This window comes from Flavobacterium soyae (assembly GCF_021245985.1).
In the GTDB taxonomy this organism is placed as follows: domain Bacteria; phylum Bacteroidota; class Bacteroidia; order Flavobacteriales; family Flavobacteriaceae; genus Flavobacterium; species Flavobacterium soyae.
The window spans coordinates 115344-230686 of the sequence record NZ_JAJQXA010000001.1; the positions used below are offsets into that span (position 1 = coordinate 115344).

At 34.0% G+C, this 115343-nt stretch carries 92 protein-coding genes and 2 riboswitches (2 of these 94 cut by a window edge); of the genes, 36 read left to right on the plus strand and 56 right to left on the minus strand.

Annotated features, from left to right (window positions below; all coding sequences use genetic code 11):
- Both LUU93_RS00505 and LUU93_RS00510 read left to right on the plus strand, forming a co-directional pair.
- Nucleotides 1-571 carry the 3' portion of a MiaE family protein gene (locus tag LUU93_RS00505; protein WP_057117541.1) on the plus strand. The gene continues 11 nt to the left of window position 1, outside the view, so only the last 571 of its 582 coding nucleotides appear in the window; the start codon falls outside the window, past its left edge; the stop codon is at nucleotides 569-571.
- Nucleotides 572-621: 50 nt separating this feature from the next.
- Nucleotides 622-3384, plus strand: coding sequence for an AsmA-like C-terminal region-containing protein (locus tag LUU93_RS00510; protein ID WP_232676253.1), 2763 nt, complete (start codon nucleotides 622-624; stop codon nucleotides 3382-3384).
- 359 nt (nucleotides 3385-3743) lie between these two features.
- Here the strand turns inward: LUU93_RS00510 and rpmA are convergent, their stop codons facing one another.
- Nucleotides 3744-4004 (minus strand): 50S ribosomal protein L27, encoded by a 261-nt coding sequence (rpmA, locus tag LUU93_RS00515; protein WP_008466657.1) that lies wholly within the window; start codon nucleotides 4002-4004, stop codon nucleotides 3744-3746.
- A gap of 24 nt (nucleotides 4005-4028) precedes the next feature.
- Entirely contained in the window at nucleotides 4029-4469 is a 441-nt protein-coding gene (rplU, locus tag LUU93_RS00520) for a 50S ribosomal protein L21 (protein ID WP_053472561.1), read from the minus strand.
- Nucleotides 4470-4745: 276 nt separating this feature from the next.
- Between rplU and LUU93_RS00525 the strand changes: the two genes are divergently transcribed.
- Both LUU93_RS00525 and LUU93_RS00530 read left to right on the plus strand, forming a co-directional pair.
- Entirely contained in the window at nucleotides 4746-6068 is a 1323-nt protein-coding gene (locus LUU93_RS00525) for a M16 family metallopeptidase (protein ID WP_232676269.1), read from the plus strand.
- Nucleotides 6069-6080: 12 nt separating this feature from the next.
- The gene (locus LUU93_RS00530; protein WP_232676278.1) at nucleotides 6081-8129 is read left to right on the plus strand and encodes a M16 family metallopeptidase; all 2049 of its coding nucleotides are present in this window, start codon (nucleotides 6081-6083) and stop codon (nucleotides 8127-8129) included.
- 320 nt (nucleotides 8130-8449) lie between these two features.
- Here LUU93_RS00530 and LUU93_RS00535 read toward each other — a convergent pair whose 3' ends face one another.
- Entirely contained in the window at nucleotides 8450-9316 is an 867-nt protein-coding gene (locus tag LUU93_RS00535) for a DMT family transporter (RefSeq protein WP_232676287.1), read from the minus strand.
- 101 nt (nucleotides 9317-9417) lie between these two features.
- Here LUU93_RS00535 and LUU93_RS00540 point away from each other — a divergent pair, with 101 nt between their 5' ends.
- Nucleotides 9418-9801, plus strand: coding sequence for a heavy-metal-associated domain-containing protein (locus tag LUU93_RS00540; protein WP_232676296.1), 384 nt, complete (start codon nucleotides 9418-9420; stop codon nucleotides 9799-9801).
- A gap of 49 nt (nucleotides 9802-9850) precedes the next feature.
- On the opposite strand, the gene gldD is transcribed toward LUU93_RS00540, so the two are convergent.
- From gldD to LUU93_RS00555, 3 genes are read right to left on the minus strand one after another with little or no spacing between them, the layout of a single operon-like run.
- Nucleotides 9851-10411: a gliding motility lipoprotein GldD gene (gldD, locus tag LUU93_RS00545; protein WP_232676307.1), complete on the minus strand. Its 561-nt coding sequence runs from the start codon at nucleotides 10409-10411 to the stop codon at nucleotides 9851-9853.
- Complete coding sequence (locus tag LUU93_RS00550; RefSeq protein WP_232676316.1) at nucleotides 10412-11707, minus strand: gliding motility-associated protein GldE; 1296 nt, start codon at nucleotides 11705-11707, stop codon at nucleotides 10412-10414.
- 23 nt (nucleotides 11708-11730) lie between these two features.
- Entirely contained in the window at nucleotides 11731-12171 is a 441-nt protein-coding gene (locus LUU93_RS00555; protein WP_232676325.1) for a single-stranded DNA-binding protein, read from the minus strand.
- Nucleotides 12172-12384: 213 nt separating this feature from the next.
- On the opposite strand from LUU93_RS00555, the gene LUU93_RS00560 reads away from it, so the two are divergent.
- Together LUU93_RS00560 and LUU93_RS00565 are read left to right on the plus strand one after the other, a co-directional pair.
- Entirely contained in the window at nucleotides 12385-12723 is a 339-nt protein-coding gene (locus LUU93_RS00560) for a DUF2085 domain-containing protein (protein WP_232676327.1), read from the plus strand.
- A 19-nt stretch (nucleotides 12724-12742) separates the two neighbouring features.
- Nucleotides 12743-12979 carry a hypothetical protein gene (locus LUU93_RS00565; RefSeq protein WP_232676329.1) on the plus strand — a complete coding sequence of 79 codons (237 nt, stop codon included), beginning with the start codon at nucleotides 12743-12745 and terminating at the stop codon, nucleotides 12977-12979.
- Nucleotides 12980-13022: 43 nt separating this feature from the next.
- Here the strand turns inward: LUU93_RS00565 and mutY are convergent, their stop codons facing one another.
- Nucleotides 13023-14057: an A/G-specific adenine glycosylase gene (gene mutY, locus LUU93_RS00570; RefSeq protein WP_232676337.1), complete on the minus strand. Its 1035-nt coding sequence runs from the start codon at nucleotides 14055-14057 to the stop codon at nucleotides 13023-13025.
- Between the two features lie 139 nt (nucleotides 14058-14196).
- Between mutY and LUU93_RS00575 the strand changes: the two genes are divergently transcribed.
- Nucleotides 14197-14487 carry an HU family DNA-binding protein gene (locus LUU93_RS00575; RefSeq protein WP_007805026.1) on the plus strand — a complete coding sequence of 97 codons (291 nt, stop codon included), beginning with the start codon at nucleotides 14197-14199 and terminating at the stop codon, nucleotides 14485-14487.
- A 378-nt stretch (nucleotides 14488-14865) separates the two neighbouring features.
- Nucleotides 14866-16410 carry an Rne/Rng family ribonuclease gene (locus tag LUU93_RS00580; RefSeq protein ID WP_035645529.1) on the plus strand — a complete coding sequence of 515 codons (1545 nt, stop codon included), beginning with the start codon at nucleotides 14866-14868 and terminating at the stop codon, nucleotides 16408-16410.
- A gap of 223 nt (nucleotides 16411-16633) precedes the next feature.
- Here the strand turns inward: LUU93_RS00580 and pbpC are convergent, their stop codons facing one another.
- The 3 genes from pbpC to LUU93_RS00595 all read right to left on the minus strand — a co-directional run bounded on the left by pbpC (nucleotide 16634) and on the right by LUU93_RS00595 (nucleotide 25578).
- A complete protein-coding gene (gene pbpC, locus LUU93_RS00585) occupies nucleotides 16634-19009 on the minus strand; it encodes a penicillin-binding protein 1C (protein WP_232676346.1) in 2376 nt (791 codons plus the stop codon).
- A gap of 226 nt (nucleotides 19010-19235) precedes the next feature.
- A complete protein-coding gene (locus tag LUU93_RS00590) occupies nucleotides 19236-24908 on the minus strand; it encodes an alpha-2-macroglobulin family protein (protein ID WP_232676355.1) in 5673 nt (1890 codons plus the stop codon).
- A 226-nt stretch (nucleotides 24909-25134) separates the two neighbouring features.
- Nucleotides 25135-25578: a nucleoside deaminase gene (locus LUU93_RS00595; RefSeq protein WP_057121345.1), complete on the minus strand. Its 444-nt coding sequence runs from the start codon at nucleotides 25576-25578 to the stop codon at nucleotides 25135-25137.
- Nucleotides 25579-25638: 60 nt separating this feature from the next.
- On the opposite strand from LUU93_RS00595, the gene LUU93_RS00600 reads away from it, so the two are divergent.
- From LUU93_RS00600 to LUU93_RS00615, 4 genes are read left to right on the plus strand one after another with little or no spacing between them, the layout of a single operon-like run.
- Nucleotides 25639-26391, plus strand: coding sequence for a hypothetical protein (locus LUU93_RS00600; RefSeq protein ID WP_232676356.1), 753 nt, complete (start codon nucleotides 25639-25641; stop codon nucleotides 26389-26391).
- Nucleotides 26388-27029: a hypothetical protein gene (locus LUU93_RS00605; RefSeq protein WP_232676365.1), complete on the plus strand. Its 642-nt coding sequence runs from the start codon at nucleotides 26388-26390 to the stop codon at nucleotides 27027-27029. The genes LUU93_RS00600 and LUU93_RS00605 overlap by 4 nt, the downstream gene beginning before the upstream one ends.
- A 52-nt stretch (nucleotides 27030-27081) precedes the next feature.
- Nucleotides 27082-28869, plus strand: coding sequence for a 1-deoxy-D-xylulose-5-phosphate synthase (locus LUU93_RS00610; RefSeq protein ID WP_232676373.1), 1788 nt, complete (start codon nucleotides 27082-27084; stop codon nucleotides 28867-28869).
- Between the two features lie 35 nt (nucleotides 28870-28904).
- Nucleotides 28905-29906 (plus strand): DUF3078 domain-containing protein, encoded by a 1002-nt coding sequence (locus tag LUU93_RS00615; protein ID WP_232676385.1) that lies wholly within the window; start codon nucleotides 28905-28907, stop codon nucleotides 29904-29906.
- Nucleotides 29907-30000: 94 nt separating this feature from the next.
- Here LUU93_RS00615 and LUU93_RS00620 read toward each other — a convergent pair whose 3' ends face one another.
- The 3 genes from LUU93_RS00620 to LUU93_RS00630 form a co-directional block, all read right to left on the minus strand.
- Nucleotides 30001-30378 carry a hypothetical protein gene (locus LUU93_RS00620; protein WP_232676387.1) on the minus strand — a complete coding sequence of 126 codons (378 nt, stop codon included), beginning with the start codon at nucleotides 30376-30378 and terminating at the stop codon, nucleotides 30001-30003.
- 21 nt (nucleotides 30379-30399) lie between these two features.
- Complete coding sequence (locus LUU93_RS00625; protein ID WP_232676399.1) at nucleotides 30400-31746, minus strand: deoxyguanosinetriphosphate triphosphohydrolase; 1347 nt, start codon at nucleotides 31744-31746, stop codon at nucleotides 30400-30402.
- Nucleotides 31747-31986: 240 nt separating this feature from the next.
- A complete protein-coding gene (locus tag LUU93_RS00630; RefSeq protein ID WP_029271860.1) occupies nucleotides 31987-32448 on the minus strand; it encodes an Lrp/AsnC family transcriptional regulator in 462 nt (153 codons plus the stop codon).
- A gap of 157 nt (nucleotides 32449-32605) precedes the next feature.
- Here LUU93_RS00630 and metE point away from each other — a divergent pair, with 157 nt between their 5' ends.
- On the plus strand, nucleotides 32606-34927 hold the full coding sequence (gene metE, locus LUU93_RS00635) for a 5-methyltetrahydropteroyltriglutamate--homocysteine S-methyltransferase (protein ID WP_232676407.1): 2322 nt from the start codon (nucleotides 32606-32608) through the stop codon (nucleotides 34925-34927).
- A 157-nt stretch (nucleotides 34928-35084) separates the two neighbouring features.
- On the opposite strand, the gene LUU93_RS00640 is transcribed toward metE, so the two are convergent.
- Nucleotides 35085-35663: an outer membrane beta-barrel protein gene (locus LUU93_RS00640; RefSeq protein ID WP_232676409.1), complete on the minus strand. Its 579-nt coding sequence runs from the start codon at nucleotides 35661-35663 to the stop codon at nucleotides 35085-35087.
- A 145-nt stretch (nucleotides 35664-35808) separates the two neighbouring features.
- On the opposite strand from LUU93_RS00640, the gene gldA reads away from it, so the two are divergent.
- Nucleotides 35809-36705, plus strand: coding sequence for a gliding motility-associated ABC transporter ATP-binding subunit GldA (gene gldA / locus LUU93_RS00645; RefSeq protein ID WP_232676417.1), 897 nt, complete (start codon nucleotides 35809-35811; stop codon nucleotides 36703-36705).
- 532 nt (nucleotides 36706-37237) lie between these two features.
- Here gldA and LUU93_RS00650 read toward each other — a convergent pair.
- From LUU93_RS00650 to LUU93_RS00735, 18 genes are all read right to left on the minus strand, one after another.
- Nucleotides 37238-38647 carry a pyridoxal phosphate-dependent decarboxylase family protein gene (locus LUU93_RS00650; RefSeq protein WP_232676426.1) on the minus strand — a complete coding sequence of 470 codons (1410 nt, stop codon included), beginning with the start codon at nucleotides 38645-38647 and terminating at the stop codon, nucleotides 37238-37240.
- Nucleotides 38648-38730: 83 nt separating this feature from the next.
- Nucleotides 38731-41799 (minus strand): T9SS type B sorting domain-containing protein, encoded by a 3069-nt coding sequence (locus LUU93_RS00655; RefSeq protein WP_232676435.1) that lies wholly within the window; start codon nucleotides 41797-41799, stop codon nucleotides 38731-38733.
- Between the two features lie 132 nt (nucleotides 41800-41931).
- A complete protein-coding gene (locus LUU93_RS00660) occupies nucleotides 41932-43155 on the minus strand; it encodes a dicarboxylate/amino acid:cation symporter (protein ID WP_232676437.1) in 1224 nt (407 codons plus the stop codon).
- 136 nt (nucleotides 43156-43291) lie between these two features.
- Nucleotides 43292-43945, minus strand: a complete 654-nt coding sequence (locus tag LUU93_RS00665) for a class I SAM-dependent methyltransferase (RefSeq protein WP_232676446.1) — start codon at nucleotides 43943-43945, stop codon at nucleotides 43292-43294.
- A gap of 171 nt (nucleotides 43946-44116) precedes the next feature.
- On the minus strand, nucleotides 44117-45073 hold the full coding sequence (metF, locus tag LUU93_RS00670; protein ID WP_232676457.1) for a methylenetetrahydrofolate reductase [NAD(P)H]: 957 nt from the start codon (nucleotides 45071-45073) through the stop codon (nucleotides 44117-44119).
- Between the two features lie 69 nt (nucleotides 45074-45142).
- A complete protein-coding gene (locus LUU93_RS00675) occupies nucleotides 45143-45499 on the minus strand; it encodes a four helix bundle protein (RefSeq protein WP_232676459.1) in 357 nt (118 codons plus the stop codon).
- Nucleotides 45500-45584: 85 nt separating this feature from the next.
- A complete protein-coding gene (metH, locus tag LUU93_RS00680; protein ID WP_232676470.1) occupies nucleotides 45585-48260 on the minus strand; it encodes a methionine synthase in 2676 nt (891 codons plus the stop codon).
- 309 nt (nucleotides 48261-48569) lie between these two features.
- A complete protein-coding gene (locus tag LUU93_RS00685; protein WP_232676472.1) occupies nucleotides 48570-48833 on the minus strand; it encodes an NTF2 fold immunity protein in 264 nt (87 codons plus the stop codon).
- 24 nt (nucleotides 48834-48857) lie between these two features.
- Complete coding sequence (locus tag LUU93_RS00690) at nucleotides 48858-49862, minus strand: homocysteine S-methyltransferase family protein (protein ID WP_232676482.1); 1005 nt, start codon at nucleotides 49860-49862, stop codon at nucleotides 48858-48860.
- Between the two features lie 313 nt (nucleotides 49863-50175).
- Nucleotides 50176-50292: riboswitch (SAM riboswitch) on the minus strand.
- Between the two features lie 121 nt (nucleotides 50293-50413).
- Nucleotides 50414-50602, minus strand: coding sequence for a hypothetical protein (locus LUU93_RS00695; protein ID WP_232676484.1), 189 nt, complete (start codon nucleotides 50600-50602; stop codon nucleotides 50414-50416).
- A 116-nt stretch (nucleotides 50603-50718) separates the two neighbouring features.
- Entirely contained in the window at nucleotides 50719-51771 is a 1053-nt protein-coding gene (locus LUU93_RS00700) for an NAD(P)/FAD-dependent oxidoreductase (protein ID WP_232676499.1), read from the minus strand.
- A 95-nt stretch (nucleotides 51772-51866) separates the two neighbouring features.
- On the minus strand, nucleotides 51867-52448 hold the full coding sequence (locus LUU93_RS00705) for a precorrin-2 dehydrogenase/sirohydrochlorin ferrochelatase family protein (RefSeq protein ID WP_232676501.1): 582 nt from the start codon (nucleotides 52446-52448) through the stop codon (nucleotides 51867-51869).
- Between the two features lie 179 nt (nucleotides 52449-52627).
- Nucleotides 52628-53401 carry a uroporphyrinogen-III C-methyltransferase gene (cobA, locus tag LUU93_RS00710; RefSeq protein WP_232676507.1) on the minus strand — a complete coding sequence of 258 codons (774 nt, stop codon included), beginning with the start codon at nucleotides 53399-53401 and terminating at the stop codon, nucleotides 52628-52630.
- Nucleotides 53394-55484 (minus strand): ferredoxin-like domain-containing protein, encoded by a 2091-nt coding sequence (locus LUU93_RS00715; protein ID WP_232676520.1) that lies wholly within the window; start codon nucleotides 55482-55484, stop codon nucleotides 53394-53396. The genes cobA and LUU93_RS00715 overlap by 8 nt, the downstream gene beginning before the upstream one ends.
- 82 nt (nucleotides 55485-55566) lie before the next feature.
- Nucleotides 55567-56811, minus strand: a complete 1245-nt coding sequence (locus LUU93_RS00720) for a sulfate adenylyltransferase subunit 1 (protein WP_232676529.1) — start codon at nucleotides 56809-56811, stop codon at nucleotides 55567-55569.
- A gap of 148 nt (nucleotides 56812-56959) precedes the next feature.
- Complete coding sequence (gene cysD / locus LUU93_RS00725; RefSeq protein ID WP_008466601.1) at nucleotides 56960-57859, minus strand: sulfate adenylyltransferase subunit CysD; 900 nt, start codon at nucleotides 57857-57859, stop codon at nucleotides 56960-56962.
- A gap of 249 nt (nucleotides 57860-58108) precedes the next feature.
- A complete protein-coding gene (locus LUU93_RS00730; RefSeq protein ID WP_232676537.1) occupies nucleotides 58109-58819 on the minus strand; it encodes a phosphoadenylyl-sulfate reductase in 711 nt (236 codons plus the stop codon).
- Nucleotides 58820-58844: 25 nt separating this feature from the next.
- The gene (locus LUU93_RS00735) at nucleotides 58845-59732 is read right to left on the minus strand and encodes a sulfite exporter TauE/SafE family protein (protein ID WP_232676547.1); all 888 of its coding nucleotides are present in this window, start codon (nucleotides 59730-59732) and stop codon (nucleotides 58845-58847) included.
- Nucleotides 59733-60033: 301 nt separating this feature from the next.
- Here LUU93_RS00735 and LUU93_RS00740 point away from each other — a divergent pair, with 301 nt between their 5' ends.
- Nucleotides 60034-60816, plus strand: a complete 783-nt coding sequence (locus tag LUU93_RS00740) for a sulfite exporter TauE/SafE family protein (RefSeq protein ID WP_232676549.1) — start codon at nucleotides 60034-60036, stop codon at nucleotides 60814-60816.
- 61 nt (nucleotides 60817-60877) lie between these two features.
- On the opposite strand, the gene LUU93_RS00745 is transcribed toward LUU93_RS00740, so the two are convergent.
- From LUU93_RS00745 to LUU93_RS00795, 11 genes are all read right to left on the minus strand, one after another.
- Nucleotides 60878-61288, minus strand: a complete 411-nt coding sequence (locus tag LUU93_RS00745; protein WP_012023576.1) for an RrF2 family transcriptional regulator — start codon at nucleotides 61286-61288, stop codon at nucleotides 60878-60880.
- A 133-nt stretch (nucleotides 61289-61421) separates the two neighbouring features.
- Nucleotides 61422-61922, minus strand: coding sequence for an RDD family protein (locus LUU93_RS00750; RefSeq protein WP_232676551.1), 501 nt, complete (start codon nucleotides 61920-61922; stop codon nucleotides 61422-61424).
- Nucleotides 61923-62098: 176 nt separating this feature from the next.
- On the minus strand, nucleotides 62099-63271 hold the full coding sequence (locus LUU93_RS00755) for a trans-sulfuration enzyme family protein (RefSeq protein ID WP_232676564.1): 1173 nt from the start codon (nucleotides 63269-63271) through the stop codon (nucleotides 62099-62101).
- Between the two features lie 114 nt (nucleotides 63272-63385).
- Nucleotides 63386-63811: an OsmC family protein gene (locus LUU93_RS00760; RefSeq protein WP_232676581.1), complete on the minus strand. Its 426-nt coding sequence runs from the start codon at nucleotides 63809-63811 to the stop codon at nucleotides 63386-63388.
- 76 nt (nucleotides 63812-63887) lie between these two features.
- Nucleotides 63888-66302: a bifunctional aspartate kinase/homoserine dehydrogenase I gene (thrA, locus tag LUU93_RS00765; protein ID WP_232676591.1), complete on the minus strand. Its 2415-nt coding sequence runs from the start codon at nucleotides 66300-66302 to the stop codon at nucleotides 63888-63890.
- 1 nt (nucleotide 66303) lies between these two features.
- Complete coding sequence (locus LUU93_RS00770; protein ID WP_232676599.1) at nucleotides 66304-67287, minus strand: alpha/beta fold hydrolase; 984 nt, start codon at nucleotides 67285-67287, stop codon at nucleotides 66304-66306.
- 78 nt (nucleotides 67288-67365) lie between these two features.
- A riboswitch (SAM riboswitch) is annotated at nucleotides 67366-67474 on the minus strand.
- A gap of 189 nt (nucleotides 67475-67663) precedes the next feature.
- Nucleotides 67664-67864, minus strand: a complete 201-nt coding sequence (locus LUU93_RS00775; RefSeq protein WP_232676601.1) for a hypothetical protein — start codon at nucleotides 67862-67864, stop codon at nucleotides 67664-67666.
- A gap of 545 nt (nucleotides 67865-68409) precedes the next feature.
- Nucleotides 68410-69498 (minus strand): homoserine dehydrogenase family protein, encoded by a 1089-nt coding sequence (locus LUU93_RS00780; RefSeq protein WP_232676603.1) that lies wholly within the window; start codon nucleotides 69496-69498, stop codon nucleotides 68410-68412.
- Between the two features lie 228 nt (nucleotides 69499-69726).
- On the minus strand, nucleotides 69727-71031 hold the full coding sequence (locus tag LUU93_RS00785) for an O-acetylhomoserine aminocarboxypropyltransferase/cysteine synthase family protein (RefSeq protein ID WP_232676605.1): 1305 nt from the start codon (nucleotides 71029-71031) through the stop codon (nucleotides 69727-69729).
- A gap of 57 nt (nucleotides 71032-71088) precedes the next feature.
- Nucleotides 71089-71277 carry a hypothetical protein gene (locus tag LUU93_RS00790; RefSeq protein WP_232676607.1) on the minus strand — a complete coding sequence of 63 codons (189 nt, stop codon included), beginning with the start codon at nucleotides 71275-71277 and terminating at the stop codon, nucleotides 71089-71091.
- A gap of 554 nt (nucleotides 71278-71831) precedes the next feature.
- Nucleotides 71832-74678 (minus strand): TonB-dependent receptor plug domain-containing protein, encoded by a 2847-nt coding sequence (locus LUU93_RS00795; protein WP_232676614.1) that lies wholly within the window; start codon nucleotides 74676-74678, stop codon nucleotides 71832-71834.
- A 531-nt stretch (nucleotides 74679-75209) separates the two neighbouring features.
- On the opposite strand from LUU93_RS00795, the gene metK reads away from it, so the two are divergent.
- Complete coding sequence (metK, locus tag LUU93_RS00800) at nucleotides 75210-76460, plus strand: methionine adenosyltransferase (protein ID WP_232676624.1); 1251 nt, start codon at nucleotides 75210-75212, stop codon at nucleotides 76458-76460.
- 116 nt (nucleotides 76461-76576) lie between these two features.
- Here the strand turns inward: metK and LUU93_RS00805 are convergent, their stop codons facing one another.
- The 3 genes from LUU93_RS00805 to LUU93_RS00815 form a co-directional block, all read right to left on the minus strand.
- A complete protein-coding gene (locus tag LUU93_RS00805) occupies nucleotides 76577-78835 on the minus strand; it encodes a hypothetical protein (protein ID WP_232676627.1) in 2259 nt (752 codons plus the stop codon).
- A gap of 92 nt (nucleotides 78836-78927) precedes the next feature.
- Nucleotides 78928-81615 (minus strand): carboxypeptidase-like regulatory domain-containing protein, encoded by a 2688-nt coding sequence (locus LUU93_RS00810; RefSeq protein ID WP_232676640.1) that lies wholly within the window; start codon nucleotides 81613-81615, stop codon nucleotides 78928-78930.
- 59 nt (nucleotides 81616-81674) lie between these two features.
- Complete coding sequence (locus LUU93_RS00815; protein ID WP_232676642.1) at nucleotides 81675-82556, minus strand: GLPGLI family protein; 882 nt, start codon at nucleotides 82554-82556, stop codon at nucleotides 81675-81677.
- A 232-nt stretch (nucleotides 82557-82788) separates the two neighbouring features.
- On the opposite strand from LUU93_RS00815, the gene LUU93_RS00820 reads away from it, so the two are divergent.
- Nucleotides 82789-83592, plus strand: a complete 804-nt coding sequence (locus LUU93_RS00820; protein ID WP_232676645.1) for a hypothetical protein — start codon at nucleotides 82789-82791, stop codon at nucleotides 83590-83592.
- Nucleotides 83592-84206 (plus strand): deoxynucleoside kinase, encoded by a 615-nt coding sequence (locus LUU93_RS00825; RefSeq protein WP_144337575.1) that lies wholly within the window; start codon nucleotides 83592-83594, stop codon nucleotides 84204-84206. The genes LUU93_RS00820 and LUU93_RS00825 overlap by 1 nt, the downstream gene beginning before the upstream one ends.
- 95 nt (nucleotides 84207-84301) lie before the next feature.
- Here the strand turns inward: LUU93_RS00825 and LUU93_RS00830 are convergent, their stop codons facing one another.
- From LUU93_RS00830 to LUU93_RS00850, 5 genes are all read right to left on the minus strand, one after another.
- Nucleotides 84302-86854, minus strand: a complete 2553-nt coding sequence (locus tag LUU93_RS00830; protein WP_232676647.1) for a sodium-translocating pyrophosphatase — start codon at nucleotides 86852-86854, stop codon at nucleotides 84302-84304.
- Nucleotides 86855-86967: 113 nt separating this feature from the next.
- A complete protein-coding gene (locus LUU93_RS00835; protein ID WP_232676649.1) occupies nucleotides 86968-87498 on the minus strand; it encodes an inorganic diphosphatase in 531 nt (176 codons plus the stop codon).
- 132 nt (nucleotides 87499-87630) lie between these two features.
- On the minus strand, nucleotides 87631-88230 hold the full coding sequence (locus LUU93_RS00840; RefSeq protein WP_232676651.1) for a DNA-3-methyladenine glycosylase family protein: 600 nt from the start codon (nucleotides 88228-88230) through the stop codon (nucleotides 87631-87633).
- Between the two features lie 236 nt (nucleotides 88231-88466).
- Complete coding sequence (locus LUU93_RS00845; protein WP_232676652.1) at nucleotides 88467-90968, minus strand: DUF5686 and carboxypeptidase-like regulatory domain-containing protein; 2502 nt, start codon at nucleotides 90966-90968, stop codon at nucleotides 88467-88469.
- 71 nt (nucleotides 90969-91039) lie between these two features.
- Nucleotides 91040-92017 (minus strand): pyruvate dehydrogenase complex E1 component subunit beta, encoded by a 978-nt coding sequence (locus LUU93_RS00850; RefSeq protein ID WP_056207778.1) that lies wholly within the window; start codon nucleotides 92015-92017, stop codon nucleotides 91040-91042.
- 503 nt (nucleotides 92018-92520) lie between these two features.
- Here LUU93_RS00850 and LUU93_RS00855 point away from each other — a divergent pair.
- The 4 genes from LUU93_RS00855 (at nucleotide 92521) to LUU93_RS00870 (ending at nucleotide 96123) form a co-directional block, all read left to right on the plus strand.
- Nucleotides 92521-93267, plus strand: a complete 747-nt coding sequence (locus LUU93_RS00855) for an electron transfer flavoprotein subunit beta/FixA family protein (RefSeq protein WP_232676659.1) — start codon at nucleotides 92521-92523, stop codon at nucleotides 93265-93267.
- 132 nt (nucleotides 93268-93399) lie between these two features.
- Complete coding sequence (locus tag LUU93_RS00860) at nucleotides 93400-94368, plus strand: electron transfer flavoprotein subunit alpha/FixB family protein (RefSeq protein WP_232676668.1); 969 nt, start codon at nucleotides 93400-93402, stop codon at nucleotides 94366-94368.
- 162 nt (nucleotides 94369-94530) lie between these two features.
- On the plus strand, nucleotides 94531-95154 hold the full coding sequence (locus tag LUU93_RS00865) for a bifunctional nuclease family protein (RefSeq protein WP_232676677.1): 624 nt from the start codon (nucleotides 94531-94533) through the stop codon (nucleotides 95152-95154).
- A 117-nt stretch (nucleotides 95155-95271) separates the two neighbouring features.
- Nucleotides 95272-96123 (plus strand): thymidylate synthase, encoded by an 852-nt coding sequence (locus LUU93_RS00870; protein WP_232676679.1) that lies wholly within the window; start codon nucleotides 95272-95274, stop codon nucleotides 96121-96123.
- 39 nt (nucleotides 96124-96162) lie between these two features.
- Here LUU93_RS00870 and LUU93_RS00875 read toward each other — a convergent pair whose 3' ends face one another.
- Nucleotides 96163-96459, minus strand: a complete 297-nt coding sequence (locus tag LUU93_RS00875) for an isoamylase early set domain-containing protein (RefSeq protein WP_232676681.1) — start codon at nucleotides 96457-96459, stop codon at nucleotides 96163-96165.
- A gap of 237 nt (nucleotides 96460-96696) precedes the next feature.
- On the opposite strand from LUU93_RS00875, the gene LUU93_RS00880 reads away from it, so the two are divergent.
- The 4 genes from LUU93_RS00880 to porT all read left to right on the plus strand — a co-directional run bounded on the left by LUU93_RS00880 (nucleotide 96697) and on the right by porT (nucleotide 99571).
- Nucleotides 96697-97041, plus strand: a complete 345-nt coding sequence (locus tag LUU93_RS00880) for a 2TM domain-containing protein (protein ID WP_232676683.1) — start codon at nucleotides 96697-96699, stop codon at nucleotides 97039-97041.
- A gap of 11 nt (nucleotides 97042-97052) precedes the next feature.
- Complete coding sequence (locus tag LUU93_RS00885; RefSeq protein ID WP_232676685.1) at nucleotides 97053-97535, plus strand: dihydrofolate reductase; 483 nt, start codon at nucleotides 97053-97055, stop codon at nucleotides 97533-97535.
- A gap of 580 nt (nucleotides 97536-98115) precedes the next feature.
- Complete coding sequence (ubiE, locus tag LUU93_RS00890) at nucleotides 98116-98847, plus strand: bifunctional demethylmenaquinone methyltransferase/2-methoxy-6-polyprenyl-1,4-benzoquinol methylase UbiE (RefSeq protein ID WP_232676687.1); 732 nt, start codon at nucleotides 98116-98118, stop codon at nucleotides 98845-98847.
- Between the two features lies 1 nt (nucleotide 98848).
- Entirely contained in the window at nucleotides 98849-99571 is a 723-nt protein-coding gene (porT, locus tag LUU93_RS00895; protein WP_232676689.1) for a type IX secretion/gliding motility protein PorT/SprT, read from the plus strand.
- 9 nt (nucleotides 99572-99580) lie between these two features.
- On the opposite strand, the gene LUU93_RS00900 is transcribed toward porT, so the two are convergent.
- Nucleotides 99581-100309 (minus strand): TrmH family RNA methyltransferase, encoded by a 729-nt coding sequence (locus LUU93_RS00900; protein WP_232676691.1) that lies wholly within the window; start codon nucleotides 100307-100309, stop codon nucleotides 99581-99583.
- A 38-nt stretch (nucleotides 100310-100347) separates the two neighbouring features.
- Here LUU93_RS00900 and tamL point away from each other — a divergent pair, with 38 nt between their 5' ends.
- The 3 genes from tamL to accD all read left to right on the plus strand — a co-directional run bounded on the left by tamL (nucleotide 100348) and on the right by accD (nucleotide 104989).
- Nucleotides 100348-102921 (plus strand): translocation and assembly module lipoprotein TamL, encoded by a 2574-nt coding sequence (gene tamL / locus LUU93_RS00905; protein WP_232676693.1) that lies wholly within the window; start codon nucleotides 100348-100350, stop codon nucleotides 102919-102921.
- Nucleotides 102922-102981: 60 nt separating this feature from the next.
- Nucleotides 102982-104049 carry a class II fructose-bisphosphate aldolase gene (gene fbaA / locus LUU93_RS00910; RefSeq protein ID WP_035645669.1) on the plus strand — a complete coding sequence of 356 codons (1068 nt, stop codon included), beginning with the start codon at nucleotides 102982-102984 and terminating at the stop codon, nucleotides 104047-104049.
- A gap of 85 nt (nucleotides 104050-104134) precedes the next feature.
- Nucleotides 104135-104989 (plus strand): acetyl-CoA carboxylase, carboxyltransferase subunit beta, encoded by an 855-nt coding sequence (gene accD, locus LUU93_RS00915; protein WP_026728501.1) that lies wholly within the window; start codon nucleotides 104135-104137, stop codon nucleotides 104987-104989.
- A gap of 195 nt (nucleotides 104990-105184) precedes the next feature.
- Here accD and LUU93_RS00920 read toward each other — a convergent pair whose 3' ends face one another.
- Both LUU93_RS00920 and LUU93_RS00925 read right to left on the minus strand, forming a co-directional pair.
- Entirely contained in the window at nucleotides 105185-106069 is an 885-nt protein-coding gene (locus LUU93_RS00920) for a cupin-like domain-containing protein (protein WP_232676704.1), read from the minus strand.
- An 87-nt stretch (nucleotides 106070-106156) separates the two neighbouring features.
- Nucleotides 106157-107404, minus strand: a complete 1248-nt coding sequence (locus LUU93_RS00925; RefSeq protein ID WP_232676711.1) for an ABC transporter permease — start codon at nucleotides 107402-107404, stop codon at nucleotides 106157-106159.
- Nucleotides 107405-107568: 164 nt separating this feature from the next.
- Here LUU93_RS00925 and purH point away from each other — a divergent pair, with 164 nt between their 5' ends.
- The 6 genes from purH to rodA all read left to right on the plus strand — a co-directional run bounded on the left by purH (nucleotide 107569) and on the right by rodA (nucleotide 114834).
- Complete coding sequence (gene purH, locus LUU93_RS00930) at nucleotides 107569-109095, plus strand: bifunctional phosphoribosylaminoimidazolecarboxamide formyltransferase/IMP cyclohydrolase (protein ID WP_232676713.1); 1527 nt, start codon at nucleotides 107569-107571, stop codon at nucleotides 109093-109095.
- 57 nt (nucleotides 109096-109152) lie between these two features.
- Nucleotides 109153-110181: a rod shape-determining protein gene (locus LUU93_RS00935; protein ID WP_008466528.1), complete on the plus strand. Its 1029-nt coding sequence runs from the start codon at nucleotides 109153-109155 to the stop codon at nucleotides 110179-110181.
- A 112-nt stretch (nucleotides 110182-110293) separates the two neighbouring features.
- A complete protein-coding gene (mreC, locus tag LUU93_RS00940) occupies nucleotides 110294-111124 on the plus strand; it encodes a rod shape-determining protein MreC (protein ID WP_232676715.1) in 831 nt (276 codons plus the stop codon).
- Nucleotides 111117-111623, plus strand: coding sequence for a rod shape-determining protein MreD (locus tag LUU93_RS00945; RefSeq protein WP_232676717.1), 507 nt, complete (start codon nucleotides 111117-111119; stop codon nucleotides 111621-111623). Before mreC ends, LUU93_RS00945 begins: the two co-directional genes overlap by 8 nt.
- Nucleotides 111620-113587 (plus strand): penicillin-binding protein 2, encoded by a 1968-nt coding sequence (gene mrdA / locus LUU93_RS00950; protein ID WP_232676726.1) that lies wholly within the window; start codon nucleotides 111620-111622, stop codon nucleotides 113585-113587. Before LUU93_RS00945 ends, mrdA begins: the two co-directional genes overlap by 4 nt.
- A gap of 11 nt (nucleotides 113588-113598) precedes the next feature.
- A complete protein-coding gene (rodA, locus tag LUU93_RS00955; RefSeq protein WP_232676737.1) occupies nucleotides 113599-114834 on the plus strand; it encodes a rod shape-determining protein RodA in 1236 nt (411 codons plus the stop codon).
- A 332-nt stretch (nucleotides 114835-115166) separates the two neighbouring features.
- Here rodA and LUU93_RS00960 read toward each other — a convergent pair whose 3' ends face one another.
- A protein-coding gene (locus tag LUU93_RS00960; protein WP_232676744.1) for a DedA family protein crosses the window boundary here: on the minus strand, nucleotides 115167-115343 show its 3' portion. Its footprint extends 504 nt past the window's final position; the window shows 177 of its 681 coding nt (coding positions 505-681); the start codon falls outside the window, past its right edge; its stop codon occupies nucleotides 115167-115169.

Here is a 115343-nt window from a genome sequence, read left to right on the forward strand (position 1 = left end):
AAAATTAGCTACAGACCCTCGCTGGGTCAATATCGTCGAGTCGAATATTGAAGAAATTTTAACTGATCATGCATGGTGCGAACAAAAAGCAGCCTCAAATGCAATCAGTATTGTGACTTATAACTCTGAATTAGAAGAACTAGTGACCGAAATGCTTGTAATTGCACGCGAAGAGCTGGAGCATTTACAAATGGTTCATGATGTTATAAAAAAACGCGGCCTTACTTTAGGACGCGAACGAAAAGACCATTACGTAAATGAGCTTTTTAAATTCATGAAAAAAGACGGCAGCCGACGTGATGCGCTTTGCGACCGTTTATTATTTTCGGCCATGATCGAAGCCCGAAGCTGTGAGCGTTTTAAAGTGCTTTCAGAAAATATAAAAGACGAGGAATTAGCTAAATTTTATCGTGATTTAATGATTTCTGAAGCCGGACATTATACCACTTTTTTAGGATTTGCCAGAAAATATCAGGACAATATCGACATCGATAAACGATGGAAAGAATGGATTGAATATGAAGGTTCTATTATTACCAATTATGGTAAAAAAGAAACTGTTCACGGATAAATTACGCTCTTTTTTTACTCTATTTTTTTATTTAAACACCACAAATTGCTATGCAAAAAAGTAAATCCAGATCAATCGTATTCAAAATTGCGAAGTATTTAGGGATAACTTTCGCCGTTATTTTAGCACTATTATTTTTAACGCCTATCGTTTTTGAAGATCAAATTAAAGAACAGATCAAAAAAACAGCAAACGAAAGACTAAGCGCAGAACTTAATTATTCTGATGTTTCAGTTTCTTTTTTTCGTCATTTTCCATCTCTAACCTTAACCTTAGATAATTTAAGTCTTAACGGTTCTGCACCGTACAAAAATGAAAAATTCATTACTGCAAAAGAGGTTTCTTTTGGGATAAATGTAGCCAGTTTGATTTTTAGCAAATCGGTAAAAATTGACCAGATTTATCTATCAGACTCCTTTATCAATGTAAAAGTCAATCCAAACGGAGAAGCGAATTACAATATTTACAAATCACAAGCCAAAACCGCAGAAAAAAAAGACAGTACTGATACTGCTTTAAAACTGGAACGAATTGAGATTTTAAACAGTAAAATTATCTATGATGACAAATCAACAAAAGTCCATTTTGATGCTTTAGGTTTTAATTATTTAGGAAAAGGCGATTTAAACAAGGCAGTTTTCGATTTATACTCAAAAGCAAAAATTGAAAAATTAAATATTATTTATGAAGATGAACCTTATTTAATGAATAAAAAAGTAGATGCTGATTTAATTACTAAAGTAAACATCAACTCCTTATCTTTTTTCTTCCAGCAGAATAACTTAAAAATCAATCAGCTTATGGTCGATTTTAAAGGAAAATTCGATATTTTAAAAGATGGTTACAATATGGATTTTGTAATTAAATCTGACAACAGTGATTTATATGATGTATTTACAGCTTTTCCTCCAAAATATATTACATGGCTTTCTAAAACAGAATTAAAAGGAAATACCACTTTACTTTTTACTCTAAAAGGAGATTATATTACTTCGCAAAATATTGCTCCCGACTTAAATCTTGACGTAAAAATTGACAACGGATTTGTGAATTATAACAAAAGTGCTTTTCCTGTTTCTAATTTAAATTTAGAAGTTCAAACAAAAGTTCCGTCTTTAAACCCGGATCTTTTAACTGTTGATGCAAAAAACCTATCCTTAAACATTAATAAGGATTATATAAAATCTAAATTCTTTGTAAAAGGTGCAAACACACCAGAAATTAATGCTGATCTTAAAGCTAAGATTGACCTTGGCAAATTAACAAAAGCACTCGGAATTCCTGATATAGAACTAAAAGGATCTTTAGCCGGAGATATCCAGGCGAACGGAAAATTCGATCAAAAAAATAAACTTTTCCCTGTTACAAAAGGTGTTTTTGACTTAGAAAATGGATATGTGAAAACAAAATATTATCCTAACCCAATTACCAATATTATTATAAAATCAAAAATCGACAATCAAAAAGGAACTTTTGAAGATTTAACAATAAAGCTAAAACCTGCTCAGTTTACTTTTGAAGGAAAACCTGTTTTTGTAGAAGCTGATTTAAGCGACTTTAATGATTTAACATACGACATTAAAGCAAAAGGCGAATTGGACGTAAATAAAATCTATAAAGTTTTCTCTCAAAAAGGATTAGATTTAGACGGTTTTGTAAAAGCTGATTTAGTGTTAAAAGGAAAACAAAGCGATGCCGAAAAAGGAAACTACAGTAAACTGCACAATAAAGGAACGCTGGAATTAAGAAACATAGGGATTTCATCAGAATATCTTCCTAAAAAATTCATTATTAAAGAAGGAATTTTCAAAATCAATCAGGATAAAATGTCATTTAATAATTTCCTGGCCGCCTACGGACAATCTGATTTTAAAATGAATGGCTATCTGCAAAATGTTTTCAACTACGTAACAACAAATACAGGAGTTTTAAAAGGTTCGTTTAAAATTTCGGCACGATATATTAATGTAGATGAATTTATGTCGAATACGTCTGCAGATGCTTCGGTAACAAAAAATTCAGCACCAAAACCAGAAACAAAAACTCAAACTACTGCACAAACCGGCGTTATCATTATTCCAACAAACCTGAATTTACAATTATTGGCCAATGCCCAAAAAGTAAATTTCGACAAGTTAAACCTTCAAAATGCAACCGGACATTTAACCATGAATAAAGGTAAATTGACCATGCAGAACACAGGATTTGATTTAATAGGCTGTAAGGTTGCAATGAATGCCAACTATCAGGCTGTAACACCGCAAAAAGCAAACTTTGATTATGCTATAAAAGCATCGGATTTTGATATTAAAAGAGCATACAACGAAATTGAAGTTTTTAGAAAAATGGCAAGCGCTGCCGAAAAAGCACAAGGAATTGTTTCGTTAGATTATCAATTAAAAGGGCGATTAAATGGGAATATGGAACCTGTTTACCCTTCACTTGTTGGCGGCGGAACACTCTCTGTAAAAGATGTAAAAGTACGTGGATTAAAGATGTTCAATGCAGTAAGCAAACAAACAAGTTCTGAATCGATGAAAAATCCGGATGTTTCAAAAGTAGACATCAAAAGTACGATCAAGAATAACATTATGACGGTAGAGCGCTTCAAATTTAAATTTGCAGGCTTTAGACCAAGAATTGAAGGAACAACAAGTTTAGACGGAAAACTGAATTTAAAAATGCGTTTAGGTCTGCCGCCATTGGGAATATTTGGAATCCCGCTAACCGTGACAGGAACTCAGGACAATCCTAAAGTAAAAGTGGGACGTAAAACTGAGGATTTGGAAGAAACTAAGGATACTGAAGATTAAAAATTTAAAATCCAAATTTAGAAATTCCAAATTCCAATTCTCACGCTTAGAATAAATCTTATAGACCTTTGTCAAAGTTTTGAATTTTGACAAAGGTTTTTTTTTACGATTTTGTTCTCGCAATCTTTAGTCATTGCGAGGAACGAAGCAACCGCACTAACAATGACCCACAATTGATTTAGCACGTGAGATTGCTTCGTTTCTCGCAAAGACCAATCTTTGCGGAGCTACTCGCGAAGATCCCTCGTTCCTCGGGATGACAAGATTGTGGTTCCTTTATCTTAAAATCTTAAAGTAATAAAAAACAAAAAACCCGATCTTTTCAGAACGGGTTTTTTATAAAAAGTAAATCTTGTTAATTATGCCTCAAAAGGAATAATAGAAACATAAGATTTGTTATCTCTTTTCTTTTGGAACTTAACAACTCCATCAACTTTTGCATGCAAAGTGTGATCTTTACTAATGTAAACGTTTTCACCTGGATTGTGTTTTGAACCTCTTTGTCTAACGATGATGTTTCCAGCAATAGCAGCTTGACCACCATAAATCTTAACGCCTAAACGTTTTGATTCTGATTCTCTACCATTCTTCGAACTACCGACACCTTTCTTGTGAGCCATGACGTATGAGTTTAAATATTGTTATTATTCTTTAGTAGCTTCTTTTTTCGCTTTAGGAGCTGCTGCTTTTTTCACTTTAGGAGCTTCTACTTCTTCAGTAGCTGCTTCTTCTGCTACAACCGCTTTTTTAGCTGCTGCTTTTTTAGTTCCTCCTGCTGCAGTAATACCTTCAATTACAATTTGTGTAAGATATTGTCTGTGACCATTTCTTTTTTTGTATCCTTTTCTTCTTTTCTTTTTGAAAACGATAACTTTATCACCTTTTAAGTGTTGTAACACTTTAGCTTCTACTGAAGCACCTTCTATAGCTGGGGCGCCTAAAGTTACATTTCCATTATCATCTAATAAAAGAACTTTGTCAAAAGAAACTTTTGAACCTTCTTCATTAGCTAAACGGTGAACATAAACCTTTAAGTCTTTGCTTACTTTAAATTGTTGCCCTGCTATCTCTACGATTGCATACATACCAAATTGATTTATTGATTTTTAAGGTTGCAAATATACAACTAATAATTTACTGTGCAATCTCTTATAGTAAAAATATTTTAAGCTGTTTAATCGTTGTTTTTCAAGGCTTTTTAAAAGAATTTCATCCTCAATTAGAGGTAAAAGATTGTTAAATTGCAATCAAAACAAAGATAAACCTCTAAATGATAATTAAAAAAAGTTATTTTTGATGTAACTATAATCAACTCTTGGCTACCTACATATTTTACTAGGTATTTAAATTTATTAATCTTTATGAAAAATTCGATAATGATGTTAAGTGCAGCACTAATGCTTGGCGGAGTAGCTCATGCTCAAAAGGTGGCTTTTGAAGAATACAATTTAGATAACGGCATGCATGTTATTCTGCATAACGATCCTTCGGCACCTGTGGTCATTACTTCTGTAATGTATCATGTGGGTTCAAAAGACGAACGTCCGGATCGTACTGGTTTTGCACATTTCTTCGAACATTTATTATTTGAAGGAACTCAAAATATAAAACGCGGCGAATGGATGAAAATCGTTACCGCAAATGGCGGCGTGAACAATGCCAACACATCTGACGACAGAACATATTATTATGAAGTTTTTCCATCAAACAATTTAGAATTGGGTTTATGGATGGAATCGGAAAGATTGATGCACCCAATTATCAATAAAATTGGAGTTGACACGCAAAATGAAGTGGTAAAAGAAGAAAAAAGAATGCGTTACGACAATCAGCCTTACGGAAATATTCTTCCGGAGGTTAAAAAGAATATGTTTAAAAATCATCCGTATCGCTGGACAACTATCGGTTCTATGAAAGATTTGGATGCTGCAACACTTGAAGAATTTCAGGCATTCAATAAAAAATTCTACACTCCAAATAATGCAGTTTTAGTAATTGCAGGAGATTTTGACAAAACAAAAGCTAAAGAATGGGTTCAGAAATATTTTGGACCAATTCCAAAAGGTGAAGATGTTAAAAAACAAACTTACACCGAAGAGCCAATTACACAGACCATTAAAGCAACTTACGAAGATCCGAATATCCAGATTCCGATGGTTGTGGCTTCATACAGAACGCCGTCAATGAAAACAAGAGACGCCAGAGTTTTAGATTTAATTTCATCGTATTTAAGTGACGGAAAAAGCTCTAAATTGTACAAAAAGATTGTCGACGATAAAAAAATGGCGCTTCAAATTGGTGCCGTTGGTTTTAGTCAGGAAGATTACGGAACCTATATATTGTATGGATTGCCAATGGCGCCAAATACTACAGCCGATATTTTAAAAGAAATGGATGAAGAAATCGTAAAGCTTCAAACCGATTTAATTTCTGAGAAAGATTACGAAAAATTACAAAACAAATTCGATAACAATTTTGTGAATGCTAATGCAAGCGTAGAAGGAATTGCAGAAAACCTGGCTTCGTATTATTTACTTTATGGAGATGTAAATTTAATTAACACCGAAATTGATATTTACCATTCTATTACGAGAGAAGAAATTAGAGAAGTTGCCAAGAAGTATTTAAACCCAAATCAGCGCTTAATTTTAGATTATATTCCTACCCCAAAATCGCAAAACTAAGAATATCGAATCATGAAAAATCTATATACATTTTTAATCATTTTATTCCTAACTGGAATTATGCAAGCACAAGATCGTCCACAACCAAAACCAGGAAACCCGCCTGTAGTTAACATTAAAAAACCTCAAACCTTTGTTTTGGCAAATGGTATGAAAGTTCTGGTTGTCGAAAACCATAAATTACCAAGAGTAAGTTTTAACCTTACACTGGACAATGCCCCATTTACAGAAGGAAACAAAAAAGGTGTTGACGAATTAACAAGCAGTTTAATTGGTAACGGAACCAAAAAAACTGCGAAAGAAGCTTTTAATGAAGAAATTGATTTTTATGGTGCAAATATCAATTTTACATCGCAAGGCGCTTTTGCAAGTTCTTTATCCAAATATTCAGGACGTGTTTTAGAGCTTTTAGCCGAAGGTGCTTTACAGCCAAATTTCACGCAAACTGAATTTGATAAAGAAAAAGCAAAATTATTAGAAGGACTTAAAGCCGATGAAAAAAGTGTTCCCGCAATTGCAAATCGTGTGGTTGATGTTTTAGCTTTTGGACGAAACCATCCTTCTGGAGAATACCTTTCTGAAGAAACTGTAAAAAATGTGACGCTTGAAGATGTTCAAAAAAATTACGCAACATATTTTGTACCGGAAAATGCCTATTTAGTTATTATTGGAGATGTTAAATTCAAAGAAACCAAAACAGCTGTAGAAAAACTTTTCGGCGGATGGAAAAAACAAGCCGCTCCAAAAAATACCTATCCAAATCCTGAAAATGCATCTAAACTTCAAATTGATTTTGTAGATGTTCCAAATGCGGTTCAATCAGAGATTTCGTTGGTAAATACTATAAATTTAAAAATGAGCGATCCTGATTTTTTCCCTGCTGTAATTGCAAATCAAATTTTAGGGGGTGATTTCAACAGTTATTTAAACATGAATTTACGCGAACAGCACGCGTGGACTTATGGCGCAAATTCAAGTATTGGAAGCGGAAAATATGTAACCAAATTCAAGGCTTCGTCTGCGGTTCGTAATGCGGTAACAGACAGCGCCGTTGTTCAGTTTATAAAAGAAATTAAAAGAGTTCGTACCGAAAGAGTTGATCCAGAAGTTTTAAGAAATGTAAAAGCAGGATATATTGGGCGTTTTGTTATGCAGGTAGAAAAACCTCAGGCTGTGGCACGTTATGCTTTAAACATTGAAACAGAAAAACTTCCGGCTGATTTCTACGAAAAATACATTCAAACAATTACCAATGTAACTGCCGATGATATTTATCGTGTGGCAAACAAATATTTTTTACTTGACAATATGCGAATTGTTGTTGTTGGAAAAGGTTCTGATGTAATTTCTGGTTTAGAAAAACTTCAAATTCCGATTTATTATTTTGATAAATACGGAAACCCAATTGAAAAACCGGCTGTTAAAAAAGAAGCTCCCGCAGATATTACTGCAAAAACTGTTTTCGAAAATTACATCAAAGCTATTGGCGGAGAAAAAGCAGTAACTGCCGTAAAAACACTTTATATGGATGGAACAACAAAAGTTCCGCAAGCTCCCGCCCCGCTGACTTTTACTTCAAAACTTGATTCTAAAGGGAAAATGATGGTTTCACTTTCTATGGGAAGTATGAATTTAATGAAACAGGTTGTAAATGATAAAGGCGCTTATATTGAACAGCAAGGAAAACGTAAAAACCTTGAAGGCGATGACCTTAAAGAAATGAAAGCAAATGCTGCTCCTTTTGAAGAATTACAATTAGTAAAAAGAACAGACTTAAAAGTAAACAGCATTGAACCAATTAACGGAAGCGATGCTTATGCCATAAAAGATGGCAATACAACTCATTATTATGATGTAAAATCTGGGTTGAAAGTAGCAAAATCGAAACTTCGTGAACAAGACGGAAAATCGGTTACGCAAATCACAAACTTCAACGATTACAGAGAAGTAAAAGGTGTTAAAGTTCCTTTTAACTTAGTTCAAAATGTAGGTTTTGAATTAGATATCAAAATGACAGATATCAAGATTAATGAAGGAGTTTCTGAGGCAGATTTTCTTTAGAGAGGCTAAGGTTCTGAAATGCTAAGATTCTAAGTTTTTTTTCTCATAGGCTTTGTCAAAGTTCAAAATTTTGACAAAGCTTTTTTATTTAGTTTGTCATTTCGACCGAAGGGAGAAATCGCATTCGGGATTCGACAAAGATTGACGACATTCTATGCGGAGTTTCTATTGCGATTTCTCCCTTCGGTCGAAATGACAAACTTCTGCCAGAAAACTTTTTATCCTCTTTTTTGTCAGGCTTAGCGAAGTCGAAGCCCCCGTTCCAATTGGCACGCCCTTTAATTTTACGCAGGATGACAAACAAAACCTTGATCACTATCTTATTTCTTAGCCGATAAATAAACTCCAATCAAAATAATAAAAGCACCAAAAAACTGAATTGGCGTAAGCATTTCGTTATCTAATAATCCCCAGAAAAAAGCAACAATTGGTATTAAATAAGTTACAGAAGTTGCAAAAACCGGAGACGAAATCTGAATTAATTTAAAGAACAAAACATTTGCAATTCCGGTTCCTAAAATTCCTAAAATCATTACGAAGAAAATAGAATGATGTGTAACTTCCATACTTATTCTTTGAGGAATATCGGTTGTACTTAAAATCAGCAACGCCGGAATAAGCAATATGGCAAAATTCCCTGTTGTGATGCTAAGCGAGTTTAAATCAGATAAATATTTCTTGATTAAATTGACATTTATTGCATAACTAAGTGTCGCAATAACTACCAAAATAACATAATAGTAATTCTGCCCCGGATGCGATGCTGCGCCGCTTAAAACCAGTAATAAACATCCAATTAAACCAACAAAAACACCTAATACCTGTCGTTTTTGAAATTGAATCCCAAAAATTAATATTCCTAAAACCAACGTATTTAAAGGCGTAAGCGAATTTAAAATGGCTACAATTGAGCTGTCAACTTCTGTTTCTGCAATCGCAAAAAGAAAAGCCGGAGTAAAAGTTCCGAAAAAAGACGTTATCGCAACAAATTTCCATTGGCGGCGAGAAATCTTTTTTAAACTTTTAAAACCAACAATCAATAAAAAAAAGGCAGCAAAAATAATTCGGAAAGATCCAACCTGAACTGCGGTTAAACCTACTAATCCTCTTTTGATTAAAATAAAAGAACTTCCCCAAATTAGTGACAATACTAACAAGTAAGCCCACTTTAACTGTTTTGCATCCATAAAAAGTATTTTACTGCAAATTTGTACTATTTTTACGAATTAGCCTCTTCCTTTTTACTAATTTTGCAAAGAAAATTATTAGTAAATTAAATTCTTATAATATGAAATTCACAAAGATCATAGCTTCATTAGCAATTGCTGGTTTAATATTCGTAAGCTGTAAAAAAGAAGAAGATAAAAGTTTGGCAGTAATTAATGCTGAAAAAGCTGCTCCAAAAGAACACAAACCAATTGCTGCAGAAAATGTACAAACGGCAAGTTTCAACATTGAAGGTATGACTTGTGCAGTTGGATGCGCCAAAACTATCGAAACGGAATTATCTAATTTAGAAGGTGTAGAAAAAGCAACTGTTGATTTTGATAAAAAATTAGCGACTGTTACATTCGACAAAACGGTTCAAAATTCTGAATCACTGACGAAAGTTGTTCAGGAAACCGGAGACGGAAAAACATATAAAGTTTCAAACTTTAAATCTAAAGTTTAAAGTTTCTCCATAAAAAAGGCGTTCAATTGAATGCCTTTTTTATTGTTTCTTATTTCCACTTCAACGTTTCCATCAATCGCTGCATATCATTTTTGATATAACTTGCAGCCGGCATTACAGAATCAAAATTTGGTTTTGCATAAAAATAAACTGATCCTGTTATAAAATGTTTTGTACTGTCTGTAACGTAAAATTGAGAGTTTGTAGCCGCATTTCCATCCACTTGATAAAACATACCGTAAACTTTCTTTTCTGCGTTTAAATACGGTTGTTCTAAAATATCATCGGCTTTAATAACGTGTTCGTAAGTCAGTTTTTGAGCGTCTTTTAAAAGCTTTTCGATATCGCCGTGAACAGGCTTATAGGTTAAATAAATAGTCGCTTTCATTTTTGGATATGTAATCGCAAATCCGCAGTCTTTTTCACCTTTAATAACCGCATCTTCATTCATTTCAAAAGCAAAGGGGCAATTGTTTTCAAAATTGACATATTTGGCTTCTGGATAATCTAATCTAAGGAAACTTGCAGGTTTAGGCAAAACGTCGTCTTTACAGCTTACAACTGTTAATGTGAGCAAAATTACCGCAACCAAAATTATTCTTTTAAACATTTATTCTATTGTTACTTTTATTTGTTTTACACGCTTTTTATCAACTGTTTCTATTGTAAAAAGACAATTTTCAAAAGCTATTTTTTGATCTTTTTTAGGGAAATTCCCCAGGATTTCTAAAATAAATCCGGCCAGCGTTTCGGCTTCGCCTTTATGAGATTCAAATATATCTTCGTCGACATCGACAATTCTATAGAAATCTTTAAGGTTTATTTTTCCTTCAAAAAGAAAATTCTTTTCGTCTATTTGAGAGAAATTTAAATTTTCATCATCAAATTCATCGCTGATATCCCCTACTATTTCTTCAATTATGTCTTCTAAAGAAACTAATCCGGAAGTTCCGCCATATTCGTCAACAACAATTGCCAAATGACTTTTAAGGCTTTGAAAATCTTTTAATAGATTATCCAATTTTTTATTCTCAGGAACGAAAAATGCTTCTCTTATTAAAGATGTCCAGTCAAAATTGTCTTTATCAATATGCGGCAATAAATCCTTAACAAACAAAACACCTTCAATCTGGTCAATATTATCTCGATAAACCGGAATTCTTGAAAATCCTTTTTCGATTATTTTAGGATAAATTGCCGAAAATGATTCTGTAATTTCCAATGCAAATATATCAATCCTCGGACTCATAACCTGCTTTGTATCTGTATTTCCAAAAGAAACAATTCCTTCTAATATTTTTTGCTCTTCTGTTGATGTTCCTTCAGAATCTGTTAATTCTAAAGCCTGAGAAAGCTGATTTATAGAAAAGCTGTTTTTTTGTTTCCCTAATTTATTATGCAAATATAAAGTAACACTGCGCATAGGCAAGCTTATTGGCGACAGTAATTTATCTAAAATAGAAATGGAATAGGCGAAACGTTTGGCAAATTTTACATTGTTACGGCTTGCGTAAACTTTTGGCAAAACTTCTGCAAATAATAAAATCAGGAAAGTAACCAGAATTACTTCTAAAATAAATTTTAAAACAGGAGAATCAACACCTGAAAAAATGTTTCTGCCAATAAAAGAGAACAAAATAACGACTCCAATATTTAAAAAATTATTGGCGACTAATAAGGTTGCTAAAAGTTTTTTAGGTTTGTCTAAAAGATCAGAAATAATTTTTCCTTTTGAAAGGTTTTCCTGAAGAGTGTCATCAATATCTTTTTGGGACAAAGAAAAAAGTGCAACTTCGGCACCTGAAACAATTGCTGATAAAAACAGCAAAATAAATATTCCGACAAAACCAATTATTAAATTGGTGTCTAAAGTTGTAGTAAATAATAAACTGGGCTCCGGGTCCAAATTACATAGGATTAGTTAAACAATCAAAAAGGCAGATCATTAATTGGCAAACCTTCGTTTGGCGCATCAAAGTTAGCATTTTTTGCTGGTTCCTGATCGTGGCCTGACCGCTGATTTGCAGTTTCTTTTTTGGTAGTCAGAAAAGTAAATTCTGTAACCTGAATTTCGGTTGTATATTTTGTTGTGCCGTCTTCAGCCTGCCACTGTCTTGACTTAATACGTCCTTCAACATATATTTTATCACCTTTAGAAAGGTATTTTTCACAAATTTCGGCAGCTTTATTACGCACAACCAAATTATGCCATTCTGTAGACGTTATTTTTTCATTGGTCGTTTTATTTATGTAAACTTCATTTGTAGCCAGTTGAAAGCGGCCAATACAGTTTCCTCCATCAAAATAATGCATTTTTACATCATCGCCTAAATGACCAATAAGCATAACCTTATTTAATGTTCCATTCATAATTAATAGTGGTATTTCTACCAAAGATACATTTTTTTAGCAAATTAATTCCTGCTTTTATAAAAATTGTAGATTGTATTTAGAAAAGTATTTTTACTTAAAACAGCATTTCATTCTGTACTAAATATTTCCAATTCTAATTAAACGAAGGAATATAAAATATTGACACTAAGAAAAATTATGTTAAATAAAAAATTATTGTATTTTTGATTCATGAGAAAAATCGAATTTGTCAGCTGCCACAAACTACCTGAAAGGTCTTTTTTTTATAAAGGGAAACAATTTCCTTTTTGTGCCCGTTGTACCGGCATTTATGTTGGCTATTTTATTTTTATACCTCTTTTATGGTTTATTAAAATAGACATTTATCTGGCATTACTAGCAATTCTTCCAACAATGATTGACGGTCTCACGCAAGCCTATTTTAATAGAGAAAGTAATAATTTTTTGCGCTTTTTCTCAGGAATTATTGCTGGATACGGACTTGCCGGATTATCTGATTTTATCGCATACTGGACAGTATATTTTTTTAAATACATTTTTATTAATTAACCACGTAAAACAAACAATTATGTCTGAAGAAAATTCTAATTTTAATGAATTCGAAAAAAATGATAAATCGGAACAAGATTTAAGCACGCCGCTAAAAGTTTTATCTTTTTGTATTCCGTTAGCCGGAGCAATTATTTACTTTGTAAAAAAGAATGATGAGCCCGTAGCAGCAAAATCAGCATGTAATATGGCCTTAATTGGTTTTGCAGTTGGAATTGTGGTTAGAATAATTCAGTACGCCGCCGCCGGAGTATAGAAATGAATAAAAAACGACTTCTCATAAAAGTCGTTTTTTATTATTATAATTTCTCAATAAAATTATATATTACAATTGGAAAAGGAAAGCTTTTTAAAGTTTTCAAATCAATTCCTTTTTCAAGTGCTTCATTAATTTTTATTTTCCAAAACTGAATGTGAAGATGCTGATGCGAAAGCTTATGAATTATGGCCGCTTCACTGCATTCTTCGATACCTACTATAGTATAGAAAGAAAACATATCATTTTTTACTATACCGGCAACAGTATTAAAATCTACAATTTCACTGCTTTCAAAAAGAGGAAACTCATACAAATTATGCCAGATTCCTTTTGCAGTTCTTTTTTGAACAATAGTGTTTCCTAAAATATCTTCTAAAACCAGATAATTAAAAAACCTATTTGTAATTTTTATTTTTTTTGATTTTACCGGTAAAGTATCAACTTTATTTTTCTGCAGCGCTAAACAGCTGTCATTAAAAACACAGACAGAACAATTGGGACTTTTAGGAACACATTGCAGTGCGCCAAACTCCATTATCGCCTGATTGAAGATCGCCGGGTTATCTTTTGGCATTAATTCGTAAGCCAGTTTTGTAAATTCTTTTTTTGCTGCGGGCTGTGCTATATCTGATTCTATATCAAAATAACGGGAAAGTACACGAAATACATTTCCGTCTACAACTGGAACGGCTTCATTATAGGAGAAAGATGCAATTGCCGCAGCAGTATATTCACCAACACCTTTTAATTTTAAAAGTTCTTTATATGAAGGAGGAAAAGTTCCGTTTAGATCCTCTGCAACATATTTTGCTGTTTTATGAAGATTTCTTGCGCGCGAATAATATCCTAATCCCTGCCAAAGTTTTAAAACTTGTTCTTCAGATGCATTTGCAAGATCAAAAACAGTAGGAAATTCCTCCGTAAAAGCAAAAAAGTAAGGCATTCCTTGCGCAACTCTTGTTTGCTGCAGCATAATTTCTGAGAGCCAAATTTGGTACGGATCGGCCGTTTTTCGCCACGGTAAATCACGTTTGTTTTGTAAATACCATTTTATCAATATGTTAGAAAAATTCATTGCAAAATACTTAGAATACAAAAGTAAATGTTTATGTAATTAAAATTTAACGAATTAGCTTGATTAATTATTTTTTTAATTCCTATATTTGCAAACTCAAAAAAATAGTACACCATTTATAAATAAAATAGGAAAGAAAATGACGAAAGCAGATATCGTAGCGAAAATTTCAGAGAAATTAGGTCTTGAAAAAGGAGATGTTCAAGCAACAGTAGAAACTTTTATGGAAGAAGTAAAAACTTCTTTAGAAACAGGAGACAATGTTTACCTAAGAGGTTTTGGTAGTTTTATTGTAAAAACCAGAGCTGAAAAAACTGGTAGAAACATCTCAAAAAACACTACAATCAAAATCCCGGCACACAACATCCCTGCGTTTAAACCTGCAAAAGTATTTGTAGAAGGAGTTAAAACTAACAACGAAGCAAAATAATATTAATTAACATAAATCTGACACGATATGCCAAGTGGTAAAAAAAGAAAGAGACATAAGGTAGCTACTCACAAACGTAAGAAAAGAGCGAGAGCTAACCGTCACAAAAAGAAAAAGTAGTTTTAAACTACTTTTTTCTTTTTAAACGTTCATTGAAATTGAGAATTAGTGTTCAGTCATCAGATTTTAGTATTCAGTTTACTGATTACTTGGAACTGGAAACTGCCAGCTAGTTTTCCCCGGGTTCAATACCTGTTAAAATATTGTTTAATCCATCCTTGTAGAAGTTGATGGTTCTTGGTTTTTGGTTTTTGGTTATTTTTACCAACAACTATCAACAAACAACCGACAACCAATTCACGGATAAAAATTTACAGTGTGAATAAAGAATTAATCATTAGATCTAGTTCTGAAGCCGTAGATTTTGCCTTATTAAAAGATGGAAAACTAATTGAATTACACAAAGAAGAAGAGAAAAGCAACTTTCAGGTTGGTGATATTTTTATTGCCAAAATCAGAAAACCAGTTGCCGGACTTAATGCTGCTTTTGTAAATGTAGGCTTCGAAAAAGATGCTTTTTTACATTATCACGATTTAGGCCCAAACTTAGCTTCTCAGCTGAAATTCATAAAACTTGTAAGCGCAGGTAAAATAAAAGATTTCTCCCTAAAAACCTTTCAGTTTGAAAAAGAGATTGACAAAGATGGCATCATTACTGATATTTTAAGTGCCAATCAATCTGTTTTAGTTCAAGTAGTTAAAGAACCTATATCGACCAAAGGCCCAAGAATAAGTGCTGAGCTTTCTCTTGCCGGAAGATTTATTGTTCTAGTTCCTTTTTCTGATCGTGTTTCTATTTCTCAAAAAATAGAAGACAAAAAAGAAAAGGATCGTCTAAAAAAACTTGTTCTATCGATCAAACCTAAAGGATTTGGTGTTATTGTTCGTACAGTAGCCGAAGGCAAAAACGTAGCCGAATTAGAAAAAGATTTGCAGAACCTGCTTGGCAGATGGTCTGCAATGTGTAAAAAATTACCAACTGCTCATCATCCATCAAAAGTATTAGGAGAGCTTAACAGGGCTTCTTCGATATTAAGAGATGTATTCAATGATACCTTTAGTGGTATTCAAATAGATGATGAAGAGTTGTACCATCAAACGAAGGAATATCTGCAAGAAATTGCACCTTCAAAACAATCGATTGTTAAGTTTTATCAATCAAATGACACTCCAATTTTTGAGAAATACAATATAGAGAGACAAATCAAAACTTCTTTTGGCAGAACCGTTTCTATGAGTAAAGGGGCTTACCTTATCATCGAACATACTGAAGCTCTTCACGTTATAGACGTAAACAGCGGAAACCGTTCGAATAAAGCTACCAACCAGGAAGACACCGCCATGGAAGTGAATATGATTGCCGCAGCAGAAATCGCCAGACAACTTCGTCTGAGAGATATGGGCGGAATTATCGTAGTTGATTTTATCGATATGTCTAATCCAGAAAACAGGAAAGTTTTGTTCGACTTCTTGCGAGAAGAAATGAGCGACGATAAAGCAAAGCATAAAATATTACCGCCGAGTAAATTTGGTTTAGTCCAGATTACAAGACAGCGCGTAAGACCAGAAGTTAACATTAAAACCAGAGAAGAAGATCCTAATAAAGTCAATGGTGAAATTGAAGCACCAATATTAATAATAGACAAGATCACCTCTGATTTAGAAAGACTTTTAAAAACCCACAATAAAGTTGTGCTTAACACACATCCGTTTGTGGCTGCATACCTCAGCAAAGGTTTTCCATCATTACGTTCAAAATGGTTTTTTGAACATAAGAAATGGGTGAAAATCATACCTCGTGACGCTTACACGTACTTAGAATACCATTTCTATGATAAAAAAGGAAATGTTATTTCAGAATAAAAATCAAAACCGCCCCGATGCATCGGGGCGGTTTTTTTATGCGTCATTGCGAGGAACGAAGCAATCTCGTACAGCATTTCGACCATAATGTCACCCTGAGCGAAGTCGAAGGGCGCTCCAATTGGCACGTGGGCTTCGACTTCGCTCAGCCTGACACACAATAACCCATAAAGAAGCAAAATTTGGAATTTGGAATTTAAAAATTGGAATTCCCTTTTAAATTTTATTCCCTCACAATTTCAATTTTCCTTCTAATTTCATTTCCGGAAGCATCTACAACCGTAATATAATGTATTCCTGTTGTTGGAGTTATTGGCAGTTCATGAAAGGTTTTAGTGGTTGCTTTATAAACATCATCAATATACCAAAACAATTCTTTATCCCTTTCAGAATAAGCCACTTTTAAAATTACGGGCTGTACTTTACTATTGAAATCCTTAGTTAAATAAATTTTGCTGTTTGCTTTTGGGTAAATAAAATCCATTGTTTTAGTCTGCGTTCCCTCGCATCCTTCTTTAAACGGCGGTAAAGGAAGATATTCAATATGCTGGCTTTTGTAATACCAAGCCATTACGGGAGGCAGTACAAACCAGTTTTTTGTGACAATATTTTCGATACTTTCACAGCTGCTGTTTACCTGAAATTGTTCTGTTTTATCTAAATGAATTGTTTTATGATACGGACAAACCGCTGTAGATTTGCCTTTTTTAGAAACCCATTGTTTAATTTTCGGACAATTATCTTTTGCCAAATATCCGCTTAAGCGGCAAACTTCAACTTCTTCTAAATCTTCATAGGGAATATCAAACCATCTTTGTCTTGGCAGTAAATTAAAAACGTCAAATAAAATTGGCGCTGCGCTGGTAACTCCGGTTAAAGTTGGTCTTCCTTCTCCGGTTGCATTTCCAACCCAAACTCCAACCACATATCTTGAATTTGTTCCAATGGCCCACGCATCACGATTTCCGAAACTGGTTCCTGTTTTCCATGCAATTTTAAGTGAACTGTCATAAAATTTCCAGGCTTCGTCTCCTTCTGGCCTGTTTACTTCTTCCATTGCGTTATACGTTAACCAAATTGATCCCGCACCCAAAATATTCTTCTGATTGGTTTCAGATCCAAAATCGGGCTTAAAATCATTTTTATAGTTTAGCTCTGTGAATTCATTTGTTCTGTATTTTCCGTTGTTTTTAGTATAATAATTAAGCGTAGAGGAAAGATTTGCATACGTTCGGCATAAATCCCATAAATTGCTTTCGGCACCACCTAAAATAAGCGACAAACCATAATGATCTGGGGTTTTATTTATGTCTTTTAATTTGAATTTTTGAAGTTCTTCATAAAATTTATTGACTGTAAATTCCTGAAGCATTAATACTGCCGGAATATTCAATGAACGCGATAAAGCCCGATGCGCCGGAACAGCCCCATCAAACGTAAGATTAAAATTCTGCGGTGTATAACCCGAAATCTGCGTTGGAACATCAGCCACTAAAGTGTTTGGCAATAATTCGCCGTCGTCAAGCATTGCGCCATACAAAAGAGGTTTTAAAATACTTCCTGTACTTCGTGGAGCATCAATAATATCAACATCTTTTTGATGATCTTTATCTGTTGGAGAATTTCCAACATAACTCATTACATTTCGGTTCTGAACATCTATTACTAAAATTGCCAGATTATGTACTTCATTCTGTTTGTATTGATTGTAATAATATCTTGCGATTTGGTTTACTCTATTTTGCAATGCGTGATCAATAGTAGTTTTTACTCTTGTTCCTTCTTCACTTTTTGCTACTCTCTGCAATAAATGCGGTGCAATTTGAGGCAGATCATACGGTTTTTGTGGTAAAGGTTCTTCTATCGAAAGTTCGTATGTCTGCTTGTCGATTATTCCTTCCTGATGCAGTTTTAGTAAAAGTCGGTTTCGTTTATTTAATAATTTTATCTGATTTTTTCCGGGGTAAATTAAACTTGGGGCATTTGGCAAAACGGCCAAAACAGCATTTTCTGCCCAGGACAATTGATTCGACTGCACACCAAAATAACGCCACGAAGCCATTTCCAGCCCCACTACATTTCCTCCAAATGGCGCATGTGCAGCATACATTTCGAGAATTTCATTTTTAGAATATCCTAATTCTAAACGGGTTGCGAGAATAATTTCAACAAGTTTTTCAAAATAGGTTCTGTTTTTCCCTTTTCGGGATAATCGGATAACTTGCTGTGTTAAAGTACTTCCTCCTCTTACTACTTTACCTGCTTTTCTGTTTTGTTTAAAAGCATTTACCATCGCTCCCGGATTAAATCCCGGATGTTTGTAAAAATACTCATCTTCAAAATAAACGATACATTTTTTGAATTTATCGGGAACGCTGTCCTGCGCTGGAAAACGCCATTGTCCGTCGCGGGCAATTTTGGCACCGAGCAATTCTCCTTCTTTACTTTCAATAACGGTTGAATACGGTTCTTTGAATAAAGTTCGGGGAAGGGAAAAATAGTAAATCAACAAAAGCACAAATGCAATTGCTGATTTTATTTTGTTTCTTTTAATCCAGTTTATAATGCGTTGGAAAAACGCTATAAGTTTATTTTTCAAGACTGATTTTATTTAACCGCAAAGTTTTTTTTGCACGCAGATTTAGCAGATTTGGCAGATTTTCTTTTTTGATCTGCTTAGATCTGCTAAATCTGCGTGAAACTTTATTTTACTGCAAAGTTTTTTGCCCACTGATTTTACGGATGACACGAGTTTTCGCAGAGTAATTTAATAACATCTGTTCGAATCCGTTTCATCCGTAAAATCCGTGGGCTATTTTTTCATTCTACTTCACAACCTCAACCCAGAATCCTTTTGTTCTTGCCAGGAATGTGTTGTCGTACATGGCTTCGCATTGTAAACCTGGCAGATAATAATTTCCTAGATACGATGCATTTAGCAGAATTCTGAAAACTTTCGTTTCTCTGGATTTCATTCCAAAGTAGAAATTAGTTCTGTCGTCACGAATATCAATATAATCTGCAATATTGTTTACTGCGTCTCCGTAATCTGTGAAACGTGTGTTTACAATTTCGAATCCAGAAGGCAGAATTTGCGATAACGCCACATTTTGAACACTTTCATTTCTTTGGTTTTTAATCGTAACCTCAGCGATAAATTCAGTCCCCTGACTTATTCTTGAAACATCGATCGTGCTTCCTTTTCTGTTTTTGAAAACAATAGATGCAGAAACATCTGTTTGAACAGCATTTTCATGTCCAATTGGCAATATTCCCGTATTCAATACACGAACATAAACCGTATTATTTTTAAGGTTTTTTAATGTGATACTATTTGTTCCGCTGGCAGCAGATAAACTACGATCTGCAATTGTTTTTTGCGTATTTATAGTTTCTCCTTTGCCGTTTTTACTAAACTGAATATTGATTCCTTTTGGACCGTTGCTTATCGCAAATTTCGACATTGAATACAAACAGTAAGCTGTTGTTTGCGTACTCATCCATTGATTTGCCGACATTTCTTTGGCTAATTTTGTTGCCATTGCAAATGCTTTTTGTTTTTGATCTAAAAGAAGCAGTGTTTCTAAAGCCATTGCTCTGTTTCTTTCATCTGAACCATAATAGTAATAATTATAACCATCCGATCCATCAATACTCGTTTGAAGCAGTAAATTCTGTCCTGCCGATTTTTGTCCGGCTAAAACATAAGCCGCAGCCAAACGAAGTTTACTTTCGTTCGAAATTGATTTTGTTTCGCGCAATCTGTTCATTGACGATAAATCGGCATTTCCGGCTAAAGCCAAAGTATATAGTCTATAAGACTGAGCCAGATCGTTTCCGTATTTCGGTTCAAAACGCCATTGTTTTGCTTCTTTCTGCTGATACGAAAGCCACTTTGATTTGAAATTAATTGGCAGTACATATCCTTTTTTCTCTGCTTCAATCAAGAAATGTCCAGCGTATGAAGTTCCCCAATCGTCTGCAATTGTACCTCCTTGCCAGTAAGGCAATCCACCGTTTGATAACTGGAAGTTTCCTAATCTCTGAATTCCGGCTGCGATATTTTTTTGAATAATTTCTTTACGTTTCGCATCAATATCGGCAACATCACTTAAGAATAATTGCGGAAAAACCGACGATGTTGTCTGTTCTACGCAGCCATGCGGATATTGGATTAAATATTGCATTCTGCCATTTAAATTCATCGAAGGCATAGACGAAACTTCTAATCTTGCTTTATTACTTCCGGCAACACCAAATGTTTTCCACGAAAGTGTTTTTGTACTGTTTGGAGTCAAAATAACATCTGTAAAAGTACTTGTTACCGGATTCGGGTTCGTCATATCAATTTCAACATCGTAAGATGATTTCTCATTTCCTGATGTTGCAATAACCTGAACTTTTGCAATTCCGGCTGCAGAACCTACAACCAAATTGAAATACGCCATTTTTTCGTCTGGCTGTGCAAAACTTAGCTTTTGAACAGTGCTTCCCACAACTTTTAATCCGTTGCTTGTTTTGATCTGAACAGAAACATTTTTGATTTTATTTTCAGTTGCAAAAACGGTAACCGGAATCGTCACTTTTTCTGAAGGTGAAATTTTTCTCGGCAATGAAGCTAAAACCATCAACGGACTTCTAACCGGAGTTGCTTTTTCTACACTTCCGTAAGCACTTGTCGCAGCGTCGCCGGCAACAACCATTGTTCTAACAGAACCGATATATTTTGGAAGTTTTAACTGATGTGATTTTGTTTCTCCTTTTTCTAATTTAAATGGCCCGTAATACAATACAACTGGTTTAAAACGGTTTGCTTTTTTAGCTTTTCCACCGCCCAAATCCTGATCTCCACCAATACTGAAAATCTGGTTTATTTTTCCTCCGTAAGCGCCAATTACATCATCGTAAACGTCCCATGTTTTTACACCCAAAGCTTCACGAACATAGAAACTATCCCACGCATTTGGCGTTTTAAAACGAGTTAGATCTAAAAGTCCTTCATCGACAACAGCAATGGTATATGTCATTTCTTTTCCTGTTTTCTCCCCTACTTTAACCGTAAATGGCTGTTCTGGTTTTAATACATCAGGCATATTAATGGTTGGTGCCAAAATCGTGTTTTTATCCACTACTTCAATCGGAACGATTCCGTACATACGAATTGGCGAATCGTTTTTGGTTGAAGCGTGCGGCTGTAATAATGTGATATTAAAATAGACATTTGGTGCCATTGCTCCCGTAATTGGAACTTCGACTTTTGTTTCTCCATTTTTGGTTTCCGCCCAAAGTGTCTGTACAACTCTTGATCCGTTTTCAATTGAAATTAAAGCACGTCCGCCTTCACTTGAAGGGAAAGATATTTGTGCTTTTTCTCCAACAGCATAATTCTTTTTATCGGTAGAAAAAACTAACATATTAGCTGTAGAAGCATCTCTGTTTCTAGTTTTTCCAGACCAGATTGGCCAGTCGATATTTACGGTTAAAGCTGTGGCATGTCCATCGTTTGGATCTTCAACACGAATTAAATAACGTCCCCATTCTTCATCGGTTAAAGCAAATTGAAAACTTCCGCGTCCGTTCGAATCAGTGTTAATTACTGTAGATTTATAAGATGTTGTCGAGTTCGATGAATTATAATTCGATAAGTTATCGCTTGAAGAATCCCACCACCATCTCCAGTCGACTTTGTAAATTCTTACTTCAAGGTTTCGAACTGCTTTTGGTCTTCCGTTTTCATCAACCGTAACTACTTCAAAACGATTATTCGTTCTGGTTTCAAGCATATTGTATTTGTTAAGTTCAGGCGATTTTATTCCAACGTAAGTCTTGTATGGAGAATAGGTCGTCGAAATAACGTCTGTACTAAAATCCCCGCCTTCTTCATACACTTTTGTAATGAACGAAGCACGAAGCATTCCCGGCGCCTGACCTTGCAATCTAGGCTGAATATTTACAGAAGCTTTTCCACTTTCGTTTAATTTTCCTGAGAAAACATTGATTTCTTCTGTACTAAACTGACGGACTAAATCATCAAAACTATATTTTTCAAAACCTTTAAAAGTGGTGGTTTGCTGCGAGAATTTTGCCTGCATTTCTACATTTAAATTCTTAGCAATTGCACCATGAAGCCAAGTTACTTCCAGATTATCTGTATTTGGATAAGATGATGAAAGTGTTTTTCTGCTAAAAGTATTTTTAATTTTTAAACGATTTGGTTTAATCGTTTCTATTTTAATACTCTTATAGAATTTAGCGCCGCCAACGCTTACCATTGCTTCCCAATTTCCTGTTGGCGCATCCTGATTTGTTGGAACTATAAATGCATAATGATTTAAATCATTCGTTTTTTGAACGGTTTGATAAACGGTTTTCCCATTCGGATCGTTTAGTCTGAATTTTATCGGATGTGATTTCGGAAGTTTATTTGCAGCATCATTCAAAATAAAAGACAAATACAAATTATCTCCCGGACGCCACACACCTCTTTCTCCGTAAATAAATCCTTTTAAACCTTTTTGTAAAGTCTCTCCGGCAACATCAAAATTACTTACCGATAACGAAAGTCCGTCGTCTAACTTCACATATGTCGATTGATCGCCTAATGTTACAATTGCAAAATAGGCGAATTTATCCAGTTGGAAAGAAGCAATTCCTTCGCTGCTTGTTGCTTGTGTTGCAATTTTTTGCTGTTGAAAATTATACAAGTCAACTCTTGCGTTCGAAACGGGTTCAGTCGTCACAATATTATTTACGGCAAATAGATACGATTTGTTTTCACCTCTTTTGGCAATAACCCCTAAATCTGAAGCCAGAATATTGGTTGCAATTTTCGCATTATAATAATACGATCCAGAGCAAGGATCTTGGCTTTCTCTCCATTCGTAATCATCATAATAATAATCGTCGTATGAGTTTCCACTGTAGTTTACATCATTTTCATCGACTTCTTCTTCCTCTTCATTATTTGAATCATCCTCTGAGGTTTCACATTTATACAGCGAATATTTCTTTTTATATTCAAACTCAACTCTATAGATCGCACCTGGTTCAGGTTTTATAATTTTAGATAAATCTAAAGCATATGTATTCCATTTCGTTAGATTTACGAGCGTGCTTTCTCTTAAATTAAGCGTTGTTTTTGCAATAGGCTGCGCCACTTTTTTGAGGTTTTGCGCTCCGTTTAATTCGTTGTATTGAAGAAACTGCAGAATATTATTTTTGTAAATTTTATAAACTTTTACATCAACGGCACTTAAATTTACTGCTTCAAAATTCAGTTTTAAATTGTTTGAACTTGGCAGAATTGTACCGTTTTTAATAAAACGAACATTTGGTTTTATCTGATCAAAAGAAATTTTTTCAGAATAGTTCGCCTCCATTTTTTTGCCGTACTGGCTTTCAATTCCCTGAAAAACTTCCAAAAGTAATTCTCCCGTAATCACTTGTTCAGGCTCTTCATCGGGAACAACTTCAACAATATCTTCTGCCGGAGCGTCAACAACAGCGGCGGAATCGACAACAACTGCAGCAGAATCAACGGTAACATCAACCGTTTCTTCCTGAACAACAACCGGGGCTGGTTCTTCTTTTTTAGGAGCAGTTTCGTTTGTAAAATATACTTTTAATAAATTCCCTTGTGTAGAAAACTTTAAGTTATTAGTGTTTTGAATCGAAACTAATCCTTTAAAATCTTGTCCTTTTTCTAAAGGTTCAGAAAAATTAATTGAAACCGATTGGTTACTTCCATCCGGAACTTCAACTTTTATAATTTTAAATTCATTAATGCTTGTAATCGGAAAATCGATTTGTCCTTTTTGATCGATATCAAAATCATTTCCGTCGTATATAATCTCCAAGTTTGAAGCTTCAGAAAAACGCTGAATACTGTCAATTATAAAACGAAATTCTTTTGCAGGACCTGTCGTTTTCTCAAACTTAATTTTAAGATTATTTCCTTTTTGTTTGGCTTCGACCAGTTTTTGGGCCGTTTCAAGATCAATTTTATCTGCTGTTTTTAAAACGCAGTTTAAATATTGATATTCTTTACTGTACGATTGAATATCGCCGGTATTTATGGTAAAATCCTGCTTAACTGTTTTAACTGTAAAGTTGAATTTAGAAAGCTCTTTTTCCTTTTCTTTTGGAATTGCTGTCAGTTTATCTAAGTTTAAAGTAACCTGATATTCTGTTCCCGGATTCAGTTTTTTCTCAGGAATAAAAGCAATTGTATTGGTAGAAAGTGCTACCACTTTTCCGTGAACGTTTGGTGAAATATCAAATAAGTCGTCGTCTAATTCCTGATTGGGTTTCCAATCGTTTTTATCGAAAGCCAAAACAACCCGAATATCAGAATCGGAGGAAACGATTCCGCTGGTAAAGCTGGTTATGTACTCTTTAAATAATGAAAAATCTGAATTGAAATCCGCAGCCGATTTTCTGCCGCAGGATTGAAAAATAAAAAACACAAAAAATACGAGAACTAAACCTTTTGCTTTCACTTTTATTTAGAGTTAATGGTTAACAAGTTAGTAATTTAAGATGATCTGCTGTTTAAAGTCTTAACAGCAAAACGCAAATTAAATTACAATAAAAGTAGCGTATTTTTTGTTTCTTTATGAAGAAAATTCTTTAGCAATAATTATTTAACTTTTGTTGAAGTTTGCTAGTTATTGCAGCATTGGTTAGAGACTATTTCCAGCTATCTGCTACATCTTTTTTAAAAGATCATTTTCTTCTTTCCAGAAAAAAACGTTTCATTAAATCCGCAGCTTCATTAGCCATTACACCAGAAACCACAGTTGTTTTTGGGTGCAGTTTTGTTCCCATATTAAGAAATCCTCGCTGTTCGTCGCGTGCGCCAAAAACAATTTTCGAAATCTGGCTCCAATATAAAGCCCCTGCACACATTTGGCACGGCTCAAGCGTTACGTAAAGCGTGCAGTCTTTTAAATATTTTCCTCCAAGGAAGTTTGCAGCGGCGGTTATCGACTGCATTTCGGCATGAGCCGTAACGTCATTAAGTAATTCAGTTAAATTATGACTTCTTGCAATTACTTTATCTGCCACAACAATAATAGCTCCAACAGGAATTTCGCCTTTAGCAAAAGCTTCTTCCGCTTCCTGCAAGGCTTTTTTCATAAAATATTCGTCAGTGAAAGGATTTTCCATAGATGCAAAAGTAAAACTTTAGTCATTATTTTTATTACATTTAAATTTTGAAATTTGAATATGGAAAAAAATCTTAAAATAACGATTCCTGAGCCTTGCCATGAAAACTGGGACAAAATGACGCCAAAAGACAATGGAAGATTTTGTTTAAGCTGTACTAAAACTGTTGTTGATTTTACATCTATGCTTCCTGATGAAATTCAGCAGTATTTTATTTCAAATAAAAATATTTGTGGAAGATTTAAAAGCGAACAATTAAGTGAGATAAATATTCAGATTCCTTATCAAATATTATATAACCAAACCCATTATCGTAAAATATTTTTATTAGCGCTTTTTGTAGCTATGGGAACTACATTATTTAGCTGTCAGGATAAGGAGGGAAATAAGCACAAAATTGATAAAGTTGAAATTGTAGAAGATTCTAAACCAGAACCACAAGCTCTTACAGGAATTGTGGTGATGCCTGTAGAAAAACTAAACACGGAAGAATATTCTCAAACTGGACATTATGGAGTTATTTATAATTCAAATGATTTGGATATTCTGCCTGTTCCGAAAACTGGAATGAAGAAATTTCATTCTTATTTTAATAAAAATTGCACTGGTTTAGATAAAGGAGAAATATCTGTTTTATTTGTAATAGAAGGCGACGGAAGTCTGAGTAATTTTAATATCCTTAAAAATACAACTTCAGCAAGTGAAAAAGATATCGCTAAAGTTTTAGAGAAAGCTCCAAATTGGATTCCTGGCAAACTAAAAAACCGAGTTGTTCGCTCAACTTACACTTTTTGTATAAGTAATAAAGGATGAAAATAAACCATAAAATAACTGCTCAGACAAAGCAATACAAATTGCTTTTAGCATTGTATGCAGCTATAGCAACAACTTTATTCGGTTGTCAAAACAAAGAAGATCAAAAACAAAAAATTGAGAATATTGAAGTTAACAAAGATACTTCTTCGGTAACAAAATCTACTGCTTTAGATACCACTACGATAAGTAAGAAAAAATTAGATCAAACCTTGCCAGATTTACCAAATGTCGAGCAAATTAAATTTAAAAAAAATACAGCAATTGTATCTGGAGAAATTGATGAAAACAAACCTTCAAAATCTGATAAAGTAAAAAAAGATGATTCTTCATTAGCTACAAAAGCTCCTTTGAATTCTAACGCAGAATTTCCAGGTGGAATAGAACAATTTCATAGCTTTTTTATGAAAGAATACAAAAAGCCAGAAAACGTAAATTATTGGAAACTCAATTTCACACTTGCATTTGCAGTCGAAAAAAATGGCAGTATATATTTTCTTGAATGCTCACCAGCAGTTGAAGAACCTTTGCAAAAAGAAATTATAAGAGTTTTAAGTTTATGTCCGAAATGGCAGCCCGGTGAATCGAACGGAAAAAAAATCAGGATGCAATATTCTGTACCAATTTTATTGAAATAGCACTCAGCGAAAAAATTAAATTTAAAACCGTAAATTTGCTTTTTACCTTACAATGAAAAGCAATTTACTTTCGAACATATACAATCCTGCCGATTTACGTCTTTTAAAAGAAGAACAGCTTACTGAGGTTGCTCAGGAACTGCGTCAGTTTATTATTGATGTTGTTTCTGTAAAAGAGGGCCATTTGGGTGCCAGTTTAGGCGTTGTAGAACTTACAATTGCTTTGCATTATGTTTTTAATACGCCCGAAGATTTATTGGTTTGGGATGTGGGACATCAGGCTTACGGACATAAAATTTTGACCGAAAGAAGAGAAATTTTCCACACTAACAGACAAATTGGAGGTGTTTCAGGTTTTCCAAAAAGAACAGAAAGCATTTATGATACTTTTGGCGTTGGGCATTCTTCTACTTCTATTTCTGCAGCGCTCGGAATGGCAATTGCTTCTAAACTAAAAGGCGATTTAGATAAACAGCATATTGCAGTTATCGGCGACGCTTCTATCGCTAGCGGAATGGCTTTTGAAGGTTTAAACCATGCCGGAGTTACCGATGCTAATATTCTTGTAATTTTAAACGATAACGCCATTGGAATTGATCCGAGTGTTGGTGCTTTAAAAAAATATCTGACTGCTGTTAAAAACGGAAAAAATCCGAAACAGAATAACATTATAAAATCGTTGAATTTTGATTATTCCGGTCCAATCGATGGACATGATTTTCCAACTTTAATCAAAGAATTAAACCGATTAAAAAAGATAAAAGGACCAAAGTTTCTTCATATTGTAACCACTAAAGGAAAAGGTTTACAGCAAGCAGAGGAAAATCAGGTAAGATATCATGCGCCCGGAAAATTTGATGCTTCGACTGGAGAAATTCATTTAAAATCAGAAGAAAATCTTCCGCCAAAATATCAGGATGTTTTTGGCTTAACAATTTTAGATCTAGCTAAAAAGAACGAAAAAATAATAGGAATCACACCTGCAATGCCTTCGGGAAGTTCTTTAAAATTTATGATGGATGAACTGCCGGAACGTGCTTTTGATGTGGGAATTGCAGAACAGCATGCCGTAACTCTTGCTGCCGGAATGGCAACTCAGGGAATGATCGTATACTGCAATATTTATTCAACTTTTTTACAGCGCGCTTACGATCAGGTTATTCATGACGTTGCGCTGCAAAATTTACCTGTTATTTTTTGTTTGGACAGAGCCGGTTTGGTTGGTGAAGATGGTGCAACGCATCATGGTGTTTTTGACATTGCTTATCTGCGTTCTATCCCTAACATGATTATATATGCGCCAATTAATGAAATTGCGCTTCAAAACATTTTATATACGGCTCAATTAGGCTTAAATCACCCTATTGCCATTCGATATCCAAGAGGACGCGGAGTCTTACAAAACTGGGAAGTAGAAAATTTCGGACATTACGAAAAAATTAATATCGGCGAAGGAAACTGCTTAAAAAACGGCACAAAAACAGCCGTTTTATCTACGGGAGCAATTGGAAATAATGTAATTGAGGCTTTAAATGAATGTGCTAATTCAGATGATCTTGCACATTACGACTTTCCATTCATTAAACCATTAGATATCAATATGTTAAACAATATATTTTCAACTTTCGAAAGTATAATTACCATTGAAGACGGAGTAAAAAAAGGCGGTTTTGGAAGTGCAGTTTTGGAGTTTGCCGCATTAAATAATTTCAAAAATAATGTCGAAGTTTTAGGTATTCCCGACCAGTTTATTGAGCATGGAAGCGTACTTCAGCAGCAACAATTGTGTAAAATTGACGTTAAAAGTTTGGTAAATCTTTTTTCAAACGGCGTAAAATAATTATTTTGCAGCTCCAAAAAATAAAATTCAACCTAATGAAATTATTGCGTTCTACTCTTTTACTTTTGTTGTTTTTATGTACTTCTAAGAATTTTGCTCAGCTTATACAAACAACTTTAGATCCAAATCAGATACCTAAACCTCCTTCAAATTGGACTAAAAAAAATCAGTTAGGTTTTGATATTTCAGAGATCGCATTTGTGAACTGGAGTCCGGGGGGAACAAGTTCTATTTCAGGTTTATTTAAGGGAGAATTTGGAAGAACTTTTGTAAAAGGAAATCATAAATGGGTTAACGAACTTATTGTAAAATATGGTTTAAATAAACAAGATGGGACTGAACTGAGAAAAACAGATGATGCTGTTTTATTAAACTCAACATACGGATTTAGAAAAGATACGGTTTCAAACTGGTATTATTCTGCTAAATTTAACTTTAATACGCAATTTACAAACGGTTACAATTATCCAAACCGGGACATTGCAATCTCTAAACCTTTTGCTCCAGCTTATATATTCCTGGGAGCGGGGGCTGAGAATTCAAACAAAAAGAAAAACAGAACTTTTTACTTCTCTCCTATTACGTTAAAAACTACTTTGGTATTAGATCAATACTTGGCAAATCAAGGTTCTTTTGGTGTTAAAAAAGCAGTTTACATGACTGATCCTTTAGATCCTAATAACCAAATTTTAGTTGAGGAAGGGCAAAAAGTAAAGGCGGAGTTTGGTATTCTTTTTACGGCATATATGAAAAGCGAAATCTTTAAAAATGTTTTTTATGAAAACAGATTAAGCTTGTATACTGATTATTTAAACAGATTTGGAAATGTCGATGTCGATTATGATACTCGCCTGGATCTTGTAGTAAATGCTTATGTAAAAGCAAATATTGGTGTTCATTTAGTATACGACGATGATATTAAAACTAAAAAAGATGTTGTCGATCCTACAACCGGAAATACTACTCAGGTTAACGACGGCCCAAGAGCTCAGTTACGTCAAGTTCTTGGTGTTGGTTTAGTTTATGCTTTTCAATAAAAAAATTCATACTATAAAAAAAGTGCCTGTAATGTTTAAACTGCCCCCAAAAAGTTAGACACTATTTGGGGGCAGTTTTATTTATTAATCTTAATTAACTTTTTAAATTCGCCTTTTTTGCAATTGTGAAATACTCATTTTTATTAAACATTACGCCTTGTTCAGGAAAAACTAAAAAATCTGCATGTGATTTCTTAAAAAATACTCGTAAAGCGTAAGACTCTTTTTCGGTTAAAACATCATACTTATATTTTTTTAAATCCTTAAGACTTTTGATTATATCTTCTGTCTGGCATTCTACAAGATTTTTTTTATTGAAGTATTTTGATGAAATAAGTTCTCCCGATTTATCATTTTTTTTAATTGAATACAATTCAACTTTTTGAATACTTTTCCAATCATACTTTCCTTGTGAATAAGAACTTTGAGAAAAAACAATCGTAATAATAAACAAGTATAATAGATTTTTCATATTTGAGTTCAGTAATTATATTTAATTCTTTTTTCTTCCCTGAATCATTTCATATAATTCCAATGCGTTTCCATCTGTTAAAAGAGAAACGTAATGGCAAATATGAAGCAGACGCTCATATAAGTTCCCTTTGTCTAAATGATGTTTTTCCGGCAGCATTTTCAGGATTAGCTTATCATAATTTGATGCTGTTCCTTCATATTTGTTATTGAATGCTGTAATGAACTTATCAAGCAGGGTTTGAATGATTTGATAACCAACAATTTCTTTCTCGATAACTTCGCGGCTCTGATAAATTTTTTCAACACTTAACTTGATGATGTCATTCATCTGTGCTTTGTATTTACTTTTGTCTGTTAAGGCAAAAGGGAAATTTCCAGCCAGAATTGCTTCTTCATTTTCTACAAAAACATCTACAGCGTCATTAATTAAAGCATTAATTGCCAAGGCACGTAAATAACTTATTCGGTCTTCTTTGGTTTCTAACAATTTATATTTGGCAACCCCAATATTATCTTTTACCAATTTAATAAGATATTCTAAAGCATAATCCTCAGAAACTAAACCAAGATTTATCCCGTCTTCAAAATCGATAATGGTGTAGCAAATATCATCTGCCGCTTCAACTAAATACGCCAAAGGATGTCTTTCAAAACCAATATCTCCATCCTCTTTATTGGCAATTAATCCCATATCGTCAGCCACTTCCTCAAAAAAAGCTTTATCTGACTGGAAGAAACCGTATTTTTTATCAGCAATATTACTCGTTGGTTTTTTCGGAAGACTTTCTTTCGGATATTTCATAAAAGCACCTAATGTTGCGTATGAAATTCTAAGTCCGCCTTCAATTCCCGGACGGCTTGCGGTTAATACCGAAAATCCATTGGCATTTCCTTCAAAATCAATTAAATCCTGCCATTGTTTAGCGGTTAATTTATCTTTGAATTTTAATCCTTTTCCGGTAGAAAAGTATTCCCCAATTGCTTTTTCTCCCGAATGTCCAAAAGGTGGATTCCCAATATCATGCGCTAATGAAGCTGCGGCTACAATTGCTCCAAAATCATTCATATGATAACCGTGAATTTCTTTTAAATAAGGATATTTTTCGATGATTTTTTTACCTACCAAACGCCCCAAAGATCTTCCCACAACAGAAACTTCTAAACTGTGTGTTAATCTTGTATGCACGAAATCTGTTTTAGAAAGCGGAATTACCTGGGTTTTATCCTGCAGGGAACGAAACGCCGCCGAAAAAATAATTCGGTCATAATCGACTTCAAAACCTAATCGTGTATCATCTTGTTCTACACGTAATCTTTTGCTTGTATCGCCCTGACGTTTTAATGATAAAAGTTGTTCCCAGTTCATTTGATTTTAGATTGCAGATTAACGATTTTAGATTTTTGATCTAAATTTGGTGATTTAAGATTTCAAAAATACATTTTATTTTAGGATAATTAAATGTTTTGTTTGCCGCGAATTTCACGAATTTTCACGAATTAATTTATACACAATGATTTATGAAAATTCGTGAAATTCGCGGCAAAAAACCTAACCGTCAATCCTAAAAAAATCATTATAATCTTTTTAATCTGTGGCAGAATAATATTAGAATTCTAATGCGGTGCTGTGTTTTATTTCTCCCATCACAAAAATACTGTTCGTATTTCCGATGTTTTCAATGGTTGATAATTTATTCATTACAAAATCCTGATAACTAGCCATATCCTGTACCAAGATTTTTAGCATAAAATCATAATCGCCGGCAATATTATAGCATTCTATAATTTCGGGAAGCGCTACAATATCTTTTACAAAATTACTTCCCACATTTTTGGCGTGTTCTTTTAAACGAACGTTGCAAAAAACCGTCATGCCGCGGTTCATTTTTTTTCTGTCAAGCAATGCTACATACTTTGTTATAAATCCGTCCCTTTCTAACCTTTTTATACGCTCATAAACTGGAGTTACAGTAAGAAATAATTTACTGGCAAGGTCTTTTGTGTTAATATTTGAGTTTTCCTGAAGGTGTTTCAGGATCAGTAAATCGGTTTTATCGAGGTTTTCCATAGTTTTTTTTACGGCTAAAGGTTCGTTTAAAAGATATTTACAGTAATTAAATCTTTTAAATTTTAATTTTAAAACACATTTTACTGAAATAAACCCCAAATATAAGTTATAAAATCTAATACAATAAATTTGTTCAGTAAAAAATACTGAAATAAAAATGAAAACAAATAATTTAGGTTATCCCAGAATTGGAAGCAACAGAGAATTAAAAAAATCCAGTGAATTGTATTGGTCAGGAAAAATTTCGGCAGATGAACTTATCGATGCCGGAAAAGAAATTCGTATCAAAAACTGGCATTTACAATCACAAGCCGGAGTAGATTTGATTCCGTCAAATGATTTTTCTTTTTATGATCAGGTCTTGGATTTGACTTTGACTGTTGGTGCAATTCCGCAGCGTTATCATGAACTGGCAAAAACAAATTCATCTCTTGATTTGTATTTTGCGATGGCAAGAGGCGCACAAAAAGATGGTCAGGATGTTGTAGCGATGGAAATGACAAAATGGTTTGACACCAACTATCATTACATTGTTCCTGAATTTACAAAGAACCAAAAATTTGAATTGTTTTCAGAAAAAGTAATCGATGAGTTTAAAGAAGCAAATGCTTTAGGAATTGCGACAAAACCGGTTTTAATTGGACCAATTTCGTATTTACTTTTAGGAAAAGAAAAGGAAGAAGGTTTTAACCGAATTGATCTTATTGACGCTTTATTGCCAGTTTACTTCGAAATCTTCGAAAAATTACAAGCAGAAAATGCAGCATATATTCAGCTTGATGAACCTTTCTTAGCTTTAAATTTAACTGATAAAGAAAGAAATACATTTACGCAGGTTTATAATGAAATCAATATTCGTTTCCCTAAACTTAAAATTATTTTAGCCAATTATTTTGACTGTTTTGGCGAAAATCTGGCTACAGCTTTGGCTTTGCCTGTTGATACGCTGCATTTAGATTTAGTTCGCTGTCCGCTTCAATTAAATGATATTTTAGAATCCGGAAAATTAGCTTCAAACGTGAACCTTTCTTTAGGAGTTGTTGACGGGAGAAATATCTGGAAAAATGATTTCAAAAAATCTTTAGAATTAATCAAAAAAGCAACTGATGCTTTAGGTAAAGACAGAATTTTAGTTGGGCCTTCTTGCTCATTAATCCACAGTCCGTGCGATTTAGATTTAGAAACAAACGATCAGACTCTTAAACCTGAAATTAAACAATGGCTTGCTTTTGCGAAACAGAAAATCAACGAAATTGTACTTTTAAAACAATTTGCTTCTGGCGAAGTTGATGTTAAAAATTCGGTTGATTATGAAAGAAATGTAATCGCAAATGACAATCGTAAAACTTCAAAATTAATTCATAATAATGAAGTTAAAGCGCGTGTTGCCGGAATAACCACTTCTTATGACAAACGTAAAAGCACTTTTGCAACAAGAAGAAAAAGTCAGATTGAAGCGTTGAATCTTCCGTTATTCCCAACAACAACAATTGGATCTTTCCCTCAAACGGCCGAAGTGAGAAGCTGGAGAGCGAAATTTAAAAAAGGGGAATTAACTACGGAGCAATACAATGATTTAATCGAAAAAGAAACTGAAGCTACGATTCGTTTTCAGGAAGAAACCGGAATTGATGTTCTGGTTCACGGAGAATTTGAACGTAACGATATGGTGGAATATTTCGGAGAACAATTGGCCGGATTTACTTTTACAAAAAATGGCTGGGTTCAAAGTTACGGAAGCCGATGTGTGAAACCTCCGGTTATTTATGGTGACGTTTCGAGACCAAACCCAATGACGGTAAAATGGTCGAAATATGCACAATCTTTGACTCCAAAATGGGTAAAAGGAATGCTTACTGGTCCGGTAACTATTTTGCAATGGTCATTTGTACGTAACGATCAGCCTCGTTCTGAAACTTGTACGCAAATCGCTCTGGCTATTCGTGATGAAGTTGTTGATCTTGAAAAAGCGGGAATCAAAATTATTCAAATTGATGAGCCTGCAATTCGAGAAGGTTTGCCATTACGAAAAGAAGAATGGGCAAATTATCTAGACTGGGCGGTAAAAGCTTTTAGAATTTCTGCCAGCGGTGTAAACGATGATACGCAAATTCACACTCACATGTGTTATAGCGAATTCAACGATATTATTCAAAACATTGCCGACATGGATGCGGATGTTATTACAATTGAGTGTTCTCGTTCGCAAATGGAGCTTTTAGATGCTTTTGCTAATTTTAAATATCCAAATGAAATTGGGCCTGGAGTTTATGATATTCACTCGCCGCGTGTACCGTCGAGTGCTGAAATGGTTCGTTTATTAGAAAAAGCTTCAGCTGTAATTCCTGTTGACCAGCTTTGGGTAAATCCTGATTGTGGTTTAAAAACCCGTCACTGGGATGAAACTAAAAAAGCATTAATCGAAATGGTTACTGCAGCTCAGGAAATGCGCGCAGCTGTTGAAAGTCCTGTAAATTAATAGTTCTTTTAGATATATTTTTGTTTTTTAGTGTCAGCTTAGTGGAGTCGAGAATTAGTTATGATTTAGTTTCGACTTCACTTTTGCCGGCATTGTTTTTTTATAAAAAAAGCACCCCAATCGGAGTGCTTTCTGAAATTGAATATATAATTTAAGATTAGAAGTTTTTAGAAATTCCAATGTTAAATGTTTGTCCAAAGTTGAAATAGAAATTATTAACATCTGGACCATTGTTATCATAACTTAATGTATCATATCCTAAACCACCAATGCTGAAGTTTAAACCAAATCCTTTTTGCATATTAATGAAAAGAGCCGGAGTAACACCAACATACATTCCGTCTGCTTTATATTTTGTGTAGTTTGGTCCAACATAATCTTTTTCTGTTCTGTTTTGGATACCAGCTCCTAAATCAGCAAATACAGAAAAAGTTTGGTTTAATGGCACTGAATAACGTACAAATGCTCCAAGTTTGAAATCATTTGTTTTGTATTCGTTTACTCCCTGATCATTTTTTGAAGAAGCTACAGTAAATTCACCTCCAACAGTCCAGTTATCGTGAAATTGGTAACCAACTTTAGGAGAAAAACTGAATTGATTGCTTTTTGTTTCAGAATTTGTATAATCAACCGTTTCAGAAGAATATCCGATGTTTCCACCTACTAAGATTGTTCCTTTTTGAGCGTTTGCAAAACTGCAGACAGCTAATGCAGCCATCACTAGAATTTTTTTCATAATTTGGATTTTATTTAATTTAGCATTCCTTTAACAATAACAATGCCGTGAATCCTGGGCTTTTTATTTTTTTTATAATTACTTTAAAAAATAAATTTTAGCAATCGAGACTATTTCTGTTTACTTTTGTAGCAAATAAAAAGTCATGTCAATAGAAGTAAACAGTATATCAAAAAGTTACGGAGAGCAAAAAGCTTTAAACGAAATTTCTTTTAAAATTGAGAAAGGAGAAATCGTGGGATTTCTTGGTCCAAACGGAGCTGGAAAATCTACTTTAATGAAAATTTTGACCACATATTTACTTGCCGACAGCGGCTCAGCCCTTGTAAACAGCCACGATGTCATGTCAAACGCAAAGGCAGTACAGCAATCGATAGGATATTTACCAGAGCATAATCCACTATATTTAGACTTGTATGTTCGTGAGTATTTGGCTTTTAATGCTGATGTTTACAAAGTGCCAAAGTCAAGAATTGAAGAGGTAATTCAACTGACAGGGCTGACACCGGAAAGCCATAAAAAGATAAGTCAGCTTTCTAAAGGATACCGTCAGCGTGTTGGACTTGCAAATGCCTTATTACACAATCCTGATGTTTTAATTTTAGATGAGCCAACTACAGGTCTGGACCCTAATCAGTTAATGGAAATTAGAAATGTCATTAAAAATATCGGCAAGGATAAAACAATTTTTTTATCGACACATATTATGCAGGAAGTCGAAGCAATTTGCGATCGTGTCATAATTATTGACAAAGGACAAATTGTAGCCGACAATAAATTAGATCATTTAGTTGCTGCAAACAAAGAGCAAGTCATTGAGGTAGAGTTTGATTATAAGGTAGAAGAACAGCTTTTAGCCAAATTAGAAAATATTTCTTCATACAAAAATACACATGACATGACTTGGGAGCTGACTTTTGTTACTGATAAAGATATGCGTCCGGCAATTTTTGATTTTGCCACCGAAAACGGTTTGAAAACTTTACAACTGAATCAAAAAAATAAAAACCTGGAGGCCGTATTTAGAGAAATTACTAAGTAAGGTTTCCAACCTGCAGTCTCGGTTTACAGATTAAACCTGTTTGTTCTTTTGTTAAGAACAAACAGGTTTTCTTTTTTTAGAAAATTTTTTATGCTTCAAAGTAAATCATTTTCTTCTTTTACGTTTTATCTTCTCATTATCAAAGAATTGATATTTTATTATTCAAATTTTTATTATTTTTATTTAGACTTGTTATAAATAATATTATATTTGCCAATACAAATTCAATAATACTAAAATGTCGCCTTTATTCAATTATATAAAAATGTTCTTCAATTCGATTTTAAGTCAGACTGAAAGCTTTTTGATAAAACTTTCTGATAAAATTGAACAAATCGTTTTACAATAAAAAATTAAGCCTATTTAAACATTAAAAGCCCAAAAAACGAAATGAAGAACATTTTAACCACAATGAATGTATTAAGTCTTTACATATAGAATTTAAATCCCCTTGAACTTGTTTTTTTGTTTTTTATTTTTTTTGAAAGAAAAGAGCCTGCTATTTTTTTAGACAGGCTCTTTTTATTTTTGTTTACAAATCTAAATCTTCAAACACTGCTTTCATTTCCTCTAAAGCAATTTTAATATCTTCCTCTGTTGTTCTCCAATTTACAAATGAAGCCCGAATTCCTTTTCTGTTTTGATAAACAGTCGGTGTCATAAATACTTTTCCCGTATCATTTAGTTTTGTCAAAAACTCTCCAACTTTATCTTGATTCTCCTCTCCTTTTAAAGTAAAGCAAACATTATTTAATCGAATTGGAGCCAGAAGTTCAAAACAGCCATCTTCAATAAGAGCATTTCCAAAATGAAGTGCCAGCAAAGTACTCTTTTCGATAATGTCACAAAAACCTTCTTTCCCGTAAGCCACTAAAGAAAACCAAGCCGGCAGAGCTCTTAAACGACGTGAATTTTCAGGAAGGACATTTAAATAATTAAAATTCTCCAGCGGATTTCCTAAATATGGCGCGTTCGAATTCTGAAACGTTTCAATCTGCAGGTTTACATGTTCTTTTTTAATTAAATAAAAGGCACTTTCATAAGGCACATTCAGCCATTTATGACAATCAATTGTAATACTGTCTGCGCCTTCCCAGCCTTTTACAAAGTGTTTATATTTCTCCGAAACCGCAGCAAATCCACCAAAAGCACCATCAATGTGCCACCAGAAATTGTGTTTTTCTTTAACCTTTGAGATAGCTTCAAAATCATCAAAATCAGCTGTATTTACTGTTCCTGCGCTTGAAATTAAAATAAATGGTTTTCCGTTTAATGCTTTAATTTTTTCTTCTAAATCTACAATATCCAATGCCTCACGATTTCCTTCTATTGTTTTTACAACGCTATAATTCTGGCTTCCAATTCCTAACATTGATAATGATTTTATCGAAGAAGAATGCGGTGTTGCCGTCAAAATATTGATGGTTTCTGAAATTCCGTTTTTAGCAAAATCTTTTCCAAACTGTTTTCCAAACCATTGTCTGGCAACTCCTAAGCAGGTAAAATTTGACATCGTTGCGCCCGTAACAAATCCGCCCAAAAAGGAATCTGGCAGTTCTAATAATTGTAACAACAAATTAATGGTTTCAAATTCTATTAAAGCCGAATTTCCACCCTGCGATGTTACAGATTGTGTGTTTTGATCGTAAACCGATGCCAGCCAATCTCCAACAATAGAAGCTGGGGTTGAACCACCTGTTACAAATCCCCAATAACGCGGTCCCGGGGACGAAACCAATAAAGGCGCTAATCTCTCATTAAATTCTTGTAAAGCTTTTTCAGAACCTAACCCTAATTCGTTTAAATCGCGTTTTGGGTTAATTGTATTTTTACTTGAAGTTGGAATATTTTCCAAATTATTAAGAAAATCAATACCTTGTTGTTTTGCATGATCGAGAATAAGAGCAATATCGTTTAAATCGTTTTGTAGTATTGAATTCATTTTTCTTTATTTAAAATATTTTTTTTATCGAATTTAAAGAATAAAAACGATTCTACTAGAAAACAATCAGAGAAGATTTCTCTTTATCTTTTTAGTGTAAAATGGCCTTTATAGGTTTTGCCATTTGCTCTTTTTACAACAAACCAATAATCAGTTGCTGGTAATTCTCTGCTGTTATAAGTTCCATCCCATGCAGAAAAAGCATCTAAATCTTTGATAAATTTTCCATAACGATCAAATATTTTAATGTTTAAATCCGGTTCTGTCTCTGAGAACTTTATCGACCATGTATCATTGTAACTATCACCATTTGGAGTAAAAAACTTTGGATAATTCAACAGAAAAACTTCCTGATTTTTGATACCGCAGCCATTTTTGTCACGAACATACACTACATAATCTCCTGTTGCTAATCCATAAAAAGTATTACTATCCTGATATACAAATCCATCAATAGAATATTCATAATCTCCGAGACTAGTATCTGCCAATTCTACTACAATTATGTTTTCAGAATCTGTCCAATCCTGAACGGTAAGGTTTTGAATAGCAGCACTGTTTGAAAGTTTCACCTGAAAATCTTTTATTGATGAACAAATAATATCACCATGATTTTGAGTAACGGTAACGGAATATGATCCGGCTTCTGTAAAAATAACTGATTCGGTCGAAGCTCCTGTTGACCATAAATAACTATCAAAACCTGAACCCGCATGAACTTCAACATTTTGATTTTGGCACAATGAAACAATATCAGAAATTGAAATGACAGGGGCATTTACTAATGTCAAACTCAACTCGGCAATTTGATAGCATTTATCATTAGAATCAATTCTTACATAAATTAAAGTTGTCCCAGCCGACAAATTGTAATTGGATAAGTTACTGATGTTATTTACAGCAAATAAATTTTCTGCGCCGGATAATGTGGTGTAGTAACTAAAAGTACAAGAATTACAAGCTGCTATTTGTGCATTATAACTGGCAAGATTTATTATTTCAGATCCATCATTTAAATCATCACAAACATTAGCCGAAACATTATTAAATGATAAAGCTGGGGCGGCTATAGTAACCAAAACTGCCAGACGATTTGCACTTTCACAACCATTTATAGTCTGAGAAGCAAAATAAGAAGCCCCATTTATCAAACTTGTCTCAGATGATAAAATTGTGCCATTTGATGCATTATCGTACCAAACAACATTTGTTCCCGTTGCCGCTAAATTTGCAATTGCAGGTTTTTGAGTTGTACAAAAATCTTGCAGCTGATCTCCTGTAGGCGCAGTTGTATTTTGAATGTTTATAACAACGGGAATTCTTTCGCTTTCACAAATAGAAATTGTTTGGGCCGCATAATAGGTTTTGCTTTCAAGAATTGTTGTACTTGCAAGTAAATTTCCATTTGTTGGAGCGTCGTACCATTTAATATTTTGTCCAGTTATACTAATATCATTTAATACCGTATTTTGTTGTACACAAAAAATCTGCGGACTTACAGCTACAGCAAGAGGTTCTTGATTTACATAAGTTTTTATTTCAACTTCGTTTGGCACTAAAGAAACACATCCTAAATTGTTTTTTATAAGAATTTGATATGTTCCTGGAGTCAAATTATTTTTTGAATTTGAAGTCTCCCATGTCAATCCATTATCAAAACTATAAGACGATGCAGCATCAGAAATGGTTATTATTCCGGCTGCTGACATACAATCTGGCTGAACAACCAAAACGGTTGGAGTTGGCGGATAACCCGGCGGCACTAAAATGGACACTGACACAGCTGTTGTTTCGCAATTGGAGCTATTTCGGGTTTTTATTAAATAATCTCCTGCGCTTAATCCTGATTTAGAATTATTAGCTGACCACGTTACACCATTGTCAAAACTATATTCATAGTCTGAACTTGTAATTGTAATTGTTCCGAATGGATTGGAGCAAATAACAGGCTGAATGACAGAATAAGAAGGAACAGCGCCTGAAGATGCAACAGAATTTATATGCACAACAATTGGACTTGACGCACAACCGGTATTTAATTTTGCTGTAACATTATAATCTCCTCCTGCTAAGTCAGAAAAAGTTCCAGATGCCTGATAATTTGTTCCATCAATACTATACGAAGTATTTGCCTCTGCAGAAATATTTATTGTTCCTGTTGGCACATCACATGTTGGCTGCACAGTTGTGAAAGTTGGAGAAACGGTACTTTGATTGACCTTAAAAGTAATAACATTAGAAACTACCCTACAGAAAGATGACGAAATATTAGCATTTTGAGCCACCGCCATTCGGTATAAAAAAGTTCCTGCCGTTGAGCTCGAAGTAAAAGTATAATTTATAGTATTTGCTCCTGCAATATCTGCCCATGTCACTCCATTATCTGAACTTGACTGCCATTGATAGGCAGGATTAGAATATCCAGAAGAAACAGTTCCAGTTAGCGTGTAACTTTTAACATCACTTTGGCAGATTTCTAAACTAGTATTTGTGTTGTTTTGAACAGCGGAAGTAACCGTTGGCCCGCATGCTCTAAAAGTAATATCGTCTAATGCAATGTCATTTCCCGGAGCTGCACCGGCTTTATTATTTCGCATTCTGATAACAACTGTCGAAACTCCGGCAGGTGTCGTAAAAAACAAACCGTATTGTTTCCAAACTGCGCTCGAATTCAGCGCAATATCTCCAGTATTATAAGTTCCTAATATTGTTCCCGCAGTAGATTCAATTGTAAAAGTTATATTAGGCGGACTAGTATCATTTGATCGTAAGAGATTCATAATCCAAGCTGCAAACTCATAAGTAGTATCCGGGCAAAGACCCGTAACCGTATTTTTATAAAAATAATCCGTTGTAGATAGACTGGCGTTTACCACCATCATATATCCTCCGCCGGTATGATCGGTTGTTGTCCACCAAGTACGGGGAGTATTTGTTGTCTTTTCAATAGTATAGGAACCATCGCCGGGGAAATCTGCTGTTGTCCAAGTGTAACTTGTAATACCAGTTCCAAGAGTTGTTCCGTGTGAAGCTGTCCCTGACCCAAAGTCAATTTTAACAACTGCATCGCCCAAACTTCCTGTACATAATTGTGCGTTCAGTTTTACAACAAAAAGAAATAAACTAAATAATATGAGTGCTTTACGATTCAAAACAAAGAGTTTTATTTTAGTAAAACTACTTTATAATAAAATGAATTGTTAAACTTTTAGACTAATGAGCGTAAAGTCTCGATGTATCGAAAAGTACTATCTACCAATGATTTATTACTAACCAAAATTTGATTACCATTTTGTTTTTTCAGAAAACCGCGAAACCATCATTGAGCATATTACGTCGCCGTTTGCATTTAATAAAGTTGCAATTGGATCAACCAAAGTTCCTAAAATCATTGCAACCGGCAGCGCTTGTTCCATCGGGAAACCATAAACCGTAATAGCCAGGATTTCGCCAATATAACCTCCGTTGGGGATTCCGCCTTCTACAACGGAGACAATAACAGTAATCCCTAAAGCTAAAAGAATAGTCATAGGATCTGTAAAGTCTTTACCAAACATAGCAAACAAAAAGGTTATTTTTAAGATAGACGACATACTCGAACCATCTTTATGCAAAGGTGCTCCAAGAGGGATAACCAAGTTTCGTACATGTGCCGGAATTCCCATTTTTTGTGCAGCATCCAAATTTGCCGGAATGGTTGCAATACTGCTGCAGGTTCCAACTGCTGTTAAAGAAGGCATTATATTATTGCTCCAAAAAACTTTAAAAGCTCTTTTCCCGCCAGCAACAAAAGCGTATAAACTAAAGAACACAAAGAAATAAAAAACGCAAGCTGCGTAATAAACTGCCATTGGTTTTGCATAAACTCCTAGCAATTGTGGTCCGAAAACTCCAACTTGATAAGCAAAATAAGCCCCTAAACCAATTGGCGCAAATTTCATAATGATGTTCAAAAGCTGTTTCATTACCTCGTTTCCTGAATCTAGAAAACTCTTGAAAGCATTTCCCTTTTCCCTTGATTGTAATGTGGCGAAACCAACTAAAAAAGAAAAAATAATCAACGCAAGCATACTTTTTCGAGACAATAATTCGAAGAAATCATTGGCTGTAAGCAGTTTTGCAATTTGATCTCCTGCTGATCCTGATGCTACATCTTCAAACGGAACTTTGGCAATTGCGATATCTTCATGAATTGGAAAAAGGTAAACAGCACAAATCATTACAATCGCAGAAATCAGAATTGTCGCGAGAAAAACTAATAACATTACAACAAACAGTTTTCCTAGCTTTTCTGTTCTTTCCAGATTCGCTACCGAAGAACCAATCGTAAAAAAGATAAGCGGAATAATGGCTGTAAAAAGTAAATTCAGAAATATATCGCCAAGTGGTTTTATAATCAAAACATTTTCCCCAAATACTAACCCGAAAATGCTTCCGATTATAATACCGCCAAGAAGCCATAAAATACTGCTGTAACTCTGCAAAAAATTGATTTTCTTAACTTCCATAATGTAAAGAATTATAATTCAGAAGGGTTAATAATAAAGAATGAAAGTACTCAAAAAACTGATATTTTTTGCCACAGATTAAAGGATTAGAAAGGATTTTTAATCTGTGTTAATCCTAATAATATTTGGCAAAAAACTATTTTTCCAGAACAATCGTAGTAAAAACCCTGTCAGCAATTTCGCCTGTTTTGCTTTTTACTTGTTCTGTCTGACTTTCGATATAAACAATTTTAAAAGCTGTTTTACCAATTAACTTTTGTGCTTTTTCGGTGCTGTAAAGCTCAAATTCAAATTGCGTAAACGGAAGCTGTTTCATGAAATCTTCTTGAGCAAAAGTTAGGCAGAAATTTCCATTTGGCTTTAATACCCTATATATTTCTGAAAGTAATTCTTCAGGCTTCTGCCAGAAATAAATCGTATTTACTGTGAATATTTTATCAAAAGTTTCATCTTCAAACGGAATTTTATTTCCGTCATAAAGCGAAAAGAAAGCTTGTTTTTGAGAAACAAAATTTCGGTTAATCTGGCGCGCTTCCTGAAACATCAATTCTGACATTTCAAGTCCGTAATATTTCAGATTTTTGGCTTGTTCAAACAAAAATTCAACGTGACCAGCATTTCCGTGACCTAGTTCTAGAATTTTATTTTCTTTTGAAATATTTAGATTTTGGATGGAATGTTTGGTCATATTGATGTTCGTTTCGTTCATCATATTTCCCATTTCAATTCCTTTTTCTCCCGTTGGATGTTTTAATTGAGAGGCTATGGCTTGTAATTCTTCTTGTTTCATGATACGAAAATTTAAACTTCTAAATTAAACAAAATCCAAATTCGAAGAGTATTTTTTTGTCATTCTGAGGAACGAAGAATCACACTCGCATGTCTACAAAGATTGGACGACATTCTTTGCGGAATTTCTAGTGTGATTCTTCGTTCCTCAGAATGACAAACCACATGCAGATTAAAAAACCTGACTTGCAATCTGGCGGATATTCTCAGATTTTCCCATCGAATAATAGTGCAAAAATGGAACTCCGGCTGCTTTTAATTCTAATGACTGCTGTATCGCCCATTCAATTCCTACTTGTTTTATCTCAGCGTTGTTTTTGCATTTGTCAACCGCATCGATTAAATCTTCAGGCAGATCAATTCTAAAAATCTGCGGCAGAACTTGTAAATGTCTTTGAACGGCAATTGGCTTAATTCCTGGAATAATAGGAATTGTGATCCCCATTTCTCTGGCTTTAGCTACAAAGTTAAAATATTTAGCATTGTCAAAAAACATCTGCGTTACCACATAATCGGCTCCGGCATCAACCTTTTCTTTTAATCTTTTTAAATCTGATTGTAAAGATGGTGATTCTAAATGTTTTTCAGGATAACCCGCAACACCAATACAAAAATCAGCTTTGTTGTCGATATCCATAACTTCATGCAGATATTTTCCGCAGTTTAGATCGTTGATTTGTCGCACTAAATCAATAGCATAATGATTCCCGCCCGCTTTAGGCACAAAAGACTGTTCGTCTTTCATTGCATCGCCTCGAAGCGCCATTACGTTGTTGATTCCCAAATATTGACAATCAACCAGCATATATTCTGTTTCTTCTTGTGTAAATCCACCGCAAAGCAAATGCGGAACAGTATCTACATTGTATTTATGTTTAATAGAAGCACATATTCCAAGTGTTCCCGGACGCATACGAGTCAGTTTTTTGTCCAAAAGCCCGTTACCGCGATCAATATAAATATATTCTTCGCGAGACGTTGTTACGTCAATAAACGGAGGTTTAAACTCCATTAACGGATCGATATTATCGTATAATTCCTGAATGCTTTTCCCCTTTTGAGGCGGAATAATTTCAAATGAGAATAATGTTTTTCCTTTGGCGTTTTCTATATGTTCTGTTACTTTCATTCTTTTTTAGTTGATAGTTTTTGGTTGATGGTTGATGGTTCTTTTGGAACTTAACAATTATAACCTCAACTATATTAATTTTTTATAGTAGTTAATAAACCCATTTAACAACTTTTTGCAAGTTTGAATCTGTTCTAGCGCAACCTTAAAACTATTTTCCTCAATATATTTTTGATCTAACGCCAAATAAAATTGTGTTTCTAATTCATACAATGATCCTCTTGAAATATGCAGAAAATGTATTGTTTCTTTTGATGTTTGTCGTCCACAACCTTCAGCAATATTTGAAGGTATTGAAACAGCTGCTCTCCTCATTTGATTTGTTAATCCAAACAATTCTTCTTTTGGAAATAATTTGGAAGAATCATACAACAAATTCACCAACTTCCGCGCTTCCATCCAAACTTCCAATTTACTGTATTCCATTTTTATTAGTTGTTTGTTGATGGTTGACAGTTGTTGCTTCTTCTATAGTAATCTATCAACCAAAAACCATCAACCATCAACTATTCTAGTCTGCTATATTAGGATTTAACCATTTCATTGCGTAATCCAGCGGTACATTTCGGCGTTTAGCATAATCTGTAACCTGATCTTCTTTTATTTTTCCGAGTCCGAAATATCGGCTTTTTGGATTTCCAAAATAATATCCTGAAACCGATGAAGCCGGCCACATCGCCATACTTTCTGTCAGCTTCACTCCAATTTGTTTTTCAACATCTAAGAGTTTCCAAATAGTTGGTTTTTCCAAGTGATCAGGACAAGCCGGATAACCTGGAGCTGGACGAATTCCTTTATAACTTTCTTTAATCAATTCTTCGTTGGTTAAAGACTCATCAGCATCATAACCCCAGAAATCTTTACGAACTCTTTCGTGAAGATATTCGGCGAAAGCCTCTGCAAAACGATCAGCAAGGGCTTTAACCATAATCGAATTGTAATCGTCTAGATTCTTTTCATATTCCGCTGCCCATTCGTCAACACCAAAACCGGTTGTTACACAGAAAGCTCCCATATAATCAGTTACACCACTGTCTTTTGGCAGAATAAAATCGGCTAAAGCGATGTTTGGTGCTCCTTTTGTTTTTTGTGATTGCTGTCTTAAAGTCAAAAACTTTTCCAACACTTTTCCATCTTCATTTCTCAATTCGATATCGTCGTCATTTACCTGATTCGCAGGGAAAATTCCGTAAATACCTTTTGCTTTTAGTTTTTTCTCAGCCAAAATTACTTTTAGCATTGCCTGAGCATCGTTAAAAACAGATGTCGCTTGTTCACCCACAACCTCATCCGTTAAAATCGCAGGATACTTTCCGTACAATTCCCAAGTCTGGAAAAATGGCGTCCAGTCAATATACGGAACCAAAACATCCAGTTCTATTTCGATAGTTTGTGCACCAATTACTTTTGGTTTAGTCGGAGTATATTCCGACCAATCCAATGGCAATTTGTTTTTGCGGGCATCTTCAATCGTTAAGAAATTCTTATCTCTTGAACGATTTAAAAATGTTTCTCTAAACGAATCGTATTCTGCGCGAATATCTGCCGCGTATATTTTTCGGTTATGATCTAACAAATTTCCTGCAACGGTAACGGCTCTCGAAGCATCGTTTACGTGAATTACAGTTTCTCTGTATTGAGGTGCAATTTTCACGGCTGTATGCGCGCGCGAAGTTGTTGCCCCGCCAATCATAATCGGGATTTTAATATTTTGTTTGTCTAATTCTTTGGCCAAATACACCATTTCGTCAAGCGAAGGTGTGATTAGTCCGCTTAATCCTATAATGTCTACTTCATGTTCAATCGCCGCTGCAATGATTTTCTCCGGAGGAACCATAACACCAAGATCTACAATCTCATAATTGTTACAAGCCAAAACCACTGAAACGATGTTTTTACCAATATCGTGAACGTCACCTTTTACAGTTGCCATCAGGATTTTTCCGTTTCCTTGTTTGTCTCCAGCTTGTTTGCTTGCTTCGATAAAAGGCAATAAATAAGCCACGGCTTTTTTCATTACACGAGCCGATTTTACCACCTGAGGAAGGAACATTTTTCCGCTTCCGAATAAATCTCCAACAACATTCATTCCGGCCATTAAGTTGATTTCGATAACTTCGATTGGCTTTGTCGCTGCCAAACGTGCTTCTTCTACATCTTCTTCAATAAAAGCATCAATTCCTTTTACCAACGAATGCGTAATACGTTCTTGAACCGTTCCTAAACGCCATTCCTGAACTACTTTTTCATCGCTCTTTGCTTCGCCTTTTACATTTTCTGCAAAATCTAAAAGTCGTTCTGTCGCATCGTCGCGTCTGTCAAGAATTACGTCTTCAACGTGTTCTAATAAGTCTTTCGGAATATCATCGTAAATCGTAAGCATTTCCGGATTAACGATTCCCATCGTCATTCCATTTTTAATGGCGTGGTATAAAAACACCGAGTGCATTGCTTCACGAACCGTATCATTTCCTCTAAAAGAGAACGAAACGTTACTTACTCCACCGCTGATATGTGCGTGCGGAAGATTCTCGCGAACCCATTTTGTTCCTCTAAAGAAGTCCAAAGCGTTCAATCTATGCTCTTCCATTCCCGTTGCAACAGGGAAAATATTTAAATCGAAAATAATATCCTGCGGAGGAAACCCTACTTTGTTCACCAAAATATCATACGAACGCTGGCAAATCTCCACTCTACGATCGTAATTATCCGCCTGACCTACTTCGTCAAAAGCCATTACAATAGCGGCGGCTCCGTAACGTTTGATTAATTTGGCGTGATGAGTAAAGGCTTCTTCTCCTTCTTTTAACGAAATCGAGTTTACAACACTTTTTCCTTGTACTACTTTTAGACCTGCTTCGATGATTTCCCATTTCGAACTGTCGATCATAATCGGCACTCTCGAAATGTCTGGTTCTGCCGCAATTAAATTCAAAAATTTAGTCATTGCAGTAACACCGTCAAGCATTCCTTCATCCATATTAATATCGATGATTTGTGCTCCACCTTCTACTTGCTGTCTTGCAATATCAAGCGCCTCGTCATATTTCTCTTCCTTGATTAATCTTAGGAACTTTCTTGAACCTGTTACGTTTGTACGCTCACCAACATTCACGAAAACACTTTCCGGCGTAATAATCAACGGTTCTAATCCTGATAATACAAGGTCTCTTCTTTTTTCTGTCATTTCTTTCTAAGTTACTAAGATCCTGAGATTCTAAGGTTCTAAGTTTTTTATTCTATTTCTTTCCTGCAAGGTTTTTAAAACCTTGTAGGTATATTCGTTTTCAATATTTTAATTTGGGCGTGTCCTTCGGCCGGGCTATCCGTTACAAGTCCTCGCTCTTCCTTCGTCAGGCTGTGGGCTTTTCACTTCTATCCCTCACGCAAACTCGCTTTCATAACACCTTTATATTTCTTTTGCTTTTCAATTATCTTTTTTTACTTTCCATGCATCATATAAAGAACCTTACCGTTTTTTGCTGAGATTTTAATATCAAACACCTCCAAAACCTATACTATTAAAAGTCCCTTTAATATGCCAAATAGAATCATTTTCTATTGTTACTGTATAAGGTCTTTGATCTTCTATTTGATCTTTACCATATGATTCAAATAAAATAGGTTCTGCTATTCCGACTGCCGTTTCTTCTTTTGTAACTAAACAATCTTCACATTTAATACTTTTCTGAAAAACTGTATTAGTTGTATAATTACAACTAACAAGCATCAAACTAATCAGAAATAAAATCTTCTTCATATTTATTGCATAACTCATTATGAGTTATGCAATAACCGGCGCAACTCTCGGCTTATAATCTTTCGCAACCTCAGCCATTAATCGAATATGATCTGGAGTTGTTCCGCAACAACCTCCAATGATATTGATTAAATTATCCTCTAAATATTCTTTAATGAAAGCCTGAGTTTGTTCTGGTGTTTCATCGTATTGTCCGAATGCGTTTGGCAATCCTGCGTTTGGATGCGCTGAAACATTAAAGCTTGTATTGTGTGCTAATGTTTTCAAATATGGTTTCAACAAATCGGCTCCAAGTGCGCAATTGAATCCTACACTTAATAACGGAATATGCGAAACTGAAATTAAAAATGCCTCAACAGTTTGTCCAGAAAGCGTTCTTCCCGAAGCATCGGTAATTGTTCCTGAAACCATAATTGGAATATCAAGATTGCGTTCTTCTTTTACTTCTTCGATGGCAAAAAGTGCTGCTTTTGCATTTAATGTATCGAAAATCGTTTCTACTAAAAGTAAATCGCATCCACCGTCCATTAAAGCTTCTGCTTGTTGTTTGTACGCAATTCGTAAATCGTCAAACGTTACGGCTCTGTAACCTGGATCGTTTACATCTGGTGACATACTTGCTGTACGGTTTGTCGGTCCAATTGAACCGGCTACGAAACGTGGTTTTTCTGGATTTTTCGCGGTAAACTCATCGGCTACTTGTCTTGCGATTTTTGCCGATTCGTAGTTTAACTCGTAAACCAAATCTTCCATGTGATAATCGGCCATACCGATTGTCGTTCCAGAGAAAGTATTGGTTTCTACAATGTCAGCACCGGCTTCATAATAAGCGGCATGAACATCGCGGATCGCTTGTGGTTGTGTTAGGGATAGTAAATCGTTGTTTCCTTTTAGTGGATGTGGGAAATCTTTGAAACGCTCTCCTCTAAAATCTTCTTCTGAGAAATTATAGCGCTGTAACATTGTTCCCATTGCTCCGTCAAGGATTAGGATATTTTTTTTTATTGCTTCTTGTATCGTAACTGCCATATTCTTTTGCCGCTAAGGCACTAAGGCACAAAGCTTTTTTATTCTATTATTAAAACATACCTAACAGGTTTTGAAAACCTGTTAGGATACGTGTTTTGATTCTCATTAATTCCAAAAGTGCACTATTGCTTGCTCATTAGCCCCGATGGAAGCAAATATCCTTTTATTCTGGGGTTCAGAATAAAAGATATTTGTGTACAGCGGGAACTGTTGACTGCAAAAATGCGCCAATGATTCGCTCCTGATACAGAATCTGTTTCAGTAAATATTATATGTTATCGAGAAAAGTTTTGAGAAATACGAGTATGTATTTGTGTTATCTATCTTTAATACTGGAAAATGTCGTATAAAGTAGAATTTAGCACCTTCTTTATGATAAAGGGTTGCTAAGGTTTCATCGGGTCTATCCCTCCGCCTTTCGTGATAACTGACAATAATTTTAAGAACAGTGCAAAGGTATGAAATAGGGTTTCTATTTGCAAATGTTTTTTTTCTAAGGTTCTGAGGTTCTAAGTCGCTAAGGTTCTAAGTTTTTTTTGAAGGTACTAAGTTTAGAATATCCTTTGACTATTGATCTTATATTTTAAGAATACTTTCATTACCTCTTCATGATCAATAACCTGATTATTTTCTGCTTGCTCAATTCCTATTTCTATTTCCTTTAATTCTTCTTCTGACAAATTATCGGACCAATCTTTCTGATTTAAAATAGAACTATTACTCTCTTTCTTTGAATTCATAAGTATTGAAATTAATATGTCTGAAAATTACAAATTAAAAAAGCCCAAACCAAAAGTTTGAGCTTTCTATATAAAAACTTTAGCACCTTAGTCCCTTAGAACCTCAGCACCTCAGATTAAACTATCGCTTTGACAACTGCTTTTGGAGCTTCTTTACGAGTTCCGTCGAAACCGTCTACGCCAGAAACTGTTGTATATTTCAATACGTATTTTTTACCTGGATTGATGATTCCGTATGCGGCCTGGCACATTAAAGTAGCTTCGTGGAAACCACAAAGAATTAACTTTAATTTTCCTGGATATGTATTTACGTCTCCAATAGCAAAGATTCCCGGAATGTTGGTTTGATAATCTAATGCATTGTTTACTTTAATGGCATTTTTCTCGATTTCTAATCCCCAGTCTCCAATTGGACCTAATTTTGGTGTTAATCCGAAAAGCGGAATAAAATAATCACATTCGATTTTACGGTGCGCTCCGTTTTCTTCGATATCTAATGATTCAACGTGTTCAGCACCATTGATTCCGATAACTTCTGCCGGAGTAATTAATTTGATTTTTCCAGCTGATTTTAATTCCTGTACTTTTTCTACTGAATCTAAAGCTCCTCTGAATTCGTTTCTTCTGTGAATTAAAGTTACTTCTGAAGCTACGTTTGCTAAGAAGATACTCCAGTCTAATGCTGAATCTCCTCCTCCTGCAATAACAACTCTTTTATCTCTGAATTTCTCAGGATTTTTAATGAAGTATTTTACTCCTTTATCTTCATAAAACTCGATATCTTCGATAAGTGGTTTACGAGGCTCGAAACTTCCTAAACCTCCAGCAATTGCAATAACTGGCGCGTGGAATTTAGTTCCTTTGTTTGATATTACAATGAAGGTTCCGTCTTCTTGTTTTTCAACTGTTTCAGCACGTTCTCCTAAAGTAAATCCTGGCTCAAATTGTTTGATTTGTTCCATTAAGCCGTCAACTAAATCTCCGGCTAAAACTTCTGGAAAACCTGGAATATCATAAATAGGTTTCTTAGGATATAATTCTGAAAGTTGTCCTCCTGGCTGAGGCAAAGCATCTAAAATGTGGCATTTTAATTTTAACAATCCTGCCTCGAAAACGGCAAATAAACCTGTTGGGCCTGCTCCAATTATAAGTATATCTGTTTTAATCATTATTTTGTTGTTTATAATCATTCTTAATAGAACAAAGGAACGAATAATTTATTCTCCTGACAATGATTTTTATCATTATTCATCCTCTGATATTGTTACTCTTTATTTTTAAGCGAAGAAGTGATTTCGTTCATTCTCTTCACTTTTTCTTCAAAATTACCTTTTAAGGTTTTGCGATATTCATTGAGGTTTTCGACCATTTGATTTATATCATCCGGAATTATTTCTTCAAAAAATTCCCGAAGCCTTTTAGCTGTTGTAGGCGATTTCCCGTTAGTCGAAATGGCTATTTTGACATTCCCTTTTGTTACAATTCCACCTAAATAATAATCGCATAAATCTGGTGTATCGGCAATATTGCAAATCAAATAACGCTTTCTTGCCAAATCGTAAACCTTTTTATTCACTTTCAAATCGTCTGTACAGGCAATTACCATATGACGCTTTTTGAGCATTTTCTTTTTAAACTTCGATTTTGTCAATTTTATCGAAGGATGTTTTTCTGCTAAAACCTTTATTTCTAAATGAAATTCTTTGGCAACAACCTCAACATTTGCATTTGGACTTGACTTTAGCAAAAAAGAAAGCTTTTCCAGACCTACATTTCCTCCACCTACAATCAATACATTTAAATTGTGAAGCTTTAGAAATATTGGATATAATTCGTTTTGTTCCATGTTAATCTTTTTTCTTCTAATCAAAATTAGAATAACCAATGAGATGTTCCTAACGGAACATTAATATTAATTGGAAACATTCATTTTTTCTACCGATCAGATGTTCCTAACGGAACATTTTCACTAAAACTGTTTGTTTTTTTTCTACCAACGAATTGTTCCTAACGGAACATGAAATTCTAACGAATTTCTTCTTTTGATAGAAATTCTTCGTAGAAACCTTTTAATTTATTGCTTTCTTTGACAACTTCTCCAAGAACAATAATCGCTGGGGAACCTAATTCTTTTTGTTTTACAACTTCTAAAATTGAATCTACAGTTCCTACACCTACTTTTTCTTCTGCTGTTGTTCCGTTTTGAATGATCGCAACGGGCAAATTTCCTTTATCTTCTTTTTGAAACAAATCGATGATTTGAGGCAATTTGTGCATTCCCATCAAAATCACGACTGTTGCAGATGATTGTGCTGCCAAAGCTACATCTGAAGATAATTTTCTATCTGATGTTGTTCCGGTAATTGCCCAAAAGCTTTCTGAAACGCCACGCTTTGTAATCGAAATTCCCTGACTTGCAGGAACTGCAACTACTGATGAAATTCCTGGAACTACGATTGTTTCAATTCCGAAACTTTCTGCAAAATCAATTTCTTCGCCACCTCTTCCGAAAATAAATGGATCTCCGCCTTTTAATCGAACTACGTTTCCGTACGTTAAAGCATTGTCCACAATCAATTGATTGATTTGATCCTGCGTGTAAGCATGATTTCCGATTCTTTTTCCAACAAAAATTCTAATTGCTTTTTTTGGTGCATAATCCAGAATTTCTTCATTGGCTAAAGCGTCGTACAAAACCACATTTGCTTCAGCCAATGCTTTTACAGCTTTTAGCGTAAGTAAATCGGGATCGCCCGGACCTGCACCGACTAAAGTTATTTTGGGTTTTATATTATGCATTTGCTAATTCCTGTGCTCTGAAAGTTTCGATTTTGTCAAAGAAAACTGTTGCTTGTGCAATGTAATCTTTAGCGAAAGCTTCAGATGGTTCATTTTTATTGATTTGGTAAACCAAGTCTTTAAAAGTTGAATTCAATTCGATTTTACTAGTTTCGATGAAAACAGTATCAAACAAATCAACAATTCCTGCATGGTGGTTTGTTTTTTGGTTTTCTGCCAATAACAATGCTTTTGCACCATTTACAAATCCTGCGTAAGCATGATAAATCGCATCTGACCATTTTTTCTCGTCGAAAGATTCCTGAGCCAAAATCAATTTCTCTTTAGCTTCAAACAATAATGTTGCTACTAAATCGATCACAACTCCGGCACATTCTCCTACTCCAACTGCTTTTACGTAATTGTCTGCGTTACCCCAATCTACAAAATCGGCTTCTGTTAAATTGGTTACATCTGCGTAAGGTTTTAAGATTTCGTAGAAATATTTTTCTCCTTTTGTATCATAATAATCAAGGAATTTTTGCCCGCTTCCGTTGGCATCAAAATCATTTAAAATGGTACGCAACGCATCTGGACCTCTACGACTAGGTACTTTAATTACTTTATCAGCAAATCGTCCTTCTCCGTTTCCTAATCTTCCTCCGCCTAATAAAACTTGTAAAGCTGGAGCCACCAGTTTTCCTGAATTGATAGACATTCCTTGGAATCCAATTGCAGACATATTGTGTTGTCCGCACGCATTCATACAGCCTGAAATTTTAATTTCGATTTCTCGGTTGTTTAAATACTGAGGATATTCTGCAGTTAAAACTCTTTCTAATTCTTCTGCAATACCGGTACTACTTGCAATCCCCAAATTACAAGTATCAGTACCCGGACATGCCGTAATATCTCCAACTGAATTATATCCTAGCTGAACAAAATCCAACTTCGCTAATTCTTGATAAAAGAATGGTAAATTCTCTTCCTTTATGTGACGTATTACAATATTTTGACGCAATGAAAAACGTAATTCATTTGCTCCATAATTCTTAATTAAGTTGGCTAACAATCGTGCTTTATCAGTATAAAAATCTCCTAATAAAACTTTGATTCCGATAGCGTAATAACCTTCTTGTTTCTGTTTGATTACATTCGAATTTTTCCACGCTTCATACGCTTTAGTATCTTCGATTGTAACTTGCGGAACTTCTAATAACGGTTCTGTAATTGGACCGTCAAAAGCGGTTGTATCAATTTCGTATGTTTCAAAAGCGATTGCTTTTTTCTCTTTTTCAACTAAATCAAGGAAAGCATCTTTCCCCATTTCTTTGATCAAGAATTTCATACGCGCTTTCATTCTTTTAGCACGTTCTCCGTATCTATCAAAAATACGGATGATTCCTTCTGCTGTTGGGATGATTTCGTTAACTGGAACGAATTCTGAAAGCAATTCAGCATGTGCTGGCTGAGATCCTAAACCTCCTCCGAACATGATTTTGAAACCTTTTTGTCCGTCTTTAATTTTCGGAATAAATCCTAAATCGTGTAAATAACTCAAAGCCGTATCTTCGTCTGAAGAAGAGAACGAAATTTTAAATTTACGTCCCATTTCCTGACAAATCGGATTTCTCAACAAATATTGAAAAAGTCCGTGTGCATAAGGCGAAACATCAAATGGTTCGTTTACGTCAACTCCAGCCAATTCGCTTCCTGTAATATTTCTAACGGTGTTTCCACACGCTTCACGAAGCGTGATATCGTCTTTAGCCAAATCTGCCCAAAGTTCTGGTGTTCGGTCTAAACTCACGTAGTGAATCTGGATATCCTGACGTGTTGTAATATGTAAACGTCCTGTAGAATATTCATCGGAAACCTGAGTAATACGCACTAATTGCTCGCTGGTCACTTTACCATAAGGCAATTTGATACGAATCATTTGAACGCCTTCCTGACGCTGACCGTAGATTCCACGCGCTAAACGAAGGCTGCGAAAACGCTCATCATCAATTTTTCCTCCACGGAATAAGTGAATCTTTTTTTCTAATTCGATAATCTCCTTCTGAACTACCGGATTTTCTATTTCTGTTCTAAAACTTTCCATTTCTCTTTAGTTTTTGGTTGTTGGTTGCTGGTTGTTGGTTGTTGGCTGTAAAAACCATCAACTATCAACTAAAAACCACCAACTATCTTATAAAGCCTACTCCTGCTGTTGTGTTTGTTGCTGTATCAATTAAGATAAAAGCTCCGTTTGATTTGTTTTCGTTGTATGAATCAAAATATAACGGTTTGCTTAATTTGATCGTTACTTCTCCAATTTCGTTGATTGCCAATTGTGAAGCTTCTGTCGTTCCTGAGTAATCTGTAGCAATTGTATTTTTAATGCTTTCTACTTTTGCTAAAACTCTGTTTGTATTGTGTTGTACCAAATATTTTGTTCCTGCAACCAGTTTTTTACTGTCCATCCAGCAAACTGTTGTAGTAATATCTTTTTCAATTTTTGGAAGCTCGCTTGATTTTACAATCATATCACCTCTCGTTACATTGATATCATTTTCTAATTCGATCGTAATTGAAGAACCTGCAACAGCTTCGTCAAATGTTTTATCAAAAAAGTGAATTTTAGATACTTTAGATTCTGTTAAAGAAGGAAGAACTGTTACAGCATCTCCAACTTTAATTGAGTTTCCGTATAATTTTCCTGCGTAACCTCTAAAATCATGGTATTCTTCTGTTTTAGGACGAATCACAGTCTGAACTGGGAAACGTGCTTTTCCTGCTTCAAAAACATCAGAAGCATGTAATCCTTCTAAATGTTCTAATACAGTTTGTCCGTCATACCAAGGCATATTCTCTGATTTATCAACTACGTTTCCACCGTTGATCGCGCTTAACGGAATGTAACTTACATTTTGCTCTTTAAATGTGCTTTTTGCATTTAATGCCTGAAAATCAGCTTTGATTTTATTGAAAACTTCTTCCGAATAATCAACTAAATCCATTTTATTGATCGCAACAATTACTTCTTTAACTCTCAATAAATTATTGATGAAAAAGTGACGGTATGTTTGCTCGATAACCCCTTTTCTGGCATCAATCAAAATGATAGAAACCTGAGAAGTCGAAGCTCCTGTAACCATGTTTCTTGTATATTCTACGTGACCCGGAGTATCGGCAATAATGTAACTTTTCTTTGCAGTCGAAAAATAAATATGCGCAACATCAATTGTGATTCCTTGCTCTCTTTCTGCTACCAATCCGTCAGTTGCCAAAGAAAAATCAAGATAATCATAACCTTTTTGTTTACTGCTTTTTTCGATTGCTTCTATTTTATCAGTTGTCAACGATTTTGTATCGTACAATAATCTTCCGATCAAAGTACTTTTTCCGTCATCTACACTTCCTGCTGTTGCTATTTTTAAAACGTCCATTCTTTTTATGTTGTTGGTTGTTGGTTTATGGTTGTTGGTTTTTCTAAAACATCAACTAAAACCATCAAAATATTTAATCTGCTTTTTTATGTTATTGTTGTAATTATTGAAGTTTTCAGCTATCAACTAAAAACTATCAACCAACAACTTAAAAATAACCTTGTTGTTTTCTCTTTTCCATTGCGGCTTCAGAACGTTTGTCATCAATTCTGGCTCCTCTTTCAGAAATGGTTGACGATCTGATTTCTCCAACTACTTCTTCGATTGTTGCTGCGTAAGATTCAACAGCTGCCGTACAGCTCATATCTCCAACGGTTCTGAAGCGAACAATTCTTTCTTCGATTTGTTCGTCTTCTTCTTGGTACACAAAAGGAGAATGCGACCAGATTAAACCGTCTCTCAAAAAAACTTTTCTTTTATGTGAGAAATAGATTGACGGAATCTCGATTTTTTCTTTCTCGATATAACTCCAAACATCTAATTCTGTCCAGTTTGAAATTGGGAAAACACGAACGTTTTGTCCATTTTCTATTTTTCCATTTAAAATATCAAACAACTCAGGTCTCTGATTTTTTTCGTCCCACTGTCCGAAATCATCACGAACAGAGAAAATACGTTCTTTCGCTCTTGCTTTTTCTTCATCACGACGAGCACCTCCAATACAAGCATCAAATTTGAATTCTTCAATTGCATCCAAAAGTGTTGTTGTCTGTAAGCTGTTTCTACTAGAATATTTTCCAGTTTCTTCAACTACTTTTCCTTCATCAATAGCATCCTGAACATTACGAACGATCAACTCTAAACCTAATTCTTCTACCAATTTATCTCTAAAAGCGATTGTCTCAGGAAAATTGTGTCCCGTATCAACGTGTAATAGAGGAAACGGAATCTTAGCAGGGAAAAATGCTTTTTGCGCCAAACGCACTAACGTTATAGAATCTTTTCCTCCTGAGAAAAGCAAAACCGGTTTGTCAAACTGTGAAATTACTTCTCTGAAAATGTATATCGCTTCACTCTCTAAAGCGTTTGTTTTTAATACTGAACTCATTGTTTTTTTGTTTGATATTTTGTTTGTGGAAATTTTGTTTCAGGTTTCATGTTTTAAAGTTTCAATTTGCCTGATCTAAAATCTTCACTCTTTATTCTATTCTCTTTATTCTCTCTTCAACGGATAAAAATCTATTGTTTTTTTCCATGTCTCCCCCGGATTAAAATCCGGCGCTACAATATGAATCGTTCCTTCGGAACTTGATCTATATTCTTTATTCTATTCTCTAAAGTCTTGTCTCTTGCTTCTTTACTCTTTTTTAGCGCTATGCAAACCACACTCTTTATGACTTGATTCCCACCACCATCTTCCGGCTCTGATATCTTCACCCGGAAAAATTGCTCTTGTACACGGTGCGCAGCCAATACTTACAAAACCTTGTTTGTGTAAAGCGTTTTGAGGAACATTATTTTCTGACAAATACGTTTCAACTTCTTCTAAAGTCCATTTTAATAACGGATTGAATTTTATGATTTCGAAGTTTCCGTCGTATTCAAACAAACTTAAATCATGTCTGTTCTCTGATTGTTCTGCTCTTAATCCTGTAATCCAAACTGAATTTCCTGCTAACGCTTTTCTTAACGGAACCACTTTTCGAATAAAACAACATTCTTTTCTGTTTTCAACTGAATCATAAAAGCTGTTTGGCCCTTTTGTCTTCAGAAGATTTTCGACCGCCGCAGCTTCTGGAAAATAAACTTCTATAGGTCTTTTATATTTTTTTAATGTTTTGTGAAAAACATCGTAAGTTTCCTGAAATAATCTTCCGGTGTCTAAAGTAAACACCGTAATATCGGTGTTGCTTTTTGAAATGAAATCAGTAATTACCTGATCTTCCTGACCGAAAGAAGTCGAAAAAATTACTTTTCCCGGAAATTTTTCTGCTAAATAAACTAAGGTTTCATCCAGCGAAAAATCTTTTGTTTTCTCTAATAATTCTTGTACAATAATCGCACTCATAATATCTTTCTCTCTATCTAAAGAATTATAATAATTTAGATAATGTTTTTAAACTCAATAATATAATTAAAACTCCAACCGCAACCATCATTGGTTTTCTTTTGATTTTATTTACCAAATACGCTGCTAATGGCGCTGAAATAACTCCTCCTAAAATTAATCCAATAATTACCTGCCAGCCGTGAATCCCGCCAAAAAGCATAAAAGTAATACCACTTGCAAATGAAATTGCAAACTCGGCTGCGTTTACAGACCCAATCGTATATCTCGGATTTCTTCCTCTTCCTAATAATGTAGAAGTTACAATTGGCCCCCAGCCTCCTCCGCCAACAGAATCCATAAAACCTCCAAAAACTGCCAAGACACCTAATTTTTTGGTTTTCTTTTTTATTATGCTTTTTTTCAGTGCTTTTTTGATAATGATAACTGCCAAAACAATCATATAAACCGCAATAAATGGCTTGATAATATCTCCATTAATAACATCAGACAATAAATAAGCTCCCACGATTGATCCTAAAACGCCTGGTATCAATAAATGTTTTACCAGCTTTTTATTAATGTTCCCAAATCGGTGATGTGAAAGCGCCGACGCTCCCGTTGTAAACATTTCAGATACGTGAACCGCAGTACTGCTCACAACCGGTGGAACTCCATAAGCCAATAAAAATGAAGTTGAAGTAGCTCCGTACCCCATTCCTAATGTTCCGTCAACCAATTGGGCAAAAACACCAATAGCAAAAAACACTAAAAATTCTTCATTAAATCCATCTATAAATCCATTCCACGAAAACTCAGCGTGATGATTATATATTAATACAGTTAATAAACTTACTAGTAAAACAACAGGAATTCCAATCCAGAGTTTTTCTTTAAAAGAATCTACAGTATTTATTTTCAGTTCTTTCTCCATATTAAAAATGATTGAATTCGTTTTCAAAACCTATTACCCTATCGGGTTAATAGATTACTTTGCAAAAATACTATTTATTTCTAAAAATCAAAACAAATAGTATCGTTTTTTTAAACCTTTAACTTCCTCTGGATCATATTGAAACAAATAATTAAATTAATTTCACAAATAATATCACATAACATCATATTTAAACAATAAAATTCTCCAAAATGTTTGGTTATCTAAATAAATCTTAATCTCTACAATTTCCATAGGATAATTATAAAAATGTCATTATTTTAGCGGCAAATTTTTTTATATGGATTTTCAAATCGGTCTTGTAATTGCAGGATTAGCTGTAGGGTTTATTGTAGGATTAACTGGTGTTGGAGGCGGTTCTTTAATGACGCCAATTTTATTATATTTCCGTATTTCTCCAACAACAGCAGTAGGTACTGATCTACTTTATGCTGCTTTTACCAAAATGGGAGGCGTTTTTGTACATCATAAAAAAGGTAACATCAACTGGAAAATTACAGCCTGGCTAACACTTGGCAGCGTTCCTGCCTCTTTATTAACTTTATGGATCTTAAATAGTATCAAAACCGATATTGAAACTATAAATCGTGTAATTAAGTACAGTTTAGGCTGGGCATTGTTGTTTACATCTGTTGCTATTATATTCAAAAAGCAACTTCTTGTTTTTTCTCAAAAACATGCAGGAGATAAATTTCATAGCGAAAGTACTACTCAAAATATGCTGACTATAGGAATTGGAATATTATTGGGGGCAACCGTAACTTTAACTTCTATTGGAGCAGGAGCGTTAGGAACTGTAACTTTATTTTTCCTTTATCCGCTTTTACCAACGCCTCGTTTGGTAGGAACTGAAATTGCCCATGCTGTTCCTTTGACTTTAGTTGCAGGAATTGGACACGCTTCTATGGGAAATTTAGATTTAGCGTTATTGGGACAATTATTACTGGGATCTCTTCCCGGGATTTATATAGGAAGCAGTTTAAGTGGAAAAGTACCGGATTTATTTTTGAGAAATGCTATCGCCGTAATGCTTTTTCTGGCAGGATATAAATTGATTTTTTAAAAGATTTTTTTTCACCATATAATAAGTTATATAAGTTCATTTAATTTATCATCGTTTAAATTTAAAAAGCAATATCTGCAAGTGAATTACTTTCTAATATTTTAAGTGTATTATCTCTAACTTCTGTCATTAAACGTCGTGCAGCACAGGTAGATTCGTCATCGCAGTCATCGCATTTTTCATAAAAATTATGACTTGCGCATGGAAGCAATGCAATTGGCCCTTCAAGAATCCTGTATACTTTGGCCATACTGATATCTTTTGGATCTTTTATCAAGTAATATCCGCCGCCTTTTCCCTTTTTAGCTCCAAGAAATCCGGAGTTTCTCAATAATAACAAAATACTTTCCAGAAATTTTATCGAAATATGTTCGCTTTTCGCGATTTCAGCTATTTGTACAGGCTCATTATTCTCTCGTCTGGCTAAATAGGTTAAAGCTTTAATTCCGTATTTTGTTTTCTTTGAAAGCATCTTTAAATTTTAGATTTCAGACTGTAGATTTTAGATTTTTTCTAAAATAAACAAGCTTCATATTATTCTGCAACAAAAATAGGCTTTTTAAATGAGAAAAATAACAGAACGAAATTATATTCTACTTATTCTATCAATTTAGTTCGCTATTTCCAATTAAATTGAATTCGTGGAATAGTTTTACTTCTTTATCGAGATCTTTTTTATTTGCTACATAAGTATCCGAAATAGAATCATGCCAGCCTCTGTTTCCAAGAAAAGAAAGCGCATCAAACGGAATTAATCGGCATAGTGTTCTTTTAAAAATAGTGCTGAAAGAAGGTCTTTCTCCATTTTCATCTACGACAATAGTTCCTGTGATAAATTTACCCAGCGTTCTTCCAAACAATGCTTCAGTAAAAGTGTAATAAAAAATTGAAATAGCAAAAAACAGAATCTGTCCTTCAAAATCACTCATATTTCCCAACCAGTACATCAATCCGTTTAGACCAAAAAGATTAGCCAGAAGAGCCATAACAATTCCAAAAACAAAAATTAAAACAAAAGTTGCAACTATATCTAAAATATAGTTTATAAATCGGCTTCCGTTGGATGCCAATAATTTTTCATCAAGAATATAAGTAGAGTTACTCATGGTTTAATCGGTTTATTAAATTGATTATAATAGATTTAAACGTATAATGAAAACAAAAATATATTTTTTGTTCAAATAACCATCAAAAAAGAATGACGATTTTTAACAGTAATAAATTTACAGTCAAAAATCGTCATTATATAATCTAAAATCTGAAGTCTAAAATCTAAAATTATTTAATCCAGCGCTTGTTTTAAATCAGCAATTACATCTTCTACGGTTTCTAAACCAACAGAAACACGAACCAATCCTTGTGTGATTCCAACCGCTAACTGATCTGCTTCAGATAATTTACTGTGCGTTGTAGATGCCGGATGCGTTACAATTGATCTTGTATCTCCAATATTGGCTGATAAAGAACAAAGTTTAATCGCATTCAGGAATTTTCTTCCAGCTTCAATTCCGCCTTTTATTTCAAATGCAATAATATTTCCGCCTAATTTCATTTGTTTTTTAGCAATTTCATATTGCGGATGTGATTTCAAAAACGGATATTTTACGCTGTTTACATTTGGATGACTTTCTAAAAACTCAGCGACTTTTAATGCATTTTCGCAGTGTCTTTCAACGCGAATTGCCAAAGTTTCTAAACTCTTAGATAAAACCCAGGCATTAAACGGCGATAAAGCCGGACCTGTATTTCTTGAAAATAAATAAATCTGTCTGATTAAATCTTCGCTTCCAACCGTAACTCCTCCTAAAACACGTCCTTGTCCGTCTATTAATTTTGTTGCCGAATGCACTACTAAATGTGCTCCAAATTTAATTGGCTGCTGTAAATACGGTGTTGCAAAACAGTTATCGATTATTAAAATCAGGTTGTGTTTTTTCGCGATATCTCCCAACAATTGCAAATCAATCACATCTACTCCAGGATTTGTTGGTGATTCTGCGTATAATATTTTTGTATTTGGTTTGATTAAAGCTTCAATCGTTTCCGGCTTATTAATTTCAAAATAAGAAGTTTCGATATTCCATTTTGGAAAATAAGTCATAAACAAAGCATGAGTAGAACCAAAAACACTGCTTGCAGAAACGATATGATCTCCGGCATTTAATAATGCTGCAAAAGTCGAATAAACCGCTGCCATTCCGGTTGCGAATGCGTAACCTGCTTCAGCTCCTTCCATTTTACAGATCTTCTCCACAAATTCAGTTGTGTTTGGATTGCTGAAACGGCTGTAAATATTTCTTTCTTTTTCTTCTGTAAAAGAAGCTCTCATATCCTCGGCATCTTCAAAAACAAAGCTTGACGACAGGTACAAAGGCACCGAATGTTCCAGATACTGAGATCTTTCTAATTGTGTTCTAATGGCTTGTGTTTCAAAACCAAATTCTTCTATATTCATTGTGTTGTTTTTTGTTTTTTTGTTTCAAGTTTAAAGTTTCAGGTTATTACTGAACTCAAAATTCAAACTGTTTAGAGAAATTATCTAATTCTCTAATTAACTCATTTTCTAATTTTACAAAGCTTCGTTGTTCAGGACAACTTTGTATTTGATGGTTGCAGTTGGCTCTACCGTTTTGGCAACTGAACAGTATTTCTCGAAAGAAAGCTGTGCCGCTTTTTTTGCTTTTTCTGGATTGATATCGCCTTCTAAATAAAAAACCACATCAATTTCTTTAAAAGGTTTTGCTTCTTCAATCTGTACACGCGTTCCTTCAACCTCAGCGTTAAAAGAAGTGATTTCCTGACGCTGCTTTTTCAAAATCGAAATCATATCAATTGCACTGCATCCGGCAACGCCCATTAATACCAGCTCCATCGGACTGGCGCCTAAATCGCTTCCTCCAAATTCAGCTCTGCTGTCAACATCAACTACATGTCCGCGTTCATTTTTTACTTTAAAATGAAATGCGTCATTTACTCTGTTCAAAGTTACTTTCATGTTATTTTTCTTTTTTTTATTTGTCAGAGTTCAGCAATCTAAACTCTAAAATCTGCAATCTAAATTCTAAAATCAATTATCCTTTATCAGATAATCTCAAAATATCCCCAAAAACTCCTCTTGCTGTTACCGCAGAGCCTGCACCAGCTCCCTGAATAACGATTGGACGATCTCCATAAGATTCTGTATAAATTTCGAAGAAAGAATCTGACCCTTTCAAACCGCCTAGCGCTGTATCTGAAGGAACAGAAACTAATTTTACTTCTAGATTTCCTTTATCATTTTGTAAATCTCCAGACAATTCACCAATGTATCTTAATACATGATTTGGTTTTTGGTCAGCTTTTATTTTCTCGTAAATTGGGTCGAATTCTTTTAATTTTGTTAAGAAATCAGCAACGTTTCCTTCTCTTAAATGTTCCGGAATTAGGTTTTGAATGGAGATTTCTTCAAACTCATTTTGTAAATCTAATTCTCTTGCCAAAATCAATAATTTTCTTCCCACATCATTTCCGCATAAATCTTCACGCGGGTCCGGTTCTGTATATCCGTTATCAATTGCTTCTTTCAGAATTTCACTAAACGGAACATCTTTTGCAGAGAAATTATTGAATAAATAACTCAATGTTCCAGAGAAAACACCTTTAATTTTTGTGATGTTTTCACCAGAAAGATGCAGTAATTTAATCGTATCAATTAAAGGTAAACCTGCACCAACATTGGTTTCGTACAAATAATTCTTTTGGTTTTCTGCCAAAGCTTTTCTCAATTCTTTATAAAAACCATATGTCAAAGTATTGGCTACTTTATTTGAAGAAATCAAATCGAAACTGTTTTCTACAAGCGGAACATAATTTTCTACAAATGATGCACTTGCCGTATTATCAATTGCAATTAAGTTTTCTAAATGATATTCGTTTGCATAAGCAATAATATCTTTGATTGTATACGGTTCCCCTTTTGTTTCAATATCGTTTTTCCAGTTTGAAGTTACGCCATTTTTATTTAAAAGAAGCTTTTTAGAATTGGCAATTGCAAAAACATTCAGCTTAACATCTTTACGTTTTTCAATTGAAGACGCCGATTCTAATATTTGATTAATCAAAGTTCCTCCCACTAATCCGTGACCAAAAATAGCGATGTTGATTTTTTTAGAAACTCCAAAAATCTCTCCGTGAATTACGTTTAAGGCTTTGTTTAATTCTTCTTTCTTTACAACTAAACTCACGTTTTTACCTGTAACGGTGTTGTTGAATAAAATGGGAACTATTTTGTTTTTGATTAATGCAGTGTATGGTTTGTGGAACGTACTTAAATCCTGCCCGATAATCGAAATTACCGATACATTATCTGTTACTGTAATCTGGTTTACATCTTTAGAATAAAAGTCGTTTTCGAACTCTTTTTCTAATTCAACCATTGCAAGCGTTGCTTTTTCTTTTGCCACAACCAATCCAATTCCTCGTTCTGAAGAACCTTGCGAAATGATGCTTACGCTGATGTTGTGATCGCCCATTACTTTAAAAATTCGGGCATCAACGCCAGATTTCCCAAGTAATCCGCGTCCTTCAAGATTTACAAGCGATACATTTTCTAAAACAGAAAGTGTTTTGATTCCCTCTTTTTGAGAATTTGAAGTAATTAAAGTTCCGTGATTTTCGTGATTGAATGTGTTTAAAATACGAAGCGGAATGTTTTTTTCCAATAATGGAATTATCGTTTTGGCATGCAGAATTGTTGCTCCAAAATTGGCCAATTCGTTTGCTTCATTAAACGATAAAAATTCTATTTTTTTAGCATCGGCAACTAAATCAGGATTTGCAGTGTAGATTCCGTCAACGTGCGTAAAGTTTTGAAGTTCTTCGGCATCCAGATAATTAGCAATTAACGAAGCGGTATAATTACTTCCGTTTCTTCCTAAAGTTGTAGTATCGTTATTGTTGTTTGAACCTATGAAACCTGTAACAATGTTTACTGTTTCACCATTATGAAGTTTGAAATAGTTGATAACGTTTTTCTTTGACAGTTGCTCCAAAGGCTGAGCGTCACCAAATTTAGAATCGGTTTTTAATAATTCTCTTGTATCCACAAAATTGGCAGGAATTCCTTTTTCAATTAAAATCGAAGTCAATAATTTAGCTGAAAGCAATTCGCCTTTAGACAAAATCTGATCTTTGATCTTGTTGCTGTAATCACCAATAAGGCTTACTCCTTCGAATAATTTATCCAAAATATTAAACTCTTCAGATAAATCAACTTTAGGATAATCTGAAATCTGATAAGCTTTAAAGCTTTCTAAAAGCGGTTTGTAATTTCCGTTTTTAGCAGCAATTCTTAAAATATCTTCTAATTCATCTGTCGCATTTCCTCGGGCAGAAACAACTACGGCAATTTGTTCGCCTTGATTTACTTTATCAGAAATGATTGAAACTACTTTGTTAAGTCCTTCTCCGTTTGATAATGATTTACCTCCAAATTTTAATATTTTCATTTTATTTTACTATTGTTTCTGCCTTAAAAATATCGGCAAGTAAATGATCTAATTGTTTGTACTCGATTAAAAAAGCATCATGTCCGTGAACGGAATCAATCTCGCTGTAAAAAACATTGTTTTTAAATTTCTTTAATTCATTGTAGGTTTCCAGATTTTCTTTTGGTGTAAAAAACAAATCTGAATTAATGGCCACGATATGTATCGCTGCGTTTGATTTGGATATTAACGTTTCGAAACCTTCACTGTTTCTGGTAATATCTATGGTTTTAAGCAGCTGGTTCATCAATTTGTATGATGCTAATTGATAGCGCTGCTGCAATTTTTTTCCGTGATGTACCAGCCAGCTTTCGATATTAAAAATCAAAAGATCCTGATTGATGGTGCGCTGAAATTTTTCTTTGAATGATTCCGGAGATCGGTAACACAACATGGCGTGAATTCTGGCATCTTCAATTGGTTTTGATGAATTGTTCAAAATTTGTTCTTGCAGAAAACAGTTTGCAATCATCCAGTCGGTCGATTTCCAGTCGGTTGCAATAGGAATTAAATGTTCTGTAATGTTGGGTTCCAAAGCCAGGATTTCCCAGGCAATTCCACCGCCAACAGAACCGCCGATAATGGCAAATACCTGCTCAATACTTAAAGCTTTTAATCCTTTGATAAAGATTCTGGCAATATCTCTGGTTGTAAAATCCTGATAGTTTTCGATTATAAACGAATCGTTTCCGTTTCCGGGAACATTAAATGCCAGAATGGTATATTGATTGGTATCGATTGTTTTTGCTTCGCCTATTAAATCATTCCACCAGCCATTTTCACCTGTAACCTGAGCATTTCCGGTTAAGGCATGATTTACCAAAACAATTGGAGCAGTATGCAGCGGTTTACCGGAAAGTGTAAAACTTAACGGTAACGACGAATACAGCGCACCACTTTCGGTGATGAAATCTTGAATTATAATGGGACTTGGTATATTTTCCAATTTCAAATCTATTTATTATTGATTTGTATGTGGAAATATTAGAAAGAAAGTCTAGAGTTGAAACTAGAAAAATTCTTGTTGTTATCTTTCCACGTTTAGGCGTGGTAGAATGCAGCACCTTCTTCGAATTAACGAAGGGTTGCTAAGGATTCATCGGGTCTAATCCCTCCTCCTTTCTTTATAACATTTCAATACATTTTTGAACTTAACGGTGCAAATTAACTACTAATTTCTTAAACTAACAAATTTTAATGAAACTGATTGCTCAATTTTTTAAACATAATTCAATCAGAAACTTTTATACGCACAAAATTACCGAACGTTATGCTCAGTAAAGTCATGCAGGTTTTAACCTATTTTATGGCTGCTTTTCAAGTTAGATGAAAAGGGTTTCATTTTCTTTTGAGTACATCAAAAACAATAATGAATTTGGTGCTTTTTTCTCCGCTTTTTTATCTGTTTCAGTTACACCAAAACTTGGGTGGATTAATTCGTTTGCAGGCGGTGGATTGTTTCTTTCAGCTTTTGCACTTCTGAACCCTGAAAGTTTTTTCCTTAAGTAAGTTATTGCGCTCATATTATTAAGTTTATGTTAGTTATTTTATAATCTTTATCTCTTCTTTAATTTTTTGTTATGTAACCAAATGGAATAAAAAAACCCTTTTGGATTTTAATACCAAAAGGGTTTAAGTTTTTATAGAACTTATATATACTTTTAGTATCAACAGACGCGTACACAAATACGTGCGACATTAAACATCTTGTTCATCTGTAGGGACTTATTCATCTGCGATTTGACTGTTATTTTAAAAAAATTTTGCATTTACTTTTCTTTAAAAGCTTTTTTTAGATGTGATTAGTATCTCAAAAGCATACATTTATTTTAACAATTAATGACCTGTTTTTAACAAATCTTACTTGCCTTACAAATGTGCGAATATTTTTTCAATATTCCAAGTTATAAAAGCCCATTTTTTCTTAAAAAACGTTAAAAAACAGCTTTTTATCGTTAAAAAACATCCTACAAAATTACAATTTGAACAAAAAGAAGTATAATCTTACATAAAAATAACCTTGCTTTTAGTTTCAATCTATCAAAGAACTACTAATATTTACAGCCGCTTATAACCAGACAGCTTCCTTATTTTTAATTTTTTCAGCTACTTTTAAAATGTCTGTTATTAAACCTCTTGAAATGGCCTGTTTACATGGCGACGCACTTTGAAGTACAATTGGCGTACTGGCATAAGATTGGGTATAAATTTCAAAAATAGAATCGGAACCTTTTAATTGTCCAATGGCTGATGTAACAGGTTCTGATACTAATTTGACTTCTAATGTATTGTTCTCAACATCAAATTCTCCAATATATCTTAAAACATGATTGTCTTTCTGGGTTATTTTGGCAATTTTAAACGATCGATCTATCACTTCTTTATTAAGGATTCCGTTTTTCTCTAAATGTTCTTCTCCAATAAGAGGATTGATTTTAATATCAGAAAGTTCGAATTCCTTGCCTATTTCGCGGGTTAATATCAACAGTTTTCTTGCGGTGTCGTTTCCTGATAAATCTTCTTTAAAAGTAGAACGCATTAATCCGAGAAGGCTGGCATCTTTTAAAATGGATGAAAAAGAATTTTCTTCGGCAGAAAAACGATTAAAAACATAACTCAGATTATCTGAAAATACACCTCTTATTTTTGTAATTTTTTCTCCGGAGAAATATAAATCTCTCAAAGTCTGCAAAACAGGAAAACCGGTATCAATTGAGGTTTCATACAAAAACTCTTTATCGTATTTTTTAAGGTTTTCTCTTAATTGTTTATAAAGGTCAATGGGCAGTGTATTTGCCTTTTTATTGACGGCAACAATATTAAATCCGTTTTCGATCAACGTATTATAATGACCAATAAGTTCATCACTTGCGGTTGCATCAACAGCGATTAGATTTTCGAATTCGTTTTCTTTTGCAAATTCGATAATATCTTCGACTCTAAAAGGAACGGCCAATTCTCTAAAATTGGTTTCCCATGCATATCCAACGCCTTCTTTCTCGAAAAAGGCTACTGTAGAATTGGTAATTATCGGAAAGTGAAAATCGACATTTTTACTTTGCACAAAAAAATCCTGACTTTCAATAATCTGATTGATCAAAGTACTTCCTATATTTCCAATTCCGAAAAGGATAATATTTATTTTAAGCTTTGACATAATTTTAATTTTTTAAAACATATCTATATTTAGTAAACCATATAAGTTATATAAGTTCATTTAATTTATCAACGTTTATAATTTTAGACGCACAACAGTGCGTCTCTACAATGAACTTATATAACTTATATGGTGAAACTTTTATCTTGATTTCTTTTTTCATAAAAAATCACCTCTAGCAGAACTCACGCTGCTAAAGGCAATTTTTCAAACAAAAAACAAAAAAACCTAATTTTTATTAATACTGTACTGTGACAGGGTTACACTTTCAAAAACCGTTTGCAAGTCAGCAATTAAATCTTCGACATCTTCTATTCCAACAGAAAGTCGGACTAAATCTTTTGTAACTCCTGCAGCCAATTGCTCTTCTTCAGACAATTGCTGGTGCGTGGTACTTGCCGGGTGAATAATCAGCGATTTTGTATCACCAATATTGGCCAGCAGAGAAAACAATCTTGTTTCGTCTACCACTTTTTTAGCGGCATCAAAACCTCCTTTTAATCCAAAAGTGATAATGCCGCTTTGTCCTTCCGGAAGATATTGTTGTGCTAAATCATAATATTTATTTGATTTCAAACCTGGATAATTTACCCAAACCACCTCATCTTGTTTCTCTAACCATTCGGCCAGAATCAAAGCATTTTCGCTGTGTTTTTTAATTCGGATAGGAAGTGTTTCTAATCCCTGAATAATCTGGAAAGCATTAAATGGACTTAAAGCTGCTCCAAAATCACGTAATCCTTCGATTCTTGCTTTTGCAATAAAGGCCGCATTTCCTAAAGCTTCGTGATATACTAATCCGTGATATCCTGCAGATGGTTCTGTAAATTCAGGAAATTTTCCGTTAGACCAGTCAAAAGTTCCGGCGTCGATAATTGCGCCTCCTAATGAAGTTCCATTTCCGGCAATATATTTTGTTAAGGAGTGAATTACAATATCGGCACCATATTTAATTGGGTTTAATAAATAAGGTGTCGCAACTGTATTATCTACTATAAATGGCACTTTGAATGCTTTGGCTTCCGCCGAAATTCCTTTTAAATCTAATACATCCAGTTTTGGATTTCCCAGTGATTCTACAAAGAATGCCCTTGTATTTTCTTTTGCTGCTTTTGTAAAGTTTTCAGGCTTTGAAGGATCTACAAAAGTGGTTGTAATTCCTAATCGCGGTAATGTTACACTTAATAAGTTGTACGTTCCGCCGTATAAACTGTTTGATGCTACGATATGATCGCCGGTTCTAAGCAAAGTCAAAAATGTTGTTGAAATTGCCGATGCTCCAGATGCAGTAACTACAGCTCCAATTCCGCCTTCGAGAGCTGCTAATCGCTGCTCTAAAACATCATTTGTTGGGTTATTTAATCGGGTATAAATAAATCCAGCTTCGGCAAGGCCAAATAAATTGGCGGCATGGTCGGCATTATTAAATACATATGATGATGTCTGGTAAATTGGCACTGCTCTTGTTCCTGAATTTTTAGTAACATCATGTCCTGCGTGTAATGCGTTTGTTGCAAATTTTTGTGTACTCATGATTTCTTAGTTTTTTAAATATTGTTAATACGATATATATTGAAATTGTGAATTGATTTAAATAAAATATTCTTCAGCTTCCTCTTCAAGAGCATACATTTGAAACAGTAATGATTTTTGACTTTTTCTATCTTGCTCCGTTTTTATTCTGACAACTTCTCTAGTTATCTCTTCTGATCTATTATTGTTTTTTTGAGAATCGTTTCTCAATAAGTATTCTATTGCAATTGAATTTAATGTTTTCATAATTTGTAATTTAAAAGTGTGGAAATGAAAAAAGCCCTTTCGGATGGCGACCAAAAGGGCTTATAGTTTAACTATAACAAAGATTTTATCTTTTCACTTTTGGCAACAGCAACGTTGGATGCACATTTGCATCATACTACAACACATCATATTATTTCTTGCTATTGTTTTCATTTTAATTTAAAATTTAATTTTTTTAAATTCGACTAATTCGATAGAGTAAATGTAATATTTATTTATTTAACTGCCAAATAAAATTTTGATATTTAACATTAAAATTTTTATAGGTCGCGTAAATACTGGAAAATTGACCACAGATTTTACGGATTAAACGGATTGACACGGGTTTCTTTTTTATTTAATGTAATATAAAAACCATTTACATGGATTGAAAAAGGTTAGCCACAGATTAAAAAGATTACATTGATTTTAAAAATCAGTGCTAATTCGTTTAATCCGTAAAATCTGTGGCCTATTCTTTTTAGAAATATTAATTTAAAAAATCAGTGCCAATCCGTTTAATCCGTAAAATCTGTGGCCTATTTCTCTTTACTTTAAAATTTAAAACTCAAACGAGCAAATCCAAATCTTCCGTTTAATCCAAATTGCGATACGGCTCTTGAATATGCAAACTGATTTGCATTTGTCAAGTCTGTACTTGGTGCCGGAGATAAAGTTGGAGTTGTATTTGTAAAAGCTGGAGTTGACGGATTATTTCTGTCCGGATAAACATCTCCTATATTATTGAAACCAACAGTTGCTCTAAAATGTTCGTTGATTTGATATCCGAAAGATAAATCGGTAACTAATTTTGCGCTGTATTCTGGATGTTCGTAAACAGAAGCAAATCCGTCTAAATTAACATCTGTCGCTCCCGGATCTGTTACTTTTCCGAAATAACTGTTTCTTAAATAAATATCCAGTTTTTTAATACTGAAAGTTGTTGTTAAGTTCGCCTTCAATTTCGGAATTGCTTCTTCTAAATAAACTCGGCTTGACTCAGGAAAAAATGAATATATATAAGGATCTCCTCCTGCATTCACAATAGACTGCGGAATATGTAAATCTCCTACTCTTTTTGTTTCATTATAACTTAAAGCAAAATCATTTCTGATGACAAAATCCTGAATTACATCATATTTTTGAGAAATTACGACATCAATTCCTTTCGTTTCAGAGTCGATTCCGTTTGTCCAGAACGAAGCTCTTTCTACACCTTTCAAATCAAATGCTTGTTGAAACAATGTCAAGGCATCTTTTTGTGTTTGTGATGCAGCGGCATTTATCTGCGCATCTGTTGGTCTTGCATATTGTCCAGATAAAACAATTCTGTCGTTGATTCTTGTAAAATAAGCGTCGGTTGCGATTGTGATATTGGCTTCCGGAATTTTAAATGTAAATCCTGTACTGATACTTTTTGATTTCTCTGGTTTTAAATTTTCTACACCAATACTTTTTGCCGCCTGAGAATCATTTGTAAAATAACCAACCTGATATGGTGAACCGTTAATGAACTGAGTTGAACTTGCTTCAAAGTATTTTTGCTGCAATGAAGGCGCCCTAAAACCTGTTTGTCCAGAAATTCTCCAGTTGATATTATCGTTTAGTTTTAAAAGAGAAGCTAATTTAAAAGTAACGGTACTTCCAAAATCTGAATAGTTTTCATAACGTGCAGCTCCGTTTAAAAGCCAGTTTTCGGTTGCATTTAATTCTAAATCTATATAAGCTGCGCCGCTTCGTCTGTCTCTTTCTTTAGCATCTGAAGGTTGAAACCCTGAAAATCCCTGCGCTCCTGCTCCACGTTTGTTTCCAAAGAAATCAGTTACAATTAAAGGTGAAGTAGTGGGTAAAACTCCCGAAACTAAAGCTCCGTTTACATCATATAATCCGTATGAAGCTTCTTCTCCTTGTTTTATCTGGTAGTTTTCATATCTGAATTCGCCGCCAAATGCAACGTTTAAACCTGCAAGAAAATCAAATTTTCTGCTGAAATCTAAATTGGTTGTGCTTTGTAAAAATGAAACTTTTCCGGCATCAAAACTAGAAGGAGAATTTACGCCCAAAGTTGCATTGATAGTATTGTTTACATCATATTTAAAAGAGTTTGTTCCCAGGTTTGAACTCAAATCTGTATCAAATCCAAATAATTGTGTATTTACTCCAAGAGCTGCAGAAGCATCTAAAATTCCTGATTCAATTTCCGGTAAAAATCCGTTTTCATACACTTGCGTGAAAGTTCCTGAACCATTTGGAAGTCTGTTAAAAGCATACGATTTACCGTCTCTATAAGAAACTCCACCAAATGAATATAATGAAGTCGTTTCGGTTAACGGATATTTTGCATTATAATACGCCTGTCCCGAAGCCAGTTCTGACTGACCAACACTCATATTATAATCGGCTCTTTCTTGTCCTCTGTAGGCTAACTCATTATTAGTTACATCAAAATTAAGTGCTGTCTGTAATTGTGTAATTGTAGTTGCAGATGAAATAGCATTTTGCTGTGCTGTAGTAAAATAACTCACTTGCGGCGCATATTGCTGTATGGTACTTATAATTTGTGCCGAATTTGGTGTGTTATTAATATTACTGAATAGCGAATTGATCTGAACACCATTTTGTGCTGCTCTGTTTTCTACGGCATTGTAGGCATTAAAAATTCCGTTATTTCTAATTCCTGCACGGCTTGTTGCTTGTCTTGTTACGGCTGTTCCGGTAACATTTAAAAAACTTCCCGGTTTACCTAATGAAGTTCCGTAATTTAAATCGACTTGTACCGTTTGTCCATCGGCTCCGCCTTTAAAATTATTAGATCCAGATGATAAATTGGTTCCGTATTGAATTCCTCCCGAAAGATATTTAGCATTCTTTTTCAATACGATATTAATTACTCCGGCAATGGCATCAGAACCGTATTGTGCAGTGGCACCGTCTCTTAAAACTTCGATTCTTTCAATAGCAAAAGACGGAATCGCATTTAAATCTGTTCCTACAGATCCTCTTCCCGGCGATCCGTTTATGTTTACTAAAGCGCTGGTGTGTCTTCGTTTTCCGTTTACTAAAATTAAAACCTGATCTGGGCCTAAACCTCTTAATTGTGCCGGATCAACGTGGTCCGTTGCATCGGCAGTTGATGTTGCGTTACTGGTAAAGGATGGCGCAACATAATTTAAAATCTGCGTTACGCTGGTTTGCGGCGCTCCTTTTGTTATTTCAGAAATATTAAAAACATCAACCGGAACTGGTACATCTGTTTTTACTCTATTTTTATTTCGGGTTCCAATTACGGTAACTTCTGACAGTTCATTATTCTTTAAAGTATCCTGCTCAGTCTTATTATCCTGAGCATACAGGCCTGAAAATGTCAAAAGACCTAAAACGATTAGTACATTTTTTTTCATTTCTTTTTACTGATTAATTTGTTTTTGGCTTAAAAGGATTTACAATTTATTTTCGGTTTTAAACAAAAAAAACCTCTGCGAATGGCAGAGGTTCTATATATGTTGTTGAAAATAAACTACAATAGAGTCTCTGCGGAAAGTTCCGGCATCTTACAAGACATCATATTGCAAATTGTAAATTTCATTTTGTTCTGTTATTTTAACAAGGCAAATGTGCGAACTATTTTTTAACTGACCAAACAAAAACAAAAATATTTTCTATTACCCTATCGAATTAGTATATTACTGTTAAATTTCTGCTATAAAAAATAAAAAAAGTTGAACTTTAATTTGCAAATCAAAATGGTTTTATACCTTTGCACGCGAATACAGAGGAAAAATTTGAACTGATTGCAACCTCTTCATAATGAAATGGTTCATTATGAATGCCGAAACCAAGATTTCGGTAGTAAAAAATGCTAAAGCAGGAATTCTCCTTTAGCACTTTCAGCAATTACTTTTCCTCGCTTAATGTTAATTTAATAAATTATTATGGCTTATTTATTTACGTCAGAATCTGTTAGTGAAGGGCATCCAGACAAAGTTGCAGATCAAATTTCGGATGCTTTAATTGATAACTTTCTGGCATTTGATGCTGACTCAAAAGTAGCTTGCGAAACATTAGTTACTACAGGTCAGGTTATTTTAGCAGGTGAAGTAAAATCGAATACTTATCTTGATGTACAGCAAATTGCACGTGAGGTAATCCGTAAAATTGGATATACTAAAAGTGAATATATGTTTGAAGCAAATTCTTGTGGAATTCTTTCAGCAATTCACGAGCAGTCTGCAGACATTAACCAAGGTGTTGACAGAGCTAAGCCAGAAGAGCAAGGTGCAGGAGATCAGGGAATGATGTTTGGTTACGCTACAAACGAAACTGAAAACTATATGCCTCTGGCTCTTGATTTATCTCATAAATTATTACAAGAGTTAGCTATTTTAAGACGTGAAAACAAAGAAATCACGTATTTACGTCCAGATGCTAAATCTCAGGTAACTTTAGAATACAGCGACGATAACAAACCAACTCGTATTGACGCGATTGTTATTTCAACACAGCATGATGATTTTGATGAAGAAGCTGCAATGCTTGCTAAAATCAAAAAAGATATTATCGAAATTCTTATTCCAAGAATTATCGCTAAAAACCCAACTCACGCGCATTTATTCAACGATAAAATCAACTACCATATTAACCCAACAGGAAAATTCGTTATTGGAGGACCTCACGGAGATACTGGTTTAACAGGAAGAAAAATCATCGTTGATACTTACGGTGGAAAAGGTGCTCACGGTGGTGGTGCATTCTCTGGAAAAGACCCAAGTAAAGTGGATAGAAGTGCTGCTTATGCAACTCGTCATATCGCTAAAAACTTAGTTGCTGCTGGTGTTGCTGACGAAATCTTAGTTCAGGTTTCTTATGCTATTGGTGTTGCTGAACCAATGGGAATTTTCATTGAAACTTACGGAACTTCTAAAGTAAACTTAACTAACGGTGAAATTGCTAAAAAAGTAGAAGCTATCTTTGATATGCGTCCTTACTTTATCGAGCAGCGTTTAAAATTAAGAAATCCTATTTACAGTGAAACTGCTGCTTACGGACATATGGGACGTAAACCAGAAACTGTGACTAAAACTTTTTCTGCTCCTGGAGGAAACGAAAAAACAGTTACTGTTGAATTGTTTACATGGGAGAAACTTGATTTTGTTGATCAGGTAAAAACTGCTTTTGGATTATAAAATTAGATTATTTAGACTAACTTAGATTGTTAAACATCTTAGTTAGCTGAACATAAAAAAATCCGATTTCTAGAATTTAGAAATCGGATTTTTTATTTCATACTAAAGATTATTTATCAATACGTTCCGTTTTGCATTTTTGATAATGTTTCTCTTATTTCACTAGCCGTAACTTCTTCAACGTCTTTATTTAAATATTTTACTGCTAGAGCCTGAGTTGTAATTGCTTTTTCTTTTTGACCGTCTTTATAATACAACTGTGCCAATGTATCTAAATAATACGGATTGTTTTTTGTTACTACCAAACTGTATTCTGACCAAACAATAGCACTTTTTAGAAAAGCTGCATTTTGAGGTTTTAAAACCACAGTCCATGCCGTAGAATTACAAAGGTTTGAATGATAATCCTTAAAAGCATTCCATCCGTCATAAGAATAACTTGAAGTTGGATCTAATGAAGAATAAATGGCGTCTAATTTTTCAACCGGACTTCCTTTTTCTGAAGCTAAGTTTGAATCAAAATAAGTACTGAATTCTTTTAGGAAATTTGTGTTCGATCCGTCTTTATCTTCTATCTGGCTTAAATAATCAAAATAGTTTCTATACGATTCAAAATTTCCTTTTCCTAAAGCGATGATCTTTTTATAAATCGAAATATTCTTCTCTTTATTTACTTCGCCAGAAGCTCCTTCTTGAGAAATATAAATGTTTTGCTGTAATGCAGAAGAAATTTCAGAGACTACATTTCCTAAAGTATGTGTTTCTCCTTCTTTATTATTGAAGGCCTCGCGGTTTTCTTCAATTGCATCAGAATGCTTTAAAAGATAATCAATAGCCAGGTAATCAGTATCGTTTAAGATTCTGTCTTCGTTAAAAAGCTGTTTTGTAAACCCTTGGTTTTTGATTTCTTTTACAATTGTTTCTGCCAAATACAGGTTTGGTTTTGCATCTTTTTGATGCGCCTCGATCAGTTTTTTCCAGGTTTGAGCGATCTCTTTTTTATCTACTGCAGCTTTTGTAATTACAAATTCGGTAGAATTAGGATCATCTAAAGTATAATCTGAATCATAATCGTATGATGTTTCTAATACAGCTGCTTTATTAAAAGCTTTTATTAACTCGGCATCAGCAGCTTTTTTGTTTTTGAAGATTTTATCAATCGAAACAAAAGCATCTGCACGCAAAAGTTTTCTGTAAAAATCGCCATAATAATTAAGCTGATATGATTTGTCAGACAAATCAGATTTTGCAAGAGCTAATACATCTCCATTTCCGTTTAAAACAAACACACTCGGATCGTTTGTAATTTTATTGCTTTTCAGCCATTTTTTATCATCGTCTCCGGCCAAATAATAATTAAAAACATCATATTGAGGATTATATGCATCGTACATATTATATCCAGCCTGCGTTTCCTGCTCTTTTACAAAAGCATCAAAACTTTCTTTTGCCGACTTATTTTTGTTATTGGCTAAAACAACCAGAAATTTATTGTTATTCGCTTCTTTGGTCGATTCAATTGCTTTTTTAAGGTTATTTTCAATTTTCAGTTTGAAATCAAATTTTGTATAATTTGGATCAACTGCATAATCAACCACAGCCGCAGAAGCAACTGAATCAACAGCAGCAGCTCCGGTTCCATAATCTTCGTTTAAATAATCAGCTTTGCCGGGATAAGTCCAGTTTGAAACGATTTTATTTTCAAGAGGCGTAACTTTTGAAGTTTTTACAGGCTGAACGTCTTTTTCATTTTGAAATACCAACGGATTTTTTCCTCCTTTTTCAGAGATTTTCAACTCATTAGTTTTCCTGTCATAAAAACCGGCAATTTTTAAATCACCTAAAACCTCAAGCTCATAATTAATCGTTATTTCGGCAGCATCTTTTGGCAAAGCATATTTAGCCACATTGCTTTTTCCGTCATATTCTTCATAAACTAAGTATAAAAAATCTGCTTTGTCGATTTCAAATTCCAAATCAGTTTTTGTCCATTCAGGATCCAATTTAGTTTTGATATCCGAAAGTTTTTGATATTGAATATCCTCTGTACCTTTCTGAGTTCCTATATAAAAAGAATAATAGGACGGATCTAAAAATTTAATCTTAATATTTTTTGCTCTTTTATCATTAACAAATGACAGATCAAATCTGTTTTCTGAATTTGCATTTTTAATAAAAACTAACGAATCACCTTTAATTTCGTAACCTCCAGTATAGAAAACCAGTTCATATTTATTATCGTCTAATAAATTTAGTTTGATTTTCTGACCTTTGTTTGTAGATAAATAAGTGCCTTTTTCTATATTCTTAGTTTGAGAAAAAGACATCAAAATTCCAGAAGTAAATAGTAATAAACTCCAAATAAAATTTCGCATAATTTAAATTTTGGTTGTTAATATTGAACACAAAGATATTTGATTCTTACTAAAACTATACAGGAAAATGATAAATGATTGTAATTAAAATACTATAAATTATATTTCATCGAAAATATGATGTATCGCGGCTGTACAGTATATTGAGAGACTCTTGTTGAGAATTGCGAAAAACTGTCGTCGTTTAGATAAGTTGTATTCAATAAATTAGTGGCCGAAACTTTATACTCCCATTTGCTGTTTTTCTTTTGATAAATTAAACTGGCACTTAAAAAATCATATTCGTTATCAACCGTTTTATTTCCATTATAATAATGGTAGAATTCATATTCTGATACAAAAGAAAAACTATCCAAAAAGTAATAATCTAATCTTGCAAAAGGTTTGTCTGTATAATAAGTTGAGCCACTGTATTTATTAACTAAAAGATTATAACCAAACTCGATATTCGGCAGGTTTTTGTAATTTGTCGAGGCTCTAACGGTATAACTCTGCACAAAACTTTCTGTAGTCGCTAATTCATTATTTTGAATATTATTGAATTTTGACCAGTTTAAACTTGCATTTACAGACGCCTTGTAATTCTTTAAAAATGAACGTCCGTAATTTCCCATTCCACTAAAAGTTTCATCGGCTAAATTTGAATTATATGGCGATGACGACTGGTTAATTCCTGTAAACTCAGCCTTTGTTTTAATAGCATCCACTTTTTTAGTGTACGTTGCATTGGCAAAAATGTTCTCGAAATTAAACATATTATATTTAAAATAGCGAAGCGAATGCACTTGCGATGTTGCATTTTCTAAGAGACGATTTCCACGAAATAAACTACTGTAATCTGATAAAACGTAACCCGCCGCCAGCTGATTAATATCTGTAAAATCGTTTGTTAAAGAGAAATTATACGTCAGTGTTTCTGATTTTTTGATTTGATATAAAGCAAAGAAATCCGGTAGTATTTTAGTAAAGCTTTGAGAGTAATCTGTTCCCTCTTGTCTGTTTGTCATTTGGTAAGAATGTAAACTCACGCCAGGCGTCAACGTAAATTTTCCCGTTAGAATTTTATAGTGGAATCCCACAAAAGCGTCATCAAACCTGTAATCTACATCATTATTATTTTCCGGTGTATTCAAATCATTTCTGTCTCCATTATCTAACATTTGAAAAATATGAGAATTGAAATTTTGGTACGAATATGTATTTCCTAAAGTAATATTGAAGTTACTTTTTGGCGTAACCATATAATAGTAATCTAATTTTGCATCAAGTTTATTGGTTTTTACAAAACGATTTTGATTTAAATCATTTCTATTCTGATCCGGAATATATCCCGAAAAGTCGAACGGCTGCGATTGCAGGTTCGCATTATAAAACGGATTTTCGTCCTGATATAAATGCTGCATTTCAAAAGCAAAAACATTCTTTTCACTTTGTGTGTAATACAAACTCAGGTTTTGATTTACTGATGTTGGATCTTGCTTTTTGCCCGTTAAAATAGTTTCGACTGCTGAAACATTATTTACAACAGATTCACGAAGTAAATTTGTATCTTCATCCTGTTTTGATATCTTGGTTAAAATGTCATAATCAAACTGAAATTTCGTATTTGGTTTATAGCTTGAACTCAGTTTAAACAATCCCAAATTGTTTTTTTGATGCGTTAATTCATCTCTCTTCTGCTGATCTCCAGAATCTAAAATTGTTGTCTGCGATTTGGTTTCTAAATCTGTTTTTGAAGAAGAAAGAATTCCAAAACCGCTTAAATTCCATGTTTTTGATGGCGAATAAGAGAAATTTGTCGCACCAAATTTGGTTTCAATTTCTTTTGCGCGATTGTTTCTTAAAACCGAAATCCCTAAATCATTTGATGAAACATTAAAAGAGCTCCCGCCTTTTTTCATCATATTTTTAAATCCGCCCGTAAACTTAAAATAATCCTGCGCCGTAAGGGGCAGTTCTCCAATATTATTAAAATTGGTAATTAAATTGATACTGTATTTGGGACTGTAATAAAATAATTTTGGATTAATAATATAACGGCTGTCGAGTTCTGCAACACCAATTCCGGCCGTAACATCTCCAAACCAAAAATTCTTTTTACCTTCTTTCAGTTTAATGTTCATCGCCACATTTTCCTGATCGTTTTCAAGACCTTTTAAAGCACTTACTTCGTTGTAATTTCTTAAAACCTGAACTTTGTCAATAGCATCTGCAGGAATATTTTTAACGCCTAGTTTGGTATCTCCGTCAAAAAAATCTTTTCCTTCCACCATTAATTTGCTTACTTTTTTTCCTTCAACCTCAATTTCCCCGTCGGCATTTACCTCAACGCCGGGCAGTTTTTTCAGGACATCTTCAAGCTTTTTTTCGGTTCCGGATTTAAAAGAATCCGCATTGTAAACTATGGTATCCCCTTTTATAGAAACAGGCATTTCACGAACGATTTCGACACTTTCGAGTTCTATTCCTGTGCCGTCCAAAACAATATTCTGAACCATGTTTTCGGCTTTGGTTGAAACCGCAATTTCTTTCGATTTCATTCCCAGATAACTTACTTTAACCGTATAAGAAGCATTTGGTTTTAAAGTCAGTTGAAATTTTCCTTTATCATTTGTAATTCCGTACGAATCCATTGCTTTTGTAGCATTGTTAACAGCCATAATATTGGCCATCTCTAACGGATTTTTTTGTTCGTCCTGAATAAATCCATCGAAACGAACACTTTGCGAAAAGGATATAGAAGTAAAAAGTAAGGTAAATAAAAAAACTATCTTATTCATTATCAGAATATTGGAATTTAATCCCGAAGCTTCGGGATTTTTTTGGAATTTTATAGATTTTATCTTCCCATTGGCGGAGGCCCGCCGGCACGTCCGCGGTTCATTTCTCTAAATTCTTCCATTTTTTTAATCACCGTTTCGTCGTAATCTTTTTGAGAAATTACTTTTCCTTTTTTTGATGGTTTTATCTCGACTTTATCTTTAGCATTCAAAACAATTTTAGAACATAAAATGACTGTTTTTCCATCATTTACTTCTAAAATTAACCCCGGTAATCCCCAATAATTTTCTGGTCCCTGATTAATCGGAATTTCCGGCGTATACCAAGCGGTAACTGTAATTTCTTTTGGTATCTCAAAATTGTCTTCAAAATTTGTTTTTGTTTCTCCCGATGTCTTTTTGACCTCATCTTTTTTATCATTATTTTTAGGTCTGAAGTTTCTAAAATCGGTTTTACTGGCTTCTTTAACTGCTGTTGCTTTAAAACAATTGTAACCTCCAATTTGTTTGGTTTCCTGTTCCAGTTTCCAGTTTAATTTTGGCAGAGAATCAACAACCAGAAATTCTTTCCCCATAAATTCTTTATCAACGGTATACGATTTTGTTTTGACATCTTTATAAAAAGTTCCGCCGCCGCCCATCATCGAACTCATCATAACTCGAAAACCGCCTTGCTGTCCCGGAGCTTCGAGTTTTTCTTCTTCTTTATAAATTGAAGCAGTTTTGTCAAAATTCAATATGAAAGTTTTCTCAAGCATTTGTTTCATGCGCTCTTCCATGTTTTTCTGCATTTCTGGCGTTATATCCCGGTTTCCAGCCCGCATTCCTTCAAATTTAGGCGCCTGGGTTTTAGATTCATAAACGGCCATTCCCTGAAAATCTTTTTGTGCGTGTACTTGTGTAAAAGCAAATACTAAAAGTAAATATGATAGTTTTTTCATGTAGTTATATTTAAAAGGTTGTGAAGTCAAGTAAAACTTACATTCAAATTTATTACTAATTTTAAGATACTGAAAATTAAATATATCAATGCCAAAATGGTATCGACAAAATTGCTTATTTGTAAGACTATTCTATTTTATAAAGGTTTAAACTCAAAAAACTGCCAAAACTCTAATTTTAAGATATTCTTTAGCGTAGTTTTTGTACTTTGGCTTATGAAATTATACTATTATGAGTAAAACGATACGCCAAATTTTATTACTGCTGTTTATTGTGTGTTCGTTTTCACCTTTTTTTGGACAAAACCAAAAAATAAATGCTTCTGTAATTTCGAAATTCAAGATTGATACTGATGAATTTATTGGTTATGATTCTTTTGGATATTCTTATCAGATAAAAAACAATGTTTTTAGCAAAATAAAAGGGAGTGAAATTTTTGAATACAAGAATGTTTCTTTAGGAAATATTACAAAAGTAGATATTCAGAATCCGCTTAAAATCGTTTTATTCTACGAAGATTTTAACAGCGTTGTTTTATTGGATAATCAATTGAATAAAATGACAGAAATTAATTTTTCGCAAAATACAATTCCAATCGTTGTCAGCGCCATTGGAATGTCGACTCAAAACCAGCTTTGGGTTTTTAATACTTTAAATCAACAGATCGGGCTTTTTGATTATTTGAAAAATGAATATAAAACGGTTTCAATTCCGTTAACTGAAGGTATAAAATATTACCAAACCGACTTTAATACTTTTTATTGGATTGATAAAAAAAACAATTGGTTTTCATGTGATATTTTTGGAAAAATTTCAAGTTTGGGCAATGTTGCTGATTTTGATAAAATAGAAATAATTTCTCCTCAAAAATTCATTTTCAGCAAAGCTAACTCTTTGTATTTGAGAGAAAATACCAACACATTTTCTGAAATTGAAGTTTTAGAAAAATCGTTTGACAAATTCTATTACAAAGACCAAATTTTATCTATTTTTACAACTAAAGAAATTGTAAATTATAAAATCGTAATACCGTAATGCACATAGCAATAGCAGGAAATATAGGCGCAGGAAAAACTACATTAACTAAATTATTAGCCAAACATTTTAAATGGGAGCCTCATTATGAAGATGTTGTTGATAATCCGTACTTAGATGATTTTTACCATCAAATGGAACGCTGGTCATTTAATTTACAAATTTATTTCCTGAACAGCCGTTTTCGTCAGGTGCAGCAAATTCGTGAAAGCGGAAAAAAAATCATTCAGGACAGAACAATTTATGAAGATGCTTATATTTTTGCTCCCAATTTATATGCCATGGGATTGATGACAAGCCGTGATTTTGAAAATTACACGTCTTTGTTTGAATTAATGGAATCTTTGGTAAAAGCACCGGATTTATTGATTTATTTAAGAAGTTCTATTCCTAATCTTGTCGGACAAATCCATAAACGCGGACGCGAATACGAAAACTCAATTTCTATTGATTATTTAAGCCGTTTGAACGAAAGATATGAAGCATGGATTCAAACGTACACTAAAGGAAAGTTATTGATTATTGATGTTGATAATATTAATTTTGTTGATAATCCTGAGGATTTAGGAAACATCATTAATAGAATTGATGCTGAACTTAACGGGTTATTTTAAAACACGAATTTCACAGATTTGCACGAAATAAAAAAATGCCACTAAATAATTTTAGAGGCATTTTTTATGTTTTATAAAACTTTGACTAAGTCATTTTATTTTGCAGTAGCTGCGCTGATTTTTGCTTCAACTTCTTCTTCTGTTCCTTCGTAAACTTCTCTGGTTGTTTTACCATTTTCAGTTTTAGTTACAGTTCCGGTAGTTTTACCGTTGTCATTTCTTAAATCAACACGAACAGATTTTTTCTCATATTTATTTGTGTCAAAACAATCTGTTTTTTGATATTTTCCGCTTGCATCAAAATGTGCTAAACATTTTGCTGTTTCTTCTTCAGTACAGCCTTTTTCTTTACACATTTTAATACATTCTTCTTTTGTCATTCCTGATAAATCTCCACATTTAGAAACTCCTCCGGCATGCATTTCGGTTTTTGCACAACAAGAAGCTTTTCCTGCAATATCAGATGACGAATGTCCTTCTCCTAAAATTGGTGCAACAACTAATCCAATCAAACAAGTTAATTTAATTAAGATGTTCATTGATGGTCCAGATGTATCTTTAAACGGATCTCCAACTGTATCTCCGGTTACGGCAGCTTTGTGCGCATCAGAACCTTTATAAGTCATTTCGCCGTTGATCATAACTCCTGCTTCAAAAGATTTTTTAGCATTGTCCCAAGCTCCCCCGGCATTGTTTTGGAAAACTGCCCAAAGAACTCCGGAAACTGTAACTCCGGCCATATATCCTCCTAACATTTCAGCAATTAGCTGATTGTTATCTGCGTAAACTAATTTTCCTAAAAGTACAATTGCAATTGGAAAACCAATCGTTAAAATTCCCGGAAGCATCATTTCGCGTAAAGCAGCTTTTGTAGAAATTTCAACACATTTTCCGTATTCCGGTTTTCCGGTTCCTTCCATAATTCCCGGAATTTCCTTAAACTGGCGACGCACTTCATAAACCATATCCATCGCTGCTTTTCCAACAGAATTCATTGCTAAAGCAGAGAAAACCACCGGAATCATTCCACCGACAAATAACATCGCTAAAACTGGCGCTTTGAAGATATTGATTCCATCAATTCCTGTAAACGTTACATATGCTGCAAATAATGCTAATGAAGTCAAGGCTGCAGATGCAATCGCAAATCCTTTTCCGGTTGCTGCAGTTGTGTTTCCAACAGAATCTAAAATATCGGTTCTTGTGCGAACTTCTTTTGGTAATTCGCTCATTTCGGCGATTCCTCCGGCGTTATCAGAAATTGGCCCAAAAGCATCAATTGCTAACTGCATTGCTGTTGTTGCCATCATTGCCGAAGCTGCTAAAGCTACTCCATAAAATCCTGCTAAAGCATACGAGATCCAAATTGCCACTGCAAACAATAATACGGTTGGAAAAGTAGAAATCATTCCCGTTGCCAGACCTGCGATTACGTTTGTTCCTGCTCCTGTAGATGATTTTTGAACAATCGCCAAAACTGGTTTTGTCCCTAATCCTGTATAATATTCTGTTACGGATGAAATAGCGCCCCCCACAACTAATCCGACTAATGTTGCATAGAAAACACGCAATGATGAAATGGCTTTTGATCCTTCTCCAAAGAAAGTCATCTGCATGGTTTCAGGAAGCATGTGTTTCACCAGGAAGAAGCAAGCCACGGCAGTTAAAACAATCGAAACCCAGTTTCCTATATTTAATGCTTTCTGCACTTGTGCTTCTTTTGCATTATCATCTGAAATTTTTACTAAAGTTGTTCCTATAATAGAAAATAAAATTCCGAAACCGGCAATCGCCATTGGAAGCAAAATAGGACCAATTCCGCCAAAAGCGTCATTGATGTTTCCTCCCATATCTTTTATAACATAGTTCCCTAGAACCATTGCTGCAAGGACTGTTGCAACGTAAGACCCAAATAAATCAGCTCCCATACCTGCAACGTCTCCCACATTATCACCTACGTTATCGGCAATTGTAGCAGGGTTACGCGGATCATCTTCCGGAATTCCAGCTTCTACTTTACCCACTAAATCGGCACCAACGTCTGCTGCTTTTGTATAGATTCCACCTCCAACTCTGGCAAAAAGTGCAATTGATTCTGCCCCAAGAGAAAATCCTGCTAAGGTTTCTAAAACAACGGTCATTGTTTCTGTATCTTTCCAAACCCCGCCAGAAAATAAATTAAAGAAAATTATAAAAAAAGTAGTTAAACCCAGAACTGCAAGACCTGCAACGCCCAGCCCCATTACGGTTCCGCCGCCAAAAGATACTTTTAATGCCTGCGGTAAACTTGTACGCGCCGCCTGTGTTGTTCTAACGTTTGTTTTGGTTGCGATTTTCATACCTATATTACCTGCGTAAGCCGAAAATAATGCGCCAAAAATAAATGCAATTACGATTAATAAATGTGTTTTTACACCCGGAATAAAGGTAATTCCTGCCAAAGCTAAACTTGCAATAATAACGAAAATCGTTAATAGTTTATATTCGGCTTTTAAGAAGGCTAAGGCTCCTTCGTAGATGTAATCTGAAATCTCTTTCATTTTACCGTCTCCGGCGTCTTGTTTTAAAACCCAAGTCCTTTTTATTCCCATGAAAAGTAATCCTAAAACTGCCATGACAATTGGCAGGTAAATCATAAATGCATTCATAATATATTAATGGTTTTGGTTAATAGTCAACAATCTAACAAAAACGAATTTAAACAAAAAAGCAATACTCCTGACGGCAGTATTGCTTTTTTTATAATAGAATAAGGTTAAAATTATTTAATACTAAATAATCCAGCCGGTTTATTTTCAATATCATCAAAACGCTTTGTACACTCAGCAATAATTGCGTAAGCTTCTTTTACGTCTCCCCATCCTTCTACATCAACTTTTTTGTGCTCAAGATCTTTATACACCTGGAAGAAATGCTCGATTTCTTTTACTAAGTGAGGGTTAATATCAGAAAGATCGTTTAATGAATTCCAAATTGGATCTGAAACTGGTACACAAATAATTTTCTCGTCTGGTCCTTTATCATCTGCCATGTGGAAAACACCAATTGGTTTTACTTCCATAACACATCCAGGAAAAGTTGGTTCGTTTACTAAAACCAATACATCAAGAGGATCGCCGTCAAGCGCTAAAGTTTCAGGAATAAATCCATAATCTGCAGGGTACATCATTGAAGAGAATAACATTCTGTCGAAACGCATTCTTTTGATTTCAAAATCGTACTCATATTTATTTCTGCTTCCTCTTGGTATTTCGATTAATACATCGAAAGTTGTTAGTTTGTCTGCGGTCATTTTCGTTTTTTATTATATCTATAATTTCGACTGCAAAAGTAACTAAACAATCCTTTTTTACAATGAAAAAAGTATATTAATCTGTGTATTTATACATTAATTAATATACTTTTCTTTTTATATAACAGACAGTTAATATGTAACTTTCCTATTTCGCTTATTTAAGTAATAATGCCATAGTAAATATGTCGCATAAGATCGGTACGGACTCCATTGTTCTGCATGGATTTCCATTTCTTGTTTGTCGTGAATATCAAGCAATTCTTTGATCGTATTTATGACTGCAATATCGCCTAACGGAATCAAATCCGGCTCCTGAAGACAGAACATTAAATAGATATCAATTGTCCAGTTTCCAATTCCTTTTAATTTAATTAATTCTTCGCGAACTTGTTTTGCCGATTTTGAAGCCAGACTTTCGACATCCAGTTCTTTATTTAAAATTGCTTCGGCTAAAATCTTGATGTATTTTGTTTTTTGGCGGCTAACTCCAAGACTTCTATATTCTTCATCCGGCAAAATGACCATTGTTTCAGGATTGCAGGTTGTATAGGATTTTATTTTTAAGAATGTGGCTTTCGCCGAATCAATAGAAACCTGCTGTTCGAGAATTAATAAAACTAAAGTTTCAAAACCCTGCGGACGCTTTGGAATTGGCGGAAGTCCGTATTTTTCTATTATTTCACGAAATACTGGATTTTTATTGGTCAGAAAATCGATGGCTTCCTGCATAAGATATTTTTAAGTTTATTTCAAAATTAAATAAAAAATCTCGTAAAGACGCGAAGGTTTTTTGCACACAGATTCTGCAGATTTAAGCAATTTTTTCAACCTGAAACTATTTAATCTCCGCTTATCAGCTCAAATCTGCAAAATCTGCGTGAACCAAAAATATTTAAACATAAAAAAGCCGCAAAGATTTTAAACCTTCGCGACTTTGTAACTTTGATCCTTTGTACCTTATATAATTAGAAATAGAATCCGAAAGATCCTTTTATAGCAAATTTGGCAGCATCAGGCATGTTTAAATAACTTCCTCTCCAGGAAAAATCAAGGCGGAAAACTTTGAAGATATTTCCAATTCCGGCGTTGTATTCCCAATACACATTTTCTGGTGCATTGTATGGTAATCCCGAAGCATTAATAGCACGATTCGCATCAGAAATTGTTCCGTGAACAGCTTTAACTCCAACAAATTCTCTCCAGTTCAACTTTCGCATAAATGGAATTCTGGCAAACAATCTTCCTCCAAAATCATGATTCCATTGCAAAGTTGTATATTGATCGGTTACGAATTCGTAGAAATTCAGGTTACTAAACGTATTTTCAATCGTAAAATAAGTTTGGTTACCCGGAATTACACTCATTAATCCTAACGGAATTGTACCAAATGTTTTCCCAGTTTCTAAAATAATATTAGATCTTCCTAAAGGCCCAATCATAATTGGCTGCTTATAAAAAATCTGAATTTTTTCGTAAGCAAAATCACTGTCCATAACTCCTTTTAAACCGTAACTAAAGTTAACAAAGAAATGACTGAAAGGGCTGTCAACCAAATCTCTTTCAACTCCGTAACCAATAGTTTTACGGTTTGGCATATATTCAAACTGAATATTGGCTTCTGATTGTTTTACATCGCTTTTTATCACACCGGCAGGATTTGCTGCACTTGGCAAAGTTGTATAGTAATCTAAACTAAATGTTTTAGATGCCGATTCTAATGTTCGATACGAAAACCCAGCCTGAACTATAAAATTCTTTTTAGGCTCCATTTCTACAGAAATGTTACTTAAATTTATATTGGTCAATTTTCCGTTACTTCCGGTTGTAAACAAGGCAGAAGACGCAAAACTTCGTCCTAAAATATCATTTGTTGTGGTTAAACTTGCACCAATTTGTTCGATGTCGCGTCTGTTTCCTCCGGAAATAATAACTCGTTTTTTCTTATCGACCATCCATTTTCCAGAAACCCCGTATTTGAATTTACTGTCGTCAAATCCGTAAGCTGTATAAGCTTGTATACGCCAAGGATCATTTGGCCCAAAATAAGTTCGCCCTCCTACTCTTATTCTTAAACCTTCAACTTCGTTATAACCAAATGTGGAGAAAATTGGTCCGTAATCGAAGTTTTTAAATTCGATATAACCACTTCCCAGGATGGAGACGAGATTATACAACTGCTTAAATCGCTTGACGGTCTGCAGCGTATCGAGCATTTTATAAATCCCCGCTTCGTCTTTATTTAATTGCTCAAAACGATTTTCTTCCCAAAATTCCGGCGGTCGCTCATAGACCGCGTTGTCTATGAAATTAACTTCTTCTTTGTAGAATTTCTCGGGTTTTTGAATGTTGAATTTATGGTTACGATATAATGTCGTTCGTTTTCCATAAACCCCTTTTGATTTTTCTTTTTTATTCAAAGCAAAATCAGACATCATATAATCTCTCGTCAATAGAAAAACAGAGTCATTCTGTACCTCAAATTCCTGTTCGATATAAATGTCTTTTACCCAGTTAATATTGGCACTTTTAGTAACGCCCATATTAATTTTCTTAATTGCAAAAGTAGAATCATTTACCCAAAAATCTCCTTTAAAGGTTAATTCGTTTTTACGTCTCGGATAAAAAACAATATTAAAACACCATTTTTTGTCTATAAAAGCGCTGTCTTTCAATACGTAATTGTAAACATCGATTCCGGTTCTTGAAAGCGGACTTGTAAAACTTTTATCAAAAAATTTAAGGTGGTTGTCGTAAATATTATAATCTGAATAAAGGTCTTTTACAAAAGCTAAAATCTGCTGATTTCCGTTGAAACCAGACATTTTATTTCCTGTAATATTTTCTTTTACTTTCTTTAATTTATTATCGCCGTAAACATCATAAACAGATTCGTTAATGAATATTGGAAGATACGTTTTTCCGGTAACATCAGATGTATCTACGTGATTAAAAACAAACTCCATTCCTTTAAAGAGTTTATTTTTCATAAAAGCACTGTCAATCGTGTTCATGTCAAACTCGACTTTCTCATACTTCTGCATTTGATACTGATTGAATTGGTAAAGTCCGTTTTTACGCTTTCTTTCCCATATTTTCCTCAAAATATCAAGCGCCGGATTGTTCTTTTTTGATGTTTTTCCGGTATAAATTACAACTTCATTAAGAGCTTCCGGCTCACTTAAAATGATTTTAAAATCATAATTTACTGTTTTTTCTAAAGGAACTTCTTTGTCTGAAAATCCAGCAGAACTAACTAATAAAGCGGTATACGTATTTGGGGATTCGAGATAAAAACGACCATCTTCGTTAGAAACGATTCCTGTGTTCGAACCTTTAAAAACAACATTTGCAAAAGGTATCGGCTGATTAGACTTGTCCAAAACAATTCCGCTCACTTTCGTTTGTGCAGTAGCAATAGCCGCAAATGCGAATACAAAAAATAGGCTGAGTAAAATTATTCTTTTCATTGTCTGGGCAAAAAAAAACTTCATCAATTAATAAATGAATGATGAAGTTTTATGAGTATTCTAAATGTGTATTATTTGTATAACACTTTTTTAACTGCTTTTACTACATCACCTGCATTTGGTAACCAGTCTTTTAATAATACTGGAGAGTAAGGTGCAGGAGTATCTGCAGTTGTTATACGTTGAATTGGCGCATCAAGGAAATCAAATGCTTGTTCCTGAACGATATAAGTGATCTCTGATGAAATACTGGCAAAAGGCCAGGCTTCTTCAAGAATTACTAAACGGTTTGTTTTTTTAACAGATTTAAGAATCGCATCTTTATCCATAGGACGAACTGTTCTTAAGTCGATAATCTCACAAGAAATCCCTTCTTTAGCTAATTCATCAGCAGCAATAAAAGCTTCTTTGATGATTTTTCCAAAAGAAACAATAGTTACATCTTTTCCTTCACGTTTAATATCAGCAACTCCTAGTGGAATTGTGTATTCTCCGTCTGGCACTTCACCTTTGTCACCATACATTTGCTCAGATTCCATGAAAATAACTGGGTCATTATCGCGAATTGCAGATTTTAAAAGTCCTTTTGCATCATAAGGAGTTGAAGGCACAACAACTTTAAGACCCGGAGTGTTTGCAAACCAGTTTTCTAAAGCTTGTGAGTGAGTTGCTCCTAATTGACCTGCAGAAGCAGTTGGTCCGCGGAAAACGATTGGCACATTAAATTGTCCACCTGTCATTTGACGCATTTTAGCAGCATTATTTATAATTTGATCAATACCAACTAAACAGAAGTTGAATGTCATATATTCTACAATTGGTCGGTTACCGTTCATTGCAGAACCTACTGCAATTCCTGTAAAACCAAGCTCAGCAATTGGAGTATCGATTACTCTTTTTTCACCAAACTCAGCAAGCATTCCTTTTGAAGCTTTGTATGCTCCGTTGTATTCTGCAACTTCTTCGCCCATTAAATATATGGATTCATCGTGACGCATTTCTTCGCTCATCGCTTCACAAATGGCCTCTCTAAATTGTATTGTTCTCATATTTTATTTGTATGTTGAATTTTCTGAAGAGCAAAAATAAATATTTTAAATAACTTAAAAGCATAAATTGAATTTAAAATCGCATGAAGTTCTTTCTCTCTTTAGCTTTTAACTTTTAAAATATTATTGTGATATTTACGAAATCGATATAATAGACGTATAACTCACACTTAATTTGCCAAATCTTTTTTTTTTGACAAACTTTACTCTATTTGTTTAATTCCTCTTCCTCATAAATTCTTTGATAAGAACGGCTAAAACCAAAAATTAGTATTTATCAGCCTAAACTTTAACCATTGTTTAATCTTCAAAAATTGCAAAATTCCTAACAATCAGACAAAATGAATGCTTCTTTATTTTAAGATTCCGATGAAAACCACCTCAAAACACATAATCTTCGAAATCGTAATAGTTTTAAAAAATATTATGCGTGCATAGTATAATTATTCCAAATTAAATTCTAAATTTGTAAAAGCATATTACAAATTCAAAATATATACTTTATGAAAATATTAGTTTGCATCAGCCATGTGCCTGATACTACTTCAAAAATTAACTTCTCCAATGGTGATTCAGAATTCGATACCAATGGTGTACAATATGTAATTAATCCTAATGATGAGTTTGGACTTACACGTGCTATCTGGTTCCAAGAACAGCAAGGTGCAAATGTAACAGTTGTAAATGTTGGAGGTCCTGATACTGAACCAACATTGCGTAAAGCATTGGCAATTGGTGCAAACGAAGCAATACGTGTAAACGCAAACCCAACTGACGGATTTTTTGTTGCAAAACAATTAGCTGAAGTAATTAAAAATGGCGGATACGATCTTGTAATTGCAGGAAAAGAATCTCTTGATTATAATGGTGGAATGGTTCCTGGAATGATTGCCGGAATTTTAGGCTCTAATTTTTTAAATTCTTGCACCTCTTTAACTGTTGATGGAAACAATGTAAAAGCTGTTCGTGAAATCGACGGTGGAAAAGAAACTGTAAGCACTACGCTGCCTTTAATTATTGGTGGTCAAAAAGGTCTTGTTGAAGAAAAAGATTTACGTATCCCGAACATGAGAGGAATCATGACAGCAAGAACTAAAGCTTTAACTATTCTTGAGCCAGTTGACGCTCCTATAAATACAAAAGCGGTAAAATTTGAAAAACCAGCCCCAAAATCAGCAGTGAAATTAGTTTCTGCAGATAATTTAGATGAGTTAATCAATTTATTACACAACGAAGCGAAGGTTATTTAAGATTGCAGATTGCAATACTAAATCTACATTTTGATTCACTTCAAAATCTAAAATCAATAATCTTTTTAGATTTCATTTTCAAAAATCTGAAATCTGAAATCTAAAATCTAAAATCTAAAATCTAAAATTGTTATGTCAATATTAATATATGCAGAATCTGCAGAAGGAAAATTTAAAAAAGTAGCTTTCGAATTAGCTTCTTACGCAAAAAAAGTAGCTGAATCTTTAGGAACAACTGTTACAGCTTTAACTGTAAACATCAGCGACGCAAGTGAATTAGGTAAATACGGAGTTGATAAAGTTTTAAAAGTAAACAATGATAAATTAGCCGGTTTTACAGCTAAAGCTTATGCCGATGTAATCAAACAGGCTGCTGAAAAAGAAGGGACAAAAGTAGTTTTACTTTCTTCTACAACAGACAGTATTTATCTTTCATCATTAGTTGCCGTAGCTTTAAATGCCGGTTTTGCATCAAATGTTGTTGGATTACCAGTTAGCACTTCACCTTTTCAGGTAAAAAGAAATGCTTTTTCAAACAAAGCTTTCAATATCACAGAAATTTCTACAGATGTAAAAGTTCTTGGTTTAGCTAAAAACTCTTACGGAATTTTCGAAAGTGCAGGATCTGCATCTGAAGAAGATTTTAATCCAACAATTGGCGACAATGACTTTGGAGTAAAAGTAGAATCAGTAGAAAAAGTTACCGGAAAGGTTTCTATCGCTGATGCTGATATCGTAGTTTCTGGCGGACGCGGATTAAAAGGTCCTGAAAACTGGGGATTAATCGAAGATCTTGCTGCTGTTCTTGGTGCTGCAACTGCTTGTTCTAAACCCGTTTCAGATTTAGGATGGAGACCTCACAGCGAGCACGTTGGACAAACAGGAAAACCAGTTGCAACTAATTTATATATTGCAATAGGAATTTCTGGAGCTATTCAGCATATTGCGGGTATTAACTCTTCAAAAGTAAAAGTAGTAATCAATAATGATCCTGAAGCTCCTTTCTTTAAAGTTGCTGATTATGGTGTTGTTGGCGATGCTTTTGAAATTGTTCCTAAATTAACAGAGAAATTAAAAGCTTTCAAAGCTCAGCATTCTTAATTCAAAATTCTCTTCAAAAATATAGCTGCCTAAAAACAAGATATCGTATCTTTGTTTATAGGCAGCTTTTTTGTTCCATATTTTTTGATTAAAATTGCACTTTTATTTTCCAATCAAAAAATCATTAAAATGAGGCGCTAAGTGCCTTTTTTACAAACATATATGAGTCTAGTTAAATTATCCATAAAAGGGATTTCATACAGTCAAACTCAAAATGGCGCTTATGCCTTAATTTTGAATGAAGTTGACGGTGAAAGAAAATTACCTATCGTTATTGGTGCTTTTGAAGCCCAATCGATCGCTATTGCCTTAGAAAAAGAAATAAAACCACCACGCCCGTTAACTCACGATTTATTTAAAAATTTTGCTGAAAGATTTGACATAGTCGTAAAACAAGTTATCATTCACAAATTAGTAGACGGCGTTTTTTACTCGAGTTTAATCTGCGAAAGAGATAAAATCGAAGAAATTATCGATGCCAGAACTTCTGACGCAATCGCTTTGGCTTTGCGTTTCAACGCACCGATTTTTACTTATAAAAACATTTTGGACAAAGCCGGAATTTATTTGAAATCAAACACTTCAGAATCAGACCAAGGCTCTCAGGAAATTGATGATGTACTTTCTAACCCTGAAACTTTTGGGCATGAAGAAGAAACGAATCAATCTGGAGATGTTTACGCAAAACATACTTTGCAAGAGCTGAACGAATTGTTAGATCAGGCCGTTTCTCAGGAAGATTACGAAAAAGCAGCCAAAATCAGGGACGAAATCTCGAAAAGATAATTTTTAAGGCTGTAAGCCTTAAGCTTTAGGCAATAAGCTTAAAGCGCAAAACATAAAAAACAAGCTTAAAGCATTAGGAAAAAGCCTAAAGCATAAAGCTTAAAGCCTAAAGCAACAATGAAACAATACTTAGATTTAGTAAAACACGTTTTAGAAAACGGCAATCAAAAAGGAGATCGTACCGGAACCGGAACAAAAAGTGTTTTTGGTTACCAAATGCGTTTTGATTTAAGTGAAGGTTTCCCAATGGTTACGACCAAAAAATTACATTTAAAATCGATTATTTACGAATTGCTTTGGTTTTTAAAAGGCGATACAAACATAAACTACCTTCAGGAAAACGGAGTAAAAATATGGGATGAATGGGCAGATTCTAATGGTGATTTAGGACCTGTTTACGGACATCAATGGAGAAACTGGAATAGCGAAGAAATTGACCAGATTTCTGAATTAATTACGGAATTAAAAACAAATCCAAACAGCCGAAGAATGTTGGTTTCGGCATGGAATCCTTCGGTTCTGCCAGATACAAAAAAATCTTTTGAGGAAAATGTAGCCAACAACAAAGCGGCTTTGCCTCCTTGTCATGCTTTTTTTCAATTTTACGTTGCAGCTCCAGATTTAGAAAAAGGAGAAACTAAAGGAAAACTGTCTTGTCAATTATACCAGCGAAGTGCCGATATCTTTTTAGGAGTTCCTTTTAATATTGCTTCTTATGCATTGTTCACGATGATGATTGCGCAGGTTTGCGATTTAGAGCCAGGTGAATTTATTCATACATTTGGTGACGCACATATTTACAATAATCATTTTGAGCAATTAAAATTGCAATTATCCCGTGAACCAAAACCATTACCAAAAATGATTTTAAATCCGGAGATTAAAAACATTTTTGATTTTGATTTCAGTGATTTTACACTTTTAGATTATGATCCGCATCCTGCAATAAAAGGAAGTGTTGCAGTATAATTATAAAAAAATCCGCTGAAAATTTTCAAGCGGATTTTTTTATACAACTAAAACACTATTTTCACTTCCGGCATAATCATTCCATTTGTAAAAATCTGCTTCAGGATCATTAACATAAGTACCGTCGATTACGTATTTAAATTCGTAAATCGCGTCTTTAACCAAATCATAAGTAGCTTTAAAAGTTCCGTTTTTCAACTTGCTTAAAGTTCCTTCTTCAACATTCCAGTTATTAAAATCTCCAACAACTGCTGCCGAATCAGCATCTTTTGCATCTATTGAAAATGTAACTTTAACTACTGGTTTCGTTTTGATAAATTGTTTTTTCAAAGACATAACTATTTAGTTTTTAGATTTCTACAATAAAATTACACAAATTCAGATGAACATTCGACAGCGCCATAACGATTTATGATTATAGTAAAAACTGTATATTATTTTAATTAGATTTATAATTTAATGGGTTTTTTTTTACGCTTTTCAAATTCTAAGAACATTTTGAAACAAATATTATACAGTCAAAATATGAAGTTTTGAAAATAAATTTTAACTTTATAATCTCATTTTTATCTTATGGAAAAAGAAGTGCACGAACAATATGAATATGCCAGAAAACGATTAAGACAAAAAAAGGTCTTATATTTTCATTTTGTTCTTTTCCTGCTGGGGAGTTTATTTTTATTTATTGCCAATAAATTTTTTGGTTTTGGCGAAGGAACTACTCAAAACTGGTGTATTTGGGGCATTACTATCTGGCTCTTTATCTTTATTTTACATTTCATAAAAGTCTATATTACAGATCGTTTTATGAATAAAAAATGGGAAAGAGAACAAATTGACCGGCTTGTTGCCTTACAGCAAAAGAGAATCAGTCAATTAGAATCGAAAATAAACGAAGACACAGAGAATAAAATTTAGTTAAACACAACATGATTATAATGATAGCGGCTGTTGCCGAAAATAATGCTCTGGGAAAAAACAATGATTTAGTCTGGCATTTGCCAAATGACTTTAAAAGATTTAAATCCCTTACGACAAATCATCATATTATTATGGGGAGAAAAACTTTTGAAAGCTTCCCTAAACCTTTGCCAGACCGCACCCATATTGTTATAACCCGTCAAACAGATTATAATCCGGAAGGATGCATTGTTGTAGACAGTATTGAAAAAGCTATTGCATTATGTCCCGAAAATGAAGATTCGTATATTATTGGCGGTGGAGAAATCTATAATCTGGGTTTGCCTTTTACTGATATAATTGAAATTACCAAAGTACATCATACTTTTGATGCTGATACTTTTTTTCCTAAAATCAGTAAGAGTGAATGGCAGTTAGTAGAATCTGAAGAAAATTTTAAAGATGAAAAACATCTTTATGATTATACTTATGAAACTTACATTCGAAAATAAATAAAAAAACACCCTCTTTTGGAGGATGTTTTTTAAAAACGATTGACTTTTAGTCTTGACTCGCTCAAGAAATAGTTTTTGTAAAAATCTCAAATGAAAAAAAAAACACTTGAAATAAATGAATAACATTTAATGTTAATTGAGAACGAGTCTCAAAAGCGCCTTTAATAACAAATACCACTAAGATATTAAAGGCAAGAAAATTAAAATTTCCAAAAACAAATTTAATCCTAAGAACGTACTTCGCACTTTTTAAAATAGTATTCCCCCAAGAACAACACTTTAAAAACTACCACTTGAACAAATGACTGCCAGTGCAAAAAAATGCAACCATTTGATTAAGTCAATGTGAAACTATCAATCATTAAAATTTCATCATTTTTACTTTGACAAAGTTGGGTATAAAATCAGCCGGACACAATACCCACTTTTGGTGATTTTTTAAAAATACCCACTTTTGGTGATGTTTAAGTAAGTACCAAAAAATTGGTTTAGTCTGTCTTCCAGAACATTTAATTGACAATTTAAAAAACTCAATTACAGTTAAACTAGATTGTTTATATTTGCGTAAATTATAGTAATGTCTGAAAAAATAACTCCATATAAAGACTCTTCTTTAGGTAAGAAAGAGCAGGTTGCCCAAATGTTTGATAACATCTCAGGCAACTACGATAATTTGAACCGTGTAATTTCATTTGGCATTGACACTAAATGGAGAAAAAAAGTATTGAAAATAGTTTCTGATTCTAAACCAAAAGTTATCCTTGATATCGCTACCGGAACTGGTGACCTGGCTATTTTGATGGCCAGAACTAATGCAGAAAAAATCATTGGCCTTGATATTTCGGCCGGAATGCTTGAAGTTGGAAAAAAGAAAGTCGAAGAAAAAAAGCTTTCTAATGTTATAGATTTAGTTTTAGGCGACTCAGAAAATATTCCTTTTGAGGATAATTATTTTGATGCGATTACGGTAGGTTTTGGCGTACGTAATTTTGAACATTTAGAAAAAGGTTTTGCCGAAATTTTACGAGTTTTAAAACCAAACGGCATTTTTGTAATTCTGGAAACTTCTGTTCCAGATAAAACACCATACAAACAAGGATATAAATTTTACAGCAAAAATATACTTCCACTTATTGGAAAATTGTTTTCAAAAGACAATTCAGCTTATGGTTATTTATCTGAATCTGCCGCAGCTTTTCCTTATGGAGAAGCACTAAACAATATTTTGAGAAAAACTGGGTTTATAGATGTTGTAGCAATGCCGCAAACTTTTGGTGTAGCAACCATTTATTCAGCATCTAAAAAATAGTATGAAAAAAATTGTAATTGTATTTTTATTAGTCTTAACGACAAAAGGATATTCTCAATTTGCTAAAAATATGTTTAGTAAAGATCCTATTATTAACCTTGAAAACTGGCAGAAACAACGTGTCTATTTTGGTTATTATTTAGGCTTCAATAGTTTTGACTTTAAATTTGATTACAAAGATGTTGTTCAGAAAGATATTCAGGTAAAAAAAACAACCGGTTTTAATGTGGGGGTTGTTGCTGATTTAAGACTGCAGGAGTATATTAATTTACGTTTTGAACCAGGTTTATACTACACAAAAAGAGATTTATATTTCCCGGGAGTTGGAAACTTAGAAAAAGATTATTTGCGAGAAGTAAACAGTACTTACATTCACTTTCCTTTATTATTAAAGTTTTCATCTTTAAGAACCGGAAATATTCGTCCTTATTTAGTGGGCGGAATGTCAACCACTTTAAACCTATCAAGCAACTCAAGCTCTATAGATGATAACTTTGAAGGTAAATTCAGGGCTAAACAATGGACAGCTGCTTACGAATTAGGTTTTGGAATCGATTTCTTTACAGAATATTTTATCTTCTCTCCTTCTATTAGAGGCATGTTTGGTATTACTGATGAGTTAATTCGTGATAATGTAACTCCAGAACATCCGGTAAGTCCGTATACTGATAATATAGATTCAATGAAATCGAGAGCTATTTTAATAAATTTCACATTTCATTAAAACAAAATCTTAACTATTTCGTTTAAATTCACTAAGAATAATTGCTGTTGCTGTAGCTACATTTAAACTTTCGGTTTTTTGCAGCTCTCCAAATCTTGGAATTGTAAGTCGGCTCGTGACTATTTTTTCAATTTCTGCCGAAATACCATTGGCTTCATTACCCATAATAATGATTCCGTTTTGTGGTAAATCAGATTGATAAATGTTATTGCCATCCATAAAAGTTCCAAAAACAGGAAGTTTTGTTTGACTTATAAAAGTTTTTAGATCAACATAATTTACGTTTACTCTGGCAATTGATCCCATTGTGGCCTGAACCACTTTTGGATTATAAATATCGACTGTTTCTTTTGAGCAGACAATTTGTTTGATTCCAAACCAGTCGCAAAGACGCATTATCGTTCCTAAATTTCCCGGATCACGAATATCGTCTAAGGCCAGAATTAAACCAGAATTCATGATTTGATTTTCTACAGGCATTTTAAAAACTGCCAAACAAGAATTTGGAGTTGTTAAAGCACTTATTTTTTTCAGTTCTTGTTCATTAATAAGAGTTCGTTTTGCAGTTTGAACTTCTTCAAAATCATTTAACATGGTGTATAAATGCTCTAATTCAAAATTGGATTGCAACAATTCCTGAATTACCTTTACTCCTTCGGCAAAAAACAATTGATTTGCAAAACGCTGTTTTTTTTGATGCAGGCCTGATATAAGCTTTATTTGGTTTTTACTAACCATAAAATAAATGTACTTTTGAATTAAATATTAAAAAACACTTGAAAAATAATTCCACAAAAATAACAGCATTTATTCTAATAGCAATACTTATTTGCGCTTGTAATGCTGTAAAAAGAGTTCCGGATGGAAAAAACCTTCTTGTAAAAAATAATATTGTTGTAAATGGAAAATCTACAAACGATGAAAACGCATCCAATCAATTGTACCAAAAACCAAACGGTACTTTATTAGGATACAAACTGCGTTTAAACTTATACAATCTGGCCAATTTAAATCCGGATTCGACCTATCAGGCGAAATTTAAAAACCACCCGGGTTTATATGAACGCCAGGCGAAACTACTATCTGCCAAACAAGTAGACAGGCTTGGTCAGTCTTTTTTATACAAAGGAATTCACGAATTTTTAAAAAATACTGGAGAACCGCCGGTAATTATTGACACTGTAAGAACTAAAAAATCTTTGCAGCGTCTAAAATTTTACTATTTCAACAATGGTTATTTTAATGTGTCAACAGATTATACAATCGATAGTATTGCCCGAAAAAAAGCACAGATAAATTATAATATTACAACAGGACCAGGTTATACTCTTGATACGATTAAAACTAAAATATTGACTCCTGCACTCGATTCATTATACAAAATAAATACTGATCCTTCGTTTTTAAAATCAGGGAATCAATATAAAACTACTGATTTTGAGGAAGAAAAAAACCGTATTACCACTTATTATAGAAATCATGGTGCTTACTTTTTTCAACCAACTTACGTAACTTTTGACATTGATACTATTGGCAAAAAACATAAGGCTGATGTAACTTTAATAATCAATAACAACAATATTCAGGAAAGGGATTCAAGCAGAACGGAACCGTTTAAATTATACAAAATAAGCGATGTAAATATTTATACGGATTACTCGCCTGCTAACGCAAAAAGTAAAATTAACGACAGTACAACGTACAACAACTTTAATTTGTATAGTTATAAAAAATTAAAGTATAAACCTCGTGCAATTACAGATGCAATTTTTATTAATAAAGGAAGCACTTATTCTGACACAAGAACAACGCTTTCTTCCAGATATTTGAACAATCTTAAAATTTTCAATTATCCTTCGATACAATATGAAGTAGACAAACGTGATTCGACTGCACAATCTTTAATAGCAAATGTGTATTTAACACCGAGAAAAAAATACAGTTTTGGTGCAACTTTAGACGTAACACACTCTAATATTCAGGATTTTGGTATTGGGGCCAGTATTTCTCAAACTATTCGAAACGTATTCAACAGAGCCGAAACATTAGAAATTTCGGCACGTGCTAATATTGGTTCATCAAAAGACATGGCGAATCCAAACAATAACTTTTTTAATGTTTCGGAATATGGACTTGACTTAAAGCTTAATTTTCCAAGGATTTTACTGCCTTTTGGAACAGAAAAAATTATTCCGAAGAGGATGATTCCTTATACTTCAATTACATCAGGTTTTTCGAAACAGCAAAATATTGGTTTAGATAAAGAAAATTTTACCGGAGGAATCTCGTACAACTGGTCGCCTAAAAGATACAATACTGCTAAACTGGAATTGTTGAACGCTCAGTATGTTCGAAATTTAAATCCAAACAATTACTTTAATGTTTATACTTCATCTTATGATGAATTGAATGGTATTGGTAAGGATTACAACACTGTTGCTTCTAACTGGGGAGAGGACGCAGAACAACAAGCCCAAAAAAACCTAACGATCCCAACCGGAACTACAAATTTTACGAATGAGGTATTAACAGGCCAAACCGCATTAAAACCTGGAGATGCTGAATATAAAGATGTAGAAAGTATTGAAGAAAGAAGAATTCGTTTGACCGAGAATGACTTTATTCTTGCCACAAGTTATACATTTACGAAAACAACAAAAAAAGATCTTGCCGATAATACTTTTTATCAGTTTAAAACAAAAATAGAATCTGCTGGAACTTTATTATCAGCGATTTCAAGCATTGCAAAATTGGAAAAAAATGCAAATGGAAATTATTCGATTTTTAATTTAGAATATTCTGAATATTTAAAAACCGAATTCGATTATATTAAACACTGGGATTTTGGAAAAGAAAAAGTACTGGCGGTTAGAAGCTTTTTTGGAATTGCAGTTCCGTTTGGAAACTCAGATTATATTCCGTTCTCACGAAGTTATTATTCTGGAGGATCAAATGATAATCGCGCATGGCAGCCCTACTCTCTTGGTCCCGGAAGCACAAATGCCCTAAACGATTTTAACGAGGCGAATATGAAAATTGCCTTAAGTGCCGAATTTCGTTTTAAAATTTTTGGAGATGTTAAAGGAGCGCTCTTTGCAGACGCCGGAAATATCTGGAATGTGTTCGATAATGTGATTGATGACAAGGCAAGATTTAACAGCTTAAACGATTTAGATGAAATTGCTTTGGGTTCTGGATTTGGTTTACGATACGATTTAAGCTTTTTTGTTATTCGTTTAGATTTAGGCTTCAAGACCTATAATCCGGCGCATGACGAAGGCAACAGATGGTTTAAAGAATACAATTTTGGGCACTCGGTTTTAAATTTTGGAATAAATTATCCATTCTAATGCTAATTAATTCTTATTTTTGCAACCTAAAAACTAAAAACAACTATAAAAAAATTTACAATGGCACACAACATTAAACCAGGAGTAGCTACAGGAGATCAGGTTCAGGAGATTTTTAATTATGCAAAAGAAAAAGGTTTTGCTTTACCAGCAGTTAACGTTACTGGATCAAGCACAATCAATGGAGTTCTTGAAACTGCAGCAAAACTAAATGCGCCAGTTATTATTCAATTTTCAAACGGAGGAGCACAATTTAACGCTGGAAAAGGTTTATCTAACGCAGGTGAAAAAGCAGCTATCGCTGGTGGTATCGCCGGAGCAAAACATATTCACACTTTGGCAGAAGCTTACGGAGCAACTGTAATTTTACATACTGACCACTGTGCAAAAAAATTATTGCCTTGGATTGATGGCTTATTAGATGCTTCTGAAAAACATTTTGCAGAAACAGGAAAACCATTATTTAGTTCACACATGATCGATTTGTCTGAGGAGCCAATCGAAGAGAACATTGAAATCTGTAAAGAATATTTGGCTAGAATGAGTAAAATGGGAATGACATTAGAAATCGAGCTTGGTATTACAGGTGGTGAAGAAGATGGTGTTGACAACTCAGATGTAGACAGCTCAAAATTATACACTCAGCCAGAAGAAGTTGCTTATGCTTACGAAGAGTTATCTAAAGTAAGTCCTAAGTTTACAATTGCTGCTGCTTTTGGAAACGTTCACGGTGTTTACAAACCAGGAAACGTAAAATTAACTCCAAAAATCTTAAAAAATTCTCAGGATTTCGTTCAAAACAAATTCAACACTGGTCATAACCCGGTAGATTTTGTTTTCCACGGAGGTTCAGGTTCTACACTTGAAGAAATCAGAGAAGGAATTAGCTACGGAGTTATCAAAATGAACATCGATACTGATTTACAGTTTGCATACACTGAAGGAATCCGTGATTATATGGTTAAAAACCTTGACTATTTAAAATCACAAATTGGTAACCCAGAAGGTGCTGATGCTCCAAACAAAAAATATTACGATCCAAGAAGATGGGTTCGTGAAAGCGAAGTAACATTCAACGCAAGACTTGAACAAGCCTTTGCAGATTTAAACAATGTGAATACACTATAATTTTAGATATCTGATTTTAGATTTTAGATTTCTTTTTGGAATCTAAAATCTAAAGTCTAAAATCTTAAATCTTAAATTTTAAAAAATGGCTTGGTTTAAAAGACAGGAAAAAGGGATTACGACCGCGACAGAAGATAAGATGGACGTTCCGAAAGGATTGTGGTACAAATCTCCTACTGGAAAAATTATTGATGCTGACGAATTAGCAAGAAACTTATTCGTTAGTCCTGAAGATGATTTTCACGTTCGAATTGGAAGCGCAACCTATTTTGAAATTTTATTCGACAACAACGAATTTGTTGAGTTAGATAAAAACATGACATCAAAAGATCCTCTGCATTTTGTAGATACAAAAAAATATGCAGAAAGATTGAAAGATGTAATGGAAAAAACTCATCTTAAAGACGCTGTACGTACGGGAGTAGGAAAATCTAAAGGAAGAGAACTTGTAATCTGCTGTATGGATTTTGCTTTTATTGGCGGGTCTATGGGAGCAGTTGTAGGTGAAAAAATTGCAAGAGGTATTGATCACGCCATCAAAAACAAACTGCCTTTTGTAATGATTTCTAAATCCGGCGGGGCTCGTATGATGGAAGCGGCTTATTCTTTAATGCAATTAGCAAAAACTTCTGTAAAACTAGCTCAATTAGCAGAAGCTAAATTACCTTATATCTCTCTTTGTACAGACCCTACAACGGGCGGAACAACTGCATCTTACGCAATGTTAGGAGACATCAACATCTCTGAGCCGGGCGCTTTGATTGGTTTTGCTGGTCCGCGTGTTGTACGCGATACTACAGGAAAAGATTTACCAGAAGGTTTTCAAACAGCTGAGTTTCTTTTAGAACACGGTTTCTTAGACTTTATCACGCCTAGAAAAGAATTAAAAGATAAAATCAACTTATATATCGATTTGATTCAAAATAATGATATTAGATAGTTTTTTAAACTTCTAAAACATATAAAATCCCAAGAAGTATTTCTTGGGATTTTTTATATCTTAAATAACGAATATATCTCATTCCTACGGAACTTCTGAACGCGGGATTTAATCTTCCAACGGAATAAATTCCGTTGCTGCCGATGTTTCGTTCCTATAAAACTTTTTGCTTAAAAATGACAATTCTAAACTCTGTTATTTCTTTGGTCTGCCATTTCTTAATTCCTTTTCCGCAATTTTAAAAGCTAATTTCTCACGCCATTTAGCATAACGTTGTCTAAAAACTACTTTTATACCGCTGTCTACTGCTCCATGCATGAATAAACTCCAAACGCTCGCCATTTTTCGGGTTATAGATGAATCCCAGGCACGAAGTGTTAGAGAAAAAGAGCCATCTAAATAACGCATCCAGTGCCACATTCCGGTTGGCATAAATAACGTATCTCCGTGTTCCAGAAAAACTTCATAACCTTCAACACCTTTTAAAGCGGGAAATTTTTCAAAATCAGGATTTGCAACATCATAATCTTCCAGAGCATAAGTTGTATTAGGCACACAATAAAGCCTCTTTTTCCATTTATAGTCAAACAACCTAATATGTTTTCTGCCTCCAAAATGAGTGTGAAAAAGATGTGGCAGATCAATATCATAATGCAAAAAAGTAACGGCATCTGAGCCTCCAAAAAACATGGCAGGCATACTTTCTATAAAACCGCCCATTAATTCTTTTGGAACTTTTACATCATCAACTAATTCAGGTTTATGTTTAAAGAGATTGAAGAAAAAAATACGCAAATCTGTTGGTTCTCTTTTTATTAAATCAAGATACTCCCCAAATTTCATACTGGCAATTGAGGCATTAATTACTTTGGTTGGATCTGCTTTAGAATTATCTACTAATTTTACTTCAATATCTCCTGCAATTTCCTTAAAATAATCTGTAGACCATTTTTCTTTTGCAGGCCAATCTTTTGTCAATCCTTTTATAATAAGAGGTTTCCTTCTATCTAAATAATTCTTTTTAAAATCTTCTCTCGAAATAGACTCAACAGCATCAACGGGTTTTAGTATAAAGCTCATTTTTTTATCATTTAAATTCTATGTTGCCAAAAATATTTAAATAATCCCCGCCTTCAAAATTTTAAGTAAAATATTACAAAAAAAATACTACATCCCGGTCCGTATAGCCTCAACTGGATCTAAATTTGCAGCAGAAATTGCTGGTAGAATTCCCGAAATCAATCCGATAAATGCCGCCAGACCAGTTCCCAGAAGTATATTTCCTAAACTTAAAACAAACTCAAAGTCCAGTGCTTTTGTTAGAATAATGGCAATTCCCCAAACCATCAATAAACCTATAATTCCACCAATTACGGAAAGAATTATGGCTTCAAATAAAAACTGAAATAATATAAAACGATTTTTTGCTCCTAATGACTTTTGAATTCCAATTAAATGGGTTCTTTCTTTAACCGAAACAAACATAATATTTGCAATCCCGAATCCGCCGACTAAAAGAGAAAATCCGCTTATAATCCACCCCACTACATTCATCTGTCCTAAAATTCCATCGATAAAATCAGTAAACCCGGAAAGTACATTGATAAAGAAATTATCCATTTCCCCAGCTTTCATTCCACGGATTATTCTAAGTTTTTGAGCAACTTCAGCTTTGTAAGCATCCATATCGACTCCTTTCGTGGGTTTTAAAACAATAACTGGAGTCATCGCATCGCTGTCACCATACATTCGACGTAAAAAATTGGCCGGCAGATAAACCGATGTATCATTACTGTCTCCAAAAAATCCCGCGCCTTGTTTGGCAATTACACCAATAACGGTAAAACGCTGTCCGTAAAGACGAATATTTTTTCCAATCGGATCACTTGAACCAAAAAGTCCTTCTGCAATTTCATATCCTAAAACAATAACTGCCGTTCCTGAATTCGATTCAGATTCGTTGTAAAATCTTCCTTTATCAAAACTTAATCCATCGATATCTACCATTTCAAATGAAGATGGAACGATGTTTACATCAGCAGCCGTTTTCGAATCATACTTCAAGGTTTCTCTATTTACAAAAAGCTGATAACCTACCTGGTCTGTATTATTCATAGAATTTTTCAGACCTACATATTCATCATATTTTACATTTGGAAACTGTTCTCTCTTCCATTGTGGAATTTCAGACGGCCCAAAGTTAAATTTCATTAAATAAATCGTATTTTTATCTAAACTGCTCAAATCTTTAGTGATTTTTTTGTCTAATGAATCAACGGCAGCCAAGACGGCAATTATCGAAAATATACCAATTGTAACACCCAGCAATGATAATAAAGTACGCAGTTTATTATTTCGTAAAGCGTTTATCGCAAAGCTGAGACTTTCTTTTAATAATCTTAGATAAAGAAGCATATAGTAGTATTTTTCAATAAAGTAAAATTCAATAATTTAAAAACAAAAACCTAATAAAAGTTAACTTACTCATCAGTAGATTTTTTTAAGAGATTGTTACACTAAATCTTTTAAAATAATATATAAAAAAACTACTTTTGCAGTCTGAAAATCATAACTACACAATGAGCACAACTAAAAAAATACAATCAGCATTAATATCTGTTTTTTCGAAAGATGGATTAGAACCAATTGTTAGAAAATTACACGAACAAAACGTAACACTTTACTCAACTGGAGGAACAGAAGATTTCATTAAAAACCTTGGAATTCCGGTAGTTCCTGTTGAAGATATAACTTCTTTTCCTGAAATTCTTGGAGGAAGGGTAAAAACTTTACATCCGAAAATTTTTGGCGGAATTTTAAATCGTCAGGATAATGAAAGTGATGTTCAGCAAATGAAAGAATTTGACATTCCTCAAATTGATTTAGTAATTGTTGATTTGTATCCTTTTGAAAAAACTGTTGCTTCTGGTGCAAGTGAACAAGATATTATTGAAAAAATTGACATTGGCGGAATTTCATTAATCCGTGCCGGTGCAAAAAATTTCAAAGACACTGTAATTGTTGCTTCTGTTAACGAATACAGCCTTCTTTTAGATTTGATAACGGAACAAAATGGAGCTACAACTCTAGAAAACAGAAGATTGTTTGCTACTAAAGCTTTCCACGTTTCATCTCATTATGATGGTGCAATTTTTAACTACTTCAATACTGACGAAACAATTTACAAAGAAAGTATTGATAACGGACAAGTTTTAAGATATGGAGAAAACCCGCATCAAAAAGGATTTTTCTTTGGAGATTTTGATGCTATGTTCAAAAAAGTTCACGGAAAAGAATTATCTTACAATAACTTATTAGATGTTGATGCTGCAGTTAATTTAATTGCTGAATTTAAAACTGACGGACCTACATTTGCTATTTTAAAACATAACAATGCCTGCGGTTTGGCTTCAAGAAAAACCATAAGCGAAGCTTATTTAGCAGCTTTGGCTTGTGATCCTACATCTGCATTTGGCGGCGTTTTAATTGCAAATACTAAAATTGATTTGGCTGCAGCGCAGGAAATCAACAAACTATTCTGTGAAGTTGTTATTGCTCCAGCTTATGATGATGAGGCGATTACAGTTTTACAAGAAAAGAAAAACAGAATTATATTAGTTCAAAATGAAGTCGAATTACCTTTAAAACAAGTTAGAACATGTCTTAATGGTTTGTTAATTCAGGACAGAAATAATATTACAGATAATAAAGAGCATTTAAAAACCGTTACTATTACTGAACCTACCACTCAGGAGATCGAAGATTTGATCTTTGCTTCAAAAATTTGCAAGAATACAAAATCAAACACAATCGTATTTGCAAAAAACGGAACACTGATTTCATCCGGTACAGGTCAGACTTCAAGAGTCGACGCTTTAGTACAGGCTGTTGACAAAGCAAGAGCTTTTGGATTTGATTTAAATGGAGCTTCGATGGCAAGTGATGCATTTTTCCCTTTTCCGGATTGTGTAGAATTAGCCAAAAAAGCAGGAATAACCGCAGTAATTCAGCCGGGAGGTTCGATAAAAGATGAATTAAGCATAAATTATTGCAATGAAAATAATCTTGCAATGGTATTTACAGGAACACGTCATTTTAAACATTAATTTGTTTAACTTTGTTCGATAAATAATTTTATAACATTTTAAACCCCTAAAAAACTTATGGGATTTTTTGATTTCATGACCGAGGATATTGCGATAGACCTTGGTACCGCAAACACTTTAATCATACATAATGATAAAGTCGTTATTGATAGTCCGTCAATCGTTGCACGTGATAGAGTGTCAGGCAAAATCATTGCTGTTGGTAAGGAAGCCAACATGATGCAAGGTAAAACGCATGAAAACATCAAGACCATAAGGCCTTTAAAAGATGGTGTAATTGCCGATTTTGATGCTTCGGAAAAAATGATCAACATGTTCATTAAAAGTATTCCAGCATTGAAAAAAAGAATGTTTACTCCTGCATTACGCATGGTGGTTTGTATTCCTTCTGGTATTACTGAGGTGGAGATGAGAGCGGTAAAAGAATCTTGTGAAAGAGTAAACGGAAAAGAAGTTTACTTAATTCATGAGCCTATGGCAGCCGCAATAGGTATTGGTATCGATATCATGCAGCCAAAAGGAAACATGATTGTCGATATTGGAGGTGGTACAACTGAAATTGCCGTTATCGCATTAGGCGGAATTGTATGCGACAAATCTGTAAAAATTGCGGGAGACGTTTTTACAAACGATATTGTTTATTACATGCGTACACAGCATAACCTTTTCGTAGGGGAAAGTACTGCTGAGAAAATTAAAATTCAAATTGGAGCGGCTATCGAAGATTTAGACGGACCGCCAGAAGATATGTCTGTTCAAGGTAGAGACTTACTTACAGGAAAACCAAAACAAGTTGATGTTTCTTACCGTGAAATTGCAAAAGCATTAGACAAATCGATTCAGCGTATTGAGGATGCAGTAATGGAAACATTATCTCAAACTCCTCCTGAGTTAGCTGCCGATATTTACAACACTGGTATTTATTTAGCTGGCGGGGGATCTATGTTAAGAGGTCTTGACAAACGTATTTCTCAAAAAACAGATTTACCTGTTTACATTGCTGAAGATCCGTTAAGAGCAGTTGTTCGCGGTACAGGAATGGCGCTTAAAAACATCGCAAAATTTAAAAGTATCTTAATCAAATAAGATTCAGAAATAACAATCAATATACTTTTATTAGGGTCAAATTTCTAATATTTGACCCTAATAAAATTTGAAACCTTAAAGCATATCCTGAAACAAAATAACCAGACACGAAATGCAGCAAATTTTTAATTTCATTATAAGAAACAGTAATCGATTGCTGTTTTTGCTGCTTTTAGGTATTTCGTTGACTCTCACAATTCAATCGCATTCCTATCACAGAAGCAGAGTAATCAGTTCCGCAAATTTTTTGAGCGGAGGTGTTTATGAAAGAATCAATCGTGTAAACGAATATTTGAATTTAAGAGCCGAAAATGACGAACTTGTACTTGAAAATGCAAGGTTAAAAAGTCTTTTATTTAATAAAAAAGACACTACCAAAGCACCACTGGCAGACAGCATAAAAGGTATTAAACCTGCCGATATTATTGTTTCAAAAGTAATTCATAATTCTTATAATACACACGAAAACTATATCACTCTTAACTCAGGAAGCAAAGAAGGGGTTAAACAAGATATGGGTGTTATTAACAGCTTAGGAATTATTGGTGTTATCGACAATACTTCGCCAAATTACTCAACTGTGGTCAGCATTTTGAATATGAAGTCGCACATTAATGCAAAAATTAAAAAGTCAAATCATTTTGGTTCATTAACATGGGACGGAAAAAGTACTGGATTTGTTCAGTTAGAAGATGTTCCCAGATTAGCATCCATCAGAAAAGGTGACACGATTGTTACCGGAGGACAATCCGTAATTTTCCCAGAGGGAATTAATATTGGAACCGTAGATGTTGTATACAAAAAAGAAAATACAAGTTTTTATGTTATAAAAGTTAAGTTGTTTAACGATATGACAAACTTAGGACATGTTTATATTATCAAGAGTAAGGACAGGGAAGAACTTATTAATTTAGAAAACAAAAGCAAAGAAAAAGATGAGTAGCGCTTTGTTGGTAAATATTTTTCGATTTATTATGTTGCTGGCAATTCAGATTGTTATTTTTAACAACATGAATTTTTTAGGATACATAAGTCCTTTTCCATATATCTTGTACATTATTTTATATCCGGTAAACAGTAACAGAGCAGGATTAATTATTTCAAGTTTTTTACTGGGATTAGTAATGGATATGTTTTGTAATTCTGGCGGAATCCATGCTACAGCTTGTGTGCTTCTTTCTTATTACCGGCCGTATATTTTTAAGTTTTCATTTGGTTTAAGTTACGAATATCAAACCATTAAACTAAACGAATCTTTAACGCCTGAACGCTTTTCATTTATATTAGTCTCTGTTTTATTACATCATATTGTATTATTTACTTTAGAAGCTTTTCAGTTTAAATTCATACTAGACATCTTACTGCGAACATTATTTAGCAGCATTTTTACAATAATCACTTCAATTATAATAATTTATATTATTAAGCCCAATAAACGATGAGAAAAGTTCTGCTGCCCTCTTTAATTATTATTGCAGCATCTTTGCTAGTGATTAGGATCTTTTATCTGCAGATTATTGACGATTCATTCAAATTGAAATCAGAAAACAATGCAATTAAAAAAGTCTATGACTATCCTGAACGCGGTTATATTTATGACAGAAATGGTAAGTTATTAGTTGCCAATCAGGCTTCTTATGATATCATGGTAATCCCAAGAGATATTAAAGAAAATCTTAATATCCCTGAATTTTGTGCCCTTTTAAATATTACACGAGAAGATTACGAGAAAAGAATTGCAAAGGCAAGAGTTTACAGCCCTAGGCTCCCATCTGTATTTTTATCTCAGTTAAATAAAACCGAATTTGCTGCTTTTCAGGAAAAAATCAGAAAGTATGAAGGTTTCTATTTTCAAAAACGTTCTCTTCGTGATTACGAAGTAGACTACGGTGCTAATATTTTTGGTTTCATTACTCAGGTAAACGAAAAACAAATTGAAGAGAATCCATACTACAACAGTGGTGATTTAATTGGAAAACAAGGTGTAGAACAAAGCTATGAAGAAATTTTACGCGGTATAAAAGGTGTAAAATATATTCAAAAGGATAAATATAACCGGGAAATTGGCGCCTACAAAGAAGGAAAATATGATACAATCGCCGTTGCCGGAGAAGATATCAATTTAACTATTGATGCCGAGCTTCAAAAGTATGGTGAAGAATTAATGATTAACAAACGCGGTGGAATTGTTGCTATTGAACCAAAATCTGGTGAAATATTGGCATTGGTTACTGCTCCTTCTTACGATCCGGGGATTCTGGTTGGAAGACAAAGATCTAAAAACTACACACTGTTATATCATGATTCTATTGCAAAACCTTTGTATGACCGTGGGCTTTTGGCTGAGTATCCTCCAGGTTCTCCATTTAAAATCCTAACTGGTTTAGTCGCGCTGCAGGAAGGTGTTGTCAACGAGCAGACTACTTTTATGTGTCATCATGGATTTAGTTACGGCGGTGGTCGTTTTATGAAATGCCACGGCTTTGGACCTCATCAATTACATAATGGAATTTATAATTCCTGTAACACTTACTTTGGTCAGGCTTATATGTTAACGATTAACAAATATTCAGATCCGGGTAAAGCTGTAGATGTTTGGAGCGGTCACGTAAAAAGTTTTGGTTTAGGTCAGTTTATGGGATATGATTTACCAACGGGTAAAAAAGGTAATATTCCAACATCAAAAACATACAAAAAAATCTATCCTAACGGAGGATGGCGAAGCTCAACTATTGTATCAAATGCTATTGGGCAGGGAGAGGTTTTAATGACCCCTATTCAATTAGCAAATATGATGGCAACAGTAGCGAACCAAGGATATTATTATACGCCTCATATCATTAAAAAAATTGAAGGCAAAAAAATTGATCCTAAGTTTACAGAAAAGCATACCACAACTATTGATCAAAAATATTTCCCGCCGGTTATCAGCGGATTATTTGATGTTTACAACAAAGGTACTGCTTATGCCCTTAGAGTAAACGGAATTGATATTTGCGGAAAAACGGGAACAGCTGAGAATTATGCCAAAATAAACGGTAAAAGAGAAAAGCTTAAAGACCACTCTATTTTTGTTGCTTTTGCACCAAAAGACAATCCGAAAATTGCAATTGCAGTTATGATTGAAAATGGAGGTTTTGGAGCAACTGTTGCGGGGCCAATTGCCAGTTTAATGATCGAAAAATATTTAAGAAAGAAAATCACAAGAACTGATTTGGAGATTCGCGTTTTAAATAAAAGTTTAGCAAGCGAATATGCCAAATTAGGCGGAATGAACGAGGCAAGCGAAATTGAGTCGACACCAAAAGATTCTGTTTTAAAAGCTAAGATTGTAGTTCCTAAAGCAGTAACTGCTCCAAAAACAGAAGTTAAAAAAACAATAATAGACACTACTAAAAATAATTAAGATTATTTCAGATGAAAAATCAAAGTGTAAAAAATAACATTGACTGGATAAGTGTCTTTATCTACATTGCGCTGGTAACATTGGGGTGGCTGAATATTTATTCCTCCTCATTATTATCAACCGATGGAACGTACCAAAAACAATTAATTTTTATTGGATGTACAATTCCACTAATTTTTGTTGTGCTTTTTGTTGATGGAAAATTTTACGAAAAATACGCTAGTATCATATTTGGTGTTGCATTATTGTCTTTGGCGGGATTGTTTCTCTTTGGAAAAACTATTGCCGGTCAGCGATGCTGGTATGCCATAGGAAGTTTCACGCTTCAGCCGTCAGAGTTTGCAAAAGCCGCTACATCATTGGCATTAGCCAAATATTTAAGTGATACGCAAATTAACCTAAAAGAAACTAACAGGCAGTTACAGGCTTTAGCGATTGTATTTCTGCCTGTATTGCTTATTCTGCCACAGCCCGATCCGGGAAGTGCGTTAATCTATAGCGTTTTTATTCTTGTTTTATTTAGAGAAGGACTGCCGGCCTGGTACGTTTGGACAGGTTTTATTACCATCCTATTATTTGTTTTAACGCTTATCTTAGAACCGTATGTCGTTATTTTAATTTCACTGGGTGTTCTAATTATTATACATTTTAAAGGAAGGGCAGTTGACAGGAATATCCTTTTAAGCGCAATTTTACTGGCCCTTATCTCTGGATTTGTCTTTTCTGTTGATTATGTATTCGACAATGTATTTAAACAGCATCATAGAGATCGTTTCAATATTCTTTTAGGAAAAACAGTAGATATGAAAGGTATCGGTTATAATACTAACCAATCTGAAATTGCTATTGGGTCCGGAGGATGGCTTGGAAAAGGTTTCTTAGAAGGAACACAAACTAAAGGAGGATTCGTTCCTGAACAGCATACCGATTACATTTTCACAACAGTTGGCGAAGAATGGGGATTTATTGGTTCTTTGATTGTTATTTTACTTTTTACCGGTTTATTCCTAAGAGTAATTTATTTAGCCGAAAGGCAAAAAACTAAATTCAGCCGGGTTTATGGCTATTGTGTCGCAGGAATTTTATTTATACATTTCTTTGTAAACATTGCAATGGTTATTGGTGTTTTTCCAACAATTGGAGTTCCGCTGCCCTTCTTTTCTTATGGAGGTTCCGGACTTTGGGGCTTCACTATTTTATTGTTCATCTTCTTAAAAATGGATGCTAATAAAGTGAATGAATGGTAGGATTTAAATTTAAAAACTCAATATTTTAAATTTTAAATTCCAATTATAGAAACTTCTCTTTCCATTGGATAACAAAATAAAAAATCATTCTTATAAGTTCTTTCTATAAAACATAGCCCACGGTTTCAACCGTGGGAAACGAATGAAATAGAGAATGGAATACAACATAACATACGATTACATATATTGAGAGTACCACGGTTGAAACCGTGGGCTATATTTAAAATGCGGTATAATTCAATTAACTATTTGAATAGATTCATCTAAATAACAGAAAACAAAAAAAGTCCAAAGTTTTTAAACTTCGGACTTTTTTATTTTATTCTTTGATATTATATTTCTTCGCTTGGTCTCTTTTTTAAGAGTTTTAAAAGAACCGGAAATGTCGAAATGATAATGATTATTATAATGATGTATTCAATATGTTCTTTTAAATCAATTCCTTTTTTCAAAAACACACCGTATAAGTAATGTCCGGCAAAGATTAAAATAAATGACCATAAGAAAGA

Bases quoted from the DNA above. Each gene is read 5' to 3' on its own strand.
- LUU93_RS00510 (WP_232676253.1), top strand. From the start codon at position 622: ATGCAAAAAAGTAAATCCAGATCAATCGTATTCAAAATTGCGAAGTAT.
- rpmA (WP_008466657.1), bottom strand. From the start codon at position 4,004: ATGGCTCACAAGAAAGGTGTCGGTAGTTCGAAGAATGGTAGAGAATCA.
- rplU (WP_053472561.1), bottom strand. From the start codon at position 4,469: ATGTATGCAATCGTAGAGATAGCAGGGCAACAATTTAAAGTAAGCAAA.
- LUU93_RS00525 (WP_232676269.1), top strand. From the start codon at position 4,746: ATGAAAAATTCGATAATGATGTTAAGTGCAGCACTAATGCTTGGCGGA.
- LUU93_RS00530 (WP_232676278.1), top strand. From the start codon at position 6,081: ATGAAAAATCTATATACATTTTTAATCATTTTATTCCTAACTGGAATT.
- LUU93_RS00535 (WP_232676287.1), bottom strand. From the start codon at position 9,316: ATGGATGCAAAACAGTTAAAGTGGGCTTACTTGTTAGTATTGTCACTA.
- LUU93_RS00540 (WP_232676296.1), top strand. From the start codon at position 9,418: ATGAAATTCACAAAGATCATAGCTTCATTAGCAATTGCTGGTTTAATA.
- gldD (WP_232676307.1), bottom strand. From the start codon at position 10,411: ATGTTTAAAAGAATAATTTTGGTTGCGGTAATTTTGCTCACATTAACA.
- LUU93_RS00555 (WP_232676325.1), bottom strand. From the start codon at position 12,171: ATGAATGGAACATTAAATAAGGTTATGCTTATTGGTCATTTAGGCGAT.
- LUU93_RS00560 (WP_232676327.1), top strand. From the start codon at position 12,385: ATGAGAAAAATCGAATTTGTCAGCTGCCACAAACTACCTGAAAGGTCT.
- LUU93_RS00565 (WP_232676329.1), top strand. From the start codon at position 12,743: ATGTCTGAAGAAAATTCTAATTTTAATGAATTCGAAAAAAATGATAAA.
- mutY (WP_232676337.1), bottom strand. From the start codon at position 14,057: ATGAATTTTTCTAACATATTGATAAAATGGTATTTACAAAACAAACGT.
- LUU93_RS00575 (WP_007805026.1), top strand. From the start codon at position 14,197: ATGACGAAAGCAGATATCGTAGCGAAAATTTCAGAGAAATTAGGTCTT.
- LUU93_RS00595 (WP_057121345.1), bottom strand. From the start codon at position 25,578: ATGGAAAATCCTTTCACTGACGAATATTTTATGAAAAAAGCCTTGCAG.
- LUU93_RS00600 (WP_232676356.1), top strand. From the start codon at position 25,639: ATGGAAAAAAATCTTAAAATAACGATTCCTGAGCCTTGCCATGAAAAC.
- LUU93_RS00605 (WP_232676365.1), top strand. From the start codon at position 26,388: ATGAAAATAAACCATAAAATAACTGCTCAGACAAAGCAATACAAATTG.
- LUU93_RS00610 (WP_232676373.1), top strand. From the start codon at position 27,082: ATGAAAAGCAATTTACTTTCGAACATATACAATCCTGCCGATTTACGT.
- LUU93_RS00615 (WP_232676385.1), top strand. From the start codon at position 28,905: ATGAAATTATTGCGTTCTACTCTTTTACTTTTGTTGTTTTTATGTACT.
- LUU93_RS00620 (WP_232676387.1), bottom strand. From the start codon at position 30,378: ATGAAAAATCTATTATACTTGTTTATTATTACGATTGTTTTTTCTCAA.
- LUU93_RS00625 (WP_232676399.1), bottom strand. From the start codon at position 31,746: ATGAACTGGGAACAACTTTTATCATTAAAACGTCAGGGCGATACAAGC.
- LUU93_RS00630 (WP_029271860.1), bottom strand. From the start codon at position 32,448: ATGGAAAACCTCGATAAAACCGATTTACTGATCCTGAAACACCTTCAG.
- metE (WP_232676407.1), top strand. From the start codon at position 32,606: ATGAAAACAAATAATTTAGGTTATCCCAGAATTGGAAGCAACAGAGAA.
- LUU93_RS00640 (WP_232676409.1), bottom strand. From the start codon at position 35,663: ATGAAAAAAATTCTAGTGATGGCTGCATTAGCTGTCTGCAGTTTTGCA.
- gldA (WP_232676417.1), top strand. From the start codon at position 35,809: ATGTCAATAGAAGTAAACAGTATATCAAAAAGTTACGGAGAGCAAAAA.
- LUU93_RS00650 (WP_232676426.1), bottom strand. From the start codon at position 38,647: ATGAATTCAATACTACAAAACGATTTAAACGATATTGCTCTTATTCTC.
- LUU93_RS00660 (WP_232676437.1), bottom strand. From the start codon at position 43,155: ATGGAAGTTAAGAAAATCAATTTTTTGCAGAGTTACAGCAGTATTTTA.
- LUU93_RS00665 (WP_232676446.1), bottom strand. From the start codon at position 43,945: ATGAAACAAGAAGAATTACAAGCCATAGCCTCTCAATTAAAACATCCA.
- metF (WP_232676457.1), bottom strand. From the start codon at position 45,073: ATGAAAGTAACAGAACATATAGAAAACGCCAAAGGAAAAACATTATTC.
- LUU93_RS00675 (WP_232676459.1), bottom strand. From the start codon at position 45,499: ATGGAATACAGTAAATTGGAAGTTTGGATGGAAGCGCGGAAGTTGGTG.
- metH (WP_232676470.1), bottom strand. From the start codon at position 48,260: ATGACAGAAAAAAGAAGAGACCTTGTATTATCAGGATTAGAACCGTTG.
- LUU93_RS00685 (WP_232676472.1), bottom strand. From the start codon at position 48,833: ATGAAGAAGATTTTATTTCTGATTAGTTTGATGCTTGTTAGTTGTAAT.
- LUU93_RS00690 (WP_232676482.1), bottom strand. From the start codon at position 49,862: ATGGCAGTTACGATACAAGAAGCAATAAAAAAAAATATCCTAATCCTT.
- LUU93_RS00695 (WP_232676484.1), bottom strand. From the start codon at position 50,602: ATGAATTCAAAGAAAGAGAGTAATAGTTCTATTTTAAATCAGAAAGAT.
- LUU93_RS00700 (WP_232676499.1), bottom strand. From the start codon at position 51,771: ATGATTAAAACAGATATACTTATAATTGGAGCAGGCCCAACAGGTTTA.
- LUU93_RS00705 (WP_232676501.1), bottom strand. From the start codon at position 52,448: ATGGAACAAAACGAATTATATCCAATATTTCTAAAGCTTCACAATTTA.
- cobA (WP_232676507.1), bottom strand. From the start codon at position 53,401: ATGCATAATATAAAACCCAAAATAACTTTAGTCGGTGCAGGTCCGGGC.
- LUU93_RS00715 (WP_232676520.1), bottom strand. From the start codon at position 55,484: ATGGAAAGTTTTAGAACAGAAATAGAAAATCCGGTAGTTCAGAAGGAG.
- LUU93_RS00720 (WP_232676529.1), bottom strand. From the start codon at position 56,811: ATGGACGTTTTAAAAATAGCAACAGCAGGAAGTGTAGATGACGGAAAA.
- cysD (WP_008466601.1), bottom strand. From the start codon at position 57,859: ATGAGTTCAGTATTAAAAACAAACGCTTTAGAGAGTGAAGCGATATAC.
- LUU93_RS00730 (WP_232676537.1), bottom strand. From the start codon at position 58,819: ATGAGTGCGATTATTGTACAAGAATTATTAGAGAAAACAAAAGATTTT.
- LUU93_RS00735 (WP_232676547.1), bottom strand. From the start codon at position 59,732: ATGGAGAAAGAACTGAAAATAAATACTGTAGATTCTTTTAAAGAAAAA.
- LUU93_RS00740 (WP_232676549.1), top strand. From the start codon at position 60,034: ATGGATTTTCAAATCGGTCTTGTAATTGCAGGATTAGCTGTAGGGTTT.
- LUU93_RS00745 (WP_012023576.1), bottom strand. From the start codon at position 61,288: ATGCTTTCAAAGAAAACAAAATACGGAATTAAAGCTTTAACCTATTTA.
- LUU93_RS00750 (WP_232676551.1), bottom strand. From the start codon at position 61,922: ATGAGTAACTCTACTTATATTCTTGATGAAAAATTATTGGCATCCAAC.
- LUU93_RS00755 (WP_232676564.1), bottom strand. From the start codon at position 63,271: ATGAATATAGAAGAATTTGGTTTTGAAACACAAGCCATTAGAACACAA.
- LUU93_RS00760 (WP_232676581.1), bottom strand. From the start codon at position 63,811: ATGAAAGTAACTTTGAACAGAGTAAATGACGCATTTCATTTTAAAGTA.
- thrA (WP_232676591.1), bottom strand. From the start codon at position 66,302: ATGAAAATATTAAAATTTGGAGGTAAATCATTATCAAACGGAGAAGGA.
- LUU93_RS00775 (WP_232676601.1), bottom strand. From the start codon at position 67,864: ATGAGCGCAATAACTTACTTAAGGAAAAAACTTTCAGGGTTCAGAAGT.
- LUU93_RS00780 (WP_232676603.1), bottom strand. From the start codon at position 69,498: ATGTCAAAGCTTAAAATAAATATTATCCTTTTCGGAATTGGAAATATA.
- LUU93_RS00785 (WP_232676605.1), bottom strand. From the start codon at position 71,031: ATGAGTACACAAAAATTTGCAACAAACGCATTACACGCAGGACATGAT.
- LUU93_RS00790 (WP_232676607.1), bottom strand. From the start codon at position 71,277: ATGAAAACATTAAATTCAATTGCAATAGAATACTTATTGAGAAACGAT.
- LUU93_RS00795 (WP_232676614.1), bottom strand. From the start codon at position 74,678: ATGAAAAAAAATGTACTAATCGTTTTAGGTCTTTTGACATTTTCAGGC.
- metK (WP_232676624.1), top strand. From the start codon at position 75,210: ATGGCTTATTTATTTACGTCAGAATCTGTTAGTGAAGGGCATCCAGAC.
- LUU93_RS00805 (WP_232676627.1), bottom strand. From the start codon at position 78,835: ATGCGAAATTTTATTTGGAGTTTATTACTATTTACTTCTGGAATTTTG.
- LUU93_RS00810 (WP_232676640.1), bottom strand. From the start codon at position 81,615: ATGAATAAGATAGTTTTTTTATTTACCTTACTTTTTACTTCTATATCC.
- LUU93_RS00815 (WP_232676642.1), bottom strand. From the start codon at position 82,556: ATGAAAAAACTATCATATTTACTTTTAGTATTTGCTTTTACACAAGTA.
- LUU93_RS00820 (WP_232676645.1), top strand. From the start codon at position 82,789: ATGAGTAAAACGATACGCCAAATTTTATTACTGCTGTTTATTGTGTGT.
- LUU93_RS00825 (WP_144337575.1), top strand. From the start codon at position 83,592: ATGCACATAGCAATAGCAGGAAATATAGGCGCAGGAAAAACTACATTA.
- LUU93_RS00830 (WP_232676647.1), bottom strand. From the start codon at position 86,854: ATGAATGCATTTATGATTTACCTGCCAATTGTCATGGCAGTTTTAGGA.
- LUU93_RS00835 (WP_232676649.1), bottom strand. From the start codon at position 87,498: ATGACCGCAGACAAACTAACAACTTTCGATGTATTAATCGAAATACCA.
- LUU93_RS00840 (WP_232676651.1), bottom strand. From the start codon at position 88,230: ATGCAGGAAGCCATCGATTTTCTGACCAATAAAAATCCAGTATTTCGT.
- LUU93_RS00845 (WP_232676652.1), bottom strand. From the start codon at position 90,968: ATGAAAAGAATAATTTTACTCAGCCTATTTTTTGTATTCGCATTTGCG.
- LUU93_RS00850 (WP_056207778.1), bottom strand. From the start codon at position 92,017: ATGAGAACAATACAATTTAGAGAGGCCATTTGTGAAGCGATGAGCGAA.
- LUU93_RS00855 (WP_232676659.1), top strand. From the start codon at position 92,521: ATGAAAATATTAGTTTGCATCAGCCATGTGCCTGATACTACTTCAAAA.
- LUU93_RS00860 (WP_232676668.1), top strand. From the start codon at position 93,400: ATGTCAATATTAATATATGCAGAATCTGCAGAAGGAAAATTTAAAAAA.
- LUU93_RS00865 (WP_232676677.1), top strand. From the start codon at position 94,531: ATGAGTCTAGTTAAATTATCCATAAAAGGGATTTCATACAGTCAAACT.
- LUU93_RS00870 (WP_232676679.1), top strand. From the start codon at position 95,272: ATGAAACAATACTTAGATTTAGTAAAACACGTTTTAGAAAACGGCAAT.
- LUU93_RS00875 (WP_232676681.1), bottom strand. From the start codon at position 96,459: ATGTCTTTGAAAAAACAATTTATCAAAACGAAACCAGTAGTTAAAGTT.
- LUU93_RS00880 (WP_232676683.1), top strand. From the start codon at position 96,697: ATGGAAAAAGAAGTGCACGAACAATATGAATATGCCAGAAAACGATTA.
- LUU93_RS00885 (WP_232676685.1), top strand. From the start codon at position 97,053: ATGATTATAATGATAGCGGCTGTTGCCGAAAATAATGCTCTGGGAAAA.
- ubiE (WP_232676687.1), top strand. From the start codon at position 98,116: ATGTCTGAAAAAATAACTCCATATAAAGACTCTTCTTTAGGTAAGAAA.
- porT (WP_232676689.1), top strand. From the start codon at position 98,849: ATGAAAAAAATTGTAATTGTATTTTTATTAGTCTTAACGACAAAAGGA.
- LUU93_RS00900 (WP_232676691.1), bottom strand. From the start codon at position 100,309: ATGGTTAGTAAAAACCAAATAAAGCTTATATCAGGCCTGCATCAAAAA.
- fbaA (WP_035645669.1), top strand. From the start codon at position 102,982: ATGGCACACAACATTAAACCAGGAGTAGCTACAGGAGATCAGGTTCAG.
- accD (WP_026728501.1), top strand. From the start codon at position 104,135: ATGGCTTGGTTTAAAAGACAGGAAAAAGGGATTACGACCGCGACAGAA.
- LUU93_RS00920 (WP_232676704.1), bottom strand. From the start codon at position 106,069: ATGAGCTTTATACTAAAACCCGTTGATGCTGTTGAGTCTATTTCGAGA.
- LUU93_RS00925 (WP_232676711.1), bottom strand. From the start codon at position 107,404: ATGCTTCTTTATCTAAGATTATTAAAAGAAAGTCTCAGCTTTGCGATA.
- purH (WP_232676713.1), top strand. From the start codon at position 107,569: ATGAGCACAACTAAAAAAATACAATCAGCATTAATATCTGTTTTTTCG.
- LUU93_RS00935 (WP_008466528.1), top strand. From the start codon at position 109,153: ATGGGATTTTTTGATTTCATGACCGAGGATATTGCGATAGACCTTGGT.
- mreC (WP_232676715.1), top strand. From the start codon at position 110,294: ATGCAGCAAATTTTTAATTTCATTATAAGAAACAGTAATCGATTGCTG.
- LUU93_RS00945 (WP_232676717.1), top strand. From the start codon at position 111,117: ATGAGTAGCGCTTTGTTGGTAAATATTTTTCGATTTATTATGTTGCTG.
- mrdA (WP_232676726.1), top strand. From the start codon at position 111,620: ATGAGAAAAGTTCTGCTGCCCTCTTTAATTATTATTGCAGCATCTTTG.
- rodA (WP_232676737.1), top strand. From the start codon at position 113,599: ATGAAAAATCAAAGTGTAAAAAATAACATTGACTGGATAAGTGTCTTT.